Genomic DNA, 113,059 nt, shown 5'->3' on the forward strand with positions numbered 1-113,059 from the left:
ACCGCGCTGTCGGTGACCTCATAGGGCAGGCCACCGCCCCGCTGCGCCTGCAATGCGGGCCGTGCCGCAGCGGCCGGCTGCCCGGTGGTGATCTTATCGCACGCCATCAGTGCGACGCCCGCCAGACCGAGCGTGAAAATATGCCTTATCAACGAATTGCGCCCCCGCCTGCCCGAACCGAGCCGGCTTATGGGCGGCCGCCCCGGATCGCGTCGAGGGCATGGCGCAAGGCATCGGCCGGGGCTGCCGCATCCGCGGCACGGCTCGACGCTTCCCCTCGCCCGCGGGGCTTGGCGGCCGGGAACGACCCCGACCGACGCCGCGGCCTTTGGCCCTAAGAGCCGAGGCGATAGGACAGGGAGAGGAAGCCGGTGGGCTGCGTTTTCCTCACCACGAGAGGGCTGTCGTCGACCGCGCCGAGCAGCGTGGTGATGCCGCCACTGGCGGTCAGGTTGAGGCGGGCGTTGAGGCGATAATTGACGCTCAATCCGGCTGAGATGTCCTTGAAGCCGCTGTCGGCACGGAACTGCGGCAAGCCGGACGCGAGCGCCTCTTCCGGGCGGATGCCGAAGTAGCGGTCATTGTGGCGGCGATCCGCCCATGTCGTCGCAACGGACGGGATGATCAGCGTGCGCGCCGAGACCGGGATCGGGTAGGACAGGCTGGCATCGGCGATGAAGCCGCGGGTGCTGCCGGCAAACCCCTTGATACCGCCCACCGTCGCGACCACGCCGCCCGCCTTGAGGCTGGCGAACAGCCGGCTCCCCGCGCCGAAGCTCACGCGGCCGACACCGTCCGGCACGTCGCGCCGGCGATAGCCGGGCATCAGCGCAACGCCGCCGCCGATCGTCAGCATGTCCGTATCGACCACGTTGATGCCGACGCCGTTGCGCAGATTGGCGTAGAACGGGCCGGAGACGATATCGATCGCAGGCAAGGGAAGCACACGATACTCATCCGAACCCTGATAGGTGGGGGTGATCGCAGCGCCGATGCCGATGATCACGCGGTCCTTGCTTGGCCGCGGCGGAGCGTCAGCCGCGGTGTCGCCTTGCTGCGCATGAGCGGGGCAGGCGAGCAGCAGCCCGGCCAGCGCGGCCGTCATGCCGCCGCACAAGGGATTGAAACGCGTCAATTTGCTTTCCTCGACATTGCCCTGGCGCGCCTCATACTCCGGCAAACCGGTGCGACCACAGCGTAAAAATGCAGGTTGATGCAGGCTCGGGTCGGCCAGCCATCGGCAGTCCGGCACGAGCCGCTGCTAGCGGACAAGCGCCACGCCGACGCGGATGCGCGTCGTGCGCTTGTCATAGTCGAGCAGATTTTCGCCATAGCCGAAAAAGGTCTGGCCGAAGAGGTAAAAGTCCGGCCCGCCGCCGACGATGCGGCGGAGCGGGTAGGAGATGTCGGCCGTGACAGCGCCCTTGCCGCTTCCGAAATTGAGCCGGCTGGTGGTGGAGAGGCGCACCCCGTCGGCATCGCCGATCTCCACGAACAGGCTGCTGTTGCCGCGATAGCGCCGGATGTCGGGATTGTCGGAAAGGCTGCCGGCATAGAGCCAGACGCGCGGCGCAACGGTCAGCCGGCGATCGCCGCCCAGCGAGAAGGCGGCCATCGGCGCGACGTAAACCGTGTTGACGCTGCGTGAGGCGAGCCCGGCCCGGCCGTTGGATTCGTGGCGCGCGCCGATCTGGGCGCTGAGCGTCGCGACGTTGCGGCCGGCAACCGGCGGCGACAGGTAGAAGATTTCCGGCTGATAATCGATGTTTCGGAAAGGCAGCGAGTCCGCCCCCAGATCCCAGAACATCCGTTGCGTGTAGGCGAAATAGAGGCCGTCGCGCAGCGATGCGTGGCGGTCCTCGCGCGCCTGGCTGCCGAACAGCTGATATTTGAAACTGAACTGGATGCGTGCCTCGGTGTTGGTGCCGGGGCCGTAGACCGCATAGATCGGCTCATAGGCCGAAAGATTGCCGACGAAGGCGTTGCCGACGGTGCGATCCGCCGCCGGCGGCGTCGGCAATGGGGATGACGCGTTCGCTTGCCGCTGCGGCTCGGCGACCGCGGGCGCCGGTCCGTCCGGCGCCAGCGCCACCTCCTGCACGCTCCAGCCCGGCACGGAAAGCCGGCCGCCCTCGCCCGCAGCCTCCGCCAGCCGATAGCGCACGGGCACAAAGCCCTGCGGCGGAATCGTGATCGAGGTCGTCGCCTGTGTTGCGCGCTCGATCCAGACCGAGCGGGTGCCGTCGGCGCTCTCCAGCCGTGCTTCCATTCGCACGGGCAGCGCGATCGTCTGAGGGGTTGCACCGCTGTTGAGCAGGCGGACATCGATGAGCACATGGCCAGCGGCATCGCGCTGATCGGCGCGGCTGAGCAGGATCTCCACCTCCGCCCCGGCCCATGCGGGAGTGGCGATGACGGCGACCGCGATGGCGGCGACGGCGGGGAACGGGCGAATCATGCGAACGGATGCTGACCATTGTCGAAGGGGATCACGGTGCGCGTGATACGCCTCGCAGCGTCATTGACAAGGAAGGCGCCGCGCGCGGCGCTTTCCGGTCAGCGCATCCTGGTCAGGCGAGGCGCTCGGCCCCGGCGGCGCGCAGCGCAGCGATGCTCGGGAAGCCGTCGACCGCCATCAGCAAGTCCGCCTCGGCTAGCAGCGATCGCAGCACATGCGCTGCGCCCTCGGCCCCACCCAGCGCCAGCCCGTAGCAATAGGGACGGCCGACGCCGACCGCGGCCGCGCCCAGCGCCAGCGCCTTGGCGACGTCGCTGCCCGATCGAATGCCGGAGTCGAACAGCACCGGCGTGTCGCCCGCCGCCGCCACGACGCGTGGCAGCAGGTCGATCGCGGCGATGCCGCCATTGGCCTGGCGTCCGCCATGGTTTGAGCAATATATTGCATCGGCGCCCTCATCGATCGCGCGGCGGGCGTCATCGGGGTGGCAGATGCCCTTGAGGATGATCGGCAGGCTGGTCAGCGATCGCAGCCAGGGCATGTCGGCCCAGGTCAGCACGCGCCCGAAGGTGGCGGCCCACGCCATCACCGCGGCACGCATATCCTCCTCGGGCGGCCGCGCCAGCATCGCGCGGAAGCGGGGATCGGACGTGTAGTTCGCCAGCACGGCCCCGCGCAGTTGCGGGAAGTTGGCGGCGTTCAGGTCACGCGGCCGCCAGCCGGTCACCCAGGTGTCGAGCGTGACGACGATCGCCTTGTAGCCCGCGGCCTCGGCGCGGTGGACGAGGCTGGCGGCCAGTTCGGGGTCTTTCGGCGTATAGAGCTGGAACAGACCCGGCGTATCGCCCATCGCCGCCGCGACATCCTCCAGCGGATCGTTGGAGAGAGTAGAGGCAGTGAAGGGCACCCCGGTGACCGCCGCCGCGCGCGCGGCAGCAAGATCGCCATGGCCATCCTGCGTGCACAGCCCGGTGACGCCGATCGGCGCCATGAACAGCGGGCTTGGCAGCTTCATGCCGAGCAGGTCGATGGAAAGGTCGCGCGTCGTGCAATCGACCATCATCCGCGGGACGATGCCCCAATGATCGAACGCCTCGACATTGGCACGCTGCGTCCGCTCATCGCCGCAGCCGCCCTGGACATAGTTGAGCACCGACGGCGCCATCGCCGCCTCCGCGCGCGCTTCCAATGTGGCAGCGTCGACGGGATATTTGGGCAGCACGCCCTGCAGGCCGGCGAGGTAGATTTCCAGCTGATAATCGCCGAATTGGGGCATGGGTGGCTCTCCTTTTAGCCCCTCCCCTGAAGGGGAGGGGCTTAGATCCCCTACCTCAATCCCGAAACCCCGGATCGATCCGATCCAGCTTGCGCAGCAGCGCCGGCCACGCCAGTCGATCCGGCACCACCGTCATCGCCTCGCCCGAGGTCTGCGCCTCGACCTTCTCGGCAACGCCCTGGTTGGGGTTGTTGAGCCCGTCGCGCCCCACCGTCAGCATCATCACCTGCGCCTCGCAGGCGCGTTCGAGGAAGTACATGCGCAGGAAGGCCTGCGCGACCGTCGCGCCCACCGTCAGCGTGCCATGGTTGCGCAGGATCATCGTGTGGCGATCGCCAAGATCGGCGACCAGCCGCTCGCGCTCGTCGAGCTCGGTCGCGATGCCTTCGAAATCATGATAGGCGACGTCGTGGACCGCGATCATCGCGGTCTGGGTGTGCGGCAGCAGCCCCATCGCCATCGCCGATACCGCCTGGCCGTGCGGGGTGTGGAGGTGGAGCACCGCGGTCGCATCCTCGCGCGCGGCGTGGATGGCCGAATGGATCACGAAGCCGGCGCGATTGACCGGTGCTGGCGTGTCCATCACCTTGTTGCCCTCGATGTCGATCTTCACCAGCGACGAGGCCGTAATCTCCTCGAACATCATGTTGTACGGGTTGATCAGGAAATGATGCTCCGGCCCCGGCACGCGGGCGGAAAGATGGGTGAAGATCAGATCGTCCCACCCGTAATGCGCGACCAGCCGATAGGCCGCGGCCAGATCGACGCGCAGCGCCCATTCCTCCGCCGATACGGTGTCGCGCACGTGCGTGGGCTTCAGCGCGGTTGCCATGTCTCGATCCTTTCCCGGTGTCTCGTTGTGCGCCGAGCATCGCACGGACCGCCGGCAAAGAATGTCCCGGGCGGGACAATTGGGCGTTTCGCTAGATCCGCCGCACCGTCGCGCGTTCGACGAGGCCGGTATCCACCGTCACCGTCCGCCTTGTGCCGGTGCCGCGTTCGATCTTGCGGACCAGCGCCTCGACCGCCTCGTTCGCCATCGATTGCAGCGGCAGGTCGATCGTGGTCAGCGGCGGGGTGGTGAGTTCGGACCAGGGGATGTCGTCGAACCCCACCACCGAAAGATCGTCGGGCGCGCGGCGGCCGGTGGCGGCGAGGTGGCGCAGCACGCCGACGGCGATCACGTCCGCCCCCGCGAACACCGCGGTCAGCCCGGACGTGTCGAGCGCGGCGGCGACGGCGGGTTCGAGGTCGATCGAGAAGGCGTTGTGGGTGAAGAAGGCAAGCTCGCCCTCCGCCTCCACCAGCACGCGCGCTGCCTCGCAGCGCTGGCGCATCGAGAGGATGTCGTCCGGGCCGGAGATGATGCCGATGCGGCGATGGCCGGCATCGAGCAGGTGGCGCGCGGCGAGGCGGCCGCCCTCGCTGCAATTGGCGACGACGCCGTCGAACCCGGGCAGGCTGCGATCGATGACGATCGTCGGAATGCCCTCGAGCGCGCCGCCGGAACTGTCGTGGTCGCGCACCGGGAACCAGATCACCCCGTCGACGCCGCGATCGGCGAGCATCGCCAGCGCCGCGCCCTCCAGCGCCTCGTCGCCCTCGGTGTCGGTCACGAACACGCCATAGCCATGGCTCCGCGCGGTCTGGATCACCGACTGGGCGAGGCTGGGGAAGAAGGGGTTGGTGAGATCGGGCACGACGAGGCCGAGCGTGCCGGATCGGCCGATCTTCATCGCCCGCGCCGCTGCGTTCTGGCGATAGCCGATGCGCCGCGCGACCTCGAGGATATGCTCGCGCGTCTTCTCGCCGACCGACCCGGTGCCGTTCAGCGCATAGGAGGCGCTGGCAACCGAGACGCCGGCCTCGCTCGCCAATTCCTTCAGCGTCGGACGTTTGGTCGCCTTCTTCTGCTCCACCCTCGGCCTTCCTTCCGCTGCCGCCTACCGGATTAGACGCTCGCCTTTACCGCGAGAATAGAAGATGCAGCCTCGCGCGGTTGACAGCGGGGACAATTAAAGTGAAACGTTTCATAATGGAAGCGCTTCATGGCTGAGATTCTGCGGGCCGGTGGGGGCGTAGCGCTGTTTCTGGTCGCGGCGTGGGCGCTGGCGGGGTTCCGCCGTGCCTTCGGCTGGCGGCTGCTCGCCTCCGGGCTGCTCGCGCAGATCCTGCTGGCGGCTCTGCTCACCCGCATCCCCGCGGTCGAGCGCGGCTTTCGCTCGCTGGCGGGCGGGGTGGAGGCGTTGCAGGTCGCCTCGGCGACCGGCGCGCAATTCGTGTTCGGCTATCTCGCCGGCGGGCCATCGCCCTTCGCGATCACCAACCCGGCGGCGTCGACCTTCGTCTTTGGGCTTCAGGCGCTGCCCGCCATCCTGCTGGTCGGCGCGCTCTCGGCGCTGCTGTGGCACTGGGGGCCGCTCAGGCTGCTGGTGCGCGGATCGTCCTGGCTGTTCACCCGGCTGTTCGGGGTCAGCGGGCCGGTCGGCGTCTCCACCTCCGCCTGCATCTTCCTCGGCATGATCGAGGCGCCGCTGCTGATCCGGCCGCTGCTGCCGCGGCTCAGCCGGGGCGAATTGTTCATCCTGATGGTCGACGGGCTCTCGGTGATCGGCGGATCGATGATGATCGTGCTCGGCCTGCTGATGGAGCGCCGGCTGCCCGGCGCGTTCGGCCATATCCTGGCCGCGACCTTGATCAGCACGCCGATGGCGATCGCGATGGCGCGCGCGATCGTGCCGCCGGAACCGGCCGCGGCGGAGGACGAGGCGGTGGCGCTCACCAGCCCTTATCGCAGCGGGCTCGACGCGATGGTGCAGGGCACGCTCGGCGCGGTGAAGATGGCGGTGAACATCGCCGCGCTGCTGATCGCCTTCATCGGCACGGTCGCGCTGATCGACATGATCCTCGCCAACCTCGTCGTCGGCGGCGCGCCGCTCGCCACCGGCCGCATCCTCGGCTGGGTCTTCACCCCCGTCGCCTGGGCGATGGGCTTTCCGGCGGGCGACGTGCCCACCGCCGCGCAACTGCTCGGCACCAAGGTCGCGCTCAACGAGGTGATCGCTTATGGCAAGCTCGTCGCGATGCCGATCGACGCGGTCAGTGCCAAGGGCGTGCTGATGCTCACCTATGCGCTGGGCAGCTTCGGCAATATCGGCAGCGTCGCGATATTGCTCGGCGCGATGACCGCGATGGCGCCCGAACGCAGCGCCGACATCGTTTCGCTCGGCCTGCGCGCGCTTGCCGCCGCCTTCCTCACCACCTGCCTGTCGGCGACGATCGTCGGCATCCTCCACACCCTCGTCTGACGGAGCCCGCATGATCCAGCCCCCCGCCTTCATCGCGTTCACCGGCGTCGATCGCGCCGATCTGCTGCCCGGCCTCCAGGCCCTGTCGGCGCGCTACCCGATCGAATGGGGGCTGCTCGTCGATCCCGCGCGCGAGGGCGAGGCGCTGTTTCCCGGTGGCGACGTGCGGCGGACCTTGCTGGCGGCGGACGGGCTGCGCTGGGCGGCGCATGTCTGCGGCGCGCATGCCCGTGCGATCGTTGCGGATCCCGATGGCGCGGATCGCGCGCCTGCCGGCGTCCAGCGCGTGCAGGTCAATCACGGCTTCAGCGGCAGCGACGCGGCGCAGACCGCCGCCGCCGCGCGCTTCGGCCGCCGCCACGGCGTGCGCACCGTGCTGCAATGCACTGGCGCCTTCCCGGCGGATCCCGGTGTCGACTGGCTGTTCGACGTGTCGTTCGGCACCGGTGTGCGGCCCGACGCATGGCCGGTGCTCGCAGCGGACGGGCCGTTCTGCGGCTATTCGGGCGGAATCGGGCCGGATACGGTGGCGGAGGTGCTGGAAAGGATCGCCGCGCCCGCCGGCGCGCTCTACTGGATCGACATGGAATCGCGCATCCGCACCGATGGCTGGCTCGATCTCGCGAAGTGCGAGGCGGTGTGCCGCGCCGTCTATGGCGCGGGGGCGGCGTGATGACGAAGCTGATCTTCGACACCGATCCCGGTATCGACGATGCGATGGCGCTGCTGCTGATCGCTGCCAGTCCCACGCTCGATCTGGTCGGCATCACCACCGTGTTCGGCAATGCCCATGTCGATATCACCACGCGCAACGCGCAGTATCTGTGCGAGCGCTTCGGCATCGCCGCGCCCGTGCGGCGCGGCGCGGAAGCGCCGATCGCCAGCCCGCGTCGGCCGTCGCCCGCGCATGTCCATGGCGAGAACGGCCTCGGCGATGTCGACCTCACCGGCTTCGCCGCGCCCGCGCCCGATGGCGAGGATGCGGCGGAGTTCATCATCCGCATGGCGCGCGCCTATCCGGGTGAGATCAGCCTCGTCGCGGTGGCGCCGCTCACCAACCTCGCGCTGGCGCTGCAGCGCGCGCCGGACCTGCCCGATCTGATCGCGGAGGTGGTGCTGATGGGCGGCGCGTTCGGCCATGGCCCCAGGCGCGGCAATGTCTCTCCGGTTGCCGAGGCCAATATCGCCAATGATCCCGAGGCGGCGGACTTGGTGTTCACCGCCGGCTGGCCGGTCACCGCGGTCGGGCTGGACGTGACCATGCAATGCGTGCTGCGCGACGCCAGCGCGGCGCGATTGGCGACGGAGGGCGGCGATGCGGGCGCCTTCCTCCACGCGATCTCGCGCGGCTATGCCGACATGTATCGCCGCCACGACGGGTTCGATGGCTGCGCGATGCACGATGCCGCCGCGGTGCTGCGGCTGAGCGATCCGGACCTGTTCGAAACGGTCTCCGGCCCGATCCGCGTCGCCACCGAGGGCATCGCGCGCGGCCAGACCATCCAGCGCCCGCTCGACCAAAGCTTCCCGCCGGGCGCGTGGGATGGCTTTCCCGCGCAGCGCGTGTGCAGCACGGTGGTGCCGGGCGCGGTCGAGCGGATCTTCATGGATCGGCTGCTGGCGCGCGGCCGGTGAGGAGCCTCGGCCTGCTCGTTCTACTGCTGCTGGCGACCACGACACCCGCCAGCGCCGAACTGGCTCTGCGCTTCGCCGGCCGCAGCACGGTCATGCCGCGCGATCCCGTGCTGGCGAAGGATTTCGGCGGCATTTCGGGCGTCGATCGTGACGCGCGCGGGCGCTGGTATCTGATCAGCGACGACCGCTCCGAACGCGCGCCGGCGCGCTTCTACACCGCGCGTTTCCGCATCCGCCGCGGCCAGCCGCAACTCGACGTACGCGGCAGCGTGACGTTGCGCGATGCGGCGGGGGCACCGTTCGTCGCGGACGGCCGCACCGGCGAGAAGGTCGATGCGGAATCGATCCGCGTGTGGGGGCGCGACCTGATCTGGTCGAGCGAGGGCGATCCGGCCAATGGCACCGACCCCGCCGTGCGCCGCATGGGCCGCGACGGCCGCGAACGCGCGCGCATCGCGCTGCCCGCCGAATTGCGCTTCGATCCCGACAAGCGCCACGGCGCGCGCAAGAACCAGACGGTGGAGGGGCTGGCGCTCACCCCGTCGGGCGCGCTGTGGGTCTCGATGGAAGGCCCGCTCTATGAAGACGGCCCGGCCGCCAGCGCGACGCAGGGCGCGCTGCTGCGCTTCACCCGCATCGCCCGCGACGGCACGACCCGCCAGATCCGCTACCGCACCGATCCCGACCCGGTGGCCGGCAGCGGCCGCCGATCGGACATCGGCGTCTCCGAAATCCTGCCGCTGGGGGAGGACCAACTGCTGGTGCTGGAACGCGCCGGGGCGGAAGGGGTGGATGGCAAATGGGGCTTCCACTGCCGGCTCTATCTGATCGACACCACGGGCACGGGGGAGGTTGCGAAGCGGCTGCTGATCGATTTCGACAGCGTGCCCGGCGGCACGCCGGGCAATCTCGAGGCGCTGGCCTGGGCGCCGAAGGGCCGCGACCGGCAGGGGCGGCTGGTGGTGATGGCGGACAATAATTTCGTCGAGGGCGATCCGACGACGTTGCTGATGTTCGAGGTGGTGAGGCGGTAAGCGGGGCGCTTGGGAAGGGCGCCGAACCGCCCCTCTCCCCTAGGGGGAGAGGTTGGGTGAGGGCCAGATCGGGCGCAGCACGATCTGGGGAATGCGCAGCATTCCGGAGCTGACCTGACAACGCTCTACGCTTGGCGCGACTCCCCCTCTCCCCGGAGGGGAGAGGGAGCTTTCATGGCTCAGAACGACGCCCGCATCGACACCGTCCACGTCCGCGGCGCACCGATGAAATACCGATCCAAGGTCCGCCCCGGCAGCCCGAATTCCGGCTGCGTTGCGGTCGAGCTGGAGACCGCCCCGATATACGCCTCGTCGAAGATATTATCGACATTGGCCTGTAGCAGCAGCCCGCTGAACGGCCCGAAGCCCGGCACCTTGTAGCTCGCGACCGCGCCGAACACGGTATAGTCGGCCAGTTCCTCTACCCCCACTTCGGCGAAAGTCGTGGGTGCCACGATATGGCCGCCGACGCGCTTGCCGACATAGCGGCCGGTGACGCTCAGCTTGGCGCCCTCGAACGGCGCCAGGCCGATCTGGCCGAACAGGCTGTGCTTCGGAATGTCGCGAACCCGCGCGCCACCGATCACGCCGACCGCGGCCAGCTGCGCGCGCTCGGCGCTGCCCATGGCGGGGTCGTCATGCTTCGCGTCGGCATAGGAATAGGCGAGATAGGCGTCGAACGGGCCGACATCGCCCAGCAACGTCACCTCGACGCCGCGGGTGCGGGTGCCGCGGATGTTGGCGGCGCGGGTGGCGACATTGCCGCGGACGATCTCGTCGGGATCGACCACGGTCGGGTCGCGCGGCACGATGCCGATATTGTTCTTCAGCTTGACCGAATAGCCCTGGATCGAGGCGGCGAAATGCCGTGTCGAATAGCGGATGCCGAGATCCCAATTCTCGGTCTCGATCGGATCGAGATCGCCCGGCGCGATCACCGCGGTGGAACCGAGAAAGGCGTCTTCGGGGATGCCCGCGAAGTTCTGCGCATAGCCGCCGAACAGTTCCACCCCGCGCATCGGCTTCAGGCTGACGCCGATCTTGGGGTTGATCCCCGAATCCTGAGAAAAGCTGACCGACGCGGCATATTCCAGCGGTGAGCGCGCCTTGTAGCGGATGTCGAACCAGGTGATGCCGGCGTCGACGCGCAGCAGATCGGGGATGATCTCCACCTGATCCTGCGCATAGAGCATCAACGTCTCGATCGTCGCCGAGCGGGCATATTCGACATAGTTGAGGCGCGCGCGATCATAGGCGATGCCGCTGATCGGATCGAGCACGCGGTAGAAACGGCGCTCCTCATCCGAATCGCCGCCTTCCCACCAGCCGCCGACGCGCAGATTGTGGCCGGCGATCAGGCCGTCGGCGCGCAGCTCGGCGGACGCGCCATAGCGTTCGCGGTTGCGCGGGGTGATGCGCATGTCGGCGGGGCCACCCACCGCATTGCTGTTGCGCAAGGTGGTCAGCGCCGGGCGGATCGCGCCGCCATTGGCGTTGTAGCCGGTCACCGCATAGGGATCGGTGCCGGCGAGCTGCCGGGCGCGATCCTGGTATCGATAGGATTCGCCCTTCAACTCCTGATAATAGGGGTTCACCGACAGCGAGACCTGGTCGGTCAGGTTCACCCGCGCGTTGACATAGGCGAGCAGATCCTCGCGTGTGCCGCCAAGCGCGCCGCCAAAGTCGACGTCTTGCGCGGGAATGCCGGTGATCGCATCGCGCGCACGATCGTTGCGCGGATCGGCGCGGAATTCGCCCAAGGTGATGATGTTGAAATCATTGTCGCGCTGGTTGTTGTAGCTCACCCGCGCCTTCACGAAGGAGCCATCGTCCCAGGTCTTGACCAGCTTGGCCTCGGCATGGTCGCGATAGGAGGAACGGCTGTCGCGCCCCGCCCACACGTCGTTCGCCTGGTTGGAGAAGCTGACATAGCCGGTCAGCCCCTTGGCGATCTCACCGCTGTCAACGCGGAAATAGGTGCGGTGGAAATCATAGGAGCCATAGCCCGCCTCAACCCGGCCGCCGGCCTGGGGCAGCGGATCATCGGTCTGGAAATCGATGAAGCCGCCCAGCGCAAAGCGGGAGGGGGCGCCGATATCGCCGGCGCTCTGCGACACGGTGATGCGGCCGATATTGCTTGGCTCGATGAAGCGCTGCGGCGGCGATCCGCCGTTGAAGCGCGCGTCACCGGTCGGCACGCCATCGACGGTGAGGCCGATCTGTTCCTTGTTGAGCCCGCGCAGATAGAGTTCGAACGAGAAGCTGCCGCCGCGCGCATCGCCGGTGGAGATCTGCACGCCCGGCACCTTGGCGAGGCTCTGGGTGATGTCAGCACCCAACGGCCGTTCCTCGATATCCTCGCGGGAGAGGATCGCGGTGGCGCGGCTGCGGCCCGCGCCGATGCGCTCGGCGGTGACGACGATGTCGTCGGGCGCCTCCGCCTGCGGTTCGCCGCCCGCCTGCTGGGCGAAGGCCGGCGTCGCCGCGATCAGCGCGGTGCCGGCCGTCAGCGCTGCCATCGGCGCGCTGCGATATCGGTTACAAATCATCATTCTCCCCACTCCCTGTTGCTGGCCGATGCCGCTAGCCTCTCCAGATTACGGGATTATGAAACGTTTAATCTTGACGTTCATTCGCATGCCGGCGAGGCTGCGGCAAGGGCTTTGGCAGAGGGCGCGTAATGATCGAGGCGGTGGTGAGCGGCTATGCGACACTGGACTATGTCGTGGCCGCCGGCGGCGAACCCGCGGCGCGCGGAACGAGCGCGGCACGGCTGGTGCCGGGCGCCTGGCCGCGCGCAGGCGGGGCGCCGCTCTATGCCGGCGCGCAGCTCGCCGCGATGGGCGTCGTCACCACGCCGCTGGTGACGGTGGGGGAGGATCTCCACGCCGCAGCCTATCGCAGCGCCTGCGCAATGGCGGGGCTGGCGGCGGACGGCATCGCCACCATCGCCGGCGGACGCAGCACCGCCTGCCTGCTCATCCATCATGACGATGGCAGCTATCGCTGCTTCCTCGATCCCGGCAGCCCGGCGGAAACGCTGAGTGCCGCGCAGGTTGCGGCGCTGACGGGGGCGTCGCTCGTCGTCGTCGCGGCAGGGGAGCCCGCGATCACCGCCTCGCTGCTCGACCGGCTGGCGCCGCACCAGCGGCTTGCATGGATCGTCAAGGCGGACCCGGCCTGCTTCCCACCAGTGCTTGCGGCGCGGCTGGCGGCGCGCGCCGATCTGGTGTTCGCCAATGCCGGCGAACGCGGCTTCCTCGGCGCGGCGCGGCGGGCCGGTCAGATCCGCGTCGAGACAGATGGCATGCGTCCCATCCGCATTGCCGACGACGCGGGCACGCACAGCGTCGCGATCACTGCGGTCGAAAGCGGCGATGCGACAGGGGCGGGAGACAGTTTCGCCGGGCGCTTCCTCGGCGCATGGCTGCGCGGCGCATCGCCCGATGCGGCGGCGCAGGCGGCAGCCGCCGCCGTCGCCAACCTTCTGCGCGCGCGGGAATGACAGGGCGCCGCAGCGGGCCGTGCCGAGAGCGGGGCGTTCCCGCAGATGGATGCGCCCCGCCGCCCCTGTGGCTATCTCGCGCCGTACCATGCGGCTGACCGGCGAGCCCAACCGAGGGACTGGCGATTCCGGACAAGTCCTTGTGCATCCGTCGCATTCTGTAGCGTTCGCCGCAGGCACCTGATAGGCAGCCAACCGGGGGCAGGCAGTCTGAGGCGATGACCAGTACGACCGGAATGACCGACCCGCAGCCCGTCAGCGATCCGCGCGAAAGCGCGCGGCTCGCTGCGCTGGAACGGTACGAGATCCTCGATACCGCGCCCGAGCCCGAGTTCGACGAGGTCGCGCGGCTTGCCGCGGATCTGTGCGCGGCGCCGATCGCGATCATCAATCTCGTCGGCGATCGCCGGCAATTCTTCAAGGCCGAGGTCGGGCTCGGCGTACGCGAGATGCCGTTCGAAACCTCGATCTGCGCCCATGCCATCCGCGAGGAAGATTTCCTGCTTGTGCCGGATACGGCACTGGATGCCCGCTTCGCGATGAATCCGCTGGTGACCGGCGCCCCGGGGCTGCGCTTCTATGCGGGCGCACTGCTCAAGACCGCAGATGGCCTGCCGATCGGCACCTTGTGCGTGCTCGATACGGTGCCGCGCGATCTCGGCGCCGTGCAGGTGCAGGCACTCAGGGTGCTTGCCCGCCAGTTGATGAACCAGCTCGAACTCCGGCTGGCGGCGCGTGAGCGCAACGCGCAGGACGCGCGCTACCGCACCTTGTTCGAAAGCATGGATGAGGGCTTCTGCGTCATCGAGTTCTTCGATGGTCCGCACGGCCCCTTGAGCGACTATATCCATGTCGAGGCCAACGCCGCCTATGCGCTGAACGCGGGCATCCCCAATGTCGTCGGCCAGAAGCTGCGCGAAATGGTGGGGGACGAGGCGGAGGATTGGGTGGCGCGCTATGGCGGTGTGCTGCGCAGCGGGGAGCCGATCCGCTTCGAACGCGAGTTGGAGGCGACCGGCCGCTATCTCTCCTTGTCCGCCTTCCGCATCGAGCCGCCCAGCCGAAAGCAGGTGGCGGTGCTGTTTCAGGATGTCACGGCGCGGCGCCAGGCCGAACTGGCGCTCGTACAATCCAACGCCACGTTGGAGGCGCGCGTCGCCGATGCGCTCGCCGAGCGCAAGTTGTTCGCCGACATCATCGAAAGCACCGATGCCTACGTGCAGGTGCTCGACCGCGAGGGGCGCTGGCTGGCGATCAACGGCGCCGCCTCGGACGAGCTCGAGCGGATGTTCGGCGTGCGGCCGCGCGTGGGAGACAGCCTGTTCGATGCGCTGCCGACGGCTGCGGTGCGCGAACAGGTGCGCGCGCACTGGGCCCGCGCACTGGCGGGCGAGGCCTTTGTGGACGTCACCGGCTATGACGATCCGGCGGGCGGCCGGCGTCATTATGAACTGCGCTTCAACCCTATGCGCGACGCTGAGGGCCGGCTGATCGGCGCCTATCAATTCGCGCACGACGTGACCGAGCGGCTGGAGGAGCAATCCCGGCTCGCGCAGATGGAAGAGGTGCTGCGCCAGGCGCAGAAGATGGAGGCGGTCGGGCAGTTGACCGGCGGCCTCGCGCACGACTTCAACAATCTGCTCGCTGGCATTTCGGGCGCGTTCGAGATGATCGGCGTACGGCTGGCGCAGGGCCGGGTCCGCGAACTCGACAAATATCTTGCCGCCGGCCAGGGCGCGACGCGACGGGCGGCGGCGCTCACCCACCGGCTGCTCGCCTTCGCGCGGCGGCAGACGCTGTCGCCCACCCCGATCATCATCAACCGGCTTGTCGGCGATCTGGTGGAACTGATCCGCCGCACTGTCGGCCCGTCGATCGACGTCGAGACGGTCGCGGCAGCGGGGCTTTGGCCGACATTGGTCGACCCCAACCAACTTGAAAACGCGATCCTCAATCTGTGCATCAACGCGCGCGACGCGATGCCGGGCGGCGGCCGCATCATGATCGAGACCGCCAACAAGTGGATCGATCATCGCACCGCGATCGAGCGCGGGCTGGAACCCGGTCAATATGTCACGGTGTGCGTCAGCGACACCGGCACCGGCATCGATCGCGAGACATTGGCGCGGGTGTTCGACCCCTTCTTCACCACCAAACCCCAGGGTGAGGGCACGGGCCTCGGTTTGTCGATGGTCTATGGCTTCGTCCGCCAGAGCCATGGCCAGGTGCGCATCTATTCTGAGGTCGGGCAGGGCACGATGGTGTGCCTCTATCTGCCGCGCCACCTGGGCGACGTGACCGAGGTCGAGGATGTCGCGGCACGGCTGACGCCGCTGAAGTCGGCCGCGGGCAAGGCCGTGCTGGTGATCGACGACGAGCCCACCGTACGTATGCTGGTGGCGGATGCGCTCACCGAGATGGGCCACGCCTGTGCCGAGGCGTCGGATGGGGCGGAAGGGCTGGCGATGCTGCGCGCGGCGGACCGCATCGACATGCTGATCACCGATGTCGGCCTGCCCGGCGGCATGAACGGCCGACAGGTGGTGGAACAGGCGCGCGCCGAGCGGCCCGGCCTCAAGATATTGTTCATCACCGGCTATGCCGAGAATGCGGTGCTCAACCACGGCCATATTGAACATGGCATGGAAGTGCTGACCAAGCCGTTCGCGATCGACGACCTCAGAATGCGCGTCAATCGCTTGCTGCGCGACGATTGAGGAGAGACTCTTGCCCGCCCCGCGTTTTTTGCGGGGCGGGCAAGCTGGGTCTTTACAGCAGCCCCTGCAGTGTATCCGCTGCAAGCGTTGCCTCGAACGGAATGATCTCCACCGTCGCCAGGCCGTGCTGGTGAAAGGGATCGGCCGCCATCAGCGCCTGAACCGCTTCCAGACTTTCGCCGCGAGCGAAGATGACGCCGCCGGTGCGGGGCACGCGGCGGCCGGCGGCGAGGATCGTGCCGGCGGCGATGCCCTGCTTCAGCCAGTCGCGATGGCCTTCGAGATGCGCGTCCAGTTCCTCCACCGGGCGGACATAGGTGAGGATGGCGAGATAGGTGATGCTCATCGATACTCCCTGACGCGCGGTCGATAGTCTGCCGCGCACACGCCGCCAAGGGGTGATGGCCTGCGCGCCTGTGGCTTGCTATCGCTGGTAGAACGAGCATCCGTCGCAGCGATGCCGGCCGGAGGGCAACGCCTGGTCCACATGACGAGCGATCCGACAACGCAGGCGCCCTGGGGCTGGCAACCCGTGCATGTCGGCACCGAGCGCGATGGCTTGACGATCGATGGGCTCGATATCTGGGCACTTCGCTGGCATGACGCACCGGAGGGGCAATGCTGGCTGCCGCATCCCGCCCATCCCGACCAGCAGCATCTTTTCACGATCCACAGCGTCGAGGACGGGCGGACGGCGACCACCTTCGCCGCGGCGGAAGTGTCCAACGGGGTGTGGGGCTTCTATCGCTGGATCGTGCCGGCGGATGCCGCGGCCGGACGCTCGGCCGATGGCAGCCTGCGCTACCAGCACGATCTCGGCCCCTTCTCAGGCGGACGCTATGATGCGGTTGCGCCTGTCGCGCGCCTTTTTGAAACCGCCGATGGTGCGCCGCTGTTCGATGGCGATGCGTGGACCAGCAGTCGGATCGTGCCTCAGGCGGACGGGGCTCTGCTGCTGGTTCTCAAGATGCATGAGGATGAAACGATCTTCCGGATCGAACCTGCGACCGGCCAGTTCCGCGACCTTGCCGAGCGCGAGGCGTGGCACCCACTGCGCGGGCTGACGGCTGCGGCCGCTGCCGCGCATGAAAAGGCCGAAACGCGACGGGGCAGGTATCTCGATCGCCGCGTCGCGCCAGATGGTTCGATGGTGGTGCTGTGCGCCGCAGCGGAGTGGGCTAACTCCCACTGGGTTGCCTCGCCGCGTGTCATCAGCGTCGCCGATGACGCGGTTCTGCTCGATCTGTGGGGAAACGACTGGGACGCCGCGATCAGCTTTCCCCGCCGCGGCGCCGTCCGGCTTGCCCTGCGCCGCTACACACAGCCGGGCCGTGCCACGCTTGAGCTGGACCTCGCTTCGTCGACCTGCCGTATTGTCGCGCCGGCGGGTGTGGCGTCCGCGAACGCACCGATCGCCCAGGCGCCATCCCTTGCCATGCGCGCAATGCGGTCGGCGGCACCCGCAGCGACGGACATGGCCCGCCCGCCGATGCCCGTGGGCCGCGGCTTCACCGCGCGATCGGCGCGCGTCGCGCTGCTCATCCTCATCGGTGCTGCGGTGGCGGTCGCCGCCATCGTCTTTGTCATCGAAAGCAACCGGCCGCCATCGTCGCAGCGTCTCACGCCCTTGCCCGCCGGACGCCCCACCCTCGAGCGCACCCGCTGAGTGGCGGCCGCCGCGCAGCATCTGCCGACTCGCCAATCGACGAAAATTTTGCCAACGCACGCCCGTGGGGCGGCATTCGACATGCCGCGTGGTGGCGAAGCATGATGTTGTTCCGGTTGGTTTTTCTGCTGGTCGCGCTGATATCCGGGATCGTTTCGGTGCCGGCGTCGGCGGAACGCGTGAACCAGGTTAACCTGGTTCCGGTGCTATGCCACGCGGTGACGCCGCTCGGCAGCGCACCGCCGCCGCCGTCTTCCTATCGCTGCGGCGGCGAACCGAAAAAATATCAGGAAGCAAGCCTGTGGCTGCGCGCCGACGCGGCACCGCTGGGCTTCGCCGCGGGCGATGCCGCGCTGCTGATCCATCAGAGCCGGTTCGATCGGCTGGAGGTGGCCTTCGCCTATCGCGACGGCCATGTGCGGCGGTATGCCGTGACGCGCGGCGATTATGGCGATTATTGGCGTGTCGGCGGCCAACTCGCCTTTGCGGCACCGGCGGGCGATGCGCCTCTGGCAAGCGTGACGATCCGGATCGACCGGCTTTCGGTCTACAATCTGCTGCGCGCGCGGCTGCTCGATCGGGATGGCGCCGCGCAGGAGACCGCGGCGGCCTCCGCGCTGGTCGGCGGTGCGCTGACCTTGCTGCTGCTCGCCGCACTCTACAACCTGCTGCTCGCGATCGCGATGCGCCGCGCCTATCTCGTCTGGCAGGGCGGCTGGGCGCTGTGCATGGTGTTGTGGGGGCTGCTCTGGTCGCAGCTTTCGTTGCTCGCTGTGCCGCAGGTGGCGGGCACACTCGCGTCGCAGATTTGCTCGCTGCTCGCCTGCGTGGCGGTGTTCACCGCGACGATGGCGGCCTTGCTCAGCATCACCGCGGCGCCGCGCTGGCTGCGCTGCCTGCTCGCGTTGGATACCACGATCGTGCTGCTGCTCGGCTTCCCGCTCGCCTTCGCGCGCGAAGGGCCGCTCGAACTGGTCGATGCGCTGCTCGATCCGCTGGTGCTGCTCAACCTGCTGCTGGTGGTCGTGCTGGTGGCGATCGGCTGGCGGCGCGGGCAGGGCGAGGCGCGCGACTTCGCGGTCTCCTGGACCTTGCCGATCCTGTCGCTGACGATGGTTCACCTCTTCGATTTCGGCGACGTGCTGGGCGGCGGATCGCAGATCGCGATCCTGATCGCCTCGGCGCTGCAGACCGTGGTGATCTCGATCGCGGCCACCGTGCGGCTGGCGCGGATCCGCTGGGAACGCGATTCGGCGCGCGCCGCGGAACGCATGCTGATCGACCTCGCCAACCGCGATCCGCTGACCGGCCTGCTCAACCGCCGCGGCTTCGCACAAGGATTTGCAACCCTGCGCAAGGCTTCGGCGACGCCGATCTCATTGCTGCTGATCGACGTCGATCATTTCAAGTCGATCAACGACGGCTTCGGCCATGATGTGGGCGACGAGGTGCTGTGCCGGCTCGCCGCACGGCTGGGCGAGGATGGCCAGTCCCGTCATCTGTCCGGGCGATTGGGCGGCGAGGAATTCGTGATCGCACTGCCCGCCACCGGTTTGGGCGAACTGCGGCTGTTCGCCGAGGAAATGCGGCGTAGCTGCAGCACGCTCGACGTCGCCGACCTGCTCGGCAACCGCCGCCTGACGGTGAGTATCGGCATGGCCCCGGGCGACCGCGACGCCGATTTCGAATCCCTCTACCGCATCGCCGACCAAGCGCTCTACAGCGCCAAGGCGGGCGGGCGGAACCGGGTGGCGGGGTAGGAAATCGTTGTCAGTCGGCAGTTCGCGTCGCGAACAAGCGTCAGGCGGCAGCTGGATGCAATACGCCGACCACGAACAGGATGATCCCGAATATGATGCACGCGCACATGATTCTGAACTGCCATTCCGGATAAAGCGGCATGGCGGGCGTGCCGAGCAGGGCCGCTTGGATCAGGCGCGCCGAGCTGATCTGATACAGGAACCCCATGGCGATCGCGCTCACGAGTAGCGTCCAGGAGGCATAGAACCAACCATTGAGTGCGTCGATGATCGGCTTGCCCTCTTCTATGCCGACGACGGTGCGGATGAAGACGACAGGTAGGACCAGCGCCGCAACAGCGACTTGCGTGCAGTCTTTCGCGATCTGTGACCACCGTTCCATCATGCGAACATAGTTTTCGGTATTCATCCGAATGCCCCCGCCGATGCGCGCATCGGCATCGTGGCATAAAGGTATTCAATCAACCAGACGGGCGGAGTTGAGGTTGCGGATTCAGCGTGTGCCGTCGGCGCCGGGATGTGCCGGCTCGCATCCTGACATCATCCGCGTCTCTGCGCGCCATTCGAGGCGATAGAGCACGCGGAATCCGTCATGGTCGGAGAGCATCGGGCTGCTCTCGCTGCCGTCGAACATCGCCTCCACCCGGATCGGCCGCACCGTCACCTGCGCGCCCGAGGCGAAGAGCTGGAGGTCCTGCGTGTCCATCCAGGGCTCGTCGCCGTCCCACGACATCCGCACGTCGCAGCGGTTGGCGGGATCGGTGCAGAAGCGGTGGACCAGTGCCAGTCGCTGCGAATCCCAGAAGGGCGCGAAGCGTTTGGGGGCGTCGCGCATGTTGAAATCGCCGCCGAAGATCACCGGCAGCGATTGATCCCAGTGGCGGCGCATGAAGATGCCGAGTTCGGCGGTCTCGGCATTGTGCGCAGCGAGGTGGCGCGCGGGCGAGACGCCGGAGGCACCCTGCGAGTTCATGTGCGTGTTGACGATCTGCAGCGGCACCGGCACGCCGGGAATGACGACGCGCGCCAGCATGATGCCCTTGTTGGCAAGGCAGTCGATTCCCGCGCAGGTCGGCCGCGAATAGGGGACGGCGATGCGCTTGACGATCGGATAGCGGCTGGCGACCGCCAGCCCCGAATGCATCAGCCGCAGCCCGATTTCGCCCCTGAACAGCCGCGGCTTGCCCGGCAGGTCGGTATCCGCGCGCACCGGCGCGCGTTGCACGCGCGACGGGCCCGGGGCGATCGCCGGATAGTTGCTGCGTTCCACCGCGCGCGCCGCCGCGTGCGAGAAGGCTTCCTGGAACAAGATGATGTCGGGCGCCTCGCCGGCGCGGCGCAGATCGTCGAGGATCGTGCCAATGCGCTTCAACTTGTCGCTGCGTCCCGATCGCGCCGGCCAGGGCAGCCCCTCGATATTGTAGGTGAGCACGTCCACCGTCGTGCTCATCCGGCCGCCGGGCAGCGCGGTGAGCGGCGCGCGCGGCGCCGCCGCGCAGGCCAAGGTGCGCGGATGGGGCAGGCGCCCGCACGCCGCCAGCGGCAGCAATGCGGCGATCAGCAGCCAGCGGAAGGGGAGGGTGCGTCGCACGCGATCAGCATAGCATGGCGTGGCGGCTCGCACCCCCGCCTTGCCTCAGCCTTTCGACGGATCGATCAGATACTTCTCGCCGGTCGATCGGCGGCCATAGACCGCGACATGCGCGGGTTGCAGCGCCTCCTGCAGCGAGAGCTGCCCCGCATAGGAACTGGCGAAGATAGTCGTCAGATTGTCCGCCACGCGCTGGCGCAGCGCCTGCGTCGCCTCTTTGCCGATCGACTGCAGGAACGGCATCAGCAGCCAGCCGCCGACGCTCCAGCCGAAGCCGAAGCTGCGGTTGATCGTCACCGGGCTCGTGTCGAGCATGCCATACATATAGACCTGCTTGCGCACGTCCGATCCGTAGCGGCTGTAGGCGCCGGTCTGCCGCCGGCCGATCGCCACTTCCATGCAATGCAGGATATCGGACGCCAGCCGGCCGCCGCCGATCGCATCGAAGGCGATCGTCGCGCCGGTCGCCACCAGCGCCTCGGTGAGCTTGTCGCGAAAATTGATGCTGCTGCTGTCGCAGATATATTGCGCGCCGAGGCTGCGCAGCAGTTCCTCCTGTTCGGGCTTGCGGACGATGTTGACCAGCGGCACGCCATCGGCCTGGCACAGCTTGACCAGCATCTGGCCGAGGTTGGAGGCGGCGGCGGTGTGGACGAGCGCGCTATGCCCTTCGCGTCGCATCGTTTCCACCATGCCGAGCGCGGTCATCGGATTGACGTAGCTCGACGCGCCGTCGACCGGATCGGTGCCTTCCGGCAATACCAGGCAGGTGTCGGCCGGCACCACGCGATATTGCGCGTACATCCCGCCGCCTGCCATCGCGACGGTGCGGCCCACCAGATGCGCCACCTCGGCGCCGGCATCGATCACCTCGCCGGCGCCCTCAATGCCGACCGGCATCGACAGTCCCCAGCGGCCCGCCATCGATTCGACACGCGCGTCGGGCACATGCGCCCGCAGGATCGGGCGATCGGGCGTGCCCGCCGCCTGCATCGTCGCCATGTCGGCGGCGCCGAACAGCAGCCCGAGGTCCGAAGGGTTGATCGGTGCCGCCTGCACGCGCACGACCAGTTCGCGCGGGCCGGGGGCGGGGATTTCGACCGTCTCCAGCGTGATTTCCAGCAGTCCGTCCGCCTCGATCCGCGAGCGCAGCTCAAGTCCGTCCATCGCCATCCTCCTCCTGTTGTTGTCGCTCAGGCCGCCTGCAGCAGCCGTGTCGCCTGCGCGCGCGCCTCGTCCGTCACCTCGGCGCCCGAGAGCATGCGCGCGATCTCCTCGCGCCGCGAGGCGGGGTCGAGCGCGTTGACGTTGGTGCGGGTAACGAGGCCGTCGCTGCGCTTGGCGATCAGCAGATGGCCGGCACCCCGGGCCGCGACCTGCGGGCTGTGCGTCACCACCAGCAGCTGCGCCTTGTCCGACAGCCGCGCGAGCCGTTCGCCGATCGCCGAGGCGACCGCGCCGCCGACGCCGCGGTCGATCTCGTCGAAGATCATCGTGTCCGCGCCGCCTTCCTCCGCCAGCGCCACCTTGAGCGCGAGGATGAAGCGGCTGAGCTCACCGCCGCTGGCGATCTTGGCAAGCGCACCGAAGGGCGCGCCGGGATTGGTCGCGATCTCGAATTCCACGCGATCCTTGCCGGCTGGCCCCCAGTGGCTCTCCGGCAGCGTCTCGGCAACCGTGCGGAAGCGCGCGGCGTCGAGCTTGAGCGGCTTGAGTTCGCTCGCGACCGCGGCATCCAGCCGGTTCGCGGCGGCGCGGCGCGTCTTGGACAGAGCATCGGCAGCCGCTTCATAGGCGCGGCGTTTCGCGCTCGCATCCTTCTCCAGCACCGCCAACCCCTCACTGCCCGCCTCGATGCGGGCGTGGCGCGCCTGGAACTCGCGCAGCAGGTCGGACAGGCCGTCGGGGGCGACGCGATGCTTGCGGGCGAGCGCGCGCAGTTCGAACAGCCGCGTCTCCACCGCCTCCAGCCGGGCGGGGTCATAGCGCAGCGCGTCCTCGGCCTGCGCCAGCTTCTCCTCCGCCTCGGATCCCTCGATCACCGCGCGGTCGAGCGCTTCCAGCGCCTCGGCGAGCAAAGGATGCTCGGGGGCGATCCGGTCCAGCCGCCGCGCCGCCTGGCGCAACTGGGCGAGGCCGCCGTCCGATCCGGTGAAGGCGGCCATCACCGTCTCCATATCGTCGGAGAGGCGGGCGCCCTTCTGCATGTCGGTGCGCTCGGCGGCGAGTGCTTCTTCCTCGCCATCCTCGGGCGCGAATTTGGCGAGCTCGTCGATCGCATGGCCCAGCCAGTCGCGATCTGCCTCGGCATTGGCGACGTCGGCACGCGCGGCCTCCAGCGCATCGACCGCGGCGCGCCAATGCTGCCACGCCGCCTCGACCGCGCCGGCATCGCTGCGCGCGAACGCATCGAGCAGCGCGCGGTGGCCGCGGGCGTTGAGCAACCCGCGATCGTCATGCTGGCCATGGATCTCGATCAGCCGTTGGCCGATCTCGCGCAACATGCCCGCCGAGGCCGGCTGGTCGTTGACATAAGCGCGGCTGCCGCCATCCGCCTTGACGATGCGGCGGACGATCAGCGGCTCGCCTGCATCCGCTTCGAGCCCGTTCTCGGCGAGCAGCGCAGCGAGCGGGGTGCCGGCGCCCGGCGACTCGAAGCTGGCGGTCACCACCGCCTGCGCCGCGCCCTGGCGGACCAGCCCGGCCGCGGAGCGCCCGCCCAGCGCCAGCCCCAGCGCATCGAGCAGGATCGATTTGCCCGCGCCCGTCTCACCGGTAAGCACGGTCAGGCCAGCACCGAATTCGAGGTCCAGCGCCTCGATCAGCACGACGTCGCGAATGGCGAGGGCGGTCAGCATCGCCTTGGGTCTAGTGCGGAAATGTGTCGGATGGAATCATCCGACGCAGCAATCAGGCGCCGTGCTTCTGGATCAGCTCATACGCCCGCTGATACCATTTGGTGCCTGGATAGTTCGTCCCCAGCACCGCCGCGGACTTCTTGGCTTCCTCGGGGATGCCCAGCGCCAGATAGGTTTCGGTGAGCCGCATCAGCGCCTCGGGGGCGTGGGTGGTGGTGTCATACTGGTCGATCACCACGCGGAAGCGCACGGAAGCGGCCAGCCACTGCGAACGGCGCTGATAGAAGCGGCCGATCTCCATCTCCTTGCCCGCAAGGTGATCGCGAACGAGGTCCACCTTCAGCCGGGCGTCGGCCGAATAGCGCGAATTGGGATAGCGGCGGATCAGTTCGCCCAGCGCGCCCAGCGCCTGCTGGGTGATCTTCTGGTCGCGCGTCACATCCTCGATCTGCTCATAATAATCGAGCGCGATCAGATAAAGCGCGTAGGGCGCATCCTTGTTGCCCGGGTGGATCGACAGGAAGCGCTGCGCGGAAGAGATCGACTCATTATACTGGCGGGCGAGATAATAGCTGAATGCGCTCATCAGCTGCGCGCGGCGTGCCCAGGGCGAATAGGGGTGCTGGCGCTCCACCTCGTCGAAGAGGGCTGCGGCCAGCTTGTACTGGCCACGGTCGAGCCGGGTCTTCGCCGCGTTGTACAGCGTCTCCACGTCGCGGGCGACATAGCTGGTATCGGCCTTGCCCCGGTTGCGTGCGCAGCCGGCCAGCGGGACGAAGGATGACAGGATCACCGCGGCGGCAACAGGCTTCAACAGGGACGTGCGCATGGCGGGGTCTTAGCCGAGCCTCTGGCCGTCGCCAAGCGGGATAACGCGCGGTTTCAGTTGCCCATCGCCAGCGCGTCGATCGCCCCCTGGAGGATGTAACCGGCGGCCATCTTGTCGACCAGATCCGCCCGCCGCGCGCGGCTCGCATCGGCCTCGATCAGCGTCCGCGTCACCGCCTGCGTCGACCAGCGCTCATCCCACAGCAGCACCGGCAGCCCGAGCGGCGCGAGGTTGCGCGCGAACGCGCGGATCGACTGGGTGCGCGGCGATTCGCTGCCGTCGAGGTTGAGCGGCAGGCCGACGACGATGCCGGCCACCGCCTGCTTGTCCACGATCTCGGTCAGCTTCGCCAGATCGGCGCTGAACTTCGCACGGCGGATCAGTTCCGCCGGGCTCGCGATCATCCATTGCGCGTCGCACAGCGCAACGCCGATCGTCTTGGTGCCGACGTCCAGCCCCATCAGCCGGCCGCCCAGCGGCAGCGCCTCGCGCATCGCCGCGGCAGTGGTGACGATCATCCCTTGCCTCCCAGCCGGCGCAGCAGCTTTTCGATCCCGCGCGGCTGCGCGGCCTCATAGGCCGCGGTCCGCCGCGCCGCGTCGGCGCGGATGTTGGACCAGAACAACGTATAGTCGAACACGTGGAAATTGTTGCCGGGCAGCACATAGGGGCTGTCCATGCTGGCCGGCGGCGGCCCGATAAGCAGGAAGCCGCGCGGATCGCAGCGCGCCGGGATCGTCGCTTTCTCCAAGGTCGCGTCGCTCAGATCCTTGTTGGGGATCAGCGCGCCCAGATTGGCGGTGGCCGGCGCCGAACTGCCCGGCACGCCGGTCAGCGGATTGGTGCACAGCATCGTCGTGCCCTTGCGAGAGCGCCCGTCGAACCCAGCGCTGGCATCATAGGCGCCAACGACCATCGCCGGGTCCGCCGGCTCGGCGAAGCTCTGCCACGAAAGCACGCAGCCCCACTGATCGGCGCGCATGCAGGCGGGCAGCCCCATCGCCGGCAGGTCCGCCGCCATCGACACCGGCCAACCCACGACATAGGCGGCCACCACGCGCCGGGCGAGAGGCGTGCCCGCCACCCGCTCCCGCAGCAGCCGCGTCAGGTGCAGCGATCCCTGGCTGTGCGCTGCCAGCAGGATCGGCTGCTTCGCCGGCGCCTCGGCGAGGAAGCGGTCGAACGCCGCCACGACGTCGCGATAGGCGGCATCGAGCGCGCGCTGCGCCTCCGGCCGGTCGGTCAGGAAGGCGCCGAAAGCGGCCTGGCGATATTTGGGCGCCCACACCGGCCCCAGATGATTGAACGCGCTCGCCTGGCTGCGAATGAACAGCTTCGCGCGGTTCTGCGATTCGGCATCGTCCAGCGGCGCATTCCATTGCGCACGGGTGAGATAGGAGGTGGGGTGGATGAAGAAGATGGAGACCCGGTCGGCCGTCCGCGGTGCCACCCCTTCCGGCAGCCACTGCGCCGGATCGGCAGCGCCCATGCCCGGACGAGCGTGCCACATCCCGGCATCGGCATAAGCCTCGGCCTGTGTCGGCATCTGTTCGACGAATGGCGCCGACGGCACGAACGCCATGCGGAACAATTGCGGCGCGAACAGCCGATAGGCAAAGAGACCGGCGATGGCGAGCACGATCAACCCCGCAAAGACATAAAGGAAGCGGCGCGCGGCCATTCCCCTCTCCATTGTGCAGTGCAGCAACATTGCCGCCTGGAGCAAGTGCGTAGCCGTCAACCGCCCCGTCATGCAAACTATGCCGCGGCGATGGAGCCCGATCGCCACTACCGCTGCACAGGATATGCACCGGATCGGTAAGACATGGTGACCGCGATCACCTGGCAAAACCGATAAGCTGCTAGTCCCAAAGGCAATTCATGCAGGAGCATCCGAATGCACGACAGGGATCAACGCGAAGGCTGGCCGATCCGGCCATGGGTGACGGCGGCGGTCGGCGCGCTCGCCGGTTTCCTGATCTGGATGCTGATGGATGGCCTGCCGCGATCGGTCGACGCGATGGCGCTCAGGGTGGCGGTCTCCGCCGCGATCGGCGCGTCCGCCGCCGCCTTCGCGCTCTGCTATGAACCGCTGCGTGCGCGCTGGGCGCTGATCTTCATCGCGGTGGTTGGGTTCGTCGTCGGCCTCGTGCTCTACTGGAACGGGCCGACCAACAAATGGGGCGATCTGGAAACCTGGCGAAGCGTGTGCGTCGCGCTGGCAGTGGCGATCGCCGCGCCCCTGTTCCAGACGGCGCGCGATCAGGGCGCGCGGCGCTTTCCCTATGTCGAGGTCCATGCCCATGCCTGGACCAATGTGGTGATCTGGTGCGCGGCGTGGCTGTTCGCCGGCATCGTCTTCCTCCTCGCCTTCCTGCTCGCCGCGCTGTTCGACCTGATCGGCATCGATCTGCTCCAGGAAGCGCTCCAGAAGTCCTGGTTCTGGTCCACATTGCTCGGCACCGCATTGGGCGGCGGCGCCGGCCTGCTGCGCGAGCGCGATCGTGTTGTCGGGTTGCTTGAGCGTGTCGTCGTCTCGGTGCTCGCGGTGCTGGCACCGGTGCTTGCCGTCGGGCTGGTGCTGTTCCTGCTGAGCCTGCCCTTCACCGGGCTCACCCCGCTGTGGGCGGCGACGCGCTCGACCACGCCGATCCTGCTCGGCTGCGTGATCGGCGCGCTGATCCTTACCAATGCGGTCATCGGCCATGGCGAGGATCAGGAATCGCGTTTCCCGCCCTTGCGCTGGGCGGCGATCGCGCTCGCGGTGGTGCTGCTGCCCTTCGCGCTGATCGCCGCCGTCTCTACCGGCGCGCGCATCGGCCAATATGGCTTCACGCCGGAACGGCTGTGGGCGCTGACCTTCGTGGTCGTCGCGACGGTCTATGGCGTCGCCTATCTCGTTGCGGTGGTGCGCGGGCGCGCGCTCTGGGCAGGCTTCGCGCGCCCCGCCAATCTGCACCTCGCCTTCGGCCTGTGCGGGCTGGCGCTGTTCCTCTCGACCCCGCTCGCCGCGTTCAACCTGCTGGCGACGCGCGACCAGGTCGCACGACTCAAGGCGGGCAAGGTCTCACCCAGCGAATTCAGTTGGTCGGCGCTGGCGTTCGATTTCGGCGAGCCCGGCCGCGCCGCGCTGCGCCAACTGGCGAAGGCGCCCAACCCGCCCGTGATCCGGGAGCGCGCGGCGAAGGCGCTCGCGTCGGAGAATCGCTATGATCTGAGGCAGGACGAGCAGGACCAGGCGAGCCGCGCGATGCTGCGCAAGCATCTGCGCGTCGTGCCCGCACCGGTGCCGCTGCCCGAGGGGCTGCTCGATGCGTTCGGCGGCATATACGGCGTCGACGATCAGGACGTGTTCGTCCTGCTCTACCGCGCGGGAGACGATCAGGCGGTGCTGATCCGCAGCCAGTGCGAGAATTGCCAGCCCAACACCCAGGCGGTCACGCGGAGCCCGGACGGCAAGTGGGTGCTGCAGAACAACATCATCTCCGCGGACTCCCAGGATCCCGCAGCGGTCGTCCGCGAGGCCCTTCGCACGGCAGCGCCGGACCGGATCGAGGTGCGCGAGGTCAAGCGGAAGCAGGTGTTCGTGAACGGCAAGCCGGTGGGGAGGCTGCTGGGGGAGTGATCGAAAATCTCCTCCCCGAGCAGAACTCGGGGAGGATATTTCGACCTCCAACTGCTCCCCGCACTCACCCCCATACGAAAACGGGCGGCGCCTTTCGGCACCGCCCGTTCTTTTTCAACCTTGTCCGAAACGTCAGGCGCCCTGCGGCCTCGCATCGCCCCAGCCGCCGGGGCGGCGGGTCTTGGGGATGGAGGTGCCGGCCGGCTTGACCAGCGCGGGGCCGGCGGCGCCGGGATTGTCGCGACCGATATCCTCGCCCGCCAGCATCCGCTTGATCTCGTCACCGCTCAGCGTCTCATATTCGAGCAGCGCGATAGCGAGCTTGTGCAGTTCGTCGATGTGCTCGGTCAGGATCTCCTTGGCGCGATCGAGGCCGCCCTCGACGATGCGCTTGATCTCCGAATCAATGAGCTGCGCGGTCTGGTTGGACATGCTGTTCCGCGAGCCCATCGAATAGCCCAGATAGCTCTGGTCATCATCGCTATACTGCACGGGGCCGACCGCGTCGGACATGCCCCAGCGCGTCACCATGTCGCGCGCCAGCGAGGTCGCACTCTGGATGTCGCCCGAGGCGCCGCTGGAGACCTTGTCGTAACCGAAGATGACTTCCTCGGCGACGCGGCCGCCCATCGCCACCGACAGGTTCGCGTACATCTTGTCGCGATGATAGCTGTAGCTGTCGCGCTCCGGCAGGCGCATCACCATGCCCAGTGCGCGACCGCGCGGGATGATCGTCGCCTTGTGGATCGGGTCCGAAGCGGGCTCGTGCAGCGCCACGATCGCGTGACCGGCCTCGTGATAGGCGGTCATCCGCTTCTCATCCTCGGTCATCACCATCGACTTGCGCTCGGCGCCCATCAGCACCTTGTCCTTCGCAGCCTCGAACTCGCTCATCGCGACGAGGCGCTTGCCGCGGCGCGCGGCCAGCAGCGCCGCCTCGTTGACGAGGTTGGCGAGGTCGGCGCCCGAGAAGCCCGGCGTGCCGCGCGCGATCACGCGGGCGTCCACGTCCGGCGCCAGCGGCACCTTCTTCATGTGGACCTGCAGGATCTTGATGCGGCCCTCGATGTCCGGGCGCGGCACCACGACCTGGCGGTCGAAGCGGCCCGGGCGCAGCAGCGCGGGATCGAGCACGTCGGGGCGGTTGGTCGCCGCGATGATGATGATGCCTTCGTTCGCCTCGAAGCCGTCCATTTCGACGAGCAGCTGGTTCAGCGTCTGCTCGCGCTCGTCATTCTGGTTGCCGAGGCCTGCGCCGCGGCTGCGGCCGACCGCGTCGATCTCGTCGATGAAGACGATGCACGGCGCATTCTTCTTCGCCTGCTCGAACATGTCGCGGACGCGGCTGGCACCGACGCCGACGAACATCTCGACGAAGTCCGAACCCGAAATCGTGAAGAAGGGCACATTCGCTTCACCCGCGATCGCGCGGGCGAGCAGGGTCTTGCCGGTACCCGGCGAACCGACCAGCAGCGCACCCTTCGGAATCTTGCCGCCCAGCCGCGCGAACTTCGACGGATCCTTCAGGAACTCGACGATTTCCTGCAATTCCTCGCGCGCCTCGTCGATGCCGGCGACGTCGTCGAAGGTGACGCGGCCATGCTTTTCGGTGAGCATCTTGGCGCGGCTCTTGCCGAAGCCCATCGCTCCCGAGCCGCTGCCCTTCTGCATCTGCCGGATCACGAAAAAGGCGATGCCCAGGATCAGGATGAACGGCAGCGCCTGGTACAGCAGCAGCAGCCAGAAGCTCGGCGATTCGGCCGGCTTGGCGGTGAACCGCACATTCTTGGCATAGAGACGCTCGGTCAGCTGCGGATCGTTCGGTGCGAGCGTGCGGAACTGCTCGCCGTTCGAGAGCGTGCCGCTGACGGAACCCTCGGAGATATCGACCTGCTTGACCGATCCCTCATCCACCTTGGCGAGGAATTCGGAATAGGCGATCGTCTTGCCCGCGCCCTGCGTCGGCCGGTCGAACATCGATACGAACAGGGCCAGCGCAACGAGGATGCCCACCCAGATCAGCAGGCTCTTCATCCAGGGGTTGGTTTCCGGTTCCTTGTCTTCGTTCACGCCAGAATCTCCGCTCTTCAACGGTCAAGATAGGCGATGGCGGATTAATGACAATGGAACGGCGCCAGAATCCCTGAATCCGGCGGCGGTTGCCGCTTACAGAGGCCTTGAACCGAGAGCCCTGACATCCATATACCATCCACACGGATGGTAAGGAGCAGTGCGTGGGACAGGTACAGGAGCTTCGCCCAAAGGCGGACAGTGAGAAGATCACGATCAATCTGGGGTTTGTCGACCTCGGCCATGTCGACCTGCTGGTGCGCGACGGCTTCTATTCGAACCGCACCGATTTCATCCGCACCGCGATCCGCAACCAGCTTGAGCGTCACCGCGAAGCCGCGGAAAAATCGGTTGTCCGCAAGCAGCTCGATCTCGGCATCAGCCATTTCTCGCGGGAGCGGCTGGAGGCGGTGCGCGCCGCTGGCGAGACGCTGGAGATCCGCGTGCTCGGTCTCGCGACGATTGCGCCCGACGTGTCGGCGGAACTCGCCCGCGCCACGATCGCATCGCTGACGGTGCTTGGTGCATTTCACGCCAGCCCTGCGGTCAAGGCGGCGCTGGCGGAGCGCATCGCATGAGCCGGCAGGGGGAAGGGATGGCCGCGTTCCAGTCGTCAATGGCTGAGGCGCTGCGCCTCGTTCGCGCCGGCCGAATCGGCCAGGCGACGGTGCTGCTGCGTTCGACGATCGGCATGGGACCGGCCATGCCGCAGGCGCCGCAGCCGGAACCGCACGCCGCGCCGGCCCCGCCGCCGGGGGAAGCGGGCGACGTGATCGATCTCGAACCCCATCATGTCTCCTATGCGCCGCCCCGCGCGCCCGAAACCGAACCTGCGCCCCGGCACGCGGCCGAGCCCGAAGCCGTGCCGAGCTTTGAGGAGCGGCTGCACAAGGGGCGGAGCGGGGTGCTTGCTTACCGGCTCTATCGTCCGGCGGGCGCCACCGCGGGCATGCCGTTGGTGGTGATGCTGCACGGCTGCACCCAGTCTCCGGAGGATTTCGCCGCCGGCACCGGCATGAATGCGCTTGCCGACGAGCTGGGTTTCCTCGTCGCCTATCCGCGCCAGACGCAGGCGGCGAACGCGCAGAAATGCTGGAACTGGTTCAATCCCGGCGACCAGCAGCGCGATCGCGGCGAGCCGGCGCTGATCGCCGGGCTTACCCGTGAGATACTGGCGAAGGAGGGCGCCGATCCGGATCGCGTCTATGTCGCCGGCTTGTCGGCCGGTGGGGCCGCGGCGGCGATCATGGCGGCGACTTATCCGGACCTCTACGCGGCGGTCGGCATCCATTCGGGCCTTGCCTGCGGCGCCGCGCGCGATCTGCCGAGCGCGCTGATGGCGATGAAGCGCGGCGGTGGCGGGATGAAGGCGGGCGGCCAGCCCTTCGTGCCGCTGATCAGCTTCCATGGCGACCGCGACATGGTGGTGCATGAGGTCAACGCCGGCGAAATCGTCGCCGCAGCCACCGCGGCGGCCGGCACACCGCTGGAGGTGCGACACGAAACCGGCGTCAGTCCGTCCGGCCGCCGCTATCGGCGTGACCTCAGCCGCGATGCCGAAGGACGGACGGTGATCGAGCGCTGGACGCTCGCGGGCGCCGGCCACGCCTGGTCCGGCGGCGATGCGGCCGGCAGCTATACCGATCCGGCCGGGCCGGACGCGTCGCGTGAGATGCTGCGCTTCTTTCTGCAGCATCGAAAGCCGTGAGGCCCCCCGGCTTGCGCCGGAGGGCCTCCAGGCCTCTCGTCAATTGACGACAGGATCCTGTGTCAGAACGCGATCCGAAGCCCGGCGCGGCCGCCGGCACCCTCGATCCCGGTGCGCCGTCCGCCGTCCTTGAACGAGCGGATATAGCTGCCCTCGATGAAGCCCGAGACGCCCTGCGTCTGGCCGATGGTGAAGCCGAGGATGGCCTCGCCATAATCGTCGATCGCACGATTGGTGAAGTCGAAGGACTGGCCACCGCCGGTCAGGATCACGCGGTCCTCGCCCTTGAACTCGTGGACATAGTTGCCGCCCGCATAGAACGCCATCACCGGCCCTTCGCCCAGCGCGAACTGGCCGCCGATGCGCGCGCCGGCGCGACCGCGCAGCCCGTCGTCCGTGTCGAAGTTGACGCCGATGCCCTGCGACGTGAAATCGTCGAACGAGGTCTTCACCCAGGACAGGCTGGCCGCGGGCTCCACGAAGAAGCTGTCCCCGCCGAAGCGCATGCCGACTTCGCCGCGGGCGCCGTAGCTGTCACCCTTGTCCTTGTGGCGGAAACCACCCAGCGGGCTGGTCGCCTTGGCCCAGTAATAATCATATTTGCCAAGCGCGTTGACGAAGAAGTTGCCCGACGTGAAGCTCGCATAGGCGCCGCCGTTGACGACGTCATAGTCGATGCGGTCGGCAGAGCCCGCGAAGTTCTGGCTCGAGCTGATGTAGCCGCCGGTCACGCCGACCGCGAAGCCGCCACGATCGCCGGTGCCGCCGCTGATGTCGAAGCCAAGCTGGCCGCCATAATAATCCTGGCGGAAGCCCATGTTGACGCTGCGCACCTGGCCGACCGCGTTCACCGCGCGGGCGCTGTCACGCGATTCCACCGAGCCGTGCATCTGCAGCCAGAACTTGCCCGAAGGATCGCCACCGCCGAACGCCCACAGCGCGTCGCGACGGGCGCGAAGCTGGCCCGAGACGACGTCCGCCGACTTCAGCCACAGGTTGCGGGCGCCCTCGACATAGTTGAGCGTCCGGTAGGCGGCGTCGCTCGGCCCGCCGGTCAGGCTGTAGGAGAAGTTCTGCGGATTGTAGACGATCTCGTAGCGCACCAGGCCGGCGTCGCTGAACCCGCCCTGCAGGTCGAAGGCGTCGGAAGCGGAAGCGGCGCCGGCGCGCACCAGCGTCGTGCCGGTGTTGAAGGTCGCGGCGTTGCCCGTCGGCAGGTCGACGAGCACGACGGTGTTGCCAGTCGCGGCGCCGCCGATGACGAGCTGGTCGGTGCTGGTCGCCCCGATGTCCAGGCCGATGCGGCTGTTGCCCGAACCGACATAGTTGCCCGGCACGACGAAGGTTTCGCCGGCAGTGCCGTTGCGCAGTTCGATCAGGCCGCGATTGTCGAACGTCTCTAGCCCGACCATCGTGCGGACGGCGCCGGGGGTGCCGGTGCCGAACAGAACCTGCCCGGTGTTGACGAACAGATCGTTGCCGCCACCGAACTGGACGTCGGTGCGCATCAGGAACTCGCCCGAATTGTTGATCCGGTCGTTGCCGCCGGTCAGCAGCAGATCGCTGGTCAGCGAGCCGCTGTTGTTGATCGTGACCGGGCCACCCAGCGCGACGATCGCATAGCCTTCACCGATGTTGGGAATGCGGCCGGCATTGTCGATCGTGCTGCCGTCGACCGAGCTGATGGTGATCGCATTTCCCTGTCGCGCCCCGAGAACGCCATCGGCGCCGACCGTCAGCGAAGCCGTGTCGCCGGAGATCACCACGGTGTCGGTATTGGCGCCTTCAGCCGCAACGCCACCGTTGATGGTGACCGCGGCATTGCCGGTCGCATTGACGACCAGCGCGCTCGAACCATCGGCATAGGCGCGCACGCCGTTGACGGTGACGTCGGCATCGCCGGCGGTCGCGGTGACGACGGCTGCGTCGTCGCTGCCGCGGGTCAGGATGCCGCCGGTAGCGACCAGCGATACATTGGCGCCCTGGGCGATGATGGCGCTGCCGCTGGTGAGGGTTGCCGCGTCGTCGGTCGTCTCGGTGATGACGTTGGTGAGGTTGAGCGAAACATCACCGGTGGTCGAGGTCGCGACGATGCCGGTGCCGCCGGCGCCGGTCGCGCGGATGATCCCGTCGGACACGATCGAGATGTTGCCGCTGCCGGAGAGGGCCGACAGCGCGGTGCTGTTCGCGCCGGACGCCAGGATGTTGGTGCCGGTGACCTGGATGTCGCCTTCGGCGCTGGCCACGGCCACGCCCCAGGCGTCGGCGCCGCGGGTCTGCACGTTGGTGAAGTTGACGTCGACGCCGTTCTCGCCGCCAAGTGCGGCGATACCATAGGCGCCTGCACCCGTGGTCGTCACCGTCGGCGCGGTGATGCTCACGCCGTTGCCGACAGCAAGAATGCCGATCGCGTCGGTGCCGCTGGTCGATACGGTGTCGATGTTGATCGCAACATCGTCGGCGGCGGTCGCCAGCACGCCAGTGCTGCCTGCGCCGGTGGTGATGACGCGTGCGCCTTCGCCGGCGAGGGTCAGCGATCCCAAGCCATTGAGGTTGACGCCCGCCGTCGCGACGTCACGCGTGCGAACCTGCACGTCACGCTCAAGCGTGACGTTGAGGTCGTCCGTCGCCAGCACATAATTGATGCCCTGTGCATAGGGATTGCCCGCGGTCCCGCAGGTCACATTGCCGTCGGCATCGGGCGTTCCGCATTCGGACTGCGCGTGTGCGACGCCCGGCAGCGCGATCAGGGCTGCGCCGAGGCTGAGCAGAAGACGAGCGGAAGCGCGCCCGGAAATCGGGCGGAAGGCAGTTTTCATTTTAACGCAAACCCCACTTTAGAGATTAGGAATCAACAGCTTGCGTCGCGATAACTGGAACAGGGGTCGCAAAGTTCCGCCACAAGGTGAGACTTTTGCACGATGAAATTGTTCCGGGCACGAACCGATCCCAGCGGATGCGTCACATCGCTTCCGGTCGACTGTCAAAAACATGTCGCACTGTGGCAGGTTTACATCAGTGCACGATAATCCGGATAGTCGAACATCGCGCGGAACACATGATGCGCATCCGCAAAGAGCGCCTCTGCGTCGTGCGGCTCTTCCTTCAGCATCTCGTCCAGCGAATAGGCAATCTCGACGGAAAGCCGGGTGCGGCGGCGCACCAGCGCGCGATCGACGTGCGGAAGGTGGGGCATGTAGAGGTCGGTCAGCCGGTCGGTCACGAATTCGTGAGAGAACAGCCGGATGTGGGTGAGGCTGGGCACCGCGTGCAGCGCGCGCATGATCCACAGCGCACCGGGTTCCGCGCTGGTGATCGAATGCATCACGCGCAACAATTCAATGGTGGCATCCGCCATCGTCTTCAGATCGGTGCTGCCATAGCGGGCCACCCAGGCCTCAAGCGCCTCGTTCTGGCGGCGCATCAGCCGCTCGGCGAGCGCAGCGATGATGGCATATTTGTCGTCGAAATAGCGATAGAAGGCCGGCGGCGTCGCGCCTGCGCGTTCGCAGATGAGGTTGGTCGATATGCGTTCGATGCCGACCTCGACCAACAATGCGCCGGCAGCGGCCAACAGTGCCTCATAGGTTTTCAGCGCGCGCGCCTGAACAGGTTTCCGGTGTGTCGTCAACGCCTTGTACCCCCCAAGACCCACCCCTTTCATAGCCTGTCGGGGCATTTGTCGCGACTGTCATAAAAATGATATCTATCGCTATCATAGGCGCCCCCACAACGACATCATAGCCCAGTCCAAAAGGGGTCAATTTCACATGAAGAATCATATGGGGCGGCTATCCCTGATGGGAGCCGCAGCAACGATCGCGCTTGTCCTGCCGGCGAGCGTCCGGGCGCAGCAGGCACCGGCCGCCAATCAGGCGGCGCCCGCGCCTGAAGATCAGGGCGAGGAACTCATCGTCACCGCGCGCGCCGGCAATGGCGAGCAGCGCAAGGTCGAGGCGAGCTACGCCATCTCGACGATCTCGCAGGAAGAGCTGATCATGAAGGCGCCGATCGGCGTCGGCGAGGCGCTGAAGAACGTCCCGGGCTTTTGGGTGGAAAGCTCCTCGGGCGAGACCAGCGGCAATGTCCGCGTCCGCGGCATCCCGACCGACGGCTATTCGCAGGTCGCTCTTCTTGAAAACGGCATCACCATCCAGCATGACGCCGGCCTCGGCTGGCTGAACGGCGACCAGTCCTTCCGCATGGACCAGACCCTCGAGCGCGTCGAAGTCGTCCGCGGCGGCCCGTCCTCGCTGTTCTATTCGAACGCGCCGGGCGCGGTGGTCAACTTCATCTCGCGCAAGGGCGGCGACCATCTCGAAGGCCTCGTCCGCTACGAATATGCCGATTATGACGCGCACCGCGTCGACGGCTGGGTCGGCGGTCCGCTCGGCGACAGCGATTGGCGCTTCCTCGTCGGCGGCTATTATCGCATCTCGGACGGTCAGCGCCACACCGGCTACCGGCTCGGTGAGGGCGGCCAGATCCGCGCCACCCTGTCGCGGGACTGGTCGGGCGGTTCGTTCAGCCTCGACGTCAAGCATCTCGACGATCGCGTCGAGAACGCCATGGTCACGCCCTTCGTCAACGGCAAGGATGGCGATCCGACCGGCGTGCCCGGCTTCGACGCGCTGAAGGACACGATCGCGGGCGAGGAAACCCGCTATTTCGACTTCCGCACCCCGGGCGGCATCTATGAATTCGACGCCGGCGTCGCCAACACTGCGCGCATTACCCAGATTACCGGCTCGCTCGACCTCGATCTCGGCAATGATTTCAGCCTGCTTGCGAACGTCCGCTATCGCGACAGCTACAACAAGCGCAACAGCATCACCCCGCGCACCGTCTATACGCTCACCGACTTCCTGACCTCCTACAAGAATACCTACAAGGCAGCGCTGCCCGCCAACGCCAATCTCGGCCTGTTCTACAACAATGGCGGTGCGGCGTTCGGCCCCAACCAGAACGACAACGGCCTGGTGATGATGAACCTCGCCCGGTCGTTCACCGTGCCCGAGGATGAACTGGTCGGCGATCTGCGCCTGCAGAAGACCGCGCAGTTCCTGGGCCAGCACGATCTCGCCGTCGGCGTCTACTACGCCTACGTCACCGAGGATTATTCCGCGACCTCCGCCTCGATCCTGACGGACGTACGCGGCAATGCCGGGCTGCTCGATCTCTATCTGCTCGATGCCGCCGGCAACCGGCAGGCGGTTCTCACCGAGAATGGCGTGATGAGCTACGGCACCGAGTTCGGCAATTCGACCGGCAATTCGCGCTCGATCGCGCTCTATGCGTCGGACGAGTGGAAGATCACCGACAAGCTGCGCTTCGACTATGGCGCGCGCTGGGAACAGATCGACGTCTCCGGCGTCAGCGAGGGCTCACGCACCGTCAATCTCGGCCAGACCGCGACGCTCGCCGACAAGGCGGTGCTGGTCGGCAACGGCGTGTTCACCAACTTCGGCGGCAAGAGCGATCATGCCGCGTGGACGGCGGGCGTGAATTATCAGTTCACCCGCGATTTCGGCATCTTCGGTCGCTACACCTCCACCTATCGGCTGCCCGGCGTGTCGAGCTTCTTCGGCAACCCGACGCAGAAGCCGATCACCCAGAAGATGAACTTCCAGGAAATCGGCATCAAGTTCCAGCGGCCGACCTTGTCCTTCTACGTCACCGGCTTCCGCACGATCTATGAAAGCTGGGCGATCAGCGATTATCGCCAGAACAGCTCGGGCCAATATGTGCTGAACACCGTCTATGGTGACACCGAGACGCTCGGCGCCGAGGTCGAGGGCACGTGGCGCCCGGTCAAGTGGTTCGACATCCATGCGAACTACACCTACCAGGACGGCAAATTCTCCGACTTCGCCTACACCAATGCTGCCGGCCAGCAGATCGACTATTCGAACAACCGGCTGATCCGCGCGCCGCAGCACCAGTTCCGCATCACGCCGGGCCTGAACCTGCTCGACAACCGGATCCGGATCGAGAGCGACATCTCCTATTACGGCCAGCGCTATACCGACGTCGCCAACCAGATCAGCCTGCCGGCCTTTGCCACGGTCGATCTCAACGCGCGCTTCGATGCCACCGACAATTTGAGCTTCAACCTCTACGTCAACAACCTCACCAACACGATCGGCCTCACCGAGGGCAATCCGCGCGCCGGCACGATCGAGAATGATGAGGTCGGTGACCAAGTCTACATCGCCCGCTCGATCTTCGGCCGCAGCGTGCGCGGCGCGGTGACGTTCCGGTTCTGATGCAACGGGCCGGGCGGGCCTCGGCTTCGCTCGGCCATCCCCTCGATTTCGCTCGCAGCGAACGGAAAAGACTCAGAATTTTCCGTTCGTGTCGAGCGAAGTCGAGACACCCAGTCGGATGAAACCCATGCGCCTCCGCCTTCTCCCCACGATCCTCGCCGCAGCCCTGCTCGCACCCGTCGCAGCGCTTGCCGACGTGCCCGCGCCGCTCCCCGCCTGGGATGCCGTCCCCCTCGCGCAGAACAAGGAAAAGCCCGACCTCATCCTCACCGGAACGGTCGACCGCTCGAATTTCCAGCGCAACGTCGCGGTGCCGTTCGACGTGCCCAAGGGCGTCATCCGCCTCGCGGTCGAGCTCACTTACACACGGCCGGACGGCAAGACCGTCATCAACCTCGGCCTCTATGATGGCGAGCGGTTCCGCGGCTGGAGCGGCAGCAACAAGCATGCGGTGGTGATCGACGAGAGCAGCGCGACGCCCTCCTTCACCCCCGGTCCGATCGGCGGCCGCCGCTGGTCGCTCGACCTCGGCGTCTCGCACATCGATCCTGACACGACCGCGACCTACACCGCGAAGATCTGGTTTTGGCGCGCGGGCGACACCCCCGCGGTCTCCACCTTCTCGCCCGAGCCGCTGGTGGCGGACGCCGGCTGGTATCGCGGCGATTTCCACATGCACACCGGCGACAGCGACGGTTTCTGCGACAGCCGCCGCGGCCGCCAGGTGCCGTGCCCGGTGTTCAAGACGGTGCAGGCCGCCGCCGATGCCCGGCTCGATTTCATCGCGATCACCGATCACAACAATATCGCCCATCACAATGCGATGCGTGAGCTGCAGCCCTATTATGACGATGTGCTGCTGATCCCGGGGCGTGAGCTCACTACCGAACAGGGCCACGCCAACATCTTCGGCACCACCGAGTTCATCGACTATCGCCTCGGCGAAAAGAGCGTGTCCGATGCGAAGACGATGCTCCGCGCGGCGCATGCTGCCGGCGCGCTGGTGTCGATCAACCATCCCGGCGCACCCAACGACCATCGCTGCCGCGGCTGCGGCTGGATCGCCCCGCGCGACGCGATGGCGGAGGTCGACGCGATCGAGGCGGTCAATGCCGGGCGGCTGTGGGAACAACTCGCGGGCGCCGACGGCGGCGGCGACATCACGATCTGGGACGCGGAGATCGCTCGCGGCAAGCGCCTGACCGCGCTTGGTGGCAGTGACAATCATGACATGCAGCTGGGCCGCCTCGGCGTCGGCTTCCCGACGACGGTGGTCTATGCCATCAACCTCTCCGAGCGCGCGGTGCTCGATGGGGTGAAGGCGGGCCATGTCTGGATCGACATGACCGGCAAGCCCGGCCGCGCGATCGACCTTAAGGCGAGCGCCGGCGGCGCGCAGGCGATGATGGGCGACGCGATCGCCGTCCCCGCCGGCCAGCGCCTGTCGCTGACCGTGACGGTGGCGGGCAGCGCCGGCGGCAAGCTTGTCGGGCTGCTCGACGGTAAGCCGGCGCCTGCTCTATCCGTGGACAAGATCGACGGCGCCCGTGCCGATCTGCCGCTGGATTGGACCTCGGACGGCCAGCGCCACTGGATCCGCTTCGAAGTGCGCGACGGCAACAAGCGCGCGATGATGACCAACCCGGTCTATGTGAACTTCGGCGGGTAGGGATTTGCTTTGTCCTCCCCGACGCTGCGCGCCGGGGAGAACAAGAAGAAGATCAGAACCGCATCCGCGCACCTGCGGTCAGCACGATCGCGCGGGCGTCCTGCAATTCGCCGTTGGTGATGATCGGCGTCTGCGCGGCGGTGCCGACATAGGCTGCGGTCACGCGGTCGATCGTCGCGTCGGCGAAGTCGATATAGGCCGCGCCGACATCGAAGGAGAGGCTGTCGGTCGCCTTGAAGGTGCCGCCCGCCGAATAGTTCCAGCGGTTGGAATCCGGCACGCGCGCGTCGCGCTGACCATCCTGCGTCGGTGTCAGCGCGCGCTGCACGCCGGCGCGGACGGTGAAGCGCGGCGACACGTCATAGTCGACGCCGCCCGCCAGGCTGTAGCTGTTGCGGTAATTCTGGGGCAGTTCCTCATTCAGCGGCGCGCCGAGGCGGATCGCGTCGAACTTGTTCCAGGTATAGCGCACCGCCTGGCCGTTGAGCGTCAGCTTGTCGGTGGCCTTCACCCGCGCGCCGAGGATGATCTGCGCCGGCGTGTAGAATCGCGCCTCGATGCCCGAGAGCGTGGTGTTGGAGGCGGCGAGGGGGCCGAGCAGCCCGCTGATCTCGACATCGCCCTTCAGCTTGTGCTCGATCGCGGACTTGTAGGCGAAGCCCACCGTCACGACGTCGTTGTGCATCTGGAAGCCGGCGGTCCAGCCGAGATCCCAGCCATTGCCCTTCAGCCGCTGCTGCCCGTCCGGCAGGCTGGCGAGCACATTGGGCAGCGCGTTGCTCAAGGTCGCGTCGCTATATTCGACGTTGAGCGCAGCGCCGACGCGCAGCCAGTCGGTCACCGCGACGCCCACCGAGGGCTGGATGTCGAAGGTGCGCAGCTTGGTCTTGGTCGCCGAATAGCGCGCCCAGCTGGTATCGTCATAATCGGTGGTGAAGCTGTAGGGGCTGGTGATGGCGAGGCCTACCGCGATGCGATCGTTGATCGGATAGGCGATCGCGCCCGAGGGCAGCACGCCCTTGCTGATCGGATCGCTGCTGATCGGATCGCCGCCGATCGGCGCAAAGGTCTGCCCGGGGCGGCGGATCACCGTGCCATTGTCCACCACATCGCCCTTGGGCAGGATCGCGCTCACCGAGATCGCAGCATCCGCCCGGTCGATGCCGGCGATCGCCGCAGGGTTCCACCACAAGGACGGCGCACCGGTATCCGCAACCTCGCCGGAAAAGGCCCGGCCCGCGCCGCGCGACGACTGTTCCTGCAGATAGAAGGCCTGGGCGTGCGCCGCGGTGGGCAGCGCTGCGAAACCGATCGCGGACGCGGCGGCGGCGAGCGAAAGCTGGGTACGCATATACATGAGCGACGATCCTGTATTTTACCGGTGCGTAAGGGGGGCGGGAAGGGTGCGTTAAGGGGGTGTTTGCGCGCGCTTAGCGCACGCGGGTCCAGGTCTGCGTCTTGCAGAGCGGCACGAACACGCAGCCGCGGACCTTGAGCTGGGTGGGGCTGATCGGGGTTACCGTCGCCTTGTAGGTCTTGCCGTCATCGGCATTGTAGATCGTGCCGCCGGTCCAGGCGCCGTCATCCACCTTGAACCCGCGCAGCAGCACGATGCCCTTCAGTGGGCGGCTGCGCAGCTTGGCGTCGGCATTCTTGGCATCGCGCAGATCGGGATTGGTGCGCAGCAGATCGGAGGTGACGAGCTTTCCGCAGATCGAGGCGCCGCAACGCTGGATCTCGACGACACCATTTTTGGTCTCGGTCTTCCAGGTGCCGATGGCGCTGTCGGGGGAAAGTGCGGCGGCGCCGGCGAGCACCGCGAGGAACATGGACATGTGCGACCTCTCCTAAATCCGGAGCCCTGCCGGGCGATCCGGATGGCGGCCGCATTGTTGCGGTCCGCCATTGTCGTTCGATCCTATACGACAATCATCTGACGTATAGGGAATGCATATTCCGCTAACGGCCGGCGCTGCCCTCTGTCAAGCATTGCCGGCCGTCGACCATCAGAAAGCGTCTTCCTCCAGCGCGATCAGCGACCTTTTGCCCGACTTGATGACGAGGAAGGTCGTCGTCGCGAAGGGCAGGATGCGGTCGAAGAAGAAGCCGGCGGTGGCCAGCTTCGCCTTGTAGAAGGCGGCATCCTCATGCCCCTCCGAAACGCGTCGCGCGGCGATCCGCTCCGCGCGCAGGAAGCAATGGCCCATCGCGACCAGCCCGAGCATCCGCAGATAGTCGGTGGCGGCGGCGCCCGCCTCTTCGGGATCGGCCATGCCCTTCTGCGCGATCATTCCGGTGGAGAGCTGCAGCGCGCCGAACGCCTGCTGCAACCCCGCCAGATGCGCGGCCAGCGCCTTGTTCCCGGTCACGTCGGGCGCGCCCGACGCTTCCTCCAGATGGTTGGAAACCGCGTGGAAGAAGGGGCGCAGCGCGCGGCCCATGTTCGCGGGCATCTTGCGGCCGACGAGGTCGAGCGCCTGGACGCCATTGGTGCCCTCGTAGATCTGGGTGATGCGCGCGTCGCGGACATACTGCTCCACGCCATGCTCGCGGATGTAGCCATGGCCGCCATGCACCTGAACGCCGATATTGGCGGATTCGAAGGCAAGGTCGGTGAACAGCGCCTTCACCACCGGCGTCATCAGCGCGACGAAGTCGCCGGCGCGGGCGCGGGTCTCGGCATCCTCGCCATGCTTCTCGGCATCGAGCGCGCGTGACACCCACTGGCCGAGCGCGCGGGAGCCCTCGGCATAGGCGCGCTGCGTCATCAGCATGCGCCGCACGTCGGGGTGGACGATGATCGGATCGGCGGGCAGGTCCGGCCGCTTGGCGCCAGACAGCGCGCGGCCCTGCAGCCGCTCTTTCGCATAGGCGACCGCCGCCTGATACGCCGCCTCGGCGACGCCCAGCCCCTGAATGCCCACCGAGACCCGCTCGGTGTTCATCATCGTGAACATCGCCTGCATGCCCTTGTTGGGCGATCCGACCAGCCAGCCGATCGAATCCTCGAAGGCGAGCTGGCAGGTGGCCGAGGCCTTGAGCCCCATCTTGTGCTCCAGCCCCGCCACCGACACGCCGTTGCGCGCGCCGGGGGTGCCGTCATCCTTGGGCAGGAATTTGGGCACGAGGAACAGGCTGATCCCCTTCACCCCCGCCGGCGCGTCGGGCAGCTTGGCGAGCACGAGGTGGATCACATTGTCGGTCAGGTCATGATCGCCCGACGAGATGAAGATTTTGGAGCCGGTGATGCGGTAGCTGCCATCCTCCTGCGGCACCGCGCGGGTGCGCAGCAGGCCGAGATCGGTGCCGCAATGCGCTTCGGTCAGGCACATCGTGCCCGCCCATTCGCCGCTGACCATCTTGGGCAGATAGGCGTTCTTCAGATCCTCGCTGCCATGGCCCTCGATCGCGGTGGTCGCGCCGTGGGTGAGGCCGGGATAGAGGCTGAACGACAGGTTCGCCCCGCAGATCATCTCCTCGACCAGCTTGTTGATCGTTTCCGGCAGGCCTTGGCCGCCCCATTCGGTGGGTGAGGCGAGCGCCGCCCAGCCGCCCTCGCGGAACGTGTCATAGGCGGCCTTGAAGCCCTCCGGCGTGCGGACCACGCCATTTTCCAGCCGGCACCCTTCCAGATCGCCGCTGGCGTTGAGCGGCGCGAGCACATCCTGCGCCATCCGCGCCGCCTCATCGAGGATGGCGTCGTACAGGTCGGGGGTGAATTCGGCGAAGGCGGGCTGCTCGCCGAACGCGCCGCCCTCGGCGAACAATTCGTGCAGCACGAAGCGCATGTCGCGCAGCGGAGCCTGATAGACTTGCATTGCTTGTCCTCTCCCGATCAGTTGCGCAGGGGCTTGCCGGTTTCGAGCATATGCTCGACCCGGGCCTGCGTGCGGGGATCCTTGACGCTGGCCATGAACGCCGCGCGTTCCAGCTTCAGAAGCTGGTCCTCGGTAACGGTATCGACCAGGTCGGTGTCGCCGCCGGTCAGCACCCCGGCGAGCCGGTTCGAGACGACGACGTCATAGTCGGTCGCAGCGCCCTTCTTGTGGAAATCGTTGATCGCGCCGCCGATGACGGTGCGGCCGCTTTCGCCCGGCAGGCGGAAGCCGGGTTTCTCGGGCGGGGCATAGCCCTCGACCAGCGCCAGCGCCTTCGCCTTGGCATCGGCCAGCAGCCGATCGCGGTTCATCGTGATGTCGTCATCCTTGCGCAGGATCAGCATTTCGCGCGCCTCGGCGGCCGACTTGGCGACCTTGGCGGTGGAGATCATCTCGAACGCCTTGGCGACCGGCGGCATCGGCCCCTTGGGCACCATCGGCGATTTCGCCAGACGATCGAGCATCTCGCCATTGCCGCCCCAGCCGGGAACGAGGCCGACGCCGCATTCGACGAGGCCGGCATAGGTTTCGGCATGCGCCTGGATCGCGTCCGAATGAAGCAGGATCTCGCAGCCGCCGCCGAGCGCGAGGCCCGCGGGTGCGGCGACGACCGGGAAGGGTGCATATTTCAGCGCCTTCAACGCCTGCTGGCCGGCCGCGATCAGCTTGTCGATCTCGCTCCACGCCGCAATGTTCACCGCGAACATGGCGAGGCCGAGATTGGCGCCGGCGGAGAAGTTGCTGCCCTCGTTGTAGATCACCAGCGCCTTGTATTGCGCCTTCACCAATGTGATCGCCTGCTGCACCATCTGCATGATCGGCTCGTCGAGCGCGTTCATCTTCGAAGTGAATTCGAGCGCGACCACGCCGTCGCCGACGTCCCACAGCGAGGCGGAGCCGTTCTTCGCCAGCGGCTTGGCGGCGAGGCGGATATCCTCCAGCAGCAGCACGCCATCCGGCCGCACGACATCGGCATAATCGCCGGCCACGGTCAGATATTGGCGGCGGCCATTCTCGATCCGGTAGAAGGGGCGGTCGCCCGCAGTGTCGAGGATCGCCGGCACCTCCCGGCCCTCGGTGCGCAGCCGCTCGGCCAACTTGCCCGGCCCTAGGCGGTCGATCAGCTCGAACGGCCCGAACTTCCAGTTGTAGCCGAGCTTCATCGCATCATCGATCGCGACGATGTCATCGGCCACTTCGCCGACCAGCATCGCCGCGTAGGAAAGCACGTTGCCCAGCACCGTCCACGCGTAGGTGCCGGCCTTGCCGGGCAGCGACACCAACGCCGCGAGATCCTTTTCGGCGGCTGAGGGCAGGCGCTGCGGGCTGATCGTCGTGCGATACTCGCCGCTGGCGAGGTCGAGCGCCTGCTTGGTGCGGGTGCCGTCCGCGCCCTTTTCCAGCCGGTAGAAGCCACCCTTGCCCTTGCGGCCCGTAAAGCCCTCCGCGATCATCTTGTCGACCAGCGGCATCGGGCGCACGGTGGCGAAATAGGGATCGCCCTCGGGCAGCGTGGAGGTCAGGCTCTTCGACAGCAAGGGCATCAGGTCAACGCCGACAAGATCGACGAGCCCGAAGATGCCGGTCTTGGGCACGCCCATCGGCTTGCCGCCGATCTGGTCGGCCTCTTCCACCGTCAGCCCCTGATCCATCGCCGCGTTGATCGCGACCGCGAGCCAATAGGTGCCGATGCGGTTGGCGATGAAGCCCGGCGTATCCTTGGTCCGGACGACGCGCTTGCCGAGCGCGCGATCGACGAAATCCTCGACCCGCGCGACGACGTCGCCATCGCTCTCGGTGCCACGGACGATTTCGATCAACCGCATGTAGCGCGGCGGATTGAAGAAATGGGTGATCAGGAAGTCGCGGCGGAACTGCTCGGACCGACCCTCGACGAGGTGGCCGAGCGGAATCGTGGAGGTGTTGGACGAGATCGCGGTGCCGGGGCGCTTATGCTCTTCAAGCCGCGCATAGAGCGACTGCTTGATGTCGAGCCGCTCGACGATCGCCTCGACGATCCAGTCGCACTCGGCGACGCGTGCCAGATGATCCTCGATATTGCCGGTCTCGACCAGCTTCGCCGCCGACGACGACATGAACGGCGCCGGATCGGTCTTGAGCATCTTGGCGACCGCGCCCTTGGCGACGGCATCGCGGTCGGCGCCATCCTTGGGCACGATATCGAGCAGCAGCACCGGCACCCCGGCATTGGCGACCTGCGCGGCGATGCCCGCACCCATCGTGCCGGCGCCGATCACGCAGACTTTCTTGATCGCATCCGCCATCATGCACGCTCCAGCACGGTCGCGATGCCCTGGCCGCCGCCGATGCACTGGGTGGCGAGCGCATAGCGGCCGCCCTCGCGCGCCAGCAGCGCTGCGGCCTTGCCGACGATACGCGCGCCGGTGGCGCCCAGCGGGTGGCCGATCGCAATCGCGCCGCCATCGAGGTTGATCGTCTCGTCCTTCAGTTCGAGGTCGCGGATGCAGGCGATCGCCTGGCTCGCAAACGCCTCGTTGATCTCGACCACGTCGAGGTCGGCGGCGGTGATGCCGGCGCGGGCAAGCGCCTTGGTCGAGGCGGCGATCGGGCCGAGCCCCATCGTCTCGGGCGCGCAGCCGGCGACGCCGACCGACTTGATCTTCGCGAGCACGGTCAGCCCATGTTTCGCGGCGAATTCGGCCGAGGTGACCAGCACCGCGGAGGCGCCGTCGGTCAGCGGGGATGAGGTGCCGGCGGTAACCGATCCTTCCGCATCGAACGCCGGCTTCAGCCCGGCGAGCACTTCCTCGGTGGTGTCGGCGCGGATGATGCCATCCTCGCTGATCACGCCGGCCTTGGTCTGGATCGGCACGATCTCGTCGGCCAGGCGGCCGCCGTCGCGCGCGGCGCCGGCCTTCTTCTGGCTCTTCACCGCGAACGCATCCTGCTCGGTGCGGGTGATCTGATATTTGCGGGCGACGTTCTCGGCGGTCTCGCCCATGCCCATATAGGCGCCGGGCTGCGCCTTCGCGAGCGCGGGGTTGGGCAGCGGGTTGTAGCCGCCCATCGGGATGCGGCTCATCGATTCGACACCAGCGCAGATGAACGCTTCGCCCGCGCCGATCTGGATCTGGCCGACGGCGATATGGATCGCGCTCATCGAGGAGCCGCAGAAACGGTTCACCGTCATGCCGCCCACCGACAGCGGCAGGTCGGCCAGCAATCCGATCAGCCGTGCGACGTTCAGGCCCTGTTCCCCCTCGGGGAAGGCGCAGCCCAGGATGATGTCCTCGATCTCGGCGGGATCGACCTTGGTCCGTTCCAGCAACCCGCGAATCACCTGCGCGGTGAGGTCGTCGGGGCGAACCCTGGCGAGCGCGCCCTTGGTGGCGAGGTGGAACGGGGAACGGGCGTAACCCGCGATGACGACGTCGCTCATGTCTGTCCTCTCGAATGCTTCGGCCTCGGGATATTGGCCCTTGCCGACTGTCGCTTAGGTACGCTACTTAACCATTACGTCAAGTGGTGACGGCCTACGAAAAAATGGCCGGGCCGCGCGAAGTGAGAACAAGAGGCGAGGATGAACAACGCGCCGACCGATCGGATCGCACCCACTAGCCGCAGCATTGCGCATGGCCTGCCGATGCCGGCCCAGCCGCGGCTTATCGACCATCTTTTGAAAGACACGGTGCGGCGCTTCGGCGACCGGATCGCCTATGATTTCCTCGGCCGCCGCACGACCTATGCCGAACTCGACGTGCTGGTCGATCGCGCCGCTGCCGGCCTGCAGGCGCTGGGTGCGCAGCATGGCAGCCGGGTGGCGCTGTGCCTGCCCAACACGCCCTATTATCCGATCCTCTACTGCGCGACGCTGCGCATCGGCGCGACGGTGGTGAACGTGAACCCGCTCTATACGGAGCGTGAGCTGATCCACCTGCTCAAGGATTCGCGCGCCGAGATCATCGCGACCGCGGACGTCGCCGAACATCATGCCCGCGTGGTGACGGTGGCTCAGCAATTGGGCGTTCCCCACGTCATCACCTGTCCGATCGCCGATGCGCTGCCGCGCGCGACCGGGCTCCTCTACCGGCTGCTCAAACGCGCAGAGATCGGTCGGGCTCCCAAAAATGCGCGCTTCACTGATTTCGCCCACCTCGTCGCGGGCAATGCCCAGCCCTATCGGGTCGCGGTGAAGCCGGATGACCTGGCGGTGCTGCAATACACCGGCGGCACCACCGGGCTGCCCAAGGCGGCGATGCTGACCCACGCCAACCTCGTCGCCAATGCCGATGCGATGGTGATCCATGTCGGCGGCGAGCGGGAAGAGCAGGATCGGGTGATGGGCGTGCTGCCCATGTTCCATGTCTTCGCGCTGACGACGGTGCTCAATTTCTCGCTGCGCACCGGCGCGGAGATGATCCTGCTGCCGCGCTTCGAGCTGCAGCAATTGTTGCGCGCGATCGGGCGGACCAAGCCGACCTACCTGCCGGCGGTGCCGACGATCTACAACGCGATCAACCAGGCCGCTGCCAAGCAGAAGGTCGATCTCTCCTCGATCCGCGCCTGCATCTCGGGCGGTGCGCCGCTGCCGCCCGAAGTGCGCCAGAGCTTCGAGACGATCACCGGCGCGAAGCTGGTCGAGGGCTATGGCCTGACGGAAGCCTCGCCGATCATCACCTGCAATCCGTTAAACGGCCTCAACAAAGCGGGCTCGGCCGGCCAGCCCTTCCCGGGCACGACGATCGAGATCCGCGACCGGGACGAGCCCACGCGCATATTGCCGCTCGGCGAAAATGGCGAGATCTGCGCGCGCGGCCCGCAGGTGATGGGCGCCTATTGGGACAAGCCGGACGAAAGCCGCAACGCCTTCGTCGATGGTGCGCTGCGTACGGGGGATGTCGGCCATCTCGACGCGGACGGCTATCTGTTCATCGTCGATCGCATGAAGGACATGATCCTGTCCTCCGGCTACAACGTCTATCCGCGCGTGATCGAGGATGCGCTCTACGAGCACCCGGCGGTGGCGGAAGCGGTGGTGATCGGCGTGCCGGACGCGTATCGCGGGCAGGCGGCGAAGGGCTTCGTCACACTGGTTGAGGGCGCCAGCGCTACGCCTGAAGCATTGCGCGATTTCCTGCGTGACAAAGTGAGCAAGATCGAGCTTCCCCGCGAGATCGAAATCCGTAAATCCTTGCCCAAGACGTTGATCGGCAAGCTCTCGAAGAAGGAGCTGGTCGAGGAGGAAAAGGCGAAGGCGGCAGCAGGGGCCGCCGGCGCGACGAAGGAGGTTGGGGTTGCAAGCGGTTGAAGCCGATGCGCGCGGCGATCTGCGCGGGATCCAGGATGTTGCCGACGCGCTCGGCATCACCCCGCGCACCTTGCGTTTCTATGAGGATCGCGGGCTGATCCAGCCGCACCGCATCGGCACGATGCGCGTCTACACCAGGCGCGAGGTCGGCCGCATGCAGCTCATCCTGCGCGGCAAGCGGCTGGGCTTCAGCTTGCGCGACATCGAGGAATTTCTCGACCTCTATGATGCCGATCCCCAGCACATCGAACAGATGCGCGCGCTGTCCGAACGCGTCGGCCAGCGCATCGCTGAACTCGAACATCAACGCGAAGCGCTGGACCAGACGCTTGCCGAATTGCGGTTGATCGACGCGCAGGCGCAGGAACGCATCGCCGCCGCGCTCTAGCCGGCAAGGCGCTGCCCGGCGGCGGGTGACTGATCCATGTTTGTCATGCTTGTCCGCGCCGGGTGATTTGCCTGGCAGAACGTGTGAAAAACGGTGACATGCCAGGGTCGCCCGCCAATTGGCATCTCGCTATGCTTTGCTGCATCTTATAAGTCACTCGAATAAACGCTTTGCGTGTGATTCGCGGCGCTGATCGTCACTGTCCGATAGGGCGTCTCGGCGAACGGCGCAGGCGGATATGCTTGAAACATCTATTCCCGACGGCGGCGTTCAAGCGGCCGTGCCTGACCTGTCATCGTTCCGTTTCGACTTATCCTGCGGGCGCCGATGCTGCCCGCCATAGGGGAGTGCAAGCATGGCGGAGTTCGTGATCGATCGTTCCAGTGGCACCCTGATCTTTTCCACCGGATACAATACCACCGAACATTATCTGCAGGTCGACGACCATGTTTTCGTCAAGGTCTATGAGTCGAGCTGGGGTTTTGGCTTCGATGAGATCGGCGGCAGCGACAGCATCTACGTCAGCAATTACAGCAGTGATGCCTATACGTCGGTGGTGGTCGGCGCGCCGCTCGGTCCCACGCCCGTCATGCGGCAATATTATCTGTCGTTCGAAACGCAGCCGCTTTACGGCGACAGCTACACGGATGGCAATATCGCCTACATCGTCCAAAGCGCTGCCTATTTCACGACGGCCGTCACGCTCAATGGGCAGGTGTTCGGGGAAGAGCCCTACATCGTCATCAACGATGTGCTGATCGGCGGCAGCGCCGCAGACACGCTGAGCGGCATGATCGGCGACGACTGGCTCGACGGCGGCGAGGGCGCCGACCTGCTGCTGGGCGGCGAAGGCAACGACGCCGGCATTGGTGGCGCCGGGGCCGACACGATCGAGGGCGGCGTTGGCAACGACCGGCTGGACGGTGGCGCGGGCGCGGACATCCTGCGCGGCGGCATCGGCGATGACACCTATATATTCGACGGGCTGGACACGATCGTCGAACGCGCCGGAGAGGGCAACGACACGCTCGCAGTCAGCGCCAACCAGTTCACGCTGACGATCGCGAACATCGAGAACCTCTCTAGGATCGGCGGCGGCAGCTTCCGCGGCACCGGCAATGCCGGCGCCAACCAACTCAACGGCGGCAGCGGTGCCGACTATCTCGATGGCGCCGCCGGCAACGACGTGCTGAACGGCGGCGACGGCAACGACACGCTGACCGGCGGTACCGGCGCCGACTCGCTCAACGGCGGTGCCGGCATCGACACGGTCAGCTATGAAGCGGCGACCGGCGGCGTCGGCCTCAACCTGCTGACCGGCGTTGTGAGCGGCGCGGCGGCCGGTGACAGCTTCTCAGGCATCGAGATCGTCAAGGGCACGGCGTTCAACGATCTGCTGCGCGGCGACGCGGCGGCGAATACGCTCTACGGGAATGACGGCGTCGATGATGTCCGCGGCGGCGACGGCAATGACGTGCTCTATGGCGGCGCCGGCGACGATCGCCTGCTTGGCGAGGCCGGCAACGACCGGCTGTCCGGCGGTGCCGGCAATGACATCTTCTACCTCAATCCGGGCAACGGCCGCGACACGGTGATGGACTTCACCACGGGCGACGTGCTCCGCATCGGCCACGGCCTGCCCTTCGACAGCATCGCCGACATCCTGGCGGTGTCGACCCAATCCGGCGCGAACACGGTGATCCGCTTCGATGCGAGCAATTCGGTGACGCTGCTCAACGTCTCGCTGGCCACCCTCGACGCCGGCGATTTCCTGTTCGCGTGACACCAGCTTTTCCCTCCCCGGGCGGCGCTCGGGGAGGGAATGATTGCCGCGTCGATCACGTGCGTTTCGGGGACGCGATAGGAAATAGGTTCGAAGAGATCTGCTTTGGCTTCGCCTTAGAGTTTTGTATTGTGTCCCCGAAATATCCAGCCCCTGGCGAGGCCTGAATCGCGTCGCCCGGCGATTCAATCCAGCGCACATTCCCCGTACACCCGAGCGCAAGCGGAGCGCAGCCGGTGTTGCGCTATCGGTTCGCGACTCGGCCCATAGTCAACAGGGAAGCAAGGCTTGGGCAAAATTCACTGTAAACCGTGTCACCTTCGGCCTGTTTCAACCCCTTTTCCCGGTGGACAGAGGAAGAATGGGCGTCCTCATCCGGTCCTGATCCAAATTACTTCCGTGCCGCTCATAATTCCCAATGCGACTCGTTCTGAAAAAGCGCATGCAGTGATCGCAGTCACACGTCTGTGACCCGGCAGGTCTAGATTATCCGGCGGTGGTGGGACTGCGTACAACCAGAAACAGCGGAGAGTGATATCATGGAATTCACGATCGACCGCGCCAATGGCGCGCTGCTGGCGCTGACCGGTTACAGCACCTCGGGCACATTCTTCTTCGAGGATGACGAGGTCATCGTTACCTACGGGTCCTACTGGTCCCTGTCCTACTCCGAGATCGGTGGCCCGGTGTCGCGCAACTTCTCAGGCGGCAGCAGCACGCAATTCACCACCGTCGGCCCACTCAACCTGCTTCTCGATCCGACGCCCACCGTGCGCACGTTCGAGATCGTCTTCGAAAGCTTTCCCGATTCGAGCGACGCGATCTCCGACGGCCTCGAATATTATACCGTGCAGAACGCGGCCTATGTCACCGCGCCAGTCGAACTGATCGGCAAGGAAGCCGGCGAGCATCCCTATTTCAACACCACCGACCTCCTGATCGGCGGCAGCGCCGGTGACCATCTGGTCGGCCTGACCGGCGATGACTGGCTCGACGGCGGCGACGGCGCCGACCTGCTGGAAGCCGGCGATCATGATGATGTGCTGGTCGGCGGCGCGGGCAACGACACGCTTGATGGCGGCGCCGGCAATGATCGGCTGGTGGGCGGCGCGGGGGCCGACACGCTGCGCGGCGGCGCTGGCAATGATAGCTACACCGTCGACGCCTATGACACGATCGTCGAACTGGCCGGAGAGGGCATCGATACCGTCCTCACCAGCGCCAATGTGTTCACGCTGACCTTCGCCAATGTCGAGAACATCACGCGCGTCGGCGATGCCAGCTTCCGCGGAACCGGCAATGTCGGCGCAAACCAGATCAACGGCGGTGCCGGCACCGACATCCTCGACGGCGGCGCCGGCAATGACGTGCTGAACGGCGGCGGCGGCAATGACACGCTGATCGGTGGGGCCGGTGCGGACGTGCTCAACGGCGGTGCCGGCACCGATACCGCCAGCTATGAGACGGCCACGGGGGCGGCGGCGATCAACTTGCTGACCGGCGTCGTCAGCGGTGCTGCCGCGGGGGACAGCTTCTCCAGCATCGAGATCATCAAGGGCACCGCCTTCAACGATCTGCTGCGCGGCGATGCGGCCGCCAACACCTTCTACGGCAATGCCGGGGTCGACGATCTGCGCGGCGGTGATGGCAATGACGTGCTCCATGGCGGCGATGGCGATGATCGGCTGCTGGGCGAGGCCGGTAATGACCGGCTGACCGGCGGCGCGGGCGACGACATCTTCTACCTCAACGGTGGTGGCGGCCGCGACACCATCACCGATTTCGCTGCGGGCGCCGCCTCCGGCGACGTGCTGCGCATCGGCGTCGGGCTGCCGTTCGAGAGCTTCGAGGAGATCATGGCGGTCGCGTCGCAATCGGGCGCGAACACAGTGATACGCTTCGATGCGAGCAATTCGGTGACCCTGCTCAACGTTTCGCTGGCCAGCCTCGACGCTGGCGATTTCCTGTTCGTCTGATCGCTTCCTCCCAAGCCCTCGCCACGTTTTCTGGGCGAGGGCTTGGGGGACTACAGCGCCCGCAGCGCCCGCGCCGGCCGCACCGACATCAGCGGGATCGAGCCGGCCAGCCCGATCCCAAGGGTCAGCACCGCGCCGCCCGCGAGCGTGCCGAGCACCACCCACCAGTCCGGCGCCCAGCCGAACTCGAACACGCGCACGATCACATACCAGGCGGCAAGACTCCCCAGCGCGAGCGACACGGCCGCTAGCAGGCTGGCGAGCACCGCATATTCCAGCGCCTGCGCGCCCAGCACCTGCCAGCGCGTCGCGCCCAGGGTCTTCAGGATCACGCTGTCATAGCTGCGCGCCTGGCGTGAGGCGGCGATCGCGCCGATCAGCACCGCGATGCCGGCGAGGATCGCGACCGATGCGGCGACGAGGATCGCGGTCGACATTTGGCGGAGCAGACCGCCGACCTGATCGATGATCTCCCCCACCGCGATCACCGAGGCGGCAGGGAAAGCGGAGAGCAAGGCGCGCGAGACCACGGCTTCGCGCGCCGGCGCCATCGTCACCGTCGCGGTCAGGCTGTGCGGAGCGGCGACCAGAGTGTTGGGCGAGAAGACGAGGATATAGTTGAACCCCATCGTGTCCCAATTGACCTTGCGCAGCGAGGCGATGCGCGCCGGGATCTCGCGGCCGAGCACGCTGACCGTCAGCGTGTCGCCGACGCCGACCTTCATGATCTTGGCCGCCTCCGCGTCTAGCGAGACCAAGGGCGGCCCGGCATAGTCGCGCGGCCACCAGCGGCCGGCGACGACATCGCTGCCTTCGGGCACGACATCGCTGTAGGTCACGCCGCGCTCGCCACGCAGGAACCAGGCGCCCTCGGGCAATTCCTTGAGGTCGGCGACCCGCTGCTTGCCATAGGCGGTGATCGTGCCGCGCAGCGCCGGCACCATGTTGAGCTGCGCACCCGGCGCGCTTTGCTCGACGAGGTCGACGAACTGCTGGCGCTGCTCGACCGGGATGTCGAGCACGAACAAATTGGGCGCCTTGGCGGGCACCGTCCGCCGAATCTCCGATTCCAGGCTGGTCTGGATGCCGGCCAAAGTAACGAACAAGGTCAGCGCAAGGCCGAGCGCGACCACCAGCGCCGCGGTCTGTGCGCCGGGGCGGTGGAGATTGGCGATGGCGAGGCGCAACAGCGGCCGCCGCGGGCGCGGCACGCGCGTCGCAAGCCGCCGCACGCCGGCGCCGATCGCCAGCAGCAACCCCAGCACCGCCGCCGTCGCGCCAAGCACGATCGCCGAGAACAGGGGATCGCGCGCGGTGGCGAGCGCGAGGCCGACCACGCCCGCCCCGGCGAGCGCGACCAGCGCCGAGGTCCGCCGGTCGAGCCGTGCGCGGCGGTCGTCGACCACGCGGAACAGCGCCGCCGCCGGCTCGGTGCGCGCGCGGGCGAGCGGCGGCAAGGTGAACAGCAGCGCGACGAGCAGGCCATAGGCGGCGCTGGTGACCAGCGGCAGCGGGTGGATGGCGATGCCCGGCTTCACCGGCAGAACGTCCCCCGCCGCCGCCACCAGCAAGGGCGGCAGCAGCGCGCCGGCGATCAGGCCGGCGACGATCGCGAGACCCGCGACGATACCGATCTGCAGCAGATAGATGCGGGCGATATCTGCCGAGGTCGCGCCGAGCACTTTCAGGGTCGCGATACTGCCGCGCTTGAGCTGCAGGTAGGAGGCGACGCCATTGCTGATGCCGATCCCCGCGATCACCAGCGCGGCAAGGCCGATCAAGGTCAGGAACTGGCCCATCTGATCGAAGAAGCGGCTGGCGCCGGGGGCGGCGCGATCGCGATCCTTGAGTGCCCAGCCATCGGCGTCGTGGCGTTTCTTGAGCGCATCGACTGTCGCCGCCAGGTCGGCGCCGGGGGCAAGGCGGATGCGGTATTTGCTGTAGTAGAGGCTGCCTGGCTGGATCAGCCCGGCGCGGCGCAGCCCTTCAAGGCTGGTGATCGCCACCGGCCCCAATGTGAAGCCCTCACCGACGCGGTCGGGTTCGTCGACGATGATATCGCTGATCGTGAAGGATGCGGTGCCGTAGCGCAGCCGGTCCCCCGGCTTGACGCCGAGCCGGTCGCCCAGCGACTGGCCGATGACGAGTTCGTCCGCGCCGAGCGGGCGGGTGCTCGCTCCCTTGGCGAGCGTCAGCGTGCCGTAGAGCGGGTAGGCGCCGTCGACGCCCTTCAGCTCGGTCAGCACCGCCTCGGGCGTGCCGGCAGCGGCGGGGCCTTCGCGCCGCGCCATCGCACGCAGCCGGATGGTCTCGCTCATCCGGCCGAGCCGGGCCATCTCCGCCTTCTCCGGCGCGGTCGCCTCACGCTGCGTCATCGAGACCTCGATGTCGCCGCCGAGCAGGGTCTGGCCGCGTTCGGCGAGTTCGCCGGTGATCGCCGAGGTCAGGCTGCCGATTGCGGCGAGCGTCGCGACGCCGAGGAACAGGCAGACCAGCAGCAGGCGCAGCCCGCGCAGGCTGGCGCTGAGGTCGCGGCGGGCGAGCGGCCAGGCGGCGCGCCAGCCAAGCGGACGGCTCATGCGCGGCGATCCGACATGCGATCCGATACGATGCGGCCGTCGCGCATCTCGACGATGCGGTCGCAGCGTTCTGCAAGCGAAGGATCATGGGTGATGATGATCAGGGTCGCGCCGCGCGCCGCCTGCCGCGCGAACAGCAATTCGATGATCGTGGTGCCGGTCGAGGCGTCGAGGTTGCCGGTCGGCTCGTCGGCGAAGATGATCTCGGGGCCGGGCGCGACCGCGCGGGCGATCGCGACGCGCTGCTGCTCCCCGCCGGACAGCTGGGAAGGGTAATGATCTATGCGGTGGCCGAGGCCGACCGCCTGCAGTTCCACCTCGGCGTGCGCGAAGGCGTCGGCCGCGCCGGCGAGCTCCAGCGGCACCGCGACATTCTCCAGCGCGGTCATCGTCGGCAGCAGGTGGAAGGATTGCAGCACGATGCCGATCCGGCCGCGCCGCGCGCGTGCCAGCGCATCCTCGTCCAGCGCGCCATGATCGACCCCGGCGACACGGATCTCGCCGCCGCTCGCCCGTTCCAGCCCGGCCAGCGTCGCCATCAGCGAGGATTTGCCGGAACCCGAGGCGCCGAGGATGGCGAGGCTCTGCCCGCGCTCGATGTCGAGATCGATGCCCTTCAGGATTTCGACGGGCGCGTCGCGGGAACCGAGCGACAGGGTGACATTGCGGGCGCGGATCGCAATATGCGTTTGGTCGCTGGTTCCGTGCATAAGGAAAGAGGTGCTCCGTTGAACGACAGGAAGTTGGGAGTCGCGGCACTGCTGCTGGCCGCGCTGACCGCGGGGTGCGCGGACGGTGAGCCGAACGCCAACATGGCGACGCCCACGGAAAATACGAGTGGCGCGGCGGCCGCGCCGGCGGTTTCTCCACCGATTGCCGACGGAAAGTTGATCGTGGCGTTCGGCGACAGCCTTTATGCCGGCTATCAGCTCGGCCCGACCGAGGGTTTCGCGCCGACGTTGGAGCGGGCGTTGCGTGCGCAGGGCGTCCCCGCGACGGTCGTCAATGCCGGCGTTTCGGGCGAGACGAGCGCGCAAGGCCGCGCGCGCCTCGCCTTCACGCTCGACGGCCAGCCGCGCAAGCCCGACCTCGTCATCCTGGGCCTTGGCGCCAACGACATGCTGCGCGGGCTTTCCCCGCAGGAAGCGCGCGCCAACCTCGATGCGATGCTGACCGAGCTCGACAAGCGCGGCATCAAGACGGTGCTGACGGGCATGCTCGCCGCGCCCAATCTCGGCGCGGATTATGCCGCGGCGTTCAACCCGATCTATCCCGATCTGGCGAAGAAGCATGGCGTGGCGCTCTATCCCTTCTTCCTCGACGGGGTGGCCGGCAAGCGCGAGCTGCTGATCGCGGACGGGATGCATCCCAATCCCAAGGGGGTCGGCGTAATCGTCGGGAAGGTCGCGCCGTTGATCGCCGACGCCGTGAAGGACTGAGCCCGCTCAGCCTTCCGCCCGGCACTTCGCCGCCGTCTCGCGTGCGCTGTCGCTCCAGACGGTGTTGGTGGCGATGACCACCCCGGTCCATCCCTTTTGCGGACGATCCGCCACCGCCACCGCGAAGACGGCGTCGTCTTTCCGGAACGCCGCAACGCTGTCGAACGGCGGCGCGCTGATCGTCGCGGGCGCCCAGCCGCCGAGCTGGCCGCGATAGGCGGGAAGCACCGCCTGCGCCTGCTGCGCGGGCACGCGCAGGAACCGCGCCTCAAGGCAGGCGCCGCCCTGCTGCTTCAACCCGCGCATCATCGATATGGCAGCCATGATCAGGTCGCTGCGATAGGGATCGGCAAAGGGGATCCGCGGATCCTGCACCGCGGACGGCGGATCGCGCGGCGAGGGCAAGGGCTCGGCCGGTGCGCAGGCGGCAAGCGCAAGGCAGAGGAGGATGGTGGGACGGCGCGGGTAAGTCATCGCCGCCAACGTCGAGCGGTGGCGGCGGCTGGTCAAGCGCCCACTCCTTCTCCACCGAGGGGAGAGAGTGGTTCGGCGGCTTTCACCCGCTTCTACCGATCCGTCGGCAGCCCCGCCGGATCCCAGCCGCCGCCCATCGCCTGATACAGCGCAACGCTCGCCGACAGCCGGTCCGCCTCGATCTGGACCAGCGCCAATTCCGCCGCGAGCAGGCCGCGTTGTGCGTCGAGTTGGTCGAGATAGCCCGAATAGCCAGCGTTGTAGCGGTTGGAGGCGTGGCGCAGCGCCTCGGCCAAGGCATCGCGCTGGGCGCGGACCTGGGTCTGTTCGGCACCGATCCGGTCGAGGCGGACGAGCGCGTTCTCCACTTCCTGGAAAGCGGTGAGCGCGGTGGCGCGATAGGCGAAGGCGGCCTGGTCGCGCCGCGCGGCGGCGGCATCGGCGCCCGCCTGCGCGCGACCGGCGTCGAACAGGGGGGCGAGGATGCTGCCGCCGATCGAGAAGACGGTGACTGGATCGAGCCGCGACACCGCGAGCACGCCAGCCGATCCGGTAAGCTGGACCGTGGGCAGGAACGCCTTGCGCGCCGCCGAGAGGCTGCGGTCGGCGGCGACCAATGTCAGTTCGGCCTGTGCGATATCCGGCCGGCGGCGCAGCAAAGTGGAGGGCAGGCCCTGCGGCACTGGCGGCACGACCAGCGCCGCGAGCGTGGCGCCGCGTTCGATCGCGCGAGGATTGTCCCCGACCAGCCGGCTCAGCGCATTTTCCTGGATCGCGATGGCGCGCTCGACCTGCGGGATGATCTGCGCGGTCGCGGCATATTCGCTGCGCGCCTGATTGAGTTCGAGCTGCGAGGTATAGCCGGCATCGGCGCGCGACTGGGCGAGGCGCAGCGCCTCGGCGCGGGCGCCGAGCGTCTCGCGCGCGACGATCAGCCGCGCGTCTAGCGCGCGCAGCGCGATATAGCCGGAGGCGGTGGCACCGGCGACCGAAAGCGCGGCGGCATCATGCGCGGCGGCGCTTGCCAGATATTGCGCACGGGCGGCGCCGGCGAGATCGTCGAGCCGCCCGAATAGGTCCGCCTGCCATGCCGCCTGAAGTTGCGGCTGGATCTGGCCGGCATCGTTGGCGGTGCCGAGCGCACCCAATGCGCGTGAATAGGCACCGCCGACCGCGGCGTTGAGCGTGGGCAGAAGCTGTGCGCTGGCGGTGCGGCTGTTCGCCTCCGCCTCACGCACCCGCGCCAGCGCGGTCGCAACGTCGGGATTGTTGGCGAGCGCACGTTCGACCAGCGCGGTCAGCGCCGGATCGCCGTAACCGCGCCACCAGTCGGTCGCGACCGGTGCGGCGGCGGCCGTCACCGGCGTGCGCCAGCCCTCTGGCGGCGTTACCGCAGCCTCGCGGGGAATGCCGGCGGTGTTGAGCGTGCAGCCGGCGAGGAGGCCGGCGAGCAGCACACCGGCGGTGCGGCGGATCATCGTTGCGGGCCGCTGTCGGTATCGATCTTCACCTCCACCGACATGCCGGGGCGCAGCCGGCGCGCGAGCGGCTGGTTGGGATCGACGGCGATACGCACCGAGATGCGCTGCGCCACCTTCACGAAATTGCCGGTCGTGTTGTCCGGCTTGAGCACCGCGAACTCGGATCCGGTCGCTGGCGCCAGGCTGACGATATGGCCGGTCAGCTTCGCATCGCCCAGTGCATCGACGCGGAAACTGGCGCGCTGGCCGGGCGCCATTCGCGCGGTCTGCGCTTCCTTGTAGTTGGCGGTGATCCAGAGCTGGCGCGGCACCACGAACATCAGTTGTGTGCCGGCGGTGACATATTGGCCGACGCGCACGCCGACCTCCCCCAGTTCGCCGTCCGCGGGCGCGCGGATGACGGTGTTGGCAAGGTCGATCTCGGCAAGATGGAGCGCGGCGCGCGCGCCCTCGACCGCGGCTTCCAGCGCGCCGCGGTTGACCCCGACCGCGACGACATCCTGCCGGGCGATCTCGCGTCCCGCCTCCGCCTGGCGCACGGCGGCTTCGGCGGCGCGGAGCGCGGCCAATGTCTGGTCGCGTTCGCGCAGCGATACCGATCCCTGGCCGACCAACTCGTCCACCCGGCGCATGTCCGCCTGCGCGCGCAGCAATTGCGCGCGTGCACTGGCGACCGCGGCACCCTGCGAGACCTGCGTCGCCTCGCGCGATCGGCGGGTCTGTTGCGAATTGGCGAGCGCGGCGATCTGCGCGTTGAGGTTGGCGCGCGCCTGCTCGACCTTCTGCGCGTAGATGCGATCGTCGATCTTGGCGAGGATCTGGCCGGGCTTCACCGGCTCGAAATCCTGCACCGGCACGGCCACGACATAGCCCGCCACCTGCGGCGCAATCAGCGTCGTACGGCCGCGGACATAGGCATTGTCGGTCGATTGCATGCGCGGCGAGAAGGGCGGCAGCGCCCAGGCGTAAAGGATCACGAGGATGCCCGCGATCACCACCGCGGCGATGATCAACGTCGTGCGCCACGTGTTGCGTGGCGGTGCCCAGCCGGTGGGGGCGGGCGGCGCCGGCGGGGCGGGGCCGGCAGCGGGGGCGGGGGGCGTCTCGATCGGCTCGTTGACCCGCGCCTGACCCGCCGGTGCCTGCGGTTCGCTCATCATTGCCCCCTCATCCGCGCCATCGCCGCCAGCACCTCGCTCATCGGGTTGACCCCGGTTATGTACATGCGGAGCTGGCGGATGCCGATCCAGACCAGTACGGCGAGCGACAGAACCGCCACCAGCAGGAAGATGTCGTTGAACGCCAGCACATTGGCCTCGCGCGTCACCTGCTGGGAGAGCAAGGCCGCGCCCTCCGCCTGCCGCAATGTCGGATCGCCCAGCACCTTGCCATAGGCACCGCCCAGCGACTGGATGCGGCCGGCGACCTGCGGATCGGCCAATGTCAGCGACTGGATGATGCTGTGCGAATGGAATTTTTCGCGCATCACCTGGAAGGTGCCGAGGAAGGCGGTGCCGGCAAGGCCGCCGATCGACTGGGTGATGCTGAACAGCGCGACGAAGCTGACGATGTGGTTGGGGCCCTTCACCAGTGCGCGCAGGATGCCGATCAGCAGGGTCGGCCCCATGAAGAACACTGCGGCGAAGGCGATCAGCGCCTGGCTGAAATACATGTTCTGCGGGCGGGTGAGATTCGTCGAATGCGAATCGATGAAGGCGCCGATCGCGATCAGGGCGACCGACCAGAAGATCGGCCGGCCGAGATTGGCGGGGTTGATCGTGATCGCGCTCGCCGCAAGCCCGGCGATCGTCGCCAGCACCATGACGAGACCGAGCATGAACAGTTGATCATTGCCCACGCCCAGCACCGTCATCAGCCCGATTGCGCCGTAGCTCTGTTCGGACAACAGGATGCGGACGGACGTGGCGACCAGCGCGAAGCGAAGGATGTCGCGGCTCGCCAGCCACCGCGTGTTGAGCAGCGGATTGGCGCGGTTATGCTCGATCAGCAACGCGCCGGCGATCAGCAAAATCGCGGCGCAGGCGGCGTAGCCGAGCCACGGCGCCTCGGTCCACCACAGGATGCGGCCCTGCGCCAGCACCGCGCAGAGCAGGGCGGCGCCGGGCGCGTAGAGCGCGAAGGTGAGGAAGTCGAGCGGCTCGAACGCCTTCATGCGCTCGCTTGGCGGCAGGCGGAGCAGGAAGACGAGCGCTGCGCTGATGAGCGCGAGGCCGAGTTCGAACACGTAGAGCATCGTCCATTGGCCGCGTTCGAGCAGGTCCGACGACACCAGCCGGGCCAAAGGTGTGGCAAGCTGGGGAATGCCGATGCCCAGCGCGATCCCCTTGAGCCGCCAGGCGGCCGGCATCGACTGGATGATGTAGAGCAGGCACAATGTGGAAAGCGCGCTGGCGGCGATGCCGCTGGCGCCGCGCACGATCAGCGCGCTGGTATAGGTGTGGATAACGAGATGCGCCGCGGTGACCAGCACATAGGCGGGCAGGAAGATGCGCGCGAAGGTGACGAGGCCGAACTGCTGGCGGAACTTGACGAGCAGCAGGCTCATCGAAACGTTCGTCATGATGTAGGCGGCGATTAGCCACGTCGCCTGATCGCTGTAGAGGCCGAGCGATCCCTGAATGTTGACGAGATTGGCAGTGACCATCGCGTTGCCGAAACCGCCGGTCAGGCCGATGAATACCCCGATACCGAAATAGGCGAAGCGGCGGCCGGTAGGATGGGCGGGGGTGGCCGGCGAACCGGGAAGCATCGGCCGCTCATGCGGCGCGAACACATAGTCGGATGAAGCCTCGCCGCTCACGCGCACATCGGTCGCCGGCATGCTGCATTGCAACAGGCGGTCTGTGCGGGCGGCGGGGCAAGAGGCGGTATCATCGCTCTCGACCTAGCACGGCGTTGCTGAATTGTTACGTCGTCTTTCTGAGAATCGCGCGATTTTTTGGTGCCATGCAACGCGCGGCCGGGACCGATCGGCGCGCCGGCATAGTGCCGACGTGCCTGACCGTTCCCGTCCGTTCAGGGGTGTGCTGCGATCAGAACGCGGCGCTGATCGAGAACACGACCTGGCTGGCCGCGATCGACGACCCGTTCTTGGTCGACGAGAAGTTCGGCTGCAGATAGGCAGCTTCACGCTTGGTGATATCGGTGTCGACATAGGCGACGCCCAGAACCACCGGGCCAAGCGCCAGATCGGCACCCACCAGCCAGTCGAGATATTCGCCGGTCGGCGCGAGCGACGTGCCGTTCGGGCCGAGGCCCGGATTGCCGTTCGAATAGCCCAGGTGACCCTTCAGCGTCAGCGGGGTATCCGGAATGCCGCCCGAGACGTCACCCCAGATGTACAGATTGTCCTGCTTCTGGCCGCGGCTGTTGACCGTGCGTTCGAAGTTGCCGAGCGCTTCCTGCTTGGGCGCGTAAGCAACGCCAAGGAGAACGCTAGCCGGGCCGACGGTGCTGCTGAGCTTCGCATAGGGCTCGGCGAAATCGGTGTCCGAGAAGCCGCCCGGATACATGTACCAGGTCAGGCCGACGTCGAGCGCCGTGCCCTCGGCGACTTCGAACTTGTAGCCGGCAAAGAGGTCGAGCTCCATATTGGCGCCGCCGAAGGTGCCCCAGCCCGACAGGTTCGAACCCCAGGTGCCGGCGTAAGCGCCGCTCTCATGGCTGACGGTGATGCCGCCCTGGATCGCCATTTCCTTGTCGCTCTGCGAGACGCCGCGGAAGCGATAGTCGGAGACGAGCGCAACGCTGCCTGAAACGGTGATGGGTTCGGCCGGCTCTTCAGCGGCTTCCTGGGCGAAGGCGGGCGCCGAGAGCGACATCAGGAGCGCTGCAACGGCGAAACGGTTGATCATGGAACATTCCCCTTCCGTGAGAACGTTCCTCCTGCGCCCCTAAAGTCCCGGCCTCATCCGCTTATGAGCCCACACGCCGTGCCGGGTGCCTTAAGGTGAAATCGAAAATAGCCGCCAAACCTGACTGGAATGTTGCTGATTTGTTGCAAAACATTGCCAGTCAGGCTCGCGATCATTTTGGTCAGCGGGTGTGATCAAGATGCCGCAGTGCACCAGGTGCGCCCGCCAGCTCGATCGACATGCCGCTGCGGCGCTTGCGCTGCAGCCAATCGGAAAGCATCTCGGCGACGGTGTGGTCCACGGCGGGCACGCGGGCGAAGTCGATCTTCGCCGGCTTGTCCTCGGGCAGGGCGTCGAGCGCCTTGCTGAGCTTGGGCAGGCTGACGAAGGTGGCGGCACCATCCAGCGACATGTGGCTGGCTTCCGGATGATGATCCGTGTTCACCCGCAGGCGGAGACGGCGCAGGTTCGGTGCCAGTTCGACCAGCGAGAGACCCAGGCCGACCAGCACGCCGGTCAGCAGGTCGGTCGCGACGACCATCACGAAAGTCGCCAGCCAGATCACCACCGGCATCGCGCCATAATGGCTGAACAGGTGCTTCACATGGCTCAGGCTCACCAGACGCCAGCCGGTAACGACGAGGATCGCGCCGAGCGACGCCATCGGGATCGCACGCAGCAGCCAGGGCAGCAGCGCCACGAAGCCGAGGATCCACACGCCGTGCATCACCGCCGACATGCGGGTGACGGCACCGGCCTGCACGTTGGCCGATGACCGGACGATGACGCCCGTCATCGGCAGCGCGCCGGCCAGGCCGCACAGCAGGTTGCCGATGCCCTGCGCCCGCAGTTCCTTGTCGTAGTTGGTGCGGACACCGTCATGCATGCGGTCCACCGCGGCGGCCGACAGCAAGGTCTCCGCGCTGGCGATGAAGGCGATCGCGATCGCGGTGATGATCACGGTCGGCGACATCAGGCCGGAAAGGAAGCTGGCGTTGGGTGTATCGACCGCGGAGACGATCGAAGCCGGCACGTCCACCTTGGCGACGCCGAGGCCGAGCGCGACGGTGACGAGGGTGGCGATGACGACGCCGACCAGCGCGCCCGGCACCAGCCGCATCGACTGCGGGCGGAGCTTTTCCCAGCCGATCATCGCGCCGATGGTCAAAAGGCCGACCAGCAGCGCGAGCTCGGTCGCCTCGATGTTGCTGGGCGAGAGGCCGAAGACACGGCTCGGCATCGCTGCCAGATTCTCGAGGCCGCTCGACAACGGCTTGGCATCGAACAGCACGTGGAACTGACCGATCACGATCAGCGCGCCGATGCCGGCGAGCATGCCGTGCACCACCGCGGGGGAGATCGCGCGGAACCAGCCGCCGAGCTTGAAGATGCCGGCCGCGACCTGGAACAGGCCGGCGAGCACGAGGATCGGGCCCAGCGCCGAGAGGCCTTGTTCCTGGACGATTTCGAACACGATCACGGCGAGGCCGGCGGCAGGGCCGCTGACCTGCAGCGGCGAACCCGCCAGCAGACCGACGACGATGCCGCCGATGATGCCGGTGATCAGGCCCTTTTCGGGCGGTACGCCCGAAGCGACGGCAATGCCCATGCAGAGGGGCATCGCAACGAGGAAGACGACGATCGAGGCGGTAAGATCCCGGCCGATCGTCTTGCCCCCCGCGGGGGTTGCTGTGGTGTCAGTCATTATTCTGCCGCCTGAGCATAGATGATGTCGGATGCCAGGCGCTGACGCGCAGGCAGAGCGACGGGAAGCGCCTTGTCATGGTCGAGCTGGACGAACCGGCCGGTCTCGCCGTCGAGCGCCAGCACCTGGCCATGATGGATGTCGACGAACCAGCCATGCAGCGCGATCTCGCCGCGGGCGATGCCGGCGGCGACCGAGGGGTGCGTGCGCAGATGCGCGAGCTGGGCGACGACGTTTTCGAGCGAGACGGCACGGATCTGCTCCGGGCGGCTCAGCTCGGGATAGCCGGTGGTGACGACATGATGCGCCGCCGACGAATGGCGGAGCCATGCGGCGACGTTGGGCATCTTGGCGAGCGTGACGTCATCGCCCAGCGCCTTCATCGCCCCGCAGTCCGAATGGCCGCAGACGATGATATCGGTCACGCCCAGCACCATCACCGCATATTCGACGGTGGAGGAGACGCCGCCATTTGCCTGCGAGAAGGGGGGGACGATATTGCCGGCGTTGCGGCAGACGAACAGGTCGCCGGGCTGCGCCTGGATGATCTCTTCGGGAACCACGCGCGAGTCGGCGCAGGAAATCATCAGCGCCTTGGGGCTCTGGCCATGGTTGGCGAGACGGGAGTACAGTTCCTGTTTGGTCTGGTAGACCTGTTTCTCAAAACTGAATACGCGCCCGATAACCTCGTTCATGACATTCTCCACTGGCTTGCGCGCGATGCGCGCGCCTTGCCATGGAGCTAGAAAACCGTGTTTGCTGCGACGCAGCGGTAGCGTTAAAAATCATTGCTACGCGGTAGGTAGTGCGATTTCCGCGCGCAGCCCCCCCTCAGGGCGGTTCGTAAGCGTCAGCCGGCCCTTCTCGATGTCGACGGCGCGCACGACGATCGCGAGGCCAAGGCCGAGGCCCTGCGTATCGCGCTGGCGCGCGGTATCCAGTCGGGTGAAAGGCTGCAGCACTTCCGCCAGCTTGTCCTTGGCGATGCCCGGGCCGTCATCGTCGACGCGGATCAGCACTTCATTCTCCGCGACCGCGACCGAAACCACGCAGCGTTCGCCATAGCGCAGCGCATTGCCGACGAGGTTGCCGATTGCGCGCCGCATGTTGAACGGCCTGATCCGGAAGCTCAGATGGTCCGGACCTTCGTAGCTCGCATCATAGCCGCGGTCGGCGCATTCTTCGGCGATTGTTGCCGCGAGCACGGCAAGGTCGGTCAGCACGGGTTGTTCGGGGTCGCGCTCTCCGCCGAGGAAGGCGAGCAGCGAGGCGATCATGCCGTCCATCTCGTCGAGATCGCCCTGGATCGCGTCGCGGACCTGCTCGTCGCGCACCGAATCGAGCCGAAGCTGCAGGCGGGCAATGGGGGTGCGGATATCATGGCCGACCGCGGCCAGCGCCTCGGTACGCTCGTCGATCAGGCGGTGGATGCGCAACTGCATCGCGTTGAACGCGCGAATGACGTCGCGCACCTCGAACGTACCACTTTCGCGAACCAGCACTTCCTCGCCGAGGCCGATTCGCTCTGTCGCGTGCGCCAGCCGGCGCAACGGACTGAGCGCGCGGCGGATCAGCAAGGCGCCCAGCACCAGCAAGGCCATCGCTGGGATCATTGCCAACAGCACGCGGCCCAACGCCAGATCCCAGCTGTGAACGAGGTTCTTGGCCGTGAAATGGATCCAGCTGCCATCGGGCAGCCGCAAGTCGCCGATCACCGTCGCCTTGCGCCCTGGGGAAAGCAATTTGAGCCTGAGGTCGGTCTTGGCGAGTTCAGGCTCCCACGCCACGATCTGGCGGCGCATCGCGCGCAGTTCGGCCGAGAGCGGCGGCGGTACCAGCGGCGTTGGTCCCCAGTGGAGGATGTAGCGATCGGTGGTCAGCTCGCCAGCCATCTGCGGTCGCTGCTTCCACGACCGTTCGTCTATCAGCTTGCGCGCGATCACGAGATGCTCGGCGAGGCGCCGCGCCTCGTCCTCGCGCAGCGACAGGCGCGCCGCGCGTTCATAGAGCACGGTGCTGGCGCCGAACTCGATGACGACGGTCAGCAGCAGGATCGCGAGGATCCGGCCGAGCAGGCCCAGATGATGCCGGGTCGTTCCGAACACGGGATGATAGCCGGGTTGTTGTTCTACGCGATCAGTATCGCCGCGCCGCCGATTGCGCCAGCGGCTCAGCTGCGCTCGACCGTCGCGTTGAACATATAGCCGACACCGCGCACGGTGACGATCGGCGCCGGCTTGTCCTCGGTCGAAAGCTTGCGACGCAGCCGGCTGACCAGCACGTCGATGCTGCGATCGGATGAATCGCCCAGCCGCGTGCGCGACAGCTCGATCAACCGCTCACGCGCGATCACGCGCTGCGGCTGGCCGAGGAAGCTCGCCAGCAGGTCGAACTCGGCGCCGGTCAGCGGCACGATCGCGCCGTCGGGCGACTTCAGCTCACGCCGCGGATAGTTGACCGCCCAGCCGTCGAACCTGTCCTCATTGTCGCGCGGGCCGGACGGCTGGCGCTCGAGCCCGCCACGGCGCAAAACGGCGCGGACGCGCGCCACCAGCTCACGCGCGCCGAAGGGCTTGGCGAGATAGTCGTCGGCGCCGAGTTCGAGCCCGATTACGCGATCGGCCTCGCTGTTCTTGGCGCTGATGAAGATGATCGGCACGTCGCTGCGACGGCGAATCTCGCGGCACAGGTCGATCCCGTTGGTGCCCGGCAACATGATGTCGAGCAGCAGCAGATCGACATGCCCATTCTCGAAGGCGATCCACATCTCCGGTGCGGAGGACGCGGTCTGCACCCGATAGCCATTTTCCTGAAGCGCGCGCGCAGTCAGCGTCCGCAAGGGCGGATCGTCTTCGACGAGAACGATGTTCGGCGAGGTCATCAGCGGATATATACGCAGCGCGACGGCGTTGTCATGCATCGGGAGGTAGATAGATGGGCGCCCCCGGTCAACCGCGCGCCGCTGTTAGCGCTCCCTGGCGCGCTGCAGCAATGCTTTGTCAGGTCGCGGACACTTGAGCGCCGATCTGGAAATGATTCATCCTGATGTCCGTTCTCTCTCCCACTCCGCCGGCGCTTGTCGGCGGAGGGAGGCTGAACCGGGTCGGCGGCTCGAAATCGCCGCTTGCGCCTGAGGCCGATCGGTCCGATCTATCATTGCATGAGCGCGTTCGCCCGATCGGCTGTGACCGCCGTGCTGGGGCCCACCAATACCGGCAAGACCCACCTCGCGGTGGAGCGCCTGTGCGGCCATTCGTCGGGCATGATCGGCTTTCCGCTGCGCCTGCTGGCCCGCGAGGTCTATGACCGTGTCGTCGCGATCAAGGGCCCCAAGGAAGTCGCGCTGATCACGGGCGAAGAGAAGATCGTGCCCGAAGGCGCGCGCTGGTTCCTTTCCACCGCCGAATCGATGCCGATGGAGCGCGACTTCGCCTTCGTTGCGCTCGACGAATCGCAGCTCGGCGCCGATCCCGAGCGCGGTCATGTCTTCACCGACCGGTTGCTTCACGCCCGAGGCCGCGAGGAGACGATGATCCTCGGCTCCGAAAGCATGCGGCCGATGATCCGCGCGCTGGTGCCCGATGCGGAAATCATCACCCGCCCGCGTTTCTCCACGCTCAGCTACGCCGGCGCCAAGAAGCTCAGCCGCCTGCCCAAGCGCTCGGTGGTCGTCGCGTTCAGCGCCGAGGAGGTCTATGCGGTGGCGGAAATGCTGCGGCGGACGCGCGGCGGTGCTGCTGTGGTGATGGGCGCGCTTTCGCCGCGCACGCGCAACGCGCAAGTCGCGATGTATCAGGCAGGCGAGGTCGATTATCTCGTCGCTACCGACGCGATCGGCATGGGCCTCAACATGGATGTGGCACATGTCGCCTTCGCCTCGCTCTCCAAGTTCGACGGGCGGCGCCGGCGGCGGCTGACACTCGCCGAAATGGCGCAGATCGCCGGCCGCGCCGGACGTCACCAGCGCGACGGCACTTTCGGCGAGCTCGCGCTGGAGGGGAATGAGGGGCGGCGCTTCCTGCCCGAGGACATCGAGGCGATCGAGGAGCATCGCTTCCCGCCGCTCGACCATCTGTTCTGGCGCGACGGCAATCCCGACATGACGAGCGTCGACCGGCTGATCGAGGCGCTGGAGGCGCGGCCCGATCGGCCGCAACTGCGCGCGGCACCGCAGGCAGTGGACCTCGCGGTGCTCAAGCGGCTGGCGGCCGAACCCTATGTCGGCGCCCGCGCGCGCGGCGAACGCGCCGTCCGCCGGCTGTGGGCCGCATGCGGCCTGCCCGATTTCCGCAAGACCGGCGCCGAGGCACACAGCCGGCTGGTCAGCCGGATCTATGGGCATCTGAGCGAGGGGCAGGGACATATCCCGGCGACCTGGTTCGCCGACGAGATCGCGCGGCTCGACAATGTGCAGGGCGACGTCGAGGCGATTGCCGATCGCATCGCCGCGGCGCGCACCTGGGCCTATATCGCGCACCGCGCCGACTGGCTGGCCGAACCCGGCCGCTGGGCCGAACGCACGCGCACGCTGGAGGAAAAGCTCAGCGACGCCCTCCACCAGCGGCTGACGCAGCGCTTCGTCGATCGCCGCACCTCGGTGCTGATGCGCGATCTGGGCGCCAAGGGGCATGACGCGCTGCCGGTGGCGGTCGAAGCGGATGGCGCGGTGCTGGTGGGCGGCGAGCATATCGGCCATCTCGAAGGCTTCCGCTTCCGGGTCGATCACCAGGCCCGGCATGGCGACATGAAGCGGCTGATGGCGGCGGCGGAGCGACGGCTGGGCGGTGAGCTTTCGCGCCGCGCGACGCAGCTTGCCGCGGCGCCCGACGAGGAGTTCACGCTCGCCACCGATGTCGGCCGCCCGGTAGCGATCTTCTGGCGCGGCGATATCGTCGCGCGGCTGGAGAAGGGCAGGGGGCTGCTGCAGCCGCACGTCCGCCTCTACAAGGCGCTCGACGCGCTCTCCGCCGATGACCGCTCGGTGGTGACCGAGCGGCTCGCGGGTTGGCTGCAGGCGCAGACGCGGCGCCACCTGAAGCCGGTGACCGCGCTGGCGGCGGCGGCGCGCGACCCTCAGGTGCCGCCGCAGATGCGGGCGCTCTATGCGCCGCTCGCCGACGCCGGGGGCATCGCCGCGCGCGCCAATCTCGATACGACGGTGGCGGCGCTCGATCGCACGATGCGCCAGCAGGCAGCGCGGCTCGGGGTAAAGATCGGCACGCTCGACATCTTCTGCCCGGTGTTGCTGAAGCCAGAGGCCGCGCGCTGGCGGCTGGCGCTGATCGCGGCGAACGAGGGGGGCGACATGCCCGAACTGCCGCAGGCGGGCGCCGCGGCGGTGGCGACGCCGGGCGATCCGGTTCGGTTCGAGACGGCGGTGCGCGCCGGTTACCGTCCGCTCGGCGCGCAGATGCTGCGGATCGACCTCGTGGAGCGGCTGGCGCGAATCGCCCATGAGGCGCGCACCGGCGGCGATAGCGGCGGCCGCGCACCGTTCAGCCCCGATCCGGGGCTGGCGACGTCGCTGGGTCTGCGCCCGCCGAGCTTTGCGCAGCTGATGCTGGCGCTGGGCTTCCGCCCCGCGGATGCCGCGGACGATGGCCGCACCGGCCCGCGCTGGGTGTGGCGCGGGGTGCAGCGGCCGCGCCGTCGCGCGATCCAGCGGCCGGGCAATGCCTTTGCCGTGCTGGCGGAATGGCGGACGGCGGATGGCCACTGACCCGGCCGGGCCGAGCGGGACTGCGGGGCCGAGCCAGCGGCTCGACCGCTTCCTGTGGTTCGTGCGGCTGGTGAAGACGCGGTCGCTGGCGCAGGCGATCGCGCAGGAGGGGCGGCTGAGGATCGACGGCCGCGTGGTGGATCGCGCGCACGCCCCGGTCAGACTGGGCAATGTGCTGACCTTCGCGCTCAACGGCCGGGTGCGGGTGATTCGCGTCGAGGCGCTGCCGACACGGCGCGGACCAGCGCCGGAAGCCGGAAAATGCTATGCCGATCTGTCACCGCCGGTGCTGCGAACGACTTGCAGCAAGGGCGAAGATGTTGACGCGCCGGGGCGCGAACCTTAGCGGGGCCGCCACGGGACGTTTCCCCGGGGAGCTTTGAGACAATGACCTACGTCGTTACGGACGCCTGCATCCGCTGCAAATATATGGATTGCGTGGAGGTGTGTCCGGTCGACTGCTTCTATGAGGGCGAGAATATGCTCGTCATCAACCCCAGCGAGTGCATCGATTGCGGGGTGTGCGAGCCCGAGTGCCCGGCGGAAGCGATTCTCCCCGATACCGAGAGCGGCCTCGAACAGTGGCTGGAACTCAACGCGACCTATTCGGCGCAATGGCCGAACGTGACGCGCAAGCTCGACCAGACCCCGGACGACGCCGACGCGATGAAGGGCGAGACCGGCAAGTTCGAGAAATATTTCTCGCCGGAGCCCGGCGCGGGCGACTGAGGCTGTCGGCCTTGCCCCTTCTCCCCTTCCGCTTGCGGGAGGGGGCGGGGGAGGGCCTGTTCGGGATTGGCGCCGTCGTCTGACAGCCCCTCCCCAAACCCTCCCGCAAGCGGGAGGGTTTTTTCATGCCTATTTCGCGCAGGTGTCGGCCTGGCCGGCGTCGAGGTCGAGGCAGCGGCCGTCAATCTCTTCGGCCGGCACGTCGAGGCCGATCAGCGCGGCGAGCGTGGGCAGGATGTCGACGGTCTCGATGCCCAGCGGCTGCTCGAAGCCGGTGGTGCCGGGGCGGTAGAACAGGATCGGCACGCGGCGGTCGTAGATCCAGGGCGAGCCGTGGGTCGCGACATAGCCCTTGGTCGGGTCCGGGATCGGCAGCACGTGCGGCTTCAGCAGCACGATCAGGTCGCCCGAGCGCTCCGGATCGAAAGAGGCGCGGGCGCGCTCGGCGAGCGACCATTCCTCCACCGGCGGGCGCGGGCTGGGCATGCGGCGCAGATCGTCGGCGGTCAGCACCGTCTGGATCTGGGGATGCGCCTGCAGCTTCGCCTGCGCCAGCGCGATCACGCGCGGGCGCAAAGCGGTGGGCAGCTTGCGGGAGACATACCAGTCGCCGAACGGCCCGGTCGAATAGAGCAGCGGGCCATCCAGCGTGATGCCCAGTTCGGTCGCGATCACCTTGCCGATCTCGTCGGAGTTCAGCTTCGGATCGACGCGCTGCGCATCCGGGAATGCGCGGGCCTTGTTGCGCTCGGTCAGGTCATGGCCGCCATGATCGGCGGTGAGCGCGACGACATAGGGCGTGCCGGTGGCGTCGAGCGCATCGAGGATGCGGCCGACATTGGCGTCGAGCCCCATCAGCTGCGCGCACATCTCGCCACCCTCGGTGCCGAAGGCGTGGCCGACATAGTCCGTGGCCGAGAGCCCGATGGTCAGGACGTCGGTGCCCTGGCCCCGGCCGAGTTTCATCTCATCGATCAGGCCGATGGCAAGGTCGGTGGTGGCGGCGTCGAAGCTGGCGGCGACGCGGAAGCTGCTGAAATCCTCCGCCTTGCGATCGACCGGAACGCCGACCGACTTGCCGGCGCCGATCGGCACCGCGACCGCGCGGCTGCGGCATTCGGCAGGGAGCACGACCTTCTCCGGCCTCGCGATGGTCGCGGCAACGGCTGCGTTGACGCGACCGACGGTGGCGGGCGCCGCGCCGGTGCGATCGGGTAGGGTGACGAACGACTTGCCGCCCCAGAACCAGATCTGGTCGGTCTGGTGGCCGCCCATCATCACCGCCGCACGATCCTTGCCGGCGACCGAGACGACGCGGTCGGCCGGGGCCGCCGCCTTCATCCGGTCACCCAGCGTCAGCGCCTTCAAATGGCTCGGCGAGACGACATATTTCTTGGAGCTCGAACCGGGCGCGGTGGGATCTTCCGCGCAATAGATCACCTTGTCCGCGCGCCCCGCACCCAGATCGATCCAGTCGTTCGCGATGATGCCGGTGCGAGACGGGCGCGATCCGGTGAGGATCGTCGAATGGCCCGGGCAGGTCTCGGTCGCGGCATGGCTCTGATAGCCCGAGGGGAAGACCACGCCCTGCGTCAGCCGCTTCATGCCCAGCCGGAACATCTGGCGATACTCCGCAAAGAGGTTCGCCGAGAACTGGTCCACCGAAATGGCGACAACCAGCCGCGGCGCGGGCTTCGCAGCATTCTGCCGGGCAGGCGCCCGCGCGGGCGCCTGGGCTTGCACCTGCGTGGCGCAGAGCAACGCCGACACGGTTGCGGCGAAACGAAGGGCTGACTTCACGAATGACTCCTTGGCGAACGGGCTCTCACACCGCTAATGAAACCGGCGATGGCAGCGCGGCAAGCAGGTTCGTTGGCGGTGAACGGTTTCCGCTTGATGACGATCGCACTCGCGTCGTTGCTTCTGATGCTGTTTGCGCCGCTTGCGCAGGCGCAGCTTCCAGCCCCCGGCGGCCGGCCCAACATCAAGGCGGCGCTGGTCGCCGAATCGGATCGACCGGCCGCCGGCGGTGTCGTCGCGCTCGCGTTCGAGATGAAGCCCGCGCCGGGCTGGCATGGCTATTGGGCCAATCCCGGCGATGCCGGCCTCGGCATGCGGCTGAAATGGACCTTGCCCGCAGGCGTCACCGTATCGCCGCTGCGCTATCCGGTGCCACAGCGGCTGATCGTCGCCGGGCTGATGAACTATGTCTATGAGGCTGATTATGCCCAGCTGGTGACGCTTGAGGTGCCGGCAGGGCTGACGCCGGGCACGACGTTGCCGATCCGCGTCCAGGCCGACTGGCTGGCCTGCACCGACGAGATCTGCGTGCCTGAGCGCGCCGAACTGGCGCTGGATCTTGTGGTGGGCGACGGCATCGTCGATGCCGCGCGGCGCGGGCGTTTCGACGCTTGGCGGATGGCGCTGCCCCGGCCGCTGGGCGGCGAGGCGCTGTTCGAGGCGAAGGCGGGCAAGCTGCGGCTGGCGATCCCGATCCCGGCCTCCGCCGATATCGGCGAAACCTATTTCTTCCCGCTGACCGAGGGCGCGATCGACTATGCCGCGCCGCAGGCGGTGCGGCGCAAGGGCGACACGGTGTTCGTCGAGGCGACGCTGCGCGGCGGCGCGCCCGCCGCGCTGGACGGCGTGCTGGCGATCGGCGGCGGCCGGGGGCTGGCGCTCCATGCGCGGCCCGGCGCGGTCAACGCCGCCGCCTATGCCGCGGCGACGCCGCTGACCGCGGGCGAATCGACCGAGATGGCCGGCGGGTTGCCGATGACGATCCTGCTGGCGCTTGGCGGCGCTCTGCTCGGCGGGCTGCTGCTCAACATCATGCCCTGCGTGTTTCCGATCATCAGCCTGAAGGCGCTGAGCCTGATCCGCGCAGGCGGTGGCGAGCGCAGCGCGCGGATCGAGGCGCTGGCCTATACCGGCGGCGTCGTGCTCACCTGCTTGCTGCTGGGCGGGCTGCTGCTCGCGCTGCGGGCGGGGGGCGAGGCGGTCGGGTGGGCGTTCCAGCTTCAGGATCCGAGGATCATCCTGCTGCTGCTGGTGGTGGTGCTGGCGATCGCGCTCAACCTCGCCGGGCTGTTTGAGGTCGGCAGCATCGCCGGCGGCGAGCGGCTGGCGCAGCAGGGTGGCGCTGCCGGCGCGTTCTGGACCGGGGCGCTCGCCGCCTTCGTCGCTACCCCCTGCACCGGGCCGTTCATGGCGGCGGCGATGGGCGCCGCGCTGGCGCTGCCCTGGCCGGCGGCATTGGCGGTGTTCGGCGGGCTCGGACTCGGGCTCGCCTTGCCCTTCCTGCTCATCGCCTTTGTGCCCGCACTGCGCCGGCGTATGCCGAAGCCGGGCCCATGGATGGGACGGTTCCGGCGGATCCTCTCGATCCCGATGTTCATCACCGCGCTCGGCCTCGCCTGGGTGCTCGGCCGTCAGGCGGGCGTCGACGGGCTGGCGCTGGGGTTGAGCGCCGCACTCGCAGTCGGCCTCGCCCTATGGTGGGCGGGGCGGCGGCAGTGGACGGGCGGCGGCCGCGGCTGGTTGCCGATGGTGCCGGCGCTCGCGCTTGCGGTTGCCGCGCTGGTGTTGCTGCCGCATGTCGCGGTCCATGTCGATGAAGGCGGCGTGCCCGGGGACGAGCGCTTCAGCGAGCGCCGGTTGGCTGCGCTGCAGGCGGAGGGACGGCCAGTGTTCGTCTATTTCACCGCCGACTGGTGCGTGACCTGCAAGGTCAACGAGAAGGCGGTGCTGCAGCGTCGGCGCGTGGTCGAGGCCTTCTCGCGCAACAAGGTGGCGGTGCTGGTGGGGGACTGGACGCAGGGCGACGCGACGATCAGCCGCTTCCTCGAACGCCATGGCCGCAGCGGCGTGCCGCTCTACCTCTATTACGGCCCCGGCGAGGGTCCGAAGGAACTTCCGCAACTGCTGACCGTGGACATGGTACTGGACGCGATCGACCGCCCCTGAACGGTCAGGATTCGGGCGTCAGCCGCACCGTGCCGCCATCGCCCGTCTCCGACGGGAACGACAGCGCGCCATCCGCACCGCGCGTGACGATGATCGGCGCGTCGCCATTGTCGGGCGTGAGCTGATAGCTTTGAGCATCGCCCTCGCCGATAAGCTCGACGCTGCCTTCGGTGAGGTCGGTGCCGCCGCCGCGGTGGCGCCGTTCCAGCCGATAGCGCTCGGTCTCGGGGCCGCGCGCGGTGAAGCTCAGCACCAGATCGATCCCCGCGCAGTCGGTGCAGGGCAGGCTGCCCCGGAAGCGCGCGCCATCGGTTACCGCCGCCTGGCGCACCGGCGCGCGACAGCCTTCGATCACGCGGCGCACGGTGCCGTTGACCGGCACCTGCAGCGGCTGCGTGCCGGTGGCGTTGACGGCAAGCGTGCTGGCACCGAGCAATTGTTCGATCGCGTCGTCGTCAAGCGAGGCGACCGCCTGCAGCCGGGGCGTGCCGCCGGCCAGCGCGCGCGCCGGATAATGGGTTTCGCTGCCGCCGATCGCGAGCGTCAGTTCGGCGGCGTCGGTCGTGCCGGCGGCGCGCTGCAGCAGCAGACGGCGGCCGCGCCGGTCGCAGCGGATCGCGAACTGCCCCTGTCCGCCCGATTCGCCATAGAGCGCCAGCCCGCCGCCGGGATCGTCGCGATAGAACCAGGCCGGCTCGCGGCTCTGCAGCGCGATCGGTTCAGGCGCATCGGCGGCGTTGCCGCCATCGCCCTGCGCAAGGCCAGGCTCATCGGGGCTGTCCCCGGTGGTATCGGTAGGGGTGGACGTCTCACCGCAGGCGGCGAGCACCAGCAGCGAAGCGACGATCAGGCGGCGCATCCCGCCGCCCTATGCGCTGAACCGCGCCGGCGCAAGCGAGGCGGGATCGACCGGTCGCGGCGCGCGGCTGGGAGCGGTCATTGCCGCTTTGCCGCTGGCGCGGGCGCCGGTGTCGTGGGGGCGGCGTCGAGCGGATACTGTTTGTAGCCGCCGACCCACGTCTCGCTCACCTTCGTCTCGCGCAGTGCCTCGGGGGCGACGGTCAGCGGATCGCGGTCGACGAGGATGAAGTCGGCGCGGCGGCCGGGCAGCAAAGACCCCAGCCGATCCTCGGCGAAGCCCGCCCACGCGCCGCCGGTGGTGTAGGCCGCCAGCGCCTGCTCGCGGCTGAGCTTTTCCTCGGGGTGCCAGCCGCCTGCGGGCTGGCCGTCCGCCCCTTGCCGCGTGATCGCCGCATAGAGGCCGGCGAAGACGTTTGGGGTTTCCACCGGCGCATCCGATCCGAACGCCAGCCGCCCGCCCGCGCGCAGGATCGACTGCCACGCATAGGCGCCGCCCAGCCGGTCGGGGCCGAGCCGCGCTTCGGCCATCTGCCGGTCGCTGGTCTGGTGGATCGGCTGCATCGAGGCGATGATGCCATGTTTGGCAAAGCGCGGCAGATCTGCCGGATCGACGATCTGGGCATGTTCGATGCGCCAGCGCCGATCGCCGGTGAAATCGCTGCTCAGTTCCTCGATCGCGCCAAGCAATTGCGCGTTGGCGGCATCGCCGATCGCGTGGCCGGCGACCTGATAACGGTCCATCGACGCACGGCTGATGAGGTTGCGCAGCTTGGTCTCATCGAGCATCTGCAGCCCGCGCTCGCCCGGTGCATCGGCATAGGGTGCCTTGAGCGCGGCCCCGCGCGATCCGAGCGCGCCATCGAGCCAGAGCTTGACGCCCACCAGCCGCAGCTTGTCGAAATAGAGCCAGGGCGTCGGGCCGCTTCCGCCGATCGTCTGCATGACGTCCGCACCCCCCGCGTAGGAGAGCACACGGACGCGGAGCTGGCCGGTATCGCCGGCACGGCGCAGCGCCATCCAGTCGTCGAGCGAGGTGCCCATGTCAGCAACGGTGGTTACGCCGTTGGCGAGCAGCATCTGCTGCGCCTTCTGCAGCGCATTGTCGCGGTCGCGCGGCAGCGGCGCCGGCACCGCCTTTTCGAGCAGCGTCATCGCGCTATCGACGAAGATGCCGGAAGGCTGGTTGCCCGCCTTCTCGATGCGGCCGCCGGCGGGGGCGGCGGTGGCCGCGGTCACGCCCGCCGCGCGCATCGCCGCGCTGTTCGCCCAGCCGGCATGGCCATCGACGCGGCTCAGCCAGACCGGCTTGTCGCCCACTACGGCATCCAGTTCCGCCGCAGTCGGGAAGCGGCCGAGGCCCCAGCGTTCCTGGTTCCAGCCGGCGCCCAGGATCCACGGGCGCGCCGGGTTCTCCTTGGCATAGGCGGCGATCTTCGCCTGTGCCTCGGCGAGCGACCTGGTGTCCGACAGGTCCAGCGACAGCGCCGAAAAGCCGAGAGGCAGGATATGGGCATGCGAATCGATCATGCCGGGCAGCAGCGTCGCGCCCTTGCCGTCGCGCTTCCAGTCGAGCTGCTTGTCACGCGGGCGCTTGTCGCCGCGCTTGAGCAGCTTGCCGACCTTGCCTTCGCGATCGATGACGATGCCGGTGAAGCGCACCACCTTGCCCTCGGTATCGAGGGTGATGCCGTTGACATTGTCGATCATGCCGTCGGCGAAGGCGGGCGATGCGAGGAGAAACGCGGTCGCCCCGACCGCCGCCGCCAACCGCTTCATCTTCACTTGGGCAGCCTGCGCACGAGGGAGCTGGTGTCGAGCCGTCCGCCGCCGGCGGCCTGCAGCTCGGCATAGAATTGATCGACCAGCGCCGCGACCGGCAGGCTGGCGCCGTTGGTCCGCGCCTCTTCCAGCGTCAGCCCGAGATCCTTGCGCATCCAGTCAACCGCGAAGCCGAAATCGAACCGGTCTTCCGCCATCGTCTTCCAGCGGTTGACCATCTGCCAGCTCGATGCGGCGCCGCCGGAGATCGCCTCGAACACCTTGTCGAGGTCAAGATCGGCATGCTGCGCGAAATGCAGCGCCTCGGCCACGCCCTGCACAGCGCCCGCGATCGCGATCTGGTTGACCATCTTGGTGGTCTGCCCGGCACCCGGCGGGCCGACATGGACGATGCGCGCGCCATAGGCGGTCATATAGGGTTGCGCCGCCTCGAACGCGGTGGCTTGCGCGCCGCACATGATCGAAAGCGTGCCGTTCTCGGCGCCCGCCTGGCCGCCGGACACGGGGGCGTCGACGCTGTAGATGCCGAGATCCTTCGCCTCGACGGCGAGCTGGCGGGCGATGCGGGCGGAAACGGTGGTGTGATCGATGAACACGGCGCCGCGCTTCATCACGCGAAAAGCGCCCTGCTGGCCGATGGTGACGGCGGCGAGATCATCGTCATTGCCGACGCAGGCGATCACCGCATCGCGGTCACGCGCGGCCTCCTGCGGGGTTCCGGCCTTGCTGCCGCCATGGCGTTCCACCCAGGCATCGGCCTTGGCCGAAGACCGGTTGTAGACGGTCACCTCATGCCCCGCCTTCGCAAGATGCCCTGCCATGGGCGCGCCCATGACGCCCAGCCCGATGAATGCTACTTTCGCCATGGGGCGCCTGCATAAGGCGTGTTTCGCTCCGCCGCCAGATGGGCTAGGGGGCGCAGCCTTATGGCAAGCATCGTACAGCTCGAACCGCAGGCCGCTGACCTGCCCGTAACCCTCGATGACGTCCGCGCGGCGCATGCGAGGATTGCGCCTTCGATTGTACGCACGCCGACATTGTACAGCCAGACGCTGTCGAAGCTGACCGGCGCCAATGTGTGGCTGAAGTTCGAAAATCTGCAATTTACCGCGGCCTACAAGGAACGCGGCGCGCTCAACCGGCTGCTGCTGATGGGCGAGGCGGAACGTCGCAAGGGCGTGATCGCCGCATCCGCCGGCAATCATGCGCAGGGCCTCGCCTATCACGCGACGCGACTCGGCATCCCGTCCACGATCGTGATGCCGGAACTCACCCCCACGGTGAAGGTGACGCAGACCGAAGGCCATGGCGCCAACGTGATCCTGCACGGCGAGACCTTCGATGCGGCCTCGGCCCATGCCCGGCTGCTTGAGGTGGAGCGGGGGCTGACCTTCGTCCATCCATTCGACGAGCCCGATGTCGTCGCGGGGCAGGGCACCGTCGCGCTCGAAATGCTGGAGGATGTGCCCGCGATCGACACGCTGGCGATCCCGATCGGCGGCGGCGGCCTGCTTTCGGGCTGCGGCGTTGCCGCGCGCGGGCTGAAGCCGGATATCATGCTCGTCGGCATCCAGGCGGAGCTCTATCCCTCCACCTATGCCGCGCTGAAGCAGATCGAGCTGCCGTGCGAGGGCGATACGCTGGCGGAGGGCATCGCGGTCAAGGAGCCGGGCCGGCTCACCCGCCGCATGGTCGGCCAACTCGTCGACGATGTCGTGCTGGTCAACGAACGGCGGCTGGAGGAGTCGGTCAGCCTGCTGCTCCAGATCGAGAAGACGGTGGTCGAGGGTGCCGGCGCTGCCGGACTCGCCGCGCTGCTGACCTATCCGGAGATGTTCCGCGGCCGCAATGTCGGCATCGTGCTGACCGGCGGCAATATCGATACCCGGCTGCTCGCCAACGTGCTGCTGCGCGACCTCGCCCGTTCGGGCCGACTCGCCCGCCTGCGGGTGCGTCTGCAGGACCGGCCGGGCGCGCTGTTCCACGTCGCGCGCATCTTCGACGAGCAGCGCGTGAACATCATCGAGGTCTATCACCAGCGCGTGTTCACCACGCTGCCGGCCAAGGGCCTGATCACCGACATCGAGTGCGAAACGCGGGATTCCGCCCATCTCGAGCGGTTGATCACGGCGTTGCGCGCCGGCGGCTATGAGGTGAGCCCGGTCGAACTCGCCTGACCGCATAGACGCTTCACGACGGGCTGGCCGCGCGCTATCATCGCGCGATCGGCCTGTGGGAGGCCGGGCATGATGGCCAGATGATCATGCCGCTGGAACGGGGGGCTGCGATGCCCCCAGCCGCGCGCCGATGACGTTCTACATCGGCTCGGCCGGCGGTGCTCAACTGTGCGCAGGTAGATGAGGGGGGATTCGGGCGTTGACTGCACCTTTTCGTTTTCCCCGCTTCTTCGTTACCAGCCCGTCCCCCTGCCCCTATCTGCCGGGACGCACCGAGCGGAAGGTCTTCACCGAGCTGAAGGGCCCGAACGCTATCGAGCTCAACGATGCGCTGGGCCGGATCGGCTTCCGCCGCAGCCAGAGCGTCGCCTATCGCCCCAATTGCATCGGCTGTTCGGCCTGCGTCTCCGTGCGCGTCGTCGCCGGCGAGTTCAAGGCCAACGGCACCCAGCGTCGGCTGCTGCGCCGCCATGACGATCTGGAGGTCACGACCTGCAAGCCCTGGTCGACCGACGAGCAGTTCGATCTGCTGAGCCGTTACCTGGCGGCGCGGCACCCCGGCGGCGGCATGGCCGACATGGACGAGATCGACTATGCCGACATGGTCGAGCAAACGCCGGTCGAATCCTATGTGATCGAATATCGCGAGCGGGCGCCCGAAGGTGGTCGCGGCCGGCTGGTCGGCGCCTGCCTCACCGACAAGCAGGCCGATGGCCTGTCGATGATCTATTCCTATTTCGACGCCGAGGATGAAAGCCGCCCCGGGCTCGGCACCTTCATCATCCTCGACCATATCCGCCGCGCGCAGGCCGCGGGCTTGCCCTATGTCTATCTCGGCTATTGGGTCGAAGGCGCCAAGCGCATGCAATACAAGACCCGCTTCCGCCCGATCGAGCGGCTGGGGCAGGGTGGCTGGCAGCGCTTCGAGCCGGGTGACGAGAGCGCTGCACCGTCCGGGGCGCCAGCGCCGGGGAACCATGGAAAGCTGGTGCGGTAGTAGGGCTGAAACTTCCTCCCCGACGCTGCGCGCCGGGGAGGAAAATGATCGCCCTCAAACCTCTTTCATGAACGGCGGCACCGGAATCGCCGCGCGGCTTTCGTTGAGCAGTCGGCCCCATTCGGACGAGAGCATGTCGAAATAGGCATCGTCCTCGCTGATCCGCAGCCGGATGTCCGGCTTCGTCGCGTCCGAGGGCACGACGAGCAGGTCGAAGGGGCGGCCGACCGACAGGTTGGAGCGCAGGGTGCTGTCGAACGAGATCAGCCCCACCTTCACCGCCTCGTCCAGTTCGGTGTCATAGGCCAGGGCGCGGTCGAGGATCGGCTTGCCATATTTGAGCTCGCCGATCTGGAGGAACGGGCTGTCGGGGCTGCATTCGATGAAATTGCCCTCGCCATAGATCATGAAGAGGTGCAGCGGCCCGCCCTGGATGCGGCCGCCGAGCAGCAGCGAGATGCCGGCGTTGATGCCGGTGCCGCTGAGCGTGGCGCCGACCGAATAGCTCGCCGCCCGCACTGCCTCGCCCACGAGTTGCGCCGCGCGGAACATCGTCGGCACCCCCGCCAATGTCCGCGGGATGCCCCCTTCCTCGAGCGGCGGCAGCCCCTCGGTCAGCATCGACAGCATCGACTGGGTGACGGACAGGCTGCCGGCCGAGGCGATCGCCATCAGACGATCCTCATTGTCCTGCAATATGTGCAGCTTGCGATAGATCGAGATGTTGTCGATGCCGGCGTTGGTGCGCGTATCCGCGATCATTACCATGCCGGCGCGGGTCAGCAGCCCCACGCAATAGGTCATGTCATCCTCTCCGGTCCGTGGGCCAGACTTTTATAGGCGATGATTAGCGCCTTTTGCGCGGGAACGGCAGCGGAATCGCCGAAGCGCTCAGCTCTGCTGCTGTTGCGACTGACCGGCATCCTCGATCTCGACGTCGACATCGACGTCGAGCATCTCGATGCCGCCGCCTTCACGTGCGCCCGAGATCGGGGTGGCATCGCTGGCGTCGAGGCCGGCGGCGACGCGGACATAATCGACCTCGGCAAGCGCGCCGACGCACGGATCGAACGCGATCCATTCATCGTCGAGCAGCACCTCGACCCAGCTATGCGGCCGCGCGGCGGGGCCGCTGCTGAACGCGAGGCAGTGGCCCGCGACGAAACGGGCCGGATAGCCTGCGACGCGCACCGCGGAGGCGAAGAGATGGGCGATGTCACGCGCGGTTCCCTGGCCCTCGGCGAGTGTCTGCGCCGCGGTGCGGCCGAGCACGGGTCGGGACTTGAACAGGCGCGCCCGCTCCTGCACCAGCCGGTTGATCGCCTGCGGCGTCTTGCCTTCGCGTGCCAGCGCCTCGATCGCGGTGTCGGCGCGGGTGAGTACGGTCTGGCGGGTATAGACGAGCGGCGGCAGCGGATCGGGCGCGCCGGATACGCGTCCGCCGCACGCCTCGGTCAGCACCTCGCCATGCACGCTGATCTCGAACTCGGTCAGCGGCCCGTCGATATAGAGCATCGTCGTGATGTTGCCGAAGCCGTCGAGCCCCTCGCGCAGGCGGCAATCCTGATCGATGTCGATGCGCCAGCCGGCGACGGTCTGGCCGCCATGGTCCTGCGGGGTGAGGCGCAGCAATTGCACGATGCGCGCCTGCGGCTCGCTAAAGCTGTAGCGGGAGCGGTGATCGATGGTGAGGCGCATCAGACGAACCTGAACTGGCGGGCGATCGCACCATCGAGCGCGGCATTCTCGATGATAAAGGCCTCGAGGAATTCGTGCAGGCCGCCGTTGATGATCTCGCCGACCTTGGTCGTGGCCAGCTTGCTCAACCGCGCGCGCGCCCTGCGGTCGGCCTCGCCCTGCAGTCCGGTGCGCTTGCCGAGCGCGCTCAGCAACTCGACCACCTCTTCGGCGGCGCCGGTGATCGACAGCGGCAGTTCGCGGCGCAGCACCAGCAACTCGGTCACGCGGCTGGGGGTGAGCCCTTCCGAATAGAGCCAGCGATAGGCGGTGACGGCGGAGACGGTCTGGAGGATCGTCGTCCACTGGTCACGGTCCATCGTGCCGCCGACATATTCACCCTCGGGCAGCAGGATGTGATATTTGACGTCGAGCAGGCGCGCAGTGTTATCCGCGCGCTCGATCGCCTGGCCGAGGCGGATGAACCAGCTCGCCTGATTGCGCATCATCCGGTGCAGCGCGCCTTCGAAGCTGCGCACCTCCGCCTTGGTCTGGTCGACGAGGTTGAGCGTCGCCTGCGTGCCGCCGGGGCTGGCGCGGCCGTGCGAGATAATCCAGGCGCGGTTGATCGCGCTCCAAGCCTCGCGGGTCAGCGCGGTGCGCACCGAGCGCGCATTGTCGCGCGCGCGATCGAGGCAGTTGATGATCGATCCGGGATGCTCGGCCGACAAGGTGAGGAAGCGGCTGACATTCTGCGGCGTCAGCTTCTCTCCCGTCGCCATGAAGGCGGCGTCGGCATCGGTGACGAGCAGCGCGCTCATCCACGCGATCTCTCCGGCGGGCTGCGCCGAGAGCGCATCGAGCCGGACGGTCGCCTCGACGAGGCGGGCGGTGAAATCGGCGCGCTCGATATAGCGGCCGAGCCAGTAGAGGCAGGAGGCGGTGCGCGACAGCATCAGTCGGCCGACCCTTCGTCGAGCAGCACGAAGCTGTCCTTGGTGCCGCCGCCCTGGCTGGAATTGACCACGAGTGATCCCTTCTTCAGCGCCACGCGGGTGAGCCCGCCCGGCACGATGTCGACGCCATTGGCGCCGGTGAGCACGAACGGCCGGAAATCGACGTGGCGGGGGGCAATCCCCTCGTCGGTCAAGGTCGGCACGGTCGACAGCGCCAATGTCGGTTGCGCGATGTAGCGGTGCGGCTCGGCGACCAGCGCGGCGCGAAACGTCTCGATCTCGTCCCTTGAAGCGGTCGGGCCAACGAGCATGCCATAGCCGCCCGACCCGTCGACCAGCTTCACGACCAGTTCGGGGAGGTGATCGAGCACATATTTGAGCGCCTGCGGTTCGCGGCAGCGCCACGTCTCGACATTGGGCAACTGTGCCTCGCCGCCCGAATAGAAGCGCACGATCTCGGGCATGTAGCTGTAGATCGCCTTGTCGTCGGCGATGCCGGTGCCCGGCGCGTTGACCAATGTGACGTTGCCGGCGCGATAGGCGGCCATCAGCCCGGGCACGCCCAGCAGCGAATCGGGGCGGAAGACGAGTGGGTCGAGGAAATCATCGTCGATCCGGCGATAGATCACGTCGACCTTCACCGGGCCGGTGATGGTGCGCATCCAGACGATGTCGTCGTCGACCATCAGGTCCGCCGCCTCGACCAGCTCGATGCCGAGATTGTCGGCGAGAAAGCTGTGTTCGTAATAGGCCGAATTGAACCGCCCCGGCGTCAGGATCACGCAGACCGGATCGGCGGCCGTGGCCCGTGGCGCCACCGAGCGCATCGTCGCCAGCAGCCGGTCCGGATAGGAATCCACTGCGGCGACGCGGAACTGGCGGAACAGTTCGGGGCACAGCCGGATCATCGCCTCGCGGTTCTCCAGCATGTATGAAACGCCGGAAGGGGTGCGGGCATTGTCTTCCAGCACCCAGAACTGGTCGGGGCCGGTGCGCACCAGATCGATGCCGCAGATGTGCGAATAAATGCCGTGCGGCGGCTTGGTGCCGGCCGCCTCGGGGCGGAATTGCGGGTTGGTGAGGATCAGTTCGGGCGGAACCACGCCTTCCTTGAGGATGCGGCGCTCGCCATAGATGTCGTCGAGAAAGGCATTGAGCGCCTGCACGCGCTGGATCAGCCCGGCGGACAGCTTCGACCATTCTTTCCACGTGAACATGCGTGGCACGATGTCGAACGGGATGATCCGCTCCGCCGCATCCTCCTCGCCATAGACCGCGAAGGTGATGCCCAACTGGCGAAAGGCTGCCTCGGCCGCCTGCTGGCGGCGCTGCAACTCGGCGTCCGGCGTTTCTTCCATCCACCGCGTGATCGGCGCGAAGCCCGACCTTGCACTGCCTCCGGCGCTGTCGCCCCAGATTTCGTCGAACGCCTTTGGCCCCGCCATGCTCCCCCGTGTGTGCAAAAATCCGCCCGTGAGACCTGCAGACTGCGCCGGATTATTGCGGCGCACAAGGGGGGCATATCGACAAACGCGAAGCGGCCGGCGGATCGCTCCGCCGGCCGCTGCAATGCATTGATCCGCCCCGAAATCAGGCGACTTGCGGCACTTGCACATCCTCGGGATCGCGCAGCACATAGCCGCGGCCCCATACGGTTTCGATATAGTTGTCGCCGGTGCAGGCCAGGCTCAGCTTCTTGCGCAGCTTGCAGATGAACACGTCGATGATCTTGAGCTCGGGCTCGTCCATGCCGCCATAGAGATGATTGAGGAACATCTCCTTGGTCAAGGTCGTGCCCTTGCGGAGCGAGAGCAGCTCCAGCATCGCATATTCCTTGCCGGTCAGGTGAACGCGGCTGCCATCGACCTCGACGGTCTTGGCATCGAGGTTGACCGAGAGCTTGCCGGTGCGGATCACCGACTGGCTGTGGCCCTTCGAGCGGCGGACGACGGCATGGATGCGCGCGACCAGTTCCTCGCGGTGGAAGGGCTTCACGACATAGTCGTCGGCGCCGAAGCCGAAGCTGCGCACCTTGGTATCCATCTCGTCGATGCCCGACAGGATCAGCACCGGCGTCAGCACCTTGGCGACGCGCAATTTCTTCAACACGTCATAGCCGTGCATGTCGGGCAGGTTCAGATCGAGCAGGATGATGTCGTAATCATAGAGCTTGCCGAGATCCAAGCCCTCTTCGCCGAGATCGGTGGTGTAGACGTTGAAGCCTTCGGTGGTGAGCATCAGCCCGACCGCCTTGGCTACAGTCGCATCATCCTCGATCAACAGCACGCGCATGCCGGCATCCCCTGTGTGCGGCCAGAGTCTCGCCGCATCTCAACCTATGCATTAACCAACGCAGATGTGAAGACAAAAGGTTAATTTCCCTGCAACCTGGTGGTGAAAGTGCCCGAAAACCGGCACTTTCAGCGAACGCAGGTCGTTCATCTCCAGCCGTGCCCCGGCCTCTGGGGGCGCGCGAGGCGACGACTCGCCCGGCCGGAACGCACGCAACGTTTGCGCCCGCGCGTCGCGCGGCCCATATGCGCGCGATGCTCGCCGACCATGTTCTCTTCATCGATGCCGAGGCGCTGGTCGTCGACAAGCCCAGCGGCCTGCCGGTCGATCCTCCGCGTGACGGATCGCTCAGCGTCGAAAATCATCTCGAAAGCCTCAGCTTCGGCTTCAAGCGCTGGCCCTCACCGGTGCACCGGCTGGATCGCGACACGTCCGGCTGCCTGTTGCTCGCGCGCCATCCCAAGGCGCATCGCCGATTCGCGCAGGCGTTCGAATCGGGCGAGGTCGAGAAGACCTATGTCGCGGTGATCGAGGGTGTGCCCGCCGAACAGGAAGGCGTCATCGATCTCGCGCTCGACAAGAAATCGACCCGCGAGGCGGGCTGGCGAATGGTGCCCGCGGCGGGCGGCAAGCCCGCGCTGACCCGCTGGCGGCTGCTCGATGCCAGAGGCGGCCGCGCGCTGATCGCTTTCAGCCCCGAAACCGGCCGCACCCACCAGATCCGTGTCCATGCCGCCTCCGGCCTGGGCGCCGCGATCGTCGGTGATCCGGTCTATGGTCGCGCCGGCACGCCGATGCTGCTGCACGCGCTCAAGCTGGTGCTGCCGCGCGAGGGCAAGCGCCCGGTGGAGGCGGTGGCGCCGCTGCCCGAGCGCTTCGCCGCGGCAGGTTTCGCGTTGCCCGAGGGCTATCTCGATGCCGGCGCCTGAACCCTGGCCGATCCCCGAAGAGGCGATCGAGGAGAAATTCCTCGCCGCCACCGGACCCGGCGGACAGAATGTCAACAAGGTGGCGACCGCGGTTCAGCTACGCGTCGACGTGTTCGCGCTGCGGCTCGACCCCGGCACCTATAGCCGCCTCAAGGTGCTGGCGGGCAGCCGCTTCACCGATGACGGCGCGATTGTCGTCACCGCGCGCAGTTTCCGCACGCGGGAGGCGAACCGTGCCGATGCCCGGCAGCGCGTCGGCGAATTGCTGCGACGCGCGCACGAACGGCCGGTGAAGCGGATCAAGACGAAGGTCAGTCGCACCGCCAAGCTCAAGCGACTGGAAGGCAAGGCGATCCGCTCCGGCGTCAAGCGCGGGCGCGGCAAGGTCTCGATGGATTGAGGAAAGAGATATGCACGTCTTCACCATCGCCGCAGATCAGGATGCGGCGGCACTCTGGCAGGAGATCGCGGGCGCGGGCGATGCGCTGACCGCGGGCGAGCCCGATACCATTGCCAACATGGCCAACCTCGCCGCGCTGCTGTGGGAATATCTGGCCGATATCAACTGGGTGGGCTTCTACCGGCTGGTGGGCGACGAGCTGGTGCTCGGGCCATTCCAGGGCAAGGCCGCCTGCATCCGCATTGCGATGGGCGCCGGCGTATGCGGTGCCGCCGCGGCGACGCGCGAGACGCAGCGGGTGGAAGATGTCCACGCCTTCCCCGGCCACATCGCCTGCGACGCCGCCTCCGCCTCAGAACTGGTCGTACCAGTGGTGGTCGATGGCCGGCTGATTGGCGTGCTGGATATCGACAGCCCCAGCCTGGCGCGCTTCAGCGCCGCGGATGCTGCGGGCGCGGAAGCATTCGTCGCGCGGATCGGGGCGCGGATCGCGGGGTAAGGACAAAGCAGGCCTCAGCTCAGCCGGTCGATCGCCTCGCTGTCGAGCGAACCCGGCACGATCATCAGCGGGCAGGGGAGCTTGCCCGCGTCCACCCCGGCGAAGTGGCTCACCAGCACGCCCGGTGAACCGGATGGGGCGGCGCCCAGCACCAGTGCGGCGACGCCGGGATTGTCGCGCAGCATGCCGCGCACCACCGCGACGGGTTCCCCCTGCCGCACGGTGATCTTGGGCTGCACGCCGGCGTCCTCCATCAGCGCACCGGCGGCGCCGGCGACCAGCGCCTCGGCGCGTTGGCGCGCTTCCTGTTCCATCGTCGCTTGCACGCCGCCCCACTGGACGAACTCGGCAGGCGGCACGAGTGCGAGAATCTCTACGGTGCCGCCCGTCTTCGCGGCGCGGCGTGCGGCGAACCGCAGCGCGGCCCCCGACTCGTCGGTCTCGTCGATCACGACCAGATAGGTGCGCATGGGTTCCTTGCCTTCACGGGCATGAAAAATGCGGCAGCGAATCGTTGCTGGCAACCCTGTGGCTTGACCATTGACGGTGCTTTGGTCGAGAGGTGCCGCGACCAAAGCACTCGCCAAGGGAAGTCCAAGCCAATGCCGATCGAGCTCAAGATGCCCGCCCTGTCTCCGACGATGGAGGAGGGGACGCTGGCCAAGTGGCTGGTCAAGGAAGGTGACACGGTCAAGTCCGGCGACCTGCTCGCCGAGATCGAAACCGACAAGGCGACGATGGAATTCGAAGCCGTGGACGAGGGCACCATCCAGAAGATCCTCGTCGCCGAAGGGACCGACGGCGTGAAGGTCGGCGCCGTGATCGCGCTGATCGCCGGCGAGGGCGAGGATGCCTCCGCGCCTGCCGCCGCCCCCGCCGCCAAGTCCGAGCCCAAGCCCGAACCCGAAGTCGCCGCCAAGGCCGAGCCCGCCAAGGCGGCCGCGCCCGCCCCGGCCGCCGCTCCGGTGCCCGCGCGCGCCGCCGGGGAGCGCGTCAACGCCAGCCCGCTCGCGCGCCGCATCGCTGCCGCCAAGGGCGTCGACCTCGCCGGGGTGACCGGCTCCGGCCCGAACGGCCGAGTCGTGAAGGCCGACATCGAGGGCGCCAAGGCCGGTGCGCCCGCTGCTGCCGCCGCGGCGCCCGCTTCCGCTCCGGCCCCCGCCGCAGCGCCCGCGCCGGCTGCCGCTCCGGCGCCGGTCGTCGAGACCAGCATCCCGCACGAAGCGGTCAAGCTCAGCAACATGCGCAAGACGATCGCGCGCCGCCTGACCGAATCGAAGCAGCAGGTTCCGCACATCTACCTGACCGTCGACATCCGCCTCGACGCGCTGCTCAAGCTGCGCACCGAGCTGAATGCGGCGCTGGAGAGCCGCGGCGTTAAGCTGTCGGTCAACGACATGCTGATCAAGGCGCTCGCCGGCGCGCTGACCGAGGTGCCGGCCTGCAACGTCTCGATCTCGGGTGACACGCTGCTGAAGTTCAGCCGCGCTGACATCTCGGTGGCGGTGTCGATCCCCAACGGCCTGATCACCCCGATCATCGTCGGCGCCGAGGCCAAGGCGATGTCGGCGATCGCGACCGAGATGAAGGATCTCGCGGCCCGCGCCAAGGACGGCAAGCTGAAGCCAGAGGAATATCAGGGCGGCACCGCCAGCCTTTCCAACATGGGCATGTTCGGCATCAAGCAGTTCGAGGCGGTGATCAACCCGCCGCAGGGCATGATCATGGCGATCGGCGCCGGCGAGAAGCGCCCCTACATCGTCGACGACGCGCTGGGCGTGGCGACGGTGATGAGCGCGACCGGCAGCTTCGACCATCGTGCGATCGATGGTGCCGATGGCGCCCAGCTGATGAAGGCGTTCAAGACCCTCGTCGAGAACCCGCTCGCTTTGATCGCCTGAACCAAATCCGCCGCCGCGCTGCGCCCTGAAGCGCGGCCGGCGGCGGTTCCGTGCGCGGCCCCGCGCACCTGTTTTCTTCCCGGGGGGTGCGCATTACATCCCCCCACGCCAGCCCCCGCCAGCTGCGGCGGCTGTATCGGAGACTTCGATGGCTGACACCTACGACCTCATTGTGCTCGGCTCCGGCCCCGGCGGTTACGTCTCCGCGATCCGCGCGGCGCAGCTCGGCCTGAAGACGGCGATCGTCGAGCGCGAGAAGCTGGGCGGCATCTGCCTCAACTGGGGCTGCATCCCCACCAAGGCGCTGCTGCGCACCTCGGAAGTCTATCACTATATCACCCATGCCGACGCCTATGGCCTGTCGGTGGAGAAGCCTTCGTTCGATCTCGCCAAGGTCACGGAGCGCAGCCGCAAGGTCGCCGGGCAGCTCAATGCCGGCGTCAAGGGGCTGATGAAGAAGAACAAGATCACCGTCGTGGAGGGCGTCGGCGCGATCACCGGCAAGGGCAAGCTGGAAGTCACCAGCGGCAGCGGCAAGGTGCAGCTCGAAGCCAAGCACATCATCGTCGCCACCGGCGCGCGCGCGCGTGACCTGCCCTTCGCCAAGGCGGACGGCGATCGCATCTGGACATATCGCCACGCGATGGTGCCGCCGGCGATGCCGACAGACCTGCTCGTGATCGGCTCGGGCGCGATCGGCGTCGAGTTCGCCAGCTTCTATTCGGACATGGGCGCCAAGGTGACCATCGTCGAGATGCTCGACCGAATCGTGCCGGTGGAAGATGTCGAGGTCAGCGAGTTCATGACCAAGGCGCTGACCAAGCAGGGCATGACCATCCAGACCGGTGCCGGCGTCGAGAAGCTGGATGTCGCCAAGGACGGCGTCACCGCCTCGATCAAAGGCAAGGACGGCAAGGTCACCACGACCAAGTTCAGCCATGTCATCGTCGCGGTCGGCATCGTGCCGAACACCGAGAATATCGGCCTCGAGGCGCTGGGCGTGAAGACCGACCGCGGCCACATCGTGGTCGACGGCTTCGGCCGCACCAATGTCGAGGGCATCTATGCGATCGGCGACGTCACTGGCCCGCCGTGGCTGGCGCACAAGGCGAGCCACGAGGGCATCGTCTGCGTCGAGCAGATCGCCGGCAAGAACCCGCACCCGTTCGAGACCTGGAACATCCCGGGCTGCACCTATGCGCGTCCGCAGATCGCGTCGGTCGGCCTGACCGAGGCGAAGGCCAAGGAAGCCGGGCACAAGGTGAAGGTCGGCAAGTTCCCCTTCATCGGCAACGGCAAGGCGATCGCGCTGGGCGAGGCCGAAGGCTTCATCAAGACGGTGTTCGACGAGACCACCGGCGAGCTGCTCGGCGCACACATGATCGGTGCCGAGGTGACCGAGCTGATCCAGGGCTATGTGATCGCCCGCCAGCTCGAAACCACCGAGGAAGAGCTGATGCACACCGTGTTCGCGCACCCGACGCTCTCCGAAATGATGCATGAGAGCGTGCTGGGCGCCTACGACCGGGCACTGCACTTCTAGTGGCGGCCTTCTCGATCGTCTGGCCGACGATCGCGCTGGTCATGCTGACCTGGGCGGTGTGGTTTCGCATGTATCAGAAGCGCGTCGCGCATCTGAGGGCGAACCCGCCGACCGAGGACCAGTTCAGGACCAGCGAGGCGGCGCTGCGCTATTTCCAGCCCGTGGAAATGCCGGCGAACAACCTGGCCAATCTGTTCGAGATGCCGGTGCTCTATTTCGCACTGGTGCCTCTGCTGCTGACGACGGGGCATGCGACGGTGGCACAGACCATCCTCGCCTGCCTCTACGTCGTCTTCCGCGCGCTCCATAGCTGGGAGCATGTCGGCACCAACCGGGTGATGGCCCGGTTCCGCTGGTATCTGATGTCCTGCGCGGTGCTGATGGCGATGTGGATCGGCTTCACGATCGACTTCGCCGCGGCACATCTGGATGTGCTGAGGGGGTGACTCCCGGTTGTCCTCCCCGAGCTTCGCTCGGGGAGGACAATTGGTCCCACAACCCCCGTCGAAAAGCCGATTGCCGCCGCGCGCATTGCCTGCGACCACATGCCCTCGTTCGTATGGGGGACATCGGAGATGAAGCTGCTCGCCGCCGCCTGCCTGGCCGCCATCGCCTGCGCCGCACCGGCCAGTGCCGAAACCGTCGTCATCACCGCCGATCGCATGATCGACGTCATCGCCGGTAAGGTCGTCGAGCATCCCGCGGTGATGGTCACCGACGGGCGCATTACCAGCATCGCCGATGCGCGCACGGTGCGCTGGGGGGCGGACGTCCGCCATATCGACCTCAGCGGCAAGACCATCCTGCCGGGCTTCATCGACATGCACGTCCATCTCGACTCGAACCCGCTTTACGGCGGCTATACCGGGCTGCAGTTCACTGACCTGTTCTGGGCGGTGCAGGGCGTCGGCAATGCCAAGGCGATGCTCGACGCGGGCTTCACCACCGTGCGCAATGTCGGCTCGGAAAATTATTCGGATGTCGCCTACAAGCAGGCGATCGATGAGGGATTGATGGCCGGGCCGCGGATCGTCCCTGCGGCGCACGCGCTGGGAGCGACCGGCGGCCATTGCGACAGCACCTATCTGCCGCCCTCGTTCAAGGCGAAGGGCGTCGCGGTGGGCGACAGTCCGGCGGATTTCCGGCGGATCGTGCGCGAGCAGCGCAAATATGGCGCCGAGGTGATCAAAGTCTGCGCCACCGGCGGCGTCTTCTCGCGCAACACCGAACCCGGCCAGCAGCAGCTGAGCGAGGAGGAATTGCGCGCGATCGCCGACGAGGCGCATCAATGGGGCCTCAAGGTCGCCGCGCACGCGCATGGCGCGGCCGGCATCAAGGCGGCGATCCGCGCCGGCATCGACACGATCGAACATGCCAGCCTGATCGACGATGAGGGCATCCGCCTGGCGAAGGAGCGCGGCACCTGGCTGTCGATGGATATCTTCAACACCGACTACACCCAGTCGGAGGGCAAGAAGAACGGCGTGCTCGAGGATAATCTGCGCAAGGACCGCGAGGTGGCGCAGATCCAGCGCGACAATTTCCGCAAGGCGCATGCGGCGGGGGTGAAACTGGTATTCGGCACCGACGCCGGGGTGATGCCGCACGGCACCGCGGGCGGCCAGTTCCGGGTGATGGTGCACTATGGGATGACGCCGCTGGAAGCGATCCAGGCCGCGACGCGCGAGGCCGCGATTGCGCTGGGGCGTGAGAAGGATGTCGGCGCGATCGCGGCCGGCCGCTACGCGGATATCGTCGCGGTTGGCGGCGATCCGCTCGCGGACGTCGGCGAACTCGCCGATGTCGATGCCGTCATCAAGGGTGGCGTGCTGATCCGCCGCGCGGATTGAGGGAACGCCGGGGCGGCACGGCGCCGCCCCGGTGCCCCCACGTTACGCCACGCTTTCCGGTTCGCAGGCACGCTGCTTTTTCACTTCGCGGGCCTCGACGAACGGCGCCAGCCGCTTCTGGCCCGCGTCCAGCATCCGCCGTGCTTCCTCCAGCCCGGCTTTGGCGCCGGCGGCGGCAATGCGGTCGAGATCGTCCTGGATCTTTTCCAGCGATTCCAGGCCGACTTCGTTGGCGCGCACCGCGATCGCATTGACGATGCCGCCGAACACTGCGGTTGCATAGATGTCGATCGCCGCCGCCTCGAACGGGTCGAAAGGCAGATCCAGCTTCGGTTTCTCGATCAGTTCGATCACGTGGCGCGGCAGATGCGGGCTGACGATGTCGATGAACCACGCCGCCGATTGGCATTGCGGCGCGATCCGGCCCAGCGCGTCGCGCGCCTCGATGCCGATCACATAGATCAGCTCGGGGCGGATCCGCCGCAAGGTCGCGGCACGCTCGACGAAGTGGGGGATGGCGAGGATGATGAGCTGCCCCGCCTTCTTCATCCGTGCCTGCCGTTCCTTCGGCGCCAGCCACACCGCCACGTTGCGGAAATAAGCGAGGATATCCTTGTACTCGTCGCCATTTTCCGCGCGCAGGCCGTTGAGGTTGACGTTGAACCAGTGGTGCCAGGTCGAATCGACCAGCACGCGGCCGCGGTCCGCCGCGGGCTTGTGGCCGTCCCACGCGCCGATCAAGCCAAAGGCACGATCGTCGGTGATGGTGTAGCCGCTTTTGGTTCGGCCCACGACATTGTGGCCGTGCGCGATGATCTCCACCTCGACGCCGCCGGGATACTCGTTGGCGAAGGCGGCGTTGGGCTTGATGCAGTCGCCCTCATGCGGGTGATCGGGCAGCACCTTGATCGCGCCGCGCGGCCCGCACAGCACCGGGTGCGGGAATTTGTAGCGTGCCCAGGGGCGCCACAGCCGGTGGCCGAAGCGGTAGTTGGGATGAATCGGCTGCGGTGCGCCGTCGGATTCCGATCCGCCATTGGGCGGGCCGCCGGGGAAGGCGGGTTGCTGGGTGTCGTTGCGGGTAAGATCCGCATTGTCCGGCGCGCGCTCCATGCCGGCAGGCGGGGCAGGGAAGTCGAACCACCATTTGCGCATCGAGCGCACGCGCTGGATGCCGCCGCACAGGCCGAGGCCGAGATCCTCATGGTCGCCCATCGCGAGCACGCCGCCGCCGGCGTCCATGAATTTGTGGATCTCGTCGATCTCGCCCGCCGAGAGATAGGGATTGCCCGGGGTGTAGCCGAACAGCCAGAGTTCGTCGAAATCGTCGAGGCTGCCGGGATTGAAATGGAAATCGTCATAGCCCGGGGTGACGCCTGCCGCATTGTTGCGATGGGCGCGCACGAATTCGAAGCGGGCATAGGACGGATGGTCGGGATGCGACGGGTCGAACGCGTCCTGCAGCGCAAGACCCAGCGAAAATCCGCTGGCGGTGTCGTAGGCGGATCCGTCGCTCATCACCAGCACGCGCACCTTGGCGGGGCCGTAACGGATGTTGAGGTGGACGGGGCGCTCGAATTCGAAGCGCGGACGGCGTTCGAACTGAGGCAGGCCGGGGAAGGGGATCGGAAAATCCGGCAGCGGGGGAATCGGCGCGTCGGGAATCGGTCGGTCAAACGCAAACTGTGCCATGATGGCCTCCAGGCTGGCATATCGAGAGCGCAAGCCATCCTGCGCGGCGACGACCTGCTCGCGCGCGCTGTCCGTTGATCCGGGTCTGAAGCTTGCGACCAGGATAATCGCCGATTCGCGGTGCAGATTATAGGATGTTTGCGACGTAACCCTTCGCCGCTTGCCTTGCGGCCGCGCAGCCGGTTGAAGGGGGGATGAGTCCTGCTCTTCCCCCCGCCGTCGCAGGCGCGCTCTGCATCGCGCTGTCGCTCCTCATCGGCTTTTCGCTCGGGGCGACGCCGATCGTGTCGGCCGATCTCTGGCTGATCGAACAGGGCTCGGCGTTGCGTGCGAACGCCGAGCTGTGGATCGCCTTCACCAGGATCGGTGACGCGCCTGCGCGCATCGGCTTCGCGATCGTCGCGGTCGTGCTGCTGCTGGTCCGGCGCCGGGCGGCCGCCGCGGCGCTGCTGCCGCTGGCGACATTGATCGAAACGGTGCTGACGAGCGGGCTGAAGCTCGCCTTCGCCCGGCCGCGCCCGGCGCTGCTCGACCATCTCGACAGCGTGACGAGCCTCAGTTTCCCAAGCGGCCATGCCGCGCACAACATGGCGCTGTGGCTCCTCGGCGCGCTGCTGCTCGCGCCGAACCGGCGCTGGGCGGTGGCCGCCGCGCTGGTCGTGCCGCTGCTGGTGGGCATGTCGCGCGTCGTGCTGGGCGTCCACTGGCCCAGCGACGTCCTGGCAGGCTGGCTGTTCGGAGGCGGCGTCGCGCTGCTCGCTGCCTCGATCCAGCGCCGTTCCGGAACCAACACGCCCGCCGCGGCTTGAGCACCGCGCGACGATGCCGTCGCCGAGGAGAATGGAATGATCAGGCTTGTCGGTTCGGCCGCGCTGCTCGCGGCGTCGCTTTCGCTTTCGGCCTGCGGTGACAAGGGCGACGAGGCGGTCGCCGAGAATCTCGAAAGCCAGTACGACAATCTTGCCGACCAGCAGGATGCGATGGCCGCCAACGCGACCAACGAGCGCGCCGAGAGCGACTATGCCGCCAACGCCGCCGAACTGCGTGACCAGGGCGATGACGCCGCCGAATCGGCGAGGGATCCCGATCATGATGGGGGCGCCGCGGCGAATTAATCGCGCCGGATGAGCCGGCTGCATCAAGCCGCGGTTCATGTTCTGCCGCCGGCAAGTGATTCAGGTCACAGCCTCGCGCGCGAGTCGGATGCTAGCCCTTGCACAGGCCGCTGGAGAAGGACTGTGGCGAGGGAATGGGCGATGCCGACAGATGACAGGAGTTGGGCATCGATCGCGCTCGGCCGGCTCGATGCCTGGCGCGAGCGGCGGCGATCCGACCAGATCCGGGCGCTGTCCGAGGAACATCTCGAGCGTGCGTTGCGTCGGACGGCGGCATCGATGATGCTGGAGCCGGAAGGCTCGCCGGGGCGCGAACGCGCGGTGCAGACGCACCGCGCGATGCTGACGGAACGGTTGCGGCGCAGGGGGTTCGACCTCTAGAATCCTTTGGGTGCCCCCGTTGACCGGGTGGGCCACCGTCGCTATAGGCGCCGCTGCCCGAAGGAGGGTGTGCGTTCGCGCGACTCCCAATCGGGCTTTTGAGCTTGAACATTGCTGGGTGCATGTGAGGGCCAAGGGGGCCGTAAGGCCGCCGGGGCGCTTTTGTATTGGGTTTGAACGGGCTCCAGCAAAGTAACCAGAGAAGGTGAAGGGCTTCATGCCTACGATTAACCAGTTGGTCCGCAAGGGCCGCGAACTGCAGAAGGTCAAGTCGAAGGTTCCTGCCATGGAGCAGAACCCGCAGAAGCGTGGTGTTTGCACCCGCGTCTACACGACGACCCCGAAGAAGCCGAACTCGGCGCTTCGCAAGGTGGCCAAGATCCGTCTGACCAACAAGCGCGAAGTCATCAGCTACATTCCGGGCGAAGGCCACAACCTGCAGGAGCACTCCGTCGTGCTCATCCGCGGCGGCCGTGTGCGCGACCTTCCCGGCGTGCGTTATCACGTGCTTCGCGGCGTGCTCGACACCCAGGGTGTCAAGAACCGCAAGCAGTCCCGCTCCAAGTACGGCGCCAAGCGTCCGAAGTAAGCCGGCCGGCGCATTGTCCGGCCACCAGGGCTGAAGTTTAGAAGGAAAATCAGATGGCTCGTCGTCGTCGTCCCGAGAAGCGGGAAATCCTGCCCGATCCCAAGTTTGGGGATGTGGTGCTTTCGAAGTTCATGAACAGCGTGATGCTCGACGGCAAGAAGTCCGTCGCCGAGGGCATCGTCTATGGCGCGCTGGAAACCATCGAGAACCGCGCGAAGCGCGAGCCGCTCGGCGTGTTCCATGATGCGCTCAACAATGTGAAGCCGGGCATCGAGGTCCGCAGCCGCCGCGTCGGCGGTGCGACCTATCAGGTGCCGGTGGAAGTGCGCGTCGAGCGCGCGCAGGCGCTGGCGATCCGCTGGCTGATCTCGGCGGCGCGTTCGCGCAGCGAGAACACCATGTCGGCGCGCCTTTCGGGCGAATTGCTCGATGCCGCGAACAATCGCGGCAACGCCGTGAAGAAGCGCGAGGACACGCACCGCATGGCTGAAGCGAACCGCGCCTTCAGCCACTATCGCTGGTGATCTGGTCCGCCTGACCGCGAACACCTATATCTGGGGAGCCGGACCGTCCGGCTCCCCACATTGCTAAGGAAACCACGTCATGGCCCGCAGCCATCCGCTCGAACGCTATCGCAACATCGGCATCATGGCGCACATCGATGCCGGCAAGACGACCACGACCGAGCGCATCCTCTACTACACCGGCAAGTCCTACAAGATCGGCGAAGTGCATGAAGGCACCGCGACGATGGACTGGATGGAGCAGGAGCAGGAGCGGGGCATCACGATCACGTCGGCTGCGACCACGTGCTTCTGGAACGACCACCGCATCAACATCATCGACACCCCCGGCCACGTCGACTTCACCATCGAAGTCGAGCGTTCGCTGCGCGTGCTCGACGGTGCGGTTGCGTGCTTCGACGGCGTTGCCGGCGTTGAGCCGCAGTCCGAGACCGTGTGGCGCCAGGCCGAGAAGTATCGCGTGCCGCGCATGTGCTTCGTCAACAAGCTGGACCGCACCGGCGCCAATTTCGAGCGCTGCGTCGAGATGATCAAGGATCGCCTCGGTGCCCGTCCGCTCGTCCTCTATCTCCCGATCGGCATCGAGGGCGGCTTCAAGGGCCTCGTCGACCTGGTCGAGAACCGCGCGATCATCTGGCTCGAGGAGAGCCTGGGTGCGAAGTTCGAATATCGCGACATCCCCGATGACCTCAAGGATGCCGCGGAAGCCGCGCGCCTGGAGCTGATCGAGGCCGCCGTCGAGCAGGACGACGTCGCGATGGAGAAGTTCTTCGAGGGCGAGGAGCCCGATGCGGCGACGCTCAAGAAGCTGATCCGCAAGGGCACGCTGAACTTCTCGTTCGTGCCGGTGCTGTGCGGCTCGGCGTTCAAGAACAAGGGTGTGCAGCCCCTGCTCGACGCCGTCGTCGACTATCTGCCGAGCCCGCTGGACATTCCGCCGGTCGAAGGCCTGAAGCTGGACGGCGAGACCGCCGACAGCCGCAAGGCTGACGATGCCGAGCCGTTCTCGGCGCTGGCGTTCAAGATCATGAACGACCCGTTCGTCGGCACGCTGACCTTCGCCCGCATCTATTCCGGCAAGCTCGAGAGCGCGTCGGTGGTGATGAACTCGGTGAAGGACAAGAAGGAAAAGGTCGGCCGCATGCTGCTGATGCATGCGAACAGCCGCGAGGACATCGACGTCGCCTATGCGGGTGACATCGTTGCGCTTGCCGGTCTCAAGGACACCACGACGGGTGACACGCTGTGCGCCCAGAACGCGCCGATCATCCTCGAGCGCATGGAGTTCCCGGAGCCGGTGATCGAGGTCGCGGTGGAGCCGAAGACCAAGGCGGACCAGGAGAAGATGGGCGTCGCGCTCAATCGTCTCGCCCGCGAGGATCCGTCGTTCCGCGTGACCAGCGACCATGAATCGGGCCAGACCATCATCAAGGGGATGGGCGAACTCCACCTCGAGATCCTGGTCGACCGCATGAAGCGCGAGTTCAAGGTCGAGGCGAATGTCGGTGCGCCGCAGGTGGCGTATCGCGAGTATCTCGCGAAGCCGGTCGAGCTGACCTACACCCACAAGAAGCAGTCGGGCGGCTCGGGCCAGTTCGGCGAGGTCAAGGTGCAGGTGAAGCCGGGCGAGCGTGGTTCGGGCTTCGTGTTCTTCGACGAGATCAAGGGCGGCAACATCCCGCGCGAATATATCCCGTCGGTCGAGAAGGGCATGCGCGAGACCGCCGAGACCGGATCGCTGATCGGCTTCCCGATCATCGACTTCGAAGTGCACCTGATCGACGGCAAGTATCACGACGTCGACTCGTCGGCGCTCGCGTTCGAAATCTGCGCGCGTGGCGCGATGCGTGAAGCGGCCCAGAAGGCCGGCATCAAGCTGCTCGAGCCGATCATGAAGGTCGAGGTCGTTACCCCGGAGGATTATCTGGGCGACGTCATCGGCGACATGAACAGCCGTCGTGGGCAGATCCAGGGCACCGACAGCCGCGGCAACGCACAGGTCGTCGAGGCCATGGTGCCGCTCGCGAACATGTTCGGCTATGTGAACCAGCTCCGCTCGTTCACCCAGGGCCGTGCACAGTACACGATGCAGTTCTCGCATTATGACGAGGTGCCCGCCAACGTCGCCGACGAAGTGAAGGCGAAGCTGGCGTAATCCATAAATCATCGCTAAGGGCGCCGTTCCGCCGCGCGGCGGCGCGCCCGAATCGCGACGAACATCGAGTTGAGAAGAAGGTAGGACAGACATGGCGAAAGCTAAATTCGAGCGGAACAAGCCGCACGTGAACATCGGCACCATCGGTCACGTCGACCATGGTAAGACCTCGCTGACCGCTGCCATCACCAAGGTGCTGGCCGAGACGGGCGGCGCGACGTTCGTCGACTATGCGAACATCGACAAGGCGCCGGAAGAGCGCGAGCGCGGCATCACCATCTCGACCGCGCACGTCGAGTATGAGACGGCCGACCGCCACTATGCGCACGTCGATTGCCCGGGCCACGCCGACTATGTGAAGAACATGATCACCGGTGCGGCGCAGATGGACGGCGCGATCCTGGTCGTTTCGGCCACCGACGGCCCGATGCCGCAGACCAAGGAGCACATCCTGCTCGCCAAGCAGGTCGGCGTGCCGACCATGGTCGTCTTCATGAACAAGGTCGACCAGGTCGACGATCCCGAGATCCTGGAGCTCGTCGAGCTCGAGATCCGTGAAGAGCTGTCGAAGCGCGACTTCCCGGGCGACGATATTCCGATCATCAAGGGTTCGGCTCTGGCCGCTCTCGAGGGCAGCAACGACGAGATCGGCAAGAAGGCGATCCTCGAGCTGATGGCCGCCGTCGACAGCTTCATCCCGCAGCCCGAGCGTCCGCTCGACAAGCCGTTCCTGATGCCGATCGAAGACGTGTTCTCGATCTCGGGCCGCGGCACCGTCGTGACCGGCCGCGTCGAGACCGGCATCGTCAAGGTTGGCGAGGAAGTCGAGATCGTCGGCATCAAGGACACCCGCAAGACCGTCGTGACCGGCGTCGAAATGTTCCGCAAGCTGCTCGACCAGGGCCAGGCCGGCGACAACATCGGTGCGCTGATCCGCGGCGTCGGCCGTGAAGAGGTCGAGCGTGGCCAGGTTCTCTGCAAGCCGGGTTCGATCAAGCCGCACACCGAGTTCAGCTCGGAAGTGTACGTCCTGTCGAAGGACGAAGGCGGCCGTCACACGCCGTTCTTCGCGAACTACCGTCCGCAGTTCTACTTCCGCACGACGGACGTGACCGGCGAGGTCGTTCTCCCCGAGGGCACCGAGATGGTGATGCCGGGCGACAACGTGCAGCTCGGCGTCAAGCTGATCGCCCCGATCGCTATGGATCAGGGTCTGCGCTTCGCCATCCGTGAAGGCGGTCGTACCGTCGGCGCGGGGGTTGTGGCGACGATCACAAAGTAATATAGGGCTGCTACCGCGCGATTCTCTCACGGGAGTCGCGCGGTTGCGCTTTTAAGGTTTTTCGCCCGAATCGGAAACCGAAGAGGTTTTCGAGACGGGCTTGGCTCTTTCGCATCGGTTGGGACATGGAAACGCAGAATATCCGTATTCGCCTCAAGGCTTTTGATCACCGCGTGCTCGATCAGGCTACTGGCGACATTGCAGACACCGCCCGCCGCACGGGCGCGCTCATTCGCGGTCCGATCCCCCTGCCGACGCGCATCGAAAAGTTCACTGTGAACCGCGGTCCGCACATCGACAAGAAGTCGCGCGAGCAGTTCGAGGTGAGGACGTACAAGCGGCTGCTGGATATCGTGCAGCCCACGCCGCAGACGGTCGACGCGCTGATGAAGCTCGACCTCGCCGCAGGCGTCGACGTCGAGATCAAGCTGGCCTGAGCCGGCTCGGCATAACGGGATACCGAACGGCGGCACTTTAGGGTGCCGACGTTGTCCGAGTCCCCACCGCCGCCTCCTTCGGGAAAGCGGCATCCAGCCCAGGTGGGGGCACTCGGTTGAATTGGGCTGGGCTTCGGGAAACCGGAGCTTTTTTCGTTGGTACGCTCGCCGCTAACGCGAGCCTATGCAGAAGGGAACCAGATCATGCGCACTGGCGTGATCGCGAAGAAAATGGGCATGACGCGCCTGTTCAAGGACGATGGACGGCACGTGCCGGTCACCGTCCTCAGCCTCGAAGGCTGCCAGGTCGTCGCTCGCAAGGAAACCGCCACGGACGGCTATGTCGCCGTTCAGCTCGGCGCCGGCGTCGCCAAGGCGAAGAATGTCGCCAAGCCGCAGCGCGGCCACTTCGGCAAGGCCGAAGTCGAGCCGAAGGCGGAGATTGCCGAATTCCGCGTTGCCGAGGATGCGCTCCTCGACGTTGGCGCTTGGCTCTCGGCCGATCATTTCGTGTCGGGCCAGTATGTCGACATCACCGGCCACACCCAGGGTAAGGGTTTTGCCGGCGCGATGAAGCGCTGGGGCTTCGGTGGTCTGCGCGCGACGCACGGCGTTTCGGTCTCGCACCGTTCGCACGGTTCGACGGGTAACCGCCAGGATCCGGGCCGCGTCTTCAAGAACAAGAAGATGGCCGGTCACATGGGCGACCGTCAGCGCACCCAGCAGAACCTCGAGGTCGTCTCGACCGACGTCGAGCGCGGCCTGATCTTCGTGAAGGGTTCGGTTCCCGGTCACAAGGGCACCTGGCTGCTCGTCAAGGATGCGGTGAAGGTGCCGCGCCATGCCGAGGCGCCGTATCCCGCCGGCCTGAAGGCCGCCAATTCCAACGCTCCCGCCGACACGCCCGCCGAGGATGTGGCTGCGGTTGAAGCGACCGAAGGCCAGGAGGGCTAAGTCGTGAAGGTCAAGGTTCAGAACCTGGATGCCAGCGAAAACGGCGACATCGATCTCAACGACGAGATCTTCGGTGTCGAGCCGCGTGCGGACATCCTCCACCGGGTCGTGACCTGGCAGCTCGAAAAGCGTCGCGGTACCGCCCGCGGCACGCGCGAGCGCAGCGATGTTGCCCGTTCCGGCAAGAAGCTGGGTCGCCAGAAGGGCGGCGGTACCGCCCGTCACGGCGATCGCCGCGCGCCGATCTTCGTCGGCGGTGGTAAGGCCCACGGCGCCCGCGTTCGCGACTTCAACCCGTCGCTGAACAAGAAGGTCCGCGTGCTCGGCCTCAAGATGGCGTTGTCGTCGAAGGCGAAGGCCGGCCAGCTGATCATCATGGACTCGCTGACCGTGCAGGACGGCAAGACCAAGGCGCTCGCAGCCGATCTCGCCAAGCTGGGCTTCGGCAAGAGCGCGCTGGTGATCGACGGTGACGCGGTGGAGCAGAGCTTCGCCCGCGCGTCGGCCAACCTGGTGGCGATCAACGTTCTGCCGGCGATCGGCGCGAACGTGTACGATATCCTTAAAGCTGACACGCTGGTGCTGACCCGCGCGGCTGTCGAAAAGCTGGAGGCGCGGTTCAATGGCTAAGAAGCAGGCGGGCGCCGTCGACCTTCGTCACTACGACGTCGTTGTCGCGCCCCACATCACCGAGAAGTCGACGCTTCTCTCCGAGCACAATGCGGTCGTCTTCAAGGTGGCCGGCGACGCGACCAAGCCGCAGATCAAGGCTGCGGTCGAGGCGCTGTTCAATGTGACGGTCACGGGCGTCAACACGATCGTCCAGAAGGGCAAGACCAAGCGCTGGAAGGGTGAGGCCTACCGTCGCTCGGACGTCAAGAAGGCGATCGTGACGCTGGCCGAAGGCCAGTCGATCGACGTCACCACCGGTATTTGAGGCGGGATAGATGGCACTCAAGCACTATAACCCGACGAGCCCGGCCCGCCGCGGCCTGATCCTCGTCGACCGCTCGGCGCTGCACAAGGGCAAGCCCGTCAAGGCGCTGACCGAAGGCAAGCGCAAGACCGGTGGCCGCAACAACAAGGGCCATGTCACCTCGCGCGGCATCGCCGGCGGCCACAAGCAGCGCTATCGCATCGTCGATTTCAAGCGCCGCAAGTGGGACGTCGAGGCGACCGTCGAGCGTCTGGAATATGACCCGAACCGCACCGCGTTCATCGCGCTCGTCAAGTATGACGACGGTGAGCTCGCCTACATCCTGGCGCCGCAGCGCCTGGCGGTCGGCGACAAGGTGATCGCCGGCAAGAAGACCGACGTGAAACCGGGCAATGCCATGGAACTGGGCCAGATGCCGGTCGGCACCATCGTCCACAACGTGGAGATGAAGCCGGGCAAGGGCGGTCAGATCTCGCGTTCCGCCGGCACCTATGTGCAGGTCGTCGGTCGTGACCGCGGTCTCGTGATCGTCCGCCTGAACTCGGGCGAGCAGCGCTACCTGCGCGGCGATTGCATGGCGACCGTCGGCGCGGTGTCGAACCCGGACAACGCCAACCAGAACCTCGCGAAGGCCGGCCGCAACCGCTGGCTGGGCCGCCGCCCGCTGACGCGTGGTGTCGCGAAGAACCCGGTCGACCACCCGCATGGCGGTGGCGAGGGCCGGACCTCGGGCGGCCGTCACCCGGTCACCCCGTGGGGCAAGCCGACCAAGGGCGCGCGCACGCGCAACAACAAGTCGACGGACAAGATGATCATCCGGTCCCGTCACGCGAAGAAGAAGAGGTAAGTCATGGCCCGTTCCATCTGGAAAGGTCCGTTCGTCGACCTGCATCTGCTGAAGAAGGCGGAGACGGCTCAGGACACCAACGCGCGTGCACCGATCAAGACCTGGTCGCGCCGTTCGACGATCCTTCCGACGTTCGTTGGCCTGACGTTCAACGTCTACAACGGTCGCAAGTTCGTTCCGGTCTCGGTCAACGAGGATATGGTGGGTCACAAGCTCGGCGAGTTCGCACCCACGCGCTACTTCCCCGGCCACGCGGCCGACAAGAAGGGCAAGAGGTAAGCGATGTCGAAGCCCAAATCCCCCCGCCGCGTCGGCGACAAGGAAGCCCTCGCCGTCGGCACCACCATCCGTGGTTCCGCGCAGAAGCTCAACCTGGTCGCGGCGCTCATCCGCAACCGCAAGGCCGGTGACGCGATGAACATCCTCGCTTTCTCGAAGAAGGCGATGGCCATCGACGTCCGCAAGGTGCTCGCCTCGGCGATCGCGAACGCGGAGAACAACCACAACCTCGACGTCGACGCGCTGGTCGTGTCGGAGGCGAGCGTCGGCAAGAGCCTGTCGATGAAGCGTTTCGCGACCCGCGCGCGCGGTCGTTCGAGCCGGATCGTCAAGCCCTTCAGCCGTATCCGCGTCGTCGTGCGCGAGCAGGAAGAAGCATAATGGGTCAGAAGAGCAATCCGATCGGCCTCCGGTTGCAGATCAACCGGACCTGGGACAGCCGCTGGTTCGCCGAGGGTGACGACTATGGTCGTCTGCTCCTCGAGGATCTGGCGATCCGCAAGTACATCATGAAGGCGATCCCGCAGGCGGCGATCTCCAAGGTGGTGATCGAGCGTCCCGCCAAGCTGTGCCGCATCTCGATCTTCGCTGCCCGTCCGGGCGTGATCATCGGCAAGAAGGGCGCGGACATCGAGAAGCTTCGCAAGAAGCTCGGCGCGATGACCTCGTCGGACGTGTCGCTGAACATCGTCGAGATCCGCAAGCCGGAAATCGATTCGAAGCTCGTCGCGCAGTCGGTCGCCGACCAGCTCGAGCGTCGCGTCGCCTTCCGTCGCGCGATGAAGCGCGCGGTGCAGTCGGCGCTCCGTCTGGGCGCCGAAGGCATCCGGATCACCTGCGGCGGCCGTCTCGGCGGCGCCGAGATCGCGCGCACCGAATGGTATCGCGAGGGCCGCGTTCCGCTGCACACGCTGCGCGCGAACGTCGACTATGCGGAAGCCCAGGCGCACACCGCCTATGGCGTCTGCGGCGTCAAGGTCTGGATCTTCAAGGGCGAGATCCTGGGCCATGACCCGATGGCGCAGGACCGGCTGATGATGGAGGCTCAGACCTCCGGCGTCCGTCCGGCGCGCTGATAGGAATTAGAGACAATGCTGCAACCGAAGCGCACCAAATTCCGCAAGGCCCACAAGGGCCGCATCCACGGCGACGCCCCCGGCGGCACCCAGCTGAACTTCGGCTCCTACGGGCTGAAGGCGATGGCGCCGGAGCGGATCACCGCGCGTCAGATCGAGGCGGCTCGCCGCGCGATCACGCGTCACATCAAGCGTCAGGGCCGCCTGTGGATCCGCGTCTTCCCGGACGTTCCCGTTTCGTCGAAGCCGGCCGAAGTCCGCATGGGTTCCGGTAAGGGCGCGCCCGAATATTGGGTCGCCCGCGTCAAGCCAGGCCGCATCCTGTTCGAGCTGGACGGCGTTCCCGGCCCGCTCGCCGCGGAAGCGTTCGAGCGTGCGGCGATGAAGCTGCCGATCAAGACGAAGGTCGTCGCCCGTCTCGGCGACTTCACCCACCTGGGAGGCGCATGATGACCAAGCCTGCCGATCTCAAGGTCAAGACCGATGACGAGCTGCAGACGCAGCTGTCGGAGCTGAAGCGCGAGCAGTTCAACCTGCGCTTCCAGTCGGCGACCAACCAGCTCGAGAAGCCGGCCCGTGTGCGCGAAGTGCGCCGCGACATCGCCCGGATCAAGACGCTGCAGGCCGAGCGTTCGCGCTCGGCGGCCAAGTAAGGAATAGGGAAGCCATGCCGAAGCGCGTGCTGACCGGACTGGTCGTGTCGGACAAGACCGACAAGACGGTGGTTGTGAAGGTAGAGCGTAAGGTCAAGCACCCGCTCTACGGCAAGATCATCCGCCGTTCGAAGAAGTATCACGCCCACGACGAGGCGAACGACTATCGCGAAGGCGAGACCGTTCGCATCGAAGAGACGGCGCCGATCTCGAAGCTGAAGACTTGGAAGGTGATTGGTCGCGTCGATACGCACCAGTCGCCGGTCGTGGTCGAAGGCTGATCCTCGCGCAAGCGAGGCCAAGAGGAAACCAGGAACCACCGGGCGTCAGGTCCCGGCAGGCCAATTGAGAAGGAACCGGATCGATGATCCAGATGCAGTCCAATCTCGACGTCGCCGACAACAGCGGCGCGAAGCGGGTGCAGTGCATCAAGGTGCTGGGCGGCTCGAAGCGCCGTTTCGCGACCGTTGGCGACGTGATCGTCGTCAGCGTGAAGGAAGCGGCTCCGCGCGGCAAGGTTAAGAAGGGTGACGTTCACCGTGCGGTGATCGTGCGTACCGCCAAGGACATTCACCGTCCCGACGGTTCGACCATCCGTTTCGACGGCAACGCCGCCGTGCTGGTCAACAAGAACGAGGAGCCGATCGGCACCCGTATCTTCGGGCCGGTCGTCCGCGAGCTGCGCGCGAAGAACTACATGAAGATCATCTCGCTCGCGCCGGAGGTGCTGTAATGTCCGCCGCCAAGATCAAGAAGGGCGACAAGGTCGTCGTCTTGTCCGGCAAGGACAAGGGCCGCTCGGGTGAAGTGCTGAAGGTGCTTCCGAAGGACGGCAAGGTGCTGGTCGACGGCGTCAACGTCGCCGCCCGTCACCGCAAGCCGAGCCAGGCCAACCCGCAGGGCGGCATCGACCGTCTGCCGGCGCCGATGGCGATCAGCAAGGTCGCGCTTGAGGACCCGAAGAACCCGGGCAAGCCCACGCGCGTCCGCTTCGAGGTCCAGGACGGCAAGAAGGTTCGCGTCGCCGTCAAGTCCGGGGAGGTCATCAATGGCTGACACCTATACGCCCCGCATGCGCAAGCTGTACGACGAGAGCATCGCCAAGGCGATGACCGAGAAGTTCGGCTATGCGAACCCGATGCAGGTGCCCAAGATCGAGAAGATCGTGCTCAACATGGGCGTGGGCGAAGCGACGCAGGACAAGAAGAAGGTCGAGACCGCCGCGCAGGAAATGCAGCGGATCGCCGGCCAGAAGCCTGTCGTCACCAAGGCGAAGAAGTCGATCGCGCAGTTCAAGCTGCGTGAAGGCATGCCGATCGGCGCGAAGGTCACCCTTCGTCGCGAGCGCATGTACGAGTTCCTCGATCGCCTGATCACGATCGCGCTGCCGCGCGTTCGCGACTTCCGCGGGCTGAACCCGAAGAGCTTCGACGGCCGTGGCAACTATGCCATGGGCCTCAAGGAGCAGATCGTGTTCCCCGAGATCAACTATGACCAGATCGACAAGGTCCGGGGCATGGACGTGATCGTCACCACCACGGCGAAGACCGACGAGGAAGCGCGCGAGCTGCTCCGTCTGTTCGGCTTCCCGTTCCCGCAGGACCAGGCCGCCGAGAAGAAGGCGGCCTGAGCCCTCATGCGGCTCATGGCATTATAAGGAAGAGAACTTAAGTCATGGCGAAACTGAGTTCGATCAACAAGAACGAGAAGCGCAAGCAGCTGGTGAAGCGCTATGCGGGCCGTTACGCGCGCCTCAAGGCGGTCGCGAACGACGAGTCTCTGGACGAGACCGAGCGCCTGATCGCGCGCCTGAAGCTGGCGGAGATCCCGCGCAACGGCAACCCGACGCGCATCCGCAACCGTTGCGAGGTGACCGGTCGTCCCCGCGCTTACTACCGTAAATTCCGTCTCTGCCGCGTGCAGCTGCGGGAACTGGCCAACAAGGGCCTGATCCCGGGCGTCACGAAGTCGAGCTGGTGAGGAATCGATAATGGCATTGACCGATCCCTTGGGTGACCTGCTCACCCGCATCCGCAACGGCCAGCGCGCGCGCAAGGACAGCGTGATCTCTCCGGCGTCGAAGCTGCGCGCCCGCGTGCTCGACGTGCTGAAGCGCGAAGGCTATATCCGCGGCTATTCGGAAGAGCTGGTTGCCGGCCACAGCGGCCTGCGCATCGAGCTGAAGTATTTCGAGGGCCAGCCGGCGATCAAGCACGTCGCGCGCGTCTCGAAGCCGGGCCGCCGCGTCTATTCTGGCTCCAAGGAGCTGCCGCGCATCCGCAACGGCCTGGGCATCACCATCGTCTCGACGCCGCGGGGCGTTCTGTCGGACGCGGAAGCGCGCGACCAGAACGTCGGTGGCGAGATCCTCGCGGAGGTCTTCTGATGAGCCGCATCGGTAAGAAGCCGGTTACGGTACCGGCGGGCGTCACCGCGACGATCGACAAGGGCACGCTTTCGGTGAAGGGCCCCAAGGGCACGCTGAGCATTCCCCTGGCCGACGACGTCAGCTACGAAGTGCAGGACGGCCAGATCGCCGTCCAGCCGGCCAACGAGACCAAGCGCGCCCGTGCCTTCTGGGGCATGCAGCGCACGCTGGTGCAGAACCTGGTCACCGGCGTGACCGAGGGCTTCTCGAAGACCCTCGTGATCACCGGCGTCGGTTACCGCGCCAACTCGCAGGGCAAGAACCTGAAGCTGCAGCTCGGCTACAGCCACGACGTCGATTTCGCGGTGCCGGAAGGCATCGAGATCAAGACGCCGGATCAGACCACGGTCGAGATCACGGGTATCGACAAGCAGAAGGTCGGCCAGGTCGCCGCCGAGATCCGCCGCTGGCGGAAGCCGGAACCCTATAAGGGCAAGGGCATCAAGTATCGCGGCGAGTTCATCTTCCGCAAGGAAGGAAAGAAGAAGTAAGATGGCAAAGCTCTCTCTCTTCGCGAAGCGCCGCCAGCGCGTCCGCACTGCGCTTCGCGCCCGTGCGGGCACGCGCCCCCGCCTGTCGATCCATCGTTCGGGTCGCCACATCTACGCGCAGGTCATCGACGACGCGGCCGGCCACACCGTGGCCTCGGCTTCGACGCTCGAAAAGGACGTCCGTGGCCAGAGCGGCGCGAACCTCACGGCTGCGGCCGATGTGGGCAAGCGCGTTGCCGAAAAGGCAAAGGCGGCCGGTGTCACCAAGGTCGTCTTCGACCGCGGCGGCTTCCTGTTTCATGGTCGCGTGAAGGCGCTGGCGGATGCCGCGCGTGAAGGCGGATTGGAGTTCTAAGATGGCTGACGAAACCGAAAACCAGGTCTCGGCCGCTCCCGAGGCAGCCGCTGCGCCCGCCGACGCTCCGCGTGAAAATCGTGGCCCGCGTGGCGGTCGTGGCCGTGGCCCCGGCGGTGACCGTGGCGGCCGTGGCCGCGACGGCAACCGTGGTCGTCGCGACGATCGTCGCGGCAACAACGAGGAGCAGGGCGAAGAGCTGATCGAAAAGCTCGTCCACATCAACCGCGTCTCGAAGACGGTGAAGGGCGGCAAGCGCTTCGGCTTCGCGGCGCTGGTCGTCGTGGGTGACGGCAAGGGCCGTGTCGGCTTCGGCCATGGCAAGGCGCGCGAAGTGCCGGAAGCCATTTCGAAGGCGACCGCCTCGGCGAAGAAGAAGATGGTCCGCGTGCCGCTGCGCGAGGGCCGGACGCTTCACCACGACGGCAAGGGCCATTTCGGCGCCGGCCGCGTGACCGTCCGTTCCGCCCCGCAGGGCACCGGCATCATCGCCGGCGGTCCGATGCGTGCGGTGTTCGAGAGCCTCGGCGTTGCCGACGTGGTGACCAAGTCGGTCGGCACCTCGAACCCCTACAACATGATCCGGGCGACCTTCGAGGCGCTGGGTGAGCAGACCTCGCCCAAGGCCGTCGCGCAGCGCCGCGGCAAGAAGATCGCCGATCTGCTCGGTCGTGGTGGTGCCGACAAGGCCACTGCCCAGGCCGAGGCCGAAGCGGTCACGGAGTAAGCTCGATGGCAACCATCAAAGTGAAGCAGACGGGTTCGCCGATCCGTCGTACTCAGGATCAGCGCGCTACGCTGATCGGCCTGGGCCTCAACAAGATGCACCGCGTGTCGGAACTGCAGGATACTCCTGAAGTTCGCGGCATGATCCGCAAGGTGCAGCACATGGTCGAAGTTCTCGACTGATGTGTGACCATCCCCTCTTCCCTTTGGGGAGAGGGACGGCCGCCTGGCGGCCAGGGAGTGGGGGCGTGGCGTAGATCCGCCATTGCCCCCTTCGCCTGTCGGGCCTAAAGGCCTCCCTTTCCCGCGCCCAACCGGGGCCGGGAATGATTCTTTCAGCGCGTCAAAAGCGAAAGCGAGTGCATATCATGAAACTGAACGACATCCGCGACAACCAGGGTGCCCGCAAGAGCCGCGTTCGCGTCGGCCGCGGCATCGGTTCTGGCGTCGGCAAGACTGCCGGTCGCGGTCAGAAGGGTCAGAAGAGCCGCGAAGGCGTTTCGATCAAGGGCTTCGAGGGCGGTCAGATGCCGCTCCACATGCGCCTGCCGAAGCGTGGCTTCAACAACATCTTCGCCAAGGATTATGCCGAGGTGAACCTGGGCGCGATCCAGAAGCTGGTCGATGCCGGCACGCTGGCGACCGACGGCACGATCGACCATGCCGCGCTGAAGGCGGCCGGTGTCGCCCGTGGCGGCAAGGACGGCGTTCGCGTTCTCGGCAAGGGCGAATTCTCGGCCAAGCTCAGCTTCAAGGTCGCCGGTGTTTCGAAGAGCGCCCGCGAGGCGATCGAGAAGGCCGGCGGTTCGGTCGAGGTGATCGAGGTGGTTCCGGCCGCCGAGAAGGCCAAGGCCAAGAAGGGCAGCGCGATCGCGGCGCGCAAGGCCGCCAAGGCCTGACGCCGATTATCGGCGTGCCGCTTTTGTCCCCGCGCGGTTAGACAAGCGCGGTTGAGGCATTATATGGGGCGGCGGGGGCGCGTGATGCGCATTCCCGCCGCCTCTGTTTTTCCGGGATCGTAGACGCATGGCATCCGCAGCCGACAACTTCGCGAGCAACCTCAGTCTCGCCAAGTTCGGTCAGGCAACCGAACTCAAGAAGCGCATCTGGTTCACCATCGGCGCGCTCATCGTCTTCCGCCTGCTGAGCTTCGTGCCGATCCCCGGCATCGATCCGCGCGCGCTGGCGTCGCTGTTCAACACGACCCGTGGCGGCGTGCTGGATTTCTTCAACACCTTCTCGGGCGGCAGCCTTGAGCGCATGAGCCTCATCGCGCTCGGCGTGATGCCCTACATCACCGCCTCGATCGTCGTTCAGCTCGCGAGCACGCTCTCGCCGACGCTGGCCGCGATCAAGAAGGAGGGTGAAGCCGGGCGCAAGAAGCTCAACCAGTACACCCGCTACGGCACGGTCGGCCTCACGATCATCCAGGGCTATTTCATCGCCATCGGCCTTGAAACCTGGGGTGCGGGGCAGGGCGTGTCGGCGGTGGTCGATCCGGGCCTGCTGTTCCGCGTCGTCGCGGTGATCTCGCTGCTCGGCGGCACGATGTTCCTGATGTGGCTGGGCGAACAGATCACCAGCCGCGGCATCGGCAACGGCGTTTCGCTGATCATCATGGCCGGCATCGTCGCGCAGCTGCCGACGACGCTCGCCAACCTGTTCGAAGGCGGCCGCACCGGCTCGCTCTCGGCGCCGGTGATCGCGGCGATCGTCGTCCTCGCGCTCGGCCTGATCGCGTTCATCTGCTTCATGGAGCGCGCGCAGCGCCGGGTGCTGATCCAGTATCCGAAGCGCCAGACCGCGCGCGGCATGATGCAGGGCGATCGCAGCCACCTGCCGCTGAAGATCAACACCGCGGGCGTCATCCCGCCGATCTTCGCCTCATCGCTGCTGTTGATGCCGCTCACCATCTCGCAGTTCGCCGGCAACAAGTTCGACGATTCGACGACGTGGGGCCAGATCATGGGCTGGCTCAACATCAACATCGCCCACGGCCAGCCGCTCTACATGCTGCTCTACGGCGCGGGCATCATCTTCTTCTGCTTCTTCTACACCGCGGTCGTGTTCAACCCGGAAGAGACGGCGGACAATCTGAAGCGCTATGGCGGGTTCATCCCCGGCATCCGCCCGGGCAAGAGCACCGAGAAATATCTCGATTATGTGCTGACGCGCATCACCGTGATCGGCGCTGCCTATCTGACCGCGCTGTGCCTGGTGCCCGAATATCTGGTCGCGAGCATGGGCGTGCCCTTCTATCTGGGCGGCACCAGCCTGCTGATCGTCGTCAACGTGACGATGGATACCGTAACGCAGATCCAGAGCCACCTGCTTGCGCATCAGTATGGCGACCTTATCAAGAAGGCCAAGCTCAAGGGCGGAAAGAACCGCTGACGCGGTCAGCGGCGCAAAAGGGGAAGGATCGCGCACTGATGAACATCATTCTGCTGGGGCCCCCGGGGGCGGGCAAGGGCACCCAGGCGAGCCGGCTGGTCGAGGAGCATGGCATGGTCCAGCTTTCGACTGGAGACATGCTGCGTGCCGCCGTCAAGGCGGGCACGCCGGTGGGTCTCAAGGCGAAGGCGGTGATGGATGCCGGCGAACTGGTGTCCGACGAGATCGTCTCGGCGCTGATCGGCGACAAGCTGGACGAGATGGGCGCCGACAAGGGCGCGATCTTCGACGGGTATCCGCGCACCGCGGCGCAGGCCGAATCGCTCGACCTGATCCTGGCCGAGCGCGGCCGCACGCTCGATCATGTGATCGAGCTGGGCGTAGACGAGGATGCGCTGGTCGAGCGCATCACCGGCCGCTTCACCTGCGCCACCTGCGGCGAGGGCTATCACGACCTGTTCAAGCAGCCCAAGGTCGAGAACACCTGCGATTGCTGCGGCGGCCATGAGTTCAAGCGCCGGCCGGACGACAATGCCGAAACCGTGCGCACGCGCATGGCCGAATATCGCGGCAAGACCGCGCCGATCCTGCCGATCTACGAGGCGCGCGGCATCGTGACCCGCGTT

Annotated in this window: 106 protein-coding genes and 1 pseudogene (2 of these 107 running past the window's edge); 61 read left to right on the plus strand and 46 right to left on the minus strand. The window is 67.1% G+C overall.

What is annotated here, in order from left to right:
- The 6 genes from FHS96_RS15760 to FHS96_RS15785 form a co-directional block, all read right to left on the minus strand.
- Positions 1-107 carry the beginning of an alpha/beta hydrolase gene (locus FHS96_RS15760; RefSeq protein WP_429593421.1) on the minus strand. It extends 925 nt beyond the left edge of the window, so 107 of the gene's 1,032 nt are visible here — the first part of the coding sequence; the start codon lies at positions 105-107; its stop codon lies off the left edge, out of view.
- A gap of 227 nt (positions 108-334) precedes the next feature.
- Complete coding sequence (locus FHS96_RS15765) at positions 335-1,135, minus strand: MipA/OmpV family protein (RefSeq protein ID WP_429593424.1); 801 nt, start codon at positions 1,133-1,135, stop codon at positions 335-337.
- A gap of 126 nt (positions 1,136-1,261) precedes the next feature.
- Positions 1,262-2,458 carry a phospholipase A gene (locus tag FHS96_RS15770; RefSeq protein ID WP_429593427.1) on the minus strand — a complete coding sequence of 399 codons (1,197 nt, stop codon included), beginning with the start codon at positions 2,456-2,458 and terminating at the stop codon, positions 1,262-1,264.
- Positions 2,459-2,570: 112 nt separating this feature from the next.
- Positions 2,571-3,734, minus strand: coding sequence for an alpha-hydroxy-acid oxidizing protein (locus tag FHS96_RS15775; RefSeq protein WP_429593430.1), 1,164 nt, complete (start codon positions 3,732-3,734; stop codon positions 2,571-2,573).
- 55 nt (positions 3,735-3,789) lie between these two features.
- Positions 3,790-4,566, minus strand: coding sequence for a class II aldolase/adducin family protein (locus FHS96_RS15780; protein WP_429593433.1), 777 nt, complete (start codon positions 4,564-4,566; stop codon positions 3,790-3,792).
- A 91-nt stretch (positions 4,567-4,657) separates the two neighbouring features.
- Positions 4,658-5,653: a LacI family DNA-binding transcriptional regulator gene (locus FHS96_RS15785; RefSeq protein ID WP_429593436.1), complete on the minus strand. Its 996-nt coding sequence runs from the start codon at positions 5,651-5,653 to the stop codon at positions 4,658-4,660.
- A gap of 129 nt (positions 5,654-5,782) precedes the next feature.
- Between FHS96_RS15785 and FHS96_RS15790 the strand changes: the two genes are divergently transcribed.
- The 4 genes from FHS96_RS15790 to FHS96_RS15805 are packed head-to-tail and all read left to right on the plus strand — an operon-like array spanning position 5,783 to position 9,711.
- Complete coding sequence (locus FHS96_RS15790) at positions 5,783-7,042, plus strand: NupC/NupG family nucleoside CNT transporter (RefSeq protein ID WP_429593439.1); 1,260 nt, start codon at positions 5,783-5,785, stop codon at positions 7,040-7,042.
- Positions 7,043-7,052: 10 nt separating this feature from the next.
- Positions 7,053-7,715, plus strand: coding sequence for a beta/alpha barrel domain-containing protein (locus FHS96_RS15795; RefSeq protein ID WP_429593442.1), 663 nt, complete (start codon positions 7,053-7,055; stop codon positions 7,713-7,715).
- A complete protein-coding gene (locus FHS96_RS15800; RefSeq protein ID WP_429593445.1) occupies positions 7,715-8,677 on the plus strand; it encodes a nucleoside hydrolase in 963 nt (320 codons plus the stop codon). The genes FHS96_RS15795 and FHS96_RS15800 overlap by 1 nt, the downstream gene beginning before the upstream one ends.
- Complete coding sequence (locus tag FHS96_RS15805) at positions 8,674-9,711, plus strand: esterase-like activity of phytase family protein (protein WP_429593447.1); 1,038 nt, start codon at positions 8,674-8,676, stop codon at positions 9,709-9,711. Before FHS96_RS15800 ends, FHS96_RS15805 begins: the two co-directional genes overlap by 4 nt.
- Positions 9,712-9,890: 179 nt before the next feature.
- Here FHS96_RS15805 and FHS96_RS15810 read toward each other — a convergent pair whose 3' ends face one another.
- Positions 9,891-12,263 (minus strand): TonB-dependent receptor, encoded by a 2,373-nt coding sequence (locus tag FHS96_RS15810; RefSeq protein WP_429593450.1) that lies wholly within the window; start codon positions 12,261-12,263, stop codon positions 9,891-9,893.
- A gap of 128 nt (positions 12,264-12,391) precedes the next feature.
- Here FHS96_RS15810 and FHS96_RS15815 point away from each other — a divergent pair, with 128 nt between their 5' ends.
- Together FHS96_RS15815 and FHS96_RS15820 are read left to right on the plus strand one after the other, a co-directional pair.
- Entirely contained in the window at positions 12,392-13,216 is an 825-nt protein-coding gene (locus tag FHS96_RS15815) for a carbohydrate kinase family protein (protein ID WP_429593453.1), read from the plus strand.
- Positions 13,217-13,434: 218 nt separating this feature from the next.
- Entirely contained in the window at positions 13,435-15,933 is a 2,499-nt protein-coding gene (locus FHS96_RS15820) for a PAS domain-containing protein (protein WP_429593456.1), read from the plus strand.
- Between the two features lie 52 nt (positions 15,934-15,985).
- Here FHS96_RS15820 and FHS96_RS15825 read toward each other — a convergent pair whose 3' ends face one another.
- Positions 15,986-16,279, minus strand: coding sequence for a YciI family protein (locus FHS96_RS15825; protein WP_429593459.1), 294 nt, complete (start codon positions 16,277-16,279; stop codon positions 15,986-15,988).
- Between the two features lie 141 nt (positions 16,280-16,420).
- Between FHS96_RS15825 and FHS96_RS15830 the strand changes: the two genes are divergently transcribed.
- On the plus strand, positions 16,421-17,599 hold the full coding sequence (locus FHS96_RS15830; RefSeq protein ID WP_429593462.1) for a hypothetical protein: 1,179 nt from the start codon (positions 16,421-16,423) through the stop codon (positions 17,597-17,599).
- A gap of 104 nt (positions 17,600-17,703) precedes the next feature.
- Positions 17,704-19,359, plus strand: a complete 1,656-nt coding sequence (locus tag FHS96_RS15835; protein WP_429593465.1) for a GGDEF domain-containing protein — start codon at positions 17,704-17,706, stop codon at positions 19,357-19,359.
- Positions 19,360-19,399: 40 nt separating this feature from the next.
- Here the strand turns inward: FHS96_RS15835 and FHS96_RS15840 are convergent, their stop codons facing one another.
- From FHS96_RS15840 to FHS96_RS15870, 7 genes are all read right to left on the minus strand, one after another.
- A complete protein-coding gene (locus FHS96_RS15840) occupies positions 19,400-19,768 on the minus strand; it encodes a hypothetical protein (RefSeq protein WP_429593468.1) in 369 nt (122 codons plus the stop codon).
- 84 nt (positions 19,769-19,852) lie between these two features.
- Entirely contained in the window at positions 19,853-20,950 is a 1,098-nt protein-coding gene (locus tag FHS96_RS15845) for an endonuclease/exonuclease/phosphatase family protein (protein ID WP_429593471.1), read from the minus strand.
- 45 nt (positions 20,951-20,995) lie between these two features.
- Entirely contained in the window at positions 20,996-22,117 is a 1,122-nt protein-coding gene (locus FHS96_RS15850; RefSeq protein ID WP_429593474.1) for a zinc-binding dehydrogenase, read from the minus strand.
- Positions 22,118-22,143: 26 nt separating this feature from the next.
- Positions 22,144-23,808 carry a DNA repair protein RecN gene (gene recN, locus FHS96_RS15855; RefSeq protein WP_429593477.1) on the minus strand — a complete coding sequence of 555 codons (1,665 nt, stop codon included), beginning with the start codon at positions 23,806-23,808 and terminating at the stop codon, positions 22,144-22,146.
- Positions 23,809-23,860: 52 nt separating this feature from the next.
- On the minus strand, positions 23,861-24,637 hold the full coding sequence (locus FHS96_RS15860) for an outer membrane protein assembly factor BamD (RefSeq protein WP_429593480.1): 777 nt from the start codon (positions 24,635-24,637) through the stop codon (positions 23,861-23,863).
- A gap of 53 nt (positions 24,638-24,690) precedes the next feature.
- Positions 24,691-25,155, minus strand: coding sequence for a Holliday junction resolvase RuvX (gene ruvX / locus FHS96_RS15865; RefSeq protein ID WP_429593483.1), 465 nt, complete (start codon positions 25,153-25,155; stop codon positions 24,691-24,693).
- A complete protein-coding gene (locus FHS96_RS15870; RefSeq protein WP_429593486.1) occupies positions 25,152-26,318 on the minus strand; it encodes a DUF3089 domain-containing protein in 1,167 nt (388 codons plus the stop codon). Before FHS96_RS15870 ends, ruvX begins: the two co-directional genes overlap by 4 nt.
- 216 nt (positions 26,319-26,534) lie before the next feature.
- Here FHS96_RS15870 and FHS96_RS15875 point away from each other — a divergent pair, with 216 nt between their 5' ends.
- Positions 26,535-28,262, plus strand: coding sequence for a DUF4153 domain-containing protein (locus tag FHS96_RS15875; RefSeq protein ID WP_429593489.1), 1,728 nt, complete (start codon positions 26,535-26,537; stop codon positions 28,260-28,262).
- A 132-nt stretch (positions 28,263-28,394) separates the two neighbouring features.
- On the opposite strand, the gene ftsH is transcribed toward FHS96_RS15875, so the two are convergent.
- The gene (gene ftsH / locus FHS96_RS15880; RefSeq protein WP_429594104.1) at positions 28,395-30,296 is read right to left on the minus strand and encodes an ATP-dependent zinc metalloprotease FtsH; all 1,902 of its coding nucleotides are present in this window, start codon (positions 30,294-30,296) and stop codon (positions 28,395-28,397) included.
- 200 nt (positions 30,297-30,496) lie between these two features.
- Here ftsH and FHS96_RS15885 point away from each other — a divergent pair, with 200 nt between their 5' ends.
- Together FHS96_RS15885 and FHS96_RS15890 are read left to right on the plus strand one after the other, a co-directional pair.
- On the plus strand, positions 30,497-30,910 hold the full coding sequence (locus FHS96_RS15885; protein WP_429593492.1) for a hypothetical protein: 414 nt from the start codon (positions 30,497-30,499) through the stop codon (positions 30,908-30,910).
- Complete coding sequence (locus FHS96_RS15890; RefSeq protein ID WP_429593494.1) at positions 30,907-32,040, plus strand: extracellular catalytic domain type 1 short-chain-length polyhydroxyalkanoate depolymerase; 1,134 nt, start codon at positions 30,907-30,909, stop codon at positions 32,038-32,040. Before FHS96_RS15885 ends, FHS96_RS15890 begins: the two co-directional genes overlap by 4 nt.
- Before the next feature lie 62 nt (positions 32,041-32,102).
- Here FHS96_RS15890 and FHS96_RS15895 read toward each other — a convergent pair whose 3' ends face one another.
- Together FHS96_RS15895 and FHS96_RS15900 are read right to left on the minus strand one after the other, a co-directional pair.
- Positions 32,103-34,859, minus strand: coding sequence for an autotransporter outer membrane beta-barrel domain-containing protein (locus FHS96_RS15895; RefSeq protein ID WP_429593497.1), 2,757 nt, complete (start codon positions 34,857-34,859; stop codon positions 32,103-32,105).
- Between the two features lie 191 nt (positions 34,860-35,050).
- Positions 35,051-35,614, minus strand: a complete 564-nt coding sequence (locus FHS96_RS15900; protein WP_429593499.1) for a TetR/AcrR family transcriptional regulator — start codon at positions 35,612-35,614, stop codon at positions 35,051-35,053.
- 196 nt (positions 35,615-35,810) lie between these two features.
- On the opposite strand from FHS96_RS15900, the gene FHS96_RS15905 reads away from it, so the two are divergent.
- Complete coding sequence (locus FHS96_RS15905; protein ID WP_429593502.1) at positions 35,811-38,306, plus strand: TonB-dependent receptor; 2,496 nt, start codon at positions 35,811-35,813, stop codon at positions 38,304-38,306.
- A 127-nt stretch (positions 38,307-38,433) separates the two neighbouring features.
- Complete coding sequence (locus FHS96_RS15910) at positions 38,434-39,975, plus strand: CehA/McbA family metallohydrolase (RefSeq protein ID WP_429593505.1); 1,542 nt, start codon at positions 38,434-38,436, stop codon at positions 39,973-39,975.
- A gap of 52 nt (positions 39,976-40,027) precedes the next feature.
- Here the strand turns inward: FHS96_RS15910 and FHS96_RS15915 are convergent, their stop codons facing one another.
- The 5 genes from FHS96_RS15915 to FHS96_RS15935 form a co-directional block, all read right to left on the minus strand.
- The gene (locus FHS96_RS15915; RefSeq protein WP_429593508.1) at positions 40,028-41,332 is read right to left on the minus strand and encodes an OmpP1/FadL family transporter; all 1,305 of its coding nucleotides are present in this window, start codon (positions 41,330-41,332) and stop codon (positions 40,028-40,030) included.
- A gap of 73 nt (positions 41,333-41,405) precedes the next feature.
- Positions 41,406-41,810, minus strand: a complete 405-nt coding sequence (locus FHS96_RS15920) for a DUF2147 domain-containing protein (RefSeq protein WP_429593511.1) — start codon at positions 41,808-41,810, stop codon at positions 41,406-41,408.
- A gap of 171 nt (positions 41,811-41,981) precedes the next feature.
- Positions 41,982-43,793 (minus strand): acyl-CoA dehydrogenase C-terminal domain-containing protein, encoded by a 1,812-nt coding sequence (locus FHS96_RS15925; RefSeq protein WP_429593514.1) that lies wholly within the window; start codon positions 43,791-43,793, stop codon positions 41,982-41,984.
- Positions 43,794-43,810: 17 nt separating this feature from the next.
- On the minus strand, positions 43,811-46,138 hold the full coding sequence (locus FHS96_RS15930; protein ID WP_429593517.1) for a 3-hydroxyacyl-CoA dehydrogenase/enoyl-CoA hydratase family protein: 2,328 nt from the start codon (positions 46,136-46,138) through the stop codon (positions 43,811-43,813).
- Positions 46,138-47,274 carry a thiolase family protein gene (locus FHS96_RS15935; protein WP_429593520.1) on the minus strand — a complete coding sequence of 379 codons (1,137 nt, stop codon included), beginning with the start codon at positions 47,272-47,274 and terminating at the stop codon, positions 46,138-46,140. Before FHS96_RS15935 ends, FHS96_RS15930 begins: the two co-directional genes overlap by 1 nt.
- A gap of 141 nt (positions 47,275-47,415) precedes the next feature.
- Here FHS96_RS15935 and FHS96_RS15940 point away from each other — a divergent pair, with 141 nt between their 5' ends.
- From FHS96_RS15940 to FHS96_RS15955, 4 genes are all read left to right on the plus strand, one after another.
- Positions 47,416-49,143: a long-chain-fatty-acid--CoA ligase gene (locus FHS96_RS15940; protein WP_429593523.1), complete on the plus strand. Its 1,728-nt coding sequence runs from the start codon at positions 47,416-47,418 to the stop codon at positions 49,141-49,143.
- Entirely contained in the window at positions 49,130-49,531 is a 402-nt protein-coding gene (locus FHS96_RS15945) for a MerR family transcriptional regulator (RefSeq protein WP_429593526.1), read from the plus strand. Before FHS96_RS15940 ends, FHS96_RS15945 begins: the two co-directional genes overlap by 14 nt.
- Before the next feature lie 355 nt (positions 49,532-49,886).
- A complete protein-coding gene (locus FHS96_RS15950) occupies positions 49,887-51,314 on the plus strand; it encodes a calcium-binding protein (RefSeq protein ID WP_429593529.1) in 1,428 nt (475 codons plus the stop codon).
- 539 nt (positions 51,315-51,853) lie between these two features.
- A complete protein-coding gene (locus FHS96_RS15955; protein ID WP_429593532.1) occupies positions 51,854-53,290 on the plus strand; it encodes a calcium-binding protein in 1,437 nt (478 codons plus the stop codon).
- 50 nt (positions 53,291-53,340) lie between these two features.
- On the opposite strand, the gene FHS96_RS15960 is transcribed toward FHS96_RS15955, so the two are convergent.
- Together FHS96_RS15960 and FHS96_RS15965 are read right to left on the minus strand one after the other, a co-directional pair.
- Positions 53,341-55,869, minus strand: coding sequence for an ABC transporter permease (locus FHS96_RS15960; protein ID WP_429593535.1), 2,529 nt, complete (start codon positions 55,867-55,869; stop codon positions 53,341-53,343).
- Complete coding sequence (locus FHS96_RS15965; protein ID WP_429593538.1) at positions 55,866-56,579, minus strand: ABC transporter ATP-binding protein; 714 nt, start codon at positions 56,577-56,579, stop codon at positions 55,866-55,868. The genes FHS96_RS15960 and FHS96_RS15965 overlap by 4 nt, the downstream gene beginning before the upstream one ends.
- Before the next feature lie 102 nt (positions 56,580-56,681).
- Here FHS96_RS15965 and FHS96_RS15970 point away from each other — a divergent pair, with 102 nt between their 5' ends.
- Positions 56,682-57,308: an arylesterase gene (locus FHS96_RS15970; protein ID WP_429594107.1), complete on the plus strand. Its 627-nt coding sequence runs from the start codon at positions 56,682-56,684 to the stop codon at positions 57,306-57,308.
- Positions 57,309-57,314: 6 nt separating this feature from the next.
- On the opposite strand, the gene FHS96_RS15975 is transcribed toward FHS96_RS15970, so the two are convergent.
- The 10 genes and pseudogenes from FHS96_RS15975 to FHS96_RS16020 form a co-directional block, all read right to left on the minus strand.
- Positions 57,315-57,818 carry a hypothetical protein gene (locus FHS96_RS15975; protein WP_429593540.1) on the minus strand — a complete coding sequence of 168 codons (504 nt, stop codon included), beginning with the start codon at positions 57,816-57,818 and terminating at the stop codon, positions 57,315-57,317.
- Positions 57,819-57,874: 56 nt separating this feature from the next.
- Positions 57,875-59,260, minus strand: coding sequence for an efflux transporter outer membrane subunit (locus FHS96_RS15980; protein ID WP_429593542.1), 1,386 nt, complete (start codon positions 59,258-59,260; stop codon positions 57,875-57,877).
- Complete coding sequence (locus FHS96_RS15985) at positions 59,257-60,420, minus strand: HlyD family secretion protein (protein WP_429593545.1); 1,164 nt, start codon at positions 60,418-60,420, stop codon at positions 59,257-59,259. The genes FHS96_RS15980 and FHS96_RS15985 overlap by 4 nt, the downstream gene beginning before the upstream one ends.
- Positions 60,420-62,105 carry an MFS transporter gene (locus FHS96_RS15990; RefSeq protein ID WP_429593548.1) on the minus strand — a complete coding sequence of 562 codons (1,686 nt, stop codon included), beginning with the start codon at positions 62,103-62,105 and terminating at the stop codon, positions 60,420-60,422. The genes FHS96_RS15985 and FHS96_RS15990 overlap by 1 nt, the downstream gene beginning before the upstream one ends.
- A 211-nt stretch (positions 62,106-62,316) precedes the next feature.
- Entirely contained in the window at positions 62,317-63,138 is an 822-nt protein-coding gene (locus tag FHS96_RS15995; protein WP_429593550.1) for a TorF family putative porin, read from the minus strand.
- A 181-nt stretch (positions 63,139-63,319) separates the two neighbouring features.
- Positions 63,320-64,843 carry a SulP family inorganic anion transporter gene (locus FHS96_RS16000; RefSeq protein ID WP_429593554.1) on the minus strand — a complete coding sequence of 508 codons (1,524 nt, stop codon included), beginning with the start codon at positions 64,841-64,843 and terminating at the stop codon, positions 63,320-63,322.
- On the minus strand, positions 64,843-65,538 hold the full coding sequence (locus FHS96_RS16005; RefSeq protein ID WP_429593557.1) for a carbonic anhydrase: 696 nt from the start codon (positions 65,536-65,538) through the stop codon (positions 64,843-64,845). The genes FHS96_RS16000 and FHS96_RS16005 overlap by 1 nt, the downstream gene beginning before the upstream one ends.
- A gap of 96 nt (positions 65,539-65,634) precedes the next feature.
- Complete coding sequence (locus FHS96_RS16010) at positions 65,635-66,285, minus strand: ATP-binding protein (protein WP_429594110.1); 651 nt, start codon at positions 66,283-66,285, stop codon at positions 65,635-65,637.
- Positions 66,280-66,735, minus strand: a pseudogene (locus FHS96_RS16015) (HAMP domain-containing protein); the annotation flags it as partial. The gene FHS96_RS16010 and the pseudogene FHS96_RS16015, both read right to left, overlap by 6 nt.
- 278 nt (positions 66,736-67,013) lie before the next feature.
- A complete protein-coding gene (locus tag FHS96_RS16020; RefSeq protein ID WP_429593560.1) occupies positions 67,014-67,724 on the minus strand; it encodes a response regulator transcription factor in 711 nt (236 codons plus the stop codon).
- Between the two features lie 279 nt (positions 67,725-68,003).
- Between FHS96_RS16020 and FHS96_RS16025 the strand changes: the two genes are divergently transcribed.
- Genes FHS96_RS16025 through fdxA form a run of 3 tightly spaced genes read left to right on the plus strand, consistent with a single transcriptional unit; the run spans position 68,004 to position 71,291 of the window.
- A complete protein-coding gene (locus tag FHS96_RS16025; RefSeq protein WP_429593563.1) occupies positions 68,004-70,562 on the plus strand; it encodes a helicase-related protein in 2,559 nt (852 codons plus the stop codon).
- Positions 70,552-70,908, plus strand: a complete 357-nt coding sequence (locus FHS96_RS16030; protein ID WP_429593565.1) for an RNA-binding S4 domain-containing protein — start codon at positions 70,552-70,554, stop codon at positions 70,906-70,908. The genes FHS96_RS16025 and FHS96_RS16030 overlap by 11 nt, the downstream gene beginning before the upstream one ends.
- A 41-nt stretch (positions 70,909-70,949) precedes the next feature.
- A complete protein-coding gene (fdxA, locus tag FHS96_RS16035) occupies positions 70,950-71,291 on the plus strand; it encodes a ferredoxin FdxA (RefSeq protein WP_429593568.1) in 342 nt (113 codons plus the stop codon).
- 129 nt (positions 71,292-71,420) lie between these two features.
- On the opposite strand, the gene FHS96_RS16040 is transcribed toward fdxA, so the two are convergent.
- Positions 71,421-73,091, minus strand: coding sequence for an alkaline phosphatase family protein (locus FHS96_RS16040; protein WP_429593571.1), 1,671 nt, complete (start codon positions 73,089-73,091; stop codon positions 71,421-71,423).
- Positions 73,092-73,187: 96 nt separating this feature from the next.
- On the opposite strand from FHS96_RS16040, the gene FHS96_RS16045 reads away from it, so the two are divergent.
- A complete protein-coding gene (locus FHS96_RS16045) occupies positions 73,188-75,257 on the plus strand; it encodes a protein-disulfide reductase DsbD family protein (RefSeq protein ID WP_429593574.1) in 2,070 nt (689 codons plus the stop codon).
- A gap of 4 nt (positions 75,258-75,261) precedes the next feature.
- Here the strand turns inward: FHS96_RS16045 and FHS96_RS16050 are convergent, their stop codons facing one another.
- The 3 genes from FHS96_RS16050 to FHS96_RS16060 form a co-directional block, all read right to left on the minus strand.
- Entirely contained in the window at positions 75,262-76,116 is an 855-nt protein-coding gene (locus FHS96_RS16050) for a hypothetical protein (protein ID WP_429593577.1), read from the minus strand.
- A 77-nt stretch (positions 76,117-76,193) separates the two neighbouring features.
- Complete coding sequence (locus FHS96_RS16055; protein WP_429594113.1) at positions 76,194-77,894, minus strand: amidohydrolase; 1,701 nt, start codon at positions 77,892-77,894, stop codon at positions 76,194-76,196.
- A 2-nt stretch (positions 77,895-77,896) separates the two neighbouring features.
- Positions 77,897-78,763 carry an NAD(P)-dependent oxidoreductase gene (locus FHS96_RS16060; RefSeq protein ID WP_429593580.1) on the minus strand — a complete coding sequence of 289 codons (867 nt, stop codon included), beginning with the start codon at positions 78,761-78,763 and terminating at the stop codon, positions 77,897-77,899.
- A gap of 60 nt (positions 78,764-78,823) precedes the next feature.
- Between FHS96_RS16060 and FHS96_RS16065 the strand changes: the two genes are divergently transcribed.
- Both FHS96_RS16065 and FHS96_RS16070 read left to right on the plus strand, forming a co-directional pair.
- Positions 78,824-80,074, plus strand: a complete 1,251-nt coding sequence (locus FHS96_RS16065) for a threonine ammonia-lyase (RefSeq protein ID WP_429593583.1) — start codon at positions 78,824-78,826, stop codon at positions 80,072-80,074.
- 199 nt (positions 80,075-80,273) lie between these two features.
- On the plus strand, positions 80,274-81,071 hold the full coding sequence (locus FHS96_RS16070; RefSeq protein WP_429593586.1) for an arginyltransferase: 798 nt from the start codon (positions 80,274-80,276) through the stop codon (positions 81,069-81,071).
- Positions 81,072-81,125: 54 nt separating this feature from the next.
- Here FHS96_RS16070 and FHS96_RS16075 read toward each other — a convergent pair whose 3' ends face one another.
- From FHS96_RS16075 to ctrA, 5 genes are all read right to left on the minus strand, one after another.
- On the minus strand, positions 81,126-81,875 hold the full coding sequence (locus FHS96_RS16075) for a proteasome-type protease (protein ID WP_429593589.1): 750 nt from the start codon (positions 81,873-81,875) through the stop codon (positions 81,126-81,128).
- 87 nt (positions 81,876-81,962) lie between these two features.
- The gene (locus FHS96_RS16080; RefSeq protein WP_429593592.1) at positions 81,963-82,769 is read right to left on the minus strand and encodes a transglutaminase family protein; all 807 of its coding nucleotides are present in this window, start codon (positions 82,767-82,769) and stop codon (positions 81,963-81,965) included.
- On the minus strand, positions 82,769-83,704 hold the full coding sequence (locus FHS96_RS16085; RefSeq protein ID WP_429593595.1) for an alpha-E domain-containing protein: 936 nt from the start codon (positions 83,702-83,704) through the stop codon (positions 82,769-82,771). The genes FHS96_RS16080 and FHS96_RS16085 overlap by 1 nt, the downstream gene beginning before the upstream one ends.
- Positions 83,704-85,149, minus strand: a complete 1,446-nt coding sequence (locus FHS96_RS16090) for a circularly permuted type 2 ATP-grasp protein (RefSeq protein ID WP_429593598.1) — start codon at positions 85,147-85,149, stop codon at positions 83,704-83,706. The genes FHS96_RS16085 and FHS96_RS16090 overlap by 1 nt, the downstream gene beginning before the upstream one ends.
- Positions 85,150-85,294: 145 nt before the next feature.
- Entirely contained in the window at positions 85,295-85,996 is a 702-nt protein-coding gene (ctrA, locus tag FHS96_RS16095) for a response regulator transcription factor CtrA (protein WP_429593601.1), read from the minus strand.
- Positions 85,997-86,250: 254 nt separating this feature from the next.
- On the opposite strand from ctrA, the gene FHS96_RS16100 reads away from it, so the two are divergent.
- Genes FHS96_RS16100 through FHS96_RS16110 form a run of 3 tightly spaced genes read left to right on the plus strand, consistent with a single transcriptional unit; the run spans position 86,251 to position 87,824 of the window.
- Positions 86,251-86,925 carry an RluA family pseudouridine synthase gene (locus tag FHS96_RS16100; RefSeq protein WP_429594116.1) on the plus strand — a complete coding sequence of 225 codons (675 nt, stop codon included), beginning with the start codon at positions 86,251-86,253 and terminating at the stop codon, positions 86,923-86,925.
- Positions 86,912-87,325, plus strand: a complete 414-nt coding sequence (gene arfB, locus FHS96_RS16105; RefSeq protein ID WP_429593604.1) for an alternative ribosome rescue aminoacyl-tRNA hydrolase ArfB — start codon at positions 86,912-86,914, stop codon at positions 87,323-87,325. Before FHS96_RS16100 ends, arfB begins: the two co-directional genes overlap by 14 nt.
- Before the next feature lie 10 nt (positions 87,326-87,335).
- On the plus strand, positions 87,336-87,824 hold the full coding sequence (locus FHS96_RS16110) for a GAF domain-containing protein (protein WP_429593607.1): 489 nt from the start codon (positions 87,336-87,338) through the stop codon (positions 87,822-87,824).
- A 14-nt stretch (positions 87,825-87,838) separates the two neighbouring features.
- Here FHS96_RS16110 and FHS96_RS16115 read toward each other — a convergent pair whose 3' ends face one another.
- Positions 87,839-88,294 carry a universal stress protein gene (locus FHS96_RS16115; RefSeq protein WP_429593610.1) on the minus strand — a complete coding sequence of 152 codons (456 nt, stop codon included), beginning with the start codon at positions 88,292-88,294 and terminating at the stop codon, positions 87,839-87,841.
- 132 nt (positions 88,295-88,426) lie between these two features.
- On the opposite strand from FHS96_RS16115, the gene FHS96_RS16120 reads away from it, so the two are divergent.
- The 4 genes from FHS96_RS16120 (at position 88,427) to FHS96_RS16135 (ending at position 93,118) form a co-directional block, all read left to right on the plus strand.
- Positions 88,427-89,725, plus strand: coding sequence for a pyruvate dehydrogenase complex dihydrolipoamide acetyltransferase (locus tag FHS96_RS16120; RefSeq protein WP_429593612.1), 1,299 nt, complete (start codon positions 88,427-88,429; stop codon positions 89,723-89,725).
- Between the two features lie 148 nt (positions 89,726-89,873).
- Positions 89,874-91,268, plus strand: coding sequence for a dihydrolipoyl dehydrogenase (lpdA, locus tag FHS96_RS16125; protein ID WP_429593614.1), 1,395 nt, complete (start codon positions 89,874-89,876; stop codon positions 91,266-91,268).
- Positions 91,268-91,714 (plus strand): MAPEG family protein, encoded by a 447-nt coding sequence (locus tag FHS96_RS16130; protein WP_429593617.1) that lies wholly within the window; start codon positions 91,268-91,270, stop codon positions 91,712-91,714. Before lpdA ends, FHS96_RS16130 begins: the two co-directional genes overlap by 1 nt.
- Positions 91,715-91,843: 129 nt before the next feature.
- Entirely contained in the window at positions 91,844-93,118 is a 1,275-nt protein-coding gene (locus FHS96_RS16135; RefSeq protein WP_429593620.1) for a Xaa-Pro dipeptidase, read from the plus strand.
- 42 nt (positions 93,119-93,160) lie between these two features.
- Here the strand turns inward: FHS96_RS16135 and FHS96_RS16140 are convergent, their stop codons facing one another.
- Positions 93,161-94,810: a hypothetical protein gene (locus FHS96_RS16140; RefSeq protein ID WP_429593623.1), complete on the minus strand. Its 1,650-nt coding sequence runs from the start codon at positions 94,808-94,810 to the stop codon at positions 93,161-93,163.
- Between the two features lie 194 nt (positions 94,811-95,004).
- Between FHS96_RS16140 and FHS96_RS16145 the strand changes: the two genes are divergently transcribed.
- The 30 genes from FHS96_RS16145 to FHS96_RS16290 all read left to right on the plus strand — a co-directional run.
- Positions 95,005-95,619 (plus strand): phosphatase PAP2 family protein, encoded by a 615-nt coding sequence (locus FHS96_RS16145; RefSeq protein WP_429593626.1) that lies wholly within the window; start codon positions 95,005-95,007, stop codon positions 95,617-95,619.
- Between the two features lie 36 nt (positions 95,620-95,655).
- Positions 95,656-95,925 carry a hypothetical protein gene (locus tag FHS96_RS16150; RefSeq protein WP_429593629.1) on the plus strand — a complete coding sequence of 90 codons (270 nt, stop codon included), beginning with the start codon at positions 95,656-95,658 and terminating at the stop codon, positions 95,923-95,925.
- 141 nt (positions 95,926-96,066) lie between these two features.
- Positions 96,067-96,306: a hypothetical protein gene (locus tag FHS96_RS16155; RefSeq protein WP_429593632.1), complete on the plus strand. Its 240-nt coding sequence runs from the start codon at positions 96,067-96,069 to the stop codon at positions 96,304-96,306.
- A gap of 217 nt (positions 96,307-96,523) precedes the next feature.
- Complete coding sequence (gene rpsL / locus FHS96_RS16160; protein ID WP_025293896.1) at positions 96,524-96,895, plus strand: 30S ribosomal protein S12; 372 nt, start codon at positions 96,524-96,526, stop codon at positions 96,893-96,895.
- 53 nt (positions 96,896-96,948) lie between these two features.
- The gene (rpsG, locus tag FHS96_RS16165; protein ID WP_429593635.1) at positions 96,949-97,419 is read left to right on the plus strand and encodes a 30S ribosomal protein S7; all 471 of its coding nucleotides are present in this window, start codon (positions 96,949-96,951) and stop codon (positions 97,417-97,419) included.
- A gap of 79 nt (positions 97,420-97,498) precedes the next feature.
- Entirely contained in the window at positions 97,499-99,574 is a 2,076-nt protein-coding gene (fusA, locus tag FHS96_RS16170) for an elongation factor G (RefSeq protein ID WP_429593637.1), read from the plus strand.
- Between the two features lie 91 nt (positions 99,575-99,665).
- Entirely contained in the window at positions 99,666-100,856 is a 1,191-nt protein-coding gene (gene tuf / locus FHS96_RS16175) for an elongation factor Tu (protein ID WP_429593640.1), read from the plus strand.
- A gap of 125 nt (positions 100,857-100,981) precedes the next feature.
- Entirely contained in the window at positions 100,982-101,293 is a 312-nt protein-coding gene (rpsJ, locus tag FHS96_RS16180) for a 30S ribosomal protein S10 (RefSeq protein WP_011952197.1), read from the plus strand.
- 204 nt (positions 101,294-101,497) lie between these two features.
- Complete coding sequence (gene rplC, locus FHS96_RS16185) at positions 101,498-102,247, plus strand: 50S ribosomal protein L3 (protein WP_429593645.1); 750 nt, start codon at positions 101,498-101,500, stop codon at positions 102,245-102,247.
- Between the two features lie 3 nt (positions 102,248-102,250).
- Positions 102,251-102,877: a 50S ribosomal protein L4 gene (gene rplD / locus FHS96_RS16190; RefSeq protein WP_429593647.1), complete on the plus strand. Its 627-nt coding sequence runs from the start codon at positions 102,251-102,253 to the stop codon at positions 102,875-102,877.
- Positions 102,870-103,184, plus strand: coding sequence for a 50S ribosomal protein L23 (locus tag FHS96_RS16195; protein WP_025293890.1), 315 nt, complete (start codon positions 102,870-102,872; stop codon positions 103,182-103,184). Before rplD ends, FHS96_RS16195 begins: the two co-directional genes overlap by 8 nt.
- Positions 103,185-103,194: 10 nt before the next feature.
- Positions 103,195-104,031 (plus strand): 50S ribosomal protein L2, encoded by an 837-nt coding sequence (rplB, locus tag FHS96_RS16200; protein WP_429593650.1) that lies wholly within the window; start codon positions 103,195-103,197, stop codon positions 104,029-104,031.
- A gap of 3 nt (positions 104,032-104,034) precedes the next feature.
- Complete coding sequence (gene rpsS / locus FHS96_RS16205; RefSeq protein ID WP_025293888.1) at positions 104,035-104,310, plus strand: 30S ribosomal protein S19; 276 nt, start codon at positions 104,035-104,037, stop codon at positions 104,308-104,310.
- Positions 104,311-104,313: 3 nt separating this feature from the next.
- A complete protein-coding gene (gene rplV / locus FHS96_RS16210) occupies positions 104,314-104,691 on the plus strand; it encodes a 50S ribosomal protein L22 (protein ID WP_429593654.1) in 378 nt (125 codons plus the stop codon).
- Positions 104,691-105,386: a 30S ribosomal protein S3 gene (rpsC, locus tag FHS96_RS16215; RefSeq protein WP_429593657.1), complete on the plus strand. Its 696-nt coding sequence runs from the start codon at positions 104,691-104,693 to the stop codon at positions 105,384-105,386. Before rplV ends, rpsC begins: the two co-directional genes overlap by 1 nt.
- Before the next feature lie 15 nt (positions 105,387-105,401).
- A complete protein-coding gene (rplP, locus tag FHS96_RS16220) occupies positions 105,402-105,836 on the plus strand; it encodes a 50S ribosomal protein L16 (RefSeq protein ID WP_429593660.1) in 435 nt (144 codons plus the stop codon).
- Positions 105,836-106,039 (plus strand): 50S ribosomal protein L29, encoded by a 204-nt coding sequence (gene rpmC, locus FHS96_RS16225; RefSeq protein WP_429593663.1) that lies wholly within the window; start codon positions 105,836-105,838, stop codon positions 106,037-106,039. Before rplP ends, rpmC begins: the two co-directional genes overlap by 1 nt.
- A gap of 14 nt (positions 106,040-106,053) precedes the next feature.
- The gene (gene rpsQ / locus FHS96_RS16230; RefSeq protein ID WP_025293883.1) at positions 106,054-106,320 is read left to right on the plus strand and encodes a 30S ribosomal protein S17; all 267 of its coding nucleotides are present in this window, start codon (positions 106,054-106,056) and stop codon (positions 106,318-106,320) included.
- A gap of 83 nt (positions 106,321-106,403) precedes the next feature.
- The gene (gene rplN, locus FHS96_RS16235; protein WP_025293882.1) at positions 106,404-106,772 is read left to right on the plus strand and encodes a 50S ribosomal protein L14; all 369 of its coding nucleotides are present in this window, start codon (positions 106,404-106,406) and stop codon (positions 106,770-106,772) included.
- Positions 106,772-107,095, plus strand: a complete 324-nt coding sequence (gene rplX, locus FHS96_RS16240; protein WP_429593667.1) for a 50S ribosomal protein L24 — start codon at positions 106,772-106,774, stop codon at positions 107,093-107,095. Before rplN ends, rplX begins: the two co-directional genes overlap by 1 nt.
- Complete coding sequence (gene rplE / locus FHS96_RS16245) at positions 107,088-107,669, plus strand: 50S ribosomal protein L5 (RefSeq protein WP_429593670.1); 582 nt, start codon at positions 107,088-107,090, stop codon at positions 107,667-107,669. Before rplX ends, rplE begins: the two co-directional genes overlap by 8 nt.
- Before the next feature lie 44 nt (positions 107,670-107,713).
- The gene (gene rpsN, locus FHS96_RS16250; protein WP_429593673.1) at positions 107,714-108,019 is read left to right on the plus strand and encodes a 30S ribosomal protein S14; all 306 of its coding nucleotides are present in this window, start codon (positions 107,714-107,716) and stop codon (positions 108,017-108,019) included.
- A gap of 10 nt (positions 108,020-108,029) precedes the next feature.
- Positions 108,030-108,425, plus strand: a complete 396-nt coding sequence (gene rpsH / locus FHS96_RS16255) for a 30S ribosomal protein S8 (RefSeq protein ID WP_025293878.1) — start codon at positions 108,030-108,032, stop codon at positions 108,423-108,425.
- The gene (rplF, locus tag FHS96_RS16260) at positions 108,425-108,958 is read left to right on the plus strand and encodes a 50S ribosomal protein L6 (RefSeq protein ID WP_429593676.1); all 534 of its coding nucleotides are present in this window, start codon (positions 108,425-108,427) and stop codon (positions 108,956-108,958) included. The genes rpsH and rplF overlap by 1 nt, the downstream gene beginning before the upstream one ends.
- A gap of 1 nt (position 108,959) precedes the next feature.
- Positions 108,960-109,313, plus strand: coding sequence for a 50S ribosomal protein L18 (rplR, locus tag FHS96_RS16265; protein ID WP_429593679.1), 354 nt, complete (start codon positions 108,960-108,962; stop codon positions 109,311-109,313).
- Between the two features lies 1 nt (position 109,314).
- On the plus strand, positions 109,315-110,040 hold the full coding sequence (rpsE, locus tag FHS96_RS16270) for a 30S ribosomal protein S5 (RefSeq protein ID WP_429593682.1): 726 nt from the start codon (positions 109,315-109,317) through the stop codon (positions 110,038-110,040).
- A gap of 5 nt (positions 110,041-110,045) precedes the next feature.
- Positions 110,046-110,222, plus strand: a complete 177-nt coding sequence (gene rpmD / locus FHS96_RS16275) for a 50S ribosomal protein L30 (RefSeq protein WP_429593685.1) — start codon at positions 110,046-110,048, stop codon at positions 110,220-110,222.
- A 185-nt stretch (positions 110,223-110,407) separates the two neighbouring features.
- Positions 110,408-110,938, plus strand: coding sequence for a 50S ribosomal protein L15 (gene rplO, locus FHS96_RS16280; RefSeq protein ID WP_429593687.1), 531 nt, complete (start codon positions 110,408-110,410; stop codon positions 110,936-110,938).
- Positions 110,939-111,065: 127 nt separating this feature from the next.
- A complete protein-coding gene (gene secY / locus FHS96_RS16285; RefSeq protein WP_429593690.1) occupies positions 111,066-112,433 on the plus strand; it encodes a preprotein translocase subunit SecY in 1,368 nt (455 codons plus the stop codon).
- Between the two features lie 38 nt (positions 112,434-112,471).
- Positions 112,472-113,059: the 5' portion of an adenylate kinase gene (locus FHS96_RS16290; RefSeq protein ID WP_429593692.1), read on the plus strand. 63 nt of this gene lie beyond the right edge of the window; only the first 588 of its 651 coding nucleotides appear in the window; it begins with the start codon at positions 112,472-112,474; its stop codon lies off the right edge, out of view.

Source organism: Sphingomonas zeicaulis, from assembly GCF_050433225.1.
GTDB lineage: Bacteria > Pseudomonadota > Alphaproteobacteria > Sphingomonadales > Sphingomonadaceae > Sphingomonas_D > Sphingomonas_D zeicaulis.

Excerpts from the sequence above, each read along its gene's own strand:
- FHS96_RS15770 (WP_429593427.1), bottom strand. The coding sequence starts at position 2,458 with ATGATTCGCCCGTTCCCCGCCGTCGCCGCCATCGCGGTCGCCGTCATC.
- FHS96_RS15775 (WP_429593430.1), bottom strand. The coding sequence starts at position 3,734 with ATGCCCCAATTCGGCGATTATCAGCTGGAAATCTACCTCGCCGGCCTG.
- FHS96_RS15780 (WP_429593433.1), bottom strand. The coding sequence starts at position 4,566 with ATGGCAACCGCGCTGAAGCCCACGCACGTGCGCGACACCGTATCGGCG.
- FHS96_RS15790 (WP_429593439.1), top strand. The coding sequence starts at position 5,783 with ATGGCTGAGATTCTGCGGGCCGGTGGGGGCGTAGCGCTGTTTCTGGTC.
- FHS96_RS15795 (WP_429593442.1), top strand. The coding sequence starts at position 7,053 with ATGATCCAGCCCCCCGCCTTCATCGCGTTCACCGGCGTCGATCGCGCC.
- FHS96_RS15800 (WP_429593445.1), top strand. The coding sequence starts at position 7,715 with ATGACGAAGCTGATCTTCGACACCGATCCCGGTATCGACGATGCGATG.
- FHS96_RS15810 (WP_429593450.1), bottom strand. The coding sequence starts at position 12,263 with ATGATGATTTGTAACCGATATCGCAGCGCGCCGATGGCAGCGCTGACG.
- FHS96_RS15815 (WP_429593453.1), top strand. The coding sequence starts at position 12,392 with ATGATCGAGGCGGTGGTGAGCGGCTATGCGACACTGGACTATGTCGTG.
- FHS96_RS15820 (WP_429593456.1), top strand. The coding sequence starts at position 13,435 with ATGACCAGTACGACCGGAATGACCGACCCGCAGCCCGTCAGCGATCCG.
- FHS96_RS15825 (WP_429593459.1), bottom strand. The coding sequence starts at position 16,279 with ATGAGCATCACCTATCTCGCCATCCTCACCTATGTCCGCCCGGTGGAG.
- FHS96_RS15830 (WP_429593462.1), top strand. The coding sequence starts at position 16,421 with ATGACGAGCGATCCGACAACGCAGGCGCCCTGGGGCTGGCAACCCGTG.
- FHS96_RS15835 (WP_429593465.1), top strand. The coding sequence starts at position 17,704 with ATGTTGTTCCGGTTGGTTTTTCTGCTGGTCGCGCTGATATCCGGGATC.
- FHS96_RS15840 (WP_429593468.1), bottom strand. The coding sequence starts at position 19,768 with ATGAATACCGAAAACTATGTTCGCATGATGGAACGGTGGTCACAGATC.
- FHS96_RS15850 (WP_429593474.1), bottom strand. The coding sequence starts at position 22,117 with ATGGACGGACTTGAGCTGCGCTCGCGGATCGAGGCGGACGGACTGCTG.
- recN (WP_429593477.1), bottom strand. The coding sequence starts at position 23,808 with ATGCTGACCGCCCTCGCCATTCGCGACGTCGTGCTGATCGAGGCGCTG.
- FHS96_RS15860 (WP_429593480.1), bottom strand. The coding sequence starts at position 24,637 with ATGCGCACGTCCCTGTTGAAGCCTGTTGCCGCCGCGGTGATCCTGTCA.
- ruvX (WP_429593483.1), bottom strand. The coding sequence starts at position 25,155 with ATGATCGTCACCACTGCCGCGGCGATGCGCGAGGCGCTGCCGCTGGGC.
- FHS96_RS15870 (WP_429593486.1), bottom strand. The coding sequence starts at position 26,318 with ATGGCCGCGCGCCGCTTCCTTTATGTCTTTGCGGGGTTGATCGTGCTC.
- FHS96_RS15875 (WP_429593489.1), top strand. The coding sequence starts at position 26,535 with ATGCACGACAGGGATCAACGCGAAGGCTGGCCGATCCGGCCATGGGTG.
- ftsH (WP_429594104.1), bottom strand. The coding sequence starts at position 30,296 with ATGAAGAGCCTGCTGATCTGGGTGGGCATCCTCGTTGCGCTGGCCCTG.
- FHS96_RS15890 (WP_429593494.1), top strand. The coding sequence starts at position 30,907 with ATGAGCCGGCAGGGGGAAGGGATGGCCGCGTTCCAGTCGTCAATGGCT.
- FHS96_RS15895 (WP_429593497.1), bottom strand. The coding sequence starts at position 34,859 with ATGAAAACTGCCTTCCGCCCGATTTCCGGGCGCGCTTCCGCTCGTCTT.
- FHS96_RS15905 (WP_429593502.1), top strand. The coding sequence starts at position 35,811 with ATGAAGAATCATATGGGGCGGCTATCCCTGATGGGAGCCGCAGCAACG.
- FHS96_RS15910 (WP_429593505.1), top strand. The coding sequence starts at position 38,434 with ATGCGCCTCCGCCTTCTCCCCACGATCCTCGCCGCAGCCCTGCTCGCA.
- FHS96_RS15915 (WP_429593508.1), bottom strand. The coding sequence starts at position 41,332 with ATGTATATGCGTACCCAGCTTTCGCTCGCCGCCGCCGCGTCCGCGATC.
- FHS96_RS15920 (WP_429593511.1), bottom strand. The coding sequence starts at position 41,810 with ATGTCCATGTTCCTCGCGGTGCTCGCCGGCGCCGCCGCACTTTCCCCC.
- FHS96_RS15925 (WP_429593514.1), bottom strand. The coding sequence starts at position 43,793 with ATGCAAGTCTATCAGGCTCCGCTGCGCGACATGCGCTTCGTGCTGCAC.
- FHS96_RS15930 (WP_429593517.1), bottom strand. The coding sequence starts at position 46,138 with ATGGCGGATGCGATCAAGAAAGTCTGCGTGATCGGCGCCGGCACGATG.
- FHS96_RS15935 (WP_429593520.1), bottom strand. The coding sequence starts at position 47,274 with ATGAGCGACGTCGTCATCGCGGGTTACGCCCGTTCCCCGTTCCACCTC.
- FHS96_RS15940 (WP_429593523.1), top strand. The coding sequence starts at position 47,416 with ATGAACAACGCGCCGACCGATCGGATCGCACCCACTAGCCGCAGCATT.
- FHS96_RS15950 (WP_429593529.1), top strand. The coding sequence starts at position 49,887 with ATGGCGGAGTTCGTGATCGATCGTTCCAGTGGCACCCTGATCTTTTCC.
- FHS96_RS15955 (WP_429593532.1), top strand. The coding sequence starts at position 51,854 with ATGGAATTCACGATCGACCGCGCCAATGGCGCGCTGCTGGCGCTGACC.
- FHS96_RS15960 (WP_429593535.1), bottom strand. The coding sequence starts at position 55,869 with ATGAGCCGTCCGCTTGGCTGGCGCGCCGCCTGGCCGCTCGCCCGCCGC.
- FHS96_RS15965 (WP_429593538.1), bottom strand. The coding sequence starts at position 56,579 with ATGCACGGAACCAGCGACCAAACGCATATTGCGATCCGCGCCCGCAAT.
- FHS96_RS15970 (WP_429594107.1), top strand. The coding sequence starts at position 56,682 with ATGGCGACGCCCACGGAAAATACGAGTGGCGCGGCGGCCGCGCCGGCG.
- FHS96_RS15980 (WP_429593542.1), bottom strand. The coding sequence starts at position 59,260 with ATGATCCGCCGCACCGCCGGTGTGCTGCTCGCCGGCCTCCTCGCCGGC.
- FHS96_RS15985 (WP_429593545.1), bottom strand. The coding sequence starts at position 60,420 with ATGAGCGAACCGCAGGCACCGGCGGGTCAGGCGCGGGTCAACGAGCCG.
- FHS96_RS15990 (WP_429593548.1), bottom strand. The coding sequence starts at position 62,105 with ATGCCGGCGACCGATGTGCGCGTGAGCGGCGAGGCTTCATCCGACTAT.
- FHS96_RS15995 (WP_429593550.1), bottom strand. The coding sequence starts at position 63,138 with ATGATCAACCGTTTCGCCGTTGCAGCGCTCCTGATGTCGCTCTCGGCG.
- FHS96_RS16000 (WP_429593554.1), bottom strand. The coding sequence starts at position 64,843 with ATGACTGACACCACAGCAACCCCCGCGGGGGGCAAGACGATCGGCCGG.
- FHS96_RS16005 (WP_429593557.1), bottom strand. The coding sequence starts at position 65,538 with ATGAACGAGGTTATCGGGCGCGTATTCAGTTTTGAGAAACAGGTCTAC.
- FHS96_RS16010 (WP_429594110.1), bottom strand. The coding sequence starts at position 66,285 with ATGCAGTTGCGCATCCACCGCCTGATCGACGAGCGTACCGAGGCGCTG.
- FHS96_RS16020 (WP_429593560.1), bottom strand. The coding sequence starts at position 67,724 with ATGACCTCGCCGAACATCGTTCTCGTCGAAGACGATCCGCCCTTGCGG.
- FHS96_RS16025 (WP_429593563.1), top strand. The coding sequence starts at position 68,004 with ATGAGCGCGTTCGCCCGATCGGCTGTGACCGCCGTGCTGGGGCCCACC.
- FHS96_RS16030 (WP_429593565.1), top strand. The coding sequence starts at position 70,552 with ATGGCCACTGACCCGGCCGGGCCGAGCGGGACTGCGGGGCCGAGCCAG.
- fdxA (WP_429593568.1), top strand. The coding sequence starts at position 70,950 with ATGACCTACGTCGTTACGGACGCCTGCATCCGCTGCAAATATATGGAT.
- FHS96_RS16045 (WP_429593574.1), top strand. The coding sequence starts at position 73,188 with ATGACGATCGCACTCGCGTCGTTGCTTCTGATGCTGTTTGCGCCGCTT.
- FHS96_RS16050 (WP_429593577.1), bottom strand. The coding sequence starts at position 76,116 with ATGCGCCGCCTGATCGTCGCTTCGCTGCTGGTGCTCGCCGCCTGCGGT.
- FHS96_RS16055 (WP_429594113.1), bottom strand. The coding sequence starts at position 77,894 with ATGAAGCGGTTGGCGGCGGCGGTCGGGGCGACCGCGTTTCTCCTCGCA.
- FHS96_RS16060 (WP_429593580.1), bottom strand. The coding sequence starts at position 78,763 with ATGGCGAAAGTAGCATTCATCGGGCTGGGCGTCATGGGCGCGCCCATG.
- FHS96_RS16065 (WP_429593583.1), top strand. The coding sequence starts at position 78,824 with ATGGCAAGCATCGTACAGCTCGAACCGCAGGCCGCTGACCTGCCCGTA.
- FHS96_RS16075 (WP_429593589.1), bottom strand. The coding sequence starts at position 81,875 with ATGACCTATTGCGTGGGGCTGCTGACCCGCGCCGGCATGGTAATGATC.
- FHS96_RS16080 (WP_429593592.1), bottom strand. The coding sequence starts at position 82,769 with ATGCGCCTCACCATCGATCACCGCTCCCGCTACAGCTTTAGCGAGCCG.
- FHS96_RS16085 (WP_429593595.1), bottom strand. The coding sequence starts at position 83,704 with ATGCTGTCGCGCACCGCCTCCTGCCTCTACTGGCTCGGCCGCTATATC.
- FHS96_RS16090 (WP_429593598.1), bottom strand. The coding sequence starts at position 85,149 with ATGGCGGGGCCAAAGGCGTTCGACGAAATCTGGGGCGACAGCGCCGGA.
- ctrA (WP_429593601.1), bottom strand. The coding sequence starts at position 85,996 with ATGCGCGTGCTGTTGATCGAGGATGATGCGACTGTAGCCAAGGCGGTC.
- FHS96_RS16100 (WP_429594116.1), top strand. The coding sequence starts at position 86,251 with ATGCTCGCCGACCATGTTCTCTTCATCGATGCCGAGGCGCTGGTCGTC.
- arfB (WP_429593604.1), top strand. The coding sequence starts at position 86,912 with ATGCCGGCGCCTGAACCCTGGCCGATCCCCGAAGAGGCGATCGAGGAG.
- FHS96_RS16110 (WP_429593607.1), top strand. The coding sequence starts at position 87,336 with ATGCACGTCTTCACCATCGCCGCAGATCAGGATGCGGCGGCACTCTGG.
- FHS96_RS16115 (WP_429593610.1), bottom strand. The coding sequence starts at position 88,294 with ATGCGCACCTATCTGGTCGTGATCGACGAGACCGACGAGTCGGGGGCC.
- FHS96_RS16120 (WP_429593612.1), top strand. The coding sequence starts at position 88,427 with ATGCCGATCGAGCTCAAGATGCCCGCCCTGTCTCCGACGATGGAGGAG.
- lpdA (WP_429593614.1), top strand. The coding sequence starts at position 89,874 with ATGGCTGACACCTACGACCTCATTGTGCTCGGCTCCGGCCCCGGCGGT.
- FHS96_RS16135 (WP_429593620.1), top strand. The coding sequence starts at position 91,844 with ATGAAGCTGCTCGCCGCCGCCTGCCTGGCCGCCATCGCCTGCGCCGCA.
- FHS96_RS16140 (WP_429593623.1), bottom strand. The coding sequence starts at position 94,810 with ATGGCACAGTTTGCGTTTGACCGACCGATTCCCGACGCGCCGATTCCC.
- FHS96_RS16145 (WP_429593626.1), top strand. The coding sequence starts at position 95,005 with ATGAGTCCTGCTCTTCCCCCCGCCGTCGCAGGCGCGCTCTGCATCGCG.
- FHS96_RS16150 (WP_429593629.1), top strand. The coding sequence starts at position 95,656 with ATGATCAGGCTTGTCGGTTCGGCCGCGCTGCTCGCGGCGTCGCTTTCG.
- FHS96_RS16155 (WP_429593632.1), top strand. The coding sequence starts at position 96,067 with ATGCCGACAGATGACAGGAGTTGGGCATCGATCGCGCTCGGCCGGCTC.
- rpsL (WP_025293896.1), top strand. The coding sequence starts at position 96,524 with ATGCCTACGATTAACCAGTTGGTCCGCAAGGGCCGCGAACTGCAGAAG.
- rpsG (WP_429593635.1), top strand. The coding sequence starts at position 96,949 with ATGGCTCGTCGTCGTCGTCCCGAGAAGCGGGAAATCCTGCCCGATCCC.
- fusA (WP_429593637.1), top strand. The coding sequence starts at position 97,499 with ATGGCCCGCAGCCATCCGCTCGAACGCTATCGCAACATCGGCATCATG.
- tuf (WP_429593640.1), top strand. The coding sequence starts at position 99,666 with ATGGCGAAAGCTAAATTCGAGCGGAACAAGCCGCACGTGAACATCGGC.
- rpsJ (WP_011952197.1), top strand. The coding sequence starts at position 100,982 with ATGGAAACGCAGAATATCCGTATTCGCCTCAAGGCTTTTGATCACCGC.
- rplC (WP_429593645.1), top strand. The coding sequence starts at position 101,498 with ATGCGCACTGGCGTGATCGCGAAGAAAATGGGCATGACGCGCCTGTTC.
- FHS96_RS16195 (WP_025293890.1), top strand. The coding sequence starts at position 102,870 with ATGGCTAAGAAGCAGGCGGGCGCCGTCGACCTTCGTCACTACGACGTC.
- rplB (WP_429593650.1), top strand. The coding sequence starts at position 103,195 with ATGGCACTCAAGCACTATAACCCGACGAGCCCGGCCCGCCGCGGCCTG.
- rpsS (WP_025293888.1), top strand. The coding sequence starts at position 104,035 with ATGGCCCGTTCCATCTGGAAAGGTCCGTTCGTCGACCTGCATCTGCTG.
- rplV (WP_429593654.1), top strand. The coding sequence starts at position 104,314 with ATGTCGAAGCCCAAATCCCCCCGCCGCGTCGGCGACAAGGAAGCCCTC.
- rpsC (WP_429593657.1), top strand. The coding sequence starts at position 104,691 with ATGGGTCAGAAGAGCAATCCGATCGGCCTCCGGTTGCAGATCAACCGG.
- rplP (WP_429593660.1), top strand. The coding sequence starts at position 105,402 with ATGCTGCAACCGAAGCGCACCAAATTCCGCAAGGCCCACAAGGGCCGC.
- rpmC (WP_429593663.1), top strand. The coding sequence starts at position 105,836 with ATGACCAAGCCTGCCGATCTCAAGGTCAAGACCGATGACGAGCTGCAG.
- rpsQ (WP_025293883.1), top strand. The coding sequence starts at position 106,054 with ATGCCGAAGCGCGTGCTGACCGGACTGGTCGTGTCGGACAAGACCGAC.
- rplN (WP_025293882.1), top strand. The coding sequence starts at position 106,404 with ATGATCCAGATGCAGTCCAATCTCGACGTCGCCGACAACAGCGGCGCG.
- rplX (WP_429593667.1), top strand. The coding sequence starts at position 106,772 with ATGTCCGCCGCCAAGATCAAGAAGGGCGACAAGGTCGTCGTCTTGTCC.
- rplE (WP_429593670.1), top strand. The coding sequence starts at position 107,088 with ATGGCTGACACCTATACGCCCCGCATGCGCAAGCTGTACGACGAGAGC.
- rpsN (WP_429593673.1), top strand. The coding sequence starts at position 107,714 with ATGGCGAAACTGAGTTCGATCAACAAGAACGAGAAGCGCAAGCAGCTG.
- rpsH (WP_025293878.1), top strand. The coding sequence starts at position 108,030 with ATGGCATTGACCGATCCCTTGGGTGACCTGCTCACCCGCATCCGCAAC.
- rplF (WP_429593676.1), top strand. The coding sequence starts at position 108,425 with ATGAGCCGCATCGGTAAGAAGCCGGTTACGGTACCGGCGGGCGTCACC.
- rplR (WP_429593679.1), top strand. The coding sequence starts at position 108,960 with ATGGCAAAGCTCTCTCTCTTCGCGAAGCGCCGCCAGCGCGTCCGCACT.
- rpsE (WP_429593682.1), top strand. The coding sequence starts at position 109,315 with ATGGCTGACGAAACCGAAAACCAGGTCTCGGCCGCTCCCGAGGCAGCC.
- rpmD (WP_429593685.1), top strand. The coding sequence starts at position 110,046 with ATGGCAACCATCAAAGTGAAGCAGACGGGTTCGCCGATCCGTCGTACT.
- rplO (WP_429593687.1), top strand. The coding sequence starts at position 110,408 with ATGAAACTGAACGACATCCGCGACAACCAGGGTGCCCGCAAGAGCCGC.
- secY (WP_429593690.1), top strand. The coding sequence starts at position 111,066 with ATGGCATCCGCAGCCGACAACTTCGCGAGCAACCTCAGTCTCGCCAAG.